This window comes from Aeromonas sp. RU39B (assembly GCF_900156095.1).
Taxonomy (GTDB): Bacteria; Pseudomonadota; Gammaproteobacteria; order Enterobacterales; family Aeromonadaceae; genus Aeromonas.
Window position 1 is genome coordinate 1 of the sequence record NZ_FTMJ01000012.1, and the last position, 112,904, is coordinate 112,904.

Sequence of the window (112,904 nt, forward strand, 5' to 3'; positions counted from 1 at the left end):
TCCAAGGGTGTGGTTGCTCACGTGGTGGACGAAATCGCCTCTACCGACGACTTCTATCGTATCGGTATGGACGTGGCGCTGAAGACCGGTATGGGTGTGAAGGGTGACATCGTTGTGATGGTCTCCGGTGCTCTGGTACCGAGCGGCACCACCAACACCTCCTCCGTGCACGTGCTGAACTAAGCGTCGGCATAGGTGGCGTGACCAGTGAGCCCGGCTTGTGCCGGGCTCACTGGTTTATGATATTGACTCAGCGCCACCAGTGGCGCAGGGGTTGCAGGTCGGGGCCGCAGCGGTGGGCTTGCACCAGCAACAGCTCGGCGCAGGCGACGGCGTCGGTCAGGGCGATGTGGGCCGGATAGGCGGGCAGCCCTTGGGCGTCGCGCACTGCAGCCAGGCGCAGGTCGGGTTGCTCAAAGCCCTGTAATCTGGCGTAACGCTTTTCGATATGCAGGGTGTCGAGCCAGAGTTGGGGCAGGGGGGGGAGGCCAAAGCGGTCGGCCAGATAGTGGTCGATAAAGCGGCGCTCGACCGTGCTGCCATGAGCCAGCGCCACCCGGCCGGTCAGCTGGGAAAATAGCTGCATCATGGCGTCATCAAGGCTCACCCCGTTTTGCAGCATCTCCGGCAGGATGTGGTGGATGACGGCGCTGCGCCGATCCAGCTTGTCGCTTTGCACAAACAGATGGCTGGCCTCGTCGAGTCGAATTTGCCCCTGTGCCAGCACCACGCTGCCGATGCTCAGCAGCTGATCGCGCTCGGGATCCAGACCGCTGGTCTCCACATCCAGCGAGAGCAGTGACAAGCCAAAAAGCGGTGTGCTGTCAGAGGGCAGTGGCGCGCCGAGCAGGGTGCGCAGCGCCTCAGGCAGCGCCGGGCGGCGCAGGTAACGCTCGCGCGCGCGCTCGAATCGAAGCCAGCGGCACAGGGTCGGAATCCAGCGTGGCAGCATGATTACTCCAGGGTAAAGCGCAGGCGGGCAAACTCCTGCAGCTCGGCAATGATACGAAAGGCATCTTTAAGATGCTGCCGCTCGAAGCTGCCAAAGCGGGTAGGATCGATGCGGTTGCTCGGCGTCTGCCCCTGACGCAGCGCCTGACACTGCTCGTTTTGGCGCATCTGCAGCAAAAAGTGATAGGCCCCCAGAATATTGCGATGACTTTCGGTTGAGAGCAGGCCTTGCGCGTTGGCCTGTGCAAAGCGTGCCTCGGTGCCTTGTTGGTCGGCGCCGGCGCTCAGGCCATAGATGCGGGCCAGATCAACAATCAGGGTCAGTGCATTGCGCTTGATATCGAGGGTTTTGCTGTTATCACCGCTTTTTTCCAGCACCAGATTTTTAAAGATGCCAAGCGGCGGCGTCACGGTCACGGCCTCGCGGGTCAGCGAGCGGACAAAGGCCGGGTTGTCACCGATGAGGGTCAGCAAGTGATGCTGCAGCGCAGCGCACAGCTCGCCGTTGCCATAGAGGGGCCGCAGCTCAAGAAACACGCTGGCGTTGAGCAGCCGGTTGTACTCCGGGTTGCCAATCCACTTGCGGTAATACTCCTGCCACACCGGCAGCGGCTGGCACCACTGGGGTGAGGCGGCCATAAAGCGGCCACTGCACAGGGGATAGCCGCAGGCGGCCAGCGCGTTGCAGACATACATGGCCAGATGGCGGAAATAGCCGATATCGGAGTGGGTCGCACTGGGTGAGAGGAGCAGGGCGTTATCCTGATCCGAGAGCATGTGCACTTCGTTGCGCGCCTGCGAGCCGGCGGCCACCCAGACAAAGTCGCACGGCGGCGGGCCAAAGCAGCCGATGGCGATCTCGATAAGGCGCCGGGTCATGGCATCCATGATCATCGCCATGATAAGGCCGATGGTATCGCCGCGCACATGACCCTCGACCAGCGCCTCGAAGATGGCCTGACGCTCCACGGTGAGAGCTGCCAGCTCGTCGACCGAGGCGCAATATTTGATCTTCTCGATATGAAACAGCGCCTGCATCCGGTGATGCTGCACCAGATGGCTGGTGGTCAGCAGGCCGATGGCGCGCCCTTGCTCGACCACCGGCAGGCTGCGCACGCTGTGCTCCATCATCAGCGCCACGGCCCGCAGCACCAGATCGTCAGGCGCAATGGTCACCGGTGCCGGGCTCATCACCTCGCTGACCGGGCGCTCGGGGCTGATGCCACCGGCGACTACCCGCAAGGTCACATCCCGATCAGTCAGAATGCCGACAATCTTGCCGCCCTCGGTGATGACGGCGGTCGAGGTGCGGTTTGCGTGCAGCATGGCGCGGGTGACCTCACGAATCGTGGCCGAGGCCTCGGCGCTGGCAATCGTGCCCGTGGCAATGTCACGCACCTGACGCACGAACAATCCCTTCTCTTGATCGCCCCACACCACATTGAGCGCCGATTGCAGGCGCGCCTGCACCTGGCTGGCAAACAGATTGGCATACTGGGGCGATGCGTCGAGCAAGGTGCGCAGCACGCTGTGTGGCACCTGATAGAGCAGGGTGTTTTCCAGCGCGGTGACGTTGTAGCAATCGGCTGGATTGCCGGGCGTGCTATCGAGAAAACTAAAGCCAAACAGATCTTCCGGGCCCAGACGTGCGCGCAATACGCCGCTTTGCTTGCGCTGCTCGAGGGTGCCGCTGCGAATGATGTAGAGAAAACGCTCGGGATCGGCCAAGTCAAACGGCAGGGTATCGCTCTTGCCAAGAAAGGTAATGCGCACCGCACGGGCGATGGCTTGCTGCATGGCAGAGGGGAGCTTGTCGACCGGATCGACCTTGGCGATGAAATCGAGAATGTTGGGAAGCAGGGTATCGGGCATGAGCGCCTCGCAGAATAACATGCCGGCCAAAGCCGGCATGTTAATGGGCTAAGGTCGCGGTTATGCCGACGGCAGGGTCGCCAGATAGAGCGCCGGTTTGCCGTCCACGTCGGAGGTGAACAGAACCTGGCGGTCATCAGGAGTGAACGACGGGTGCGGGTGGGTGATCTGGCGGTTGCCTTCAAACACCCGCCAAGAGGTGTTGTGGGCGCACAGGCGATAGTGCTCCTGCTTGGCCACATCAAACACATAGAGGAACGGATCGTTTTGGATGGTGTAGCCGCCAGTGTCTTTCACATCGACCGGGGTGCCCGAGCCGTCACCGACCATCAGGCTGCCATCGAAGTTACTCATCAGGTGCGAGCAGGCCGGCATCGACATCACGGCTTCGTCCACCCCGGTGTTCGGGTTGTAACGGCGGATGATGCGATCCTGTTGCCCCTTGAGGTAGGAGACATAGACCATGTAAGAGCCGTCCGGTACCCAGAATTCGTGGGTGCAGCTTTCACCCGGGGCGTGCTCGCGCACTTTGCGCACGTTGCTGCCATCTTCGTTGACCATCCACATGCGGGCGTTGACCAGATCGTGCGGACCTTCGTGGCAGAAGGCGACGGTGTTGTCATCAAACGGACGATAGATGGGGTGGCCGAGCCACTCGCTGGCCTGATGGATCACGCTGGACTGGCCGCTGGCCAAGTCAACGCGCAGCAGACGGCAGCGCGGGTTGGTGTGGTAGAAGTCGTGGAACTTCTGCCAGTCGTCGAGGGGGAACCAGTCGCGGCGATCGATCTCGATCCCCACCAGCTTGGTGCAATCGCTGTTGGCCACCCAGGTGCCGTAACCGACCCACTCTTCGGGCACTTGATACACCAAGCGCTCTTCGAGAGTCTCCAGAGAGACGCAGAGCAGATCGCGCTCGTCTTTAACGTAATAGAGGCAGCTGTCATCGGGGGAGAGGAAACCGCCGAAGGTGTTGTCACCGGCCCCTTCGGTGATCTGGGTGGCCACACCGCTGGCCAGATCCAGCAGGTAGTAGTTCCAGTGGCCGTCGAACTCACCGGCAAACATCAGCTTGCAGCCGTCATTGGTAAAGCACTTCTGATAGAAGTAGTTGCGATGGCAGGTCACCTCGGGCGGGGTCAGCCGGCAGACCATGGCGCCGGTGTCGGGATCCTGGTAGGTGTGGTATTGCAGTTGAACGGTCATCCCTTTGGACATAACTTCCTCACAGGTATTTTTTAGGGCATTTGTTTCATTTTACGGAAACTGCGTTTTATTTTTTATGTGGTATATCACTTTTTTGCTTCGAGGAGGCGCTTGAAGCCCGGAATGTGCTTTAGATCACAATGTAATAAACACTGATGATTTAAGGCGTGACCTGTAACACTGTGCTCAGGGGCAAGTTTCATTTACACTGAAACGGTAAGTTCATTTTTTCGGGGTGAAACAATGTCAGTACAGGATAACGGGCCGGATTCGGTCTCGTCCGTGCTAAAAGTGTTCGGTATCTTGCAAGCGTTGGGAGAACAAAAAGAAATCGGCGTGACCGAACTTTCCCAACGTATCATGATGTCCAAGAGTACCGTTTACCGCTTTTTGCAAACCATGAAGAGCCTGGGTTATGTCACCCAGGAAGGTGAAAGCGACAAGTATGCCTTGAGCCTTCGCCTGTTCGAACTCGGTGCCAAGGCGCTGGAGCATCAGGATCTCATCGCCATTGCCGACCTCTACATGCGTCGTCTGGGCAAAGAGACCAAAGAGACCCTGCACTTGGGGGCGCTCGATGATGACAGCGTCATCTATCTGCACAAGATCGATTCTGAATATAACCTGCGTATGTACTCCCGGGTTGGCCGTCGCCGCCCGATCTACAGTACCGGTCTTGGCAAGGTGTTGACGGCGTGGCTTGACGAAAGCGAAGTGCGCGAGCTCTTCTCGCGCGTTGATTTCGTGCCCTTTACCGAGAAGACCCTGCGCAATATCGACGACTACCTGCAGCATCTGGTGCTGGTACGTGAGCAGGGTTATGCCGAGGATAACGAAGAGATGGAAGCCGGTCTGCGCTGCTTTGCCGTGCCTATCTACAACCGTCTCGGTCATATCATCGCCGGTCTGTCACTCTCGCTGCCGCTGGTGCGGGTGCAAGAGAGTGAAGTGCCCAAGCTGGTGGCCAAGCTGCATCAATCGGCGGCTGCCATCTCGGATCAGCTGGGGTATCACAACTACCCGTTCGGGCAGCGCTAAGCCAGGCAGCACCTCATAGCAAACCGGCCCACTCTGGGCCGGTTTTTTTACATCTGCGTTAAAGCGAACGGGCAGGGCGCTGCAAGCGAAACAGGGTATAGAGGTTGATCAGCACAAAGGTGCCCTCTTGCAGTGCGCCGCCGAGCGACCCGGCCCACAGGTTATGGATAAGCCACATGACGCTGCCGGCCAGCATACAGAGCCGCAGTCGCAGGCCGGAAAAGAGGAACAGGCCAAGCGTGCCGGCGCTGGTGCCAAAGACGGTGAGCCACTCGATGGGGTGGTTGATGGCCGGAACGCTCATCAGCCAGATCAGGGCGATAAAGAACCACATCACCAGCGGTTGTCGGTAGTAGCCCGATATCCAGGTTCGCAGGCTACTGATAAGGCAGCTGATGGCGGCAGCCTGCGCCCCCAGCATAAAAAAGTGCAGGCAGATAAGCAGGCTCGAGGCCGCCAGTTGCCAGCGCAGGCGATCATCGCGGGTTTGCAAAAAGGCGGCAATGCCGGCGCCGTAGGCAAGCAGTCCAATGGCTTGGGCCAGCTCGTGGTCGGGAAGTGATAAGAGCATAGGGTGTCCGGATACGAAAAAAGGGCGTCCGAAGACGCCCAAAGCATACGAGAACGAGTCGCTTAGCGAGACAGCCAACCACCGTCAACGGCGATGGTGTAACCGTTGATGTAGTCAGAAGCAGTGGAAGAGAGGAAGACGACCGGGCCCATCAGATCTTCCGGGGTACCCCAGCGGTTGGCCGGGATACGGCCGAGGATCTCGGCGTTGCGAGCTTCGTCAGCGCGCAGGGCGGCGGTGTTGTTGGTGGCCATGTAGCCCGGAGCAATGGCGTTGACGTTGACGCCGTGCTTGGCCCATTCGTTGGCCATCAGACGGGTGATACCCATGACGCCGCTCTTGGATGCGGTGTAGGAGGGCACACGGATACCGCCTTGGAAAGAGAGCATGGAGGCGATGTTAACGATCTTGCCGCCGTGACCTTGGGCGATGAACTGGCGAGCAACGGCCTGGGACATGAAGAAGACGCTCTTGATGTTGATGTTCATCACGTCGTCCCAATCCTTCTCGCTGAAGTTGATTGCATCTTCGCGGCGGATGATACCGGCGTTGTTGACCAGGATATCGATCTTGCCGAAGTGGGAGACCGCCTTATCAACCAGACCGGGCAGCTCGTCGGTCTTGCTGACGTCAGCCTTGAGGCTCAGGAAACGGCGGCCGAGGGCTTCGACCTTGGCGATGGTGTCAACCGGCTCGACGATGTTGATGCCGACGATGTCGCAGCCTGCTTGGGCCAGACCCACGGCCATACCTTGGCCAAGACCGGTATCACAACCGGTGACGATAGCAACTTTACCGGCCAGATCGAAGGTGTTCAGAATCATGTTATACCTCTTTTCAACTCATGCTGTGGGTAGCAGGGCAGGATGCCGTTGTTAGCGTCCGTTGGCGTTGTGCCTGCGCCTGATCAGTCTGTCGGCCTGGCTCCATTGCGCGTGGCGATGGGGGCTGTGATGGCCGGTTTGTGCTGGCCGGGACAATCCCGACCCATGGCACCCGGTGTGGACACGGGCGCCATGAAATCTTGCCGGTGCATTGCACCGCATCTTCGGGGTCAGCCGAAGGGGCGTTCGCCCTGTTTCATTCGCCGGATCATGGGCTCCTGGTTGCCTGTCGCGTCAGGAGTGTGACTTCCTGCGCGACAAGGTCACAGTAGCAAACTGGATTGTTCCAATCAAATAAAAAGAAACGTTGTTTTATTTTTATGTGAGCTACTGCTCTTTTTTGTTTGGTCTGGTGTTTTTGAAGCCTTCACGGCCCTGATGCCAGAAGGTGATCCCAAGCATGGATACCGCGCAGGCCATGGCGCCGTGAATAAGCCAGCCTTGCTGCTGCAGGCCGGCAAGACTCAGCACAAAGATGCCGCCAGCGAGCAAGAGCAGCAGCTTGCCGATAAGGCGGGTCTGCGCCAGCGCCGGTGCCGGGATCTCGTGCGCTGCCAGCGGCCGCAGCAGGTTGCGATAGAGCCTTGCCAACTGACGGCGGCGCGCCAGACGGGGACGATGACGGTAGGCCAGCCGGGTTAGCAGGAAGTAGCCGTTGGTCAGCGTCAGGTGGCTGACGACGGTGATAAGCAGCTTGCTGTCGGCAAATTCGCGCGGCGTCAGTGCATCGACACCCAGCCAGTGGGCCAGATTCGCTGGCGTGACCAGCAGGGCGATGGAAAGAGAGACCAGCCCCCCGACCAGCACCGTGCTCCAGCCCGACCAGTCCGGGGTGCGGCGCAGCACGATGGCCCACACGGCGGGAATCGACATGGGCAGCATCAGCATTGAGCTGATGGTCATCACCACATCAAAGAAGGCGAGGTGCGCCTGGCTCACCATCCAGCAGGCAATCAGGGTGGAGACCGAGCCGTTGATAAGGGTGGTAGCGCGGCCAACTTGCAGCAGGTGACTCTCAGCGTGATGGGGACGCTGGTAGAGATTGCGCAGGAATATCCCGGCGTTGCGATTAAGCGCCGCGCTCATGGGGGCGATGGTGGCTGCCAGCATGGCAGCGAGGATCAGCCCCAGGGTGCCGGCCGGCATCCAGTGCTCGACAAAATAGAGATAGGCCGCGTTACTGGCCTGACCGCCCAGATGGGCATAGGTGGTGAGTAAATCCACATGACTGCCGGCCGCCACCCAGGGCGGGACGAACCAAAGTGCTGGGCCGATGATAAACAGGATGCCTGCAAGCCAAGCCGCCTTTTGCGCTTCACGCGGGGTGCGCACGGTCAAAAAGCGGTAGCAGTTAATCGCATTGTTGGTCGAGAGCACTTGTTGTATCAGCACGATGCCAATCCAGCCAATCACCAGCGAGCTCCAGCGCGTCTCCTGCCCGAGCCAGAAATTACCGGGGAAGTGCTCAATGATCGGCAACACGCCGCCAGCCTGATGCAGGGCGACCATCCCGGTGACCAGGGTGATCACCACGATCAGCACCAGTTGCAGCACGTTGCTGGCGTTAATAGCCCAGGCGCCGCCACTGGCCGAGAGCAGGGTGATCAGGGTGCCGCAACCGACCAGCACCGGCAGCAGCGGCAGGCGGGTCATGGCCGAGATGATCATAGCCAGACCGCTGAGCCACACGGCGGCGGTCAGGGTGGAGGTGAAAAATTGCAGCCAGGTGTAGCACTGCTCGGTGCGTTTGCCGTAGCGCAGCGCCATCACTTCCATGGCCGTTTCGACCCGTAACCGGCGATAGCGCGCCGCCACAAAGCGGCCGGCCAGTAGAAAGCCCAGGGCGTTGCCCCAGAAGATCATCAATACCGGAAAGCCGTCATGAAACGCCTTGCTGGCCGCGCCGGTGAAGGTCCAGGCGGAGAATTGGGTCATAAAGGCAGTGGCGCCCGCCATCCACCAGGGCATGGCGCCGCCACCGTTGATAAATTGGCTGCTGTTGCTGGCGAAACGGCGAAAGCACCATCCGGCCGTGATGACAAACAGCAGGTAGAAAAACAGCACAGTCAGATCAAGGGTGTGCATAGAGATGACCTTTGTTGTTATGAGTGGTCGCGTGCAGCAAAGCAAAAAGCGCCCCCCGAGGGAGGCGCGATATTTAGTGGTCTGTTAGTGGCTTCGTGCGGTGGCCATGGCCGGGCGCAGCGTCTCTTGTTGTTGTGGGGCATTGGCACTGCGTTTGAGCAGGTACCCCACCAGGAGCACGGCGGCAGCACAGCCGGCGAACAACAGTCGTCCCCACAGCGGGTTGGGCAACAGCACCATCAAGAGCAGGCCACCGCCCATCAGCAGGGTGATGTGACCAAGCTTGCTGCGCTGCATGCGGTCGAACTGATCTTGCTCGTCGTCGGCATACACCGGGGTTTCTACGTCGTGGAAGAACTTGGCAGTGGTGGCCAGCTCCTCTTCGGTGAACTTCTCTTCCTTATAGAAGAGGGAGGTCAGCACGAAGAAGCCTGCGGTGAACACCAGGTGAGCCGCCACGGTAATGGTGGTGGTCAGTTCAGAGAGTTCACGCTTGGTCAGCACTACATCAAACAGGCTGGCAGCCCACTGAGCGGTGAACACGTTCATCACCATCCAGGAGACAAACATACCGAAGGCAACGGTGGCCCAGGCAGCCCACTTCGGGGTCTTGCGGATAAACATACCGAAGAACAGCGGTACCAGGATCGGCGATTGCAGCAGGGTGGCCACGCGCATCATCAGCTCGAACAGGCTCAGACCCTTGAGCTGGGCGAACAGCTGGGCGATCAGAATGACCAGGATGCCGTTGATCAGGGTGACAATCTGGCTCACACGCAGGGTCTTGCTTTCGCTCATCGGCTTGTTGCGGCACACAATCGGCGCCCAGAAGCTGCGCACGAAGATCCCGGCGTTACGGCACAGAGCAGAGTCCATCGAGGACATGGTCGCAGCAAACAGACCGGCAACAAGCAGACCGATAGTACCAACCGGCATGGCGCGCTCGGCGAACACCAGGTAGACCGCATCGCTGGCCTTGCCACCGAGTTCGGCGTGGGAGGCCGGTGCATCCGGATAGAGGATGGCGGAAGCCCAGGGCGGGATGAACCAGATAATGGTGCCGAACACCATCAGGGTCATGGCCAGCAGGGCGGCTTTACGGGCGTTGTTGGAGTCCTTGGCGTTGAGGAAACGGTAGGAGTCCTGCATGTTGTTGATGCTCTGCATCTGCTTGACGATGAAGAACAAGAAGGAGCCCACCAGCAGTACGCCGTAGTTCATGTCCGGACCCATCACGAAATCGCTCGGGAAGCGAGCAATGATCTCGCCAGGACCGCCAACGGCGACCAGTGCCACGATGGCGCAAGCGACCGAGATAACGGCGACGACCAGGGTTTGCACGAAGTCACTGGCGACCACGCCCCAGGCACCGCTCAGCATGGAGATCAGCAGCACCGAGATACCGGTGACCCAGATAGTGGTGGTCATGTCGTAACCGAACACGGCGCCCACAAAGATGGCCAGACCGTTGAGCCAGACACCGCCGTTGAGCACACTCAGCGGGATGATTGCCCAGGTAAAGAACTGCTCGTTACCTTTACCAAAGCGACGGTTCACCGCTTCGGTCGGGGTATCGACGCGCATCTGGCGGAAGCGATGGCTGAACCAGAAGTAGGAGGCGATGTAAGCACAGATGTTGCCAAGGAACACGAAGGTCACGGCCAGACCGTTGTTGTAGGCCATGCCGGCGGCGCCGGTAAAGGTCCAGGCTGAGAACTGGGTCATGAAGGCGGTCGCGCCGACCATCCACCACAACATGCGACCACCGCCACGGAAGTAGTCACTGGCTGATTTACTTGCCATCTTCTTGAAGGCAAGACTGATGAAAACCATCAGTACGAAGTAGCCCGCGAGGACCAAAATATCAATGTTCATAGGCACTTACCCAACTTTGTTAACATGTCCATGTCCAACTTGCTGCTACAGCTCCCGGACAATTTTTTAGAAACAGCGTTCCGAATCTGTGCCAATTTCACCCTACCGATGATTAAAAAGAAATGATGAATTCATCAGAATGGGATGTTCGTCGAAATTTTAATGAAACATCGGTTTATCTTGTTAGAAAACGTGTTGGCCTAACCTAGCGCGAACTGACAGCGTGCGAACGGGGGTTGGCACATAAAAGAGGAGGGCATTGGTCAGCGCTTGGCGTAACGGGTCAGGAGGGAAAGAGAGATGAGAAGGCTGTGGCAGACGGTCAGGCTGGTGGTCGCCGGCCGTTTGAGATTGGATTCACAATTTAAAAAAACGACGTTTCATTTTCTTTGATTTGCTGATTACGAGGAATAGAATGAGGTCATAGCGAGATTCAAGGAGATGCTATGACGACCCAAATCGCGGTCATCGGCGAATGCATGATCGAGCTGGCCGAGGCAGGCCAGGGGATCTTGCGTCAGTTTGGCGGTGACACTCTTAATACTGCGGTCTACCTGACCCGAGCCAACCCGTCTTTGGCCGTTCACTATGTCACGGCGCTGGGCACCGACCCGTTTAGCGACGAGATGCTGGCACGTTGGCAAGAAGAAGGGGTGCAGACCGATCTGGTGCAGCGTCTGGGCCACAAGATGCCCGGCCTTTACTGGATCAAGACCGATTCCCGTGGTGAGCGCACCTTCCACTATTGGCGCAGCGATGCCGCCGCCCGCTACTGGCTGCAAAGCGAGCAGACCGATGCGGTGTGTGAGCGCCTGGCCGCGATGGATTATCTCTATTTAAGCGGCATCACCCTGGCGATTTTGCCGGCCGCTGATCGCGCGCGTTTGCTGACGCTGCTCGATACCTGCCGCGCCCGTGGTGGCAAGGTGGTGTTTGATAACAACTACCGCCCGCGCCTGTGGGAAGACCTCGAGACGGCCCGGCACTGGTATCGTGAAGTGATGAACCGCACCGATATCGCCTTCCTGACCTTTGATGACGAGCTGGCCCTGTGGGGCGAGCATGGCGAGCTTGCCTGCATCGAGCGCAGCCGCGAATGGGGCGTGAGCGAAATTGTCATCAAGCGTGGTGGCGAGCCCTGCATGGTGATCACTGCCGCCGAGCCGCTGCTGGTGGCCGCCGAGCCGCTCAAGGCTGAGCAGATCGTCGATACCACGGCGGCTGGCGACTCGTTCAGTGCCGGCTATCTGGCGATTCGCCTGGCTGGCGGCTCACCCGAGCAGTCTGCCCGTTATGCCCACCAGCTGGCGGGTACCGTAATTCAGCATCGTGGCGCCATCATTGCCAACGCCCTGATGCCCACTTCACCTGTTTCTGTTGCATGAGGAATGACATGTCCACTCTGGTTGAAAGACTCTCCGAGCTGAAAATCATCCCGGTGATTGCCATCAAGCGTGCCGAGGATGCCGTGGCACTGGGCCGCGCCCTGATTGAAGGCGGCATGCCGAGCGCCGAGATCACCTTCCGTACACCGGCGGCCGCCCAGGCTATTCGCAATCTGCGCGCCGAGTTCCCCGACATGGTGATTGGTGCCGGTACCGTGCTGACTACCGCGCAAGTCGACGAAGCCATCGAGGCCGGTGTCGATTTCGTGGTCAGCCCTGGCTTTAACCCGACCACAGTGCGTTACTGCCAGCAGCGTGGCATGCCGATTGTGCCGGGTGTCAACAACCCGAGCCTGGTCGAACAAGCCATGGAGATGGGGTTGAACACCCTGAAGTTCTTCCCGGCTGAGCCCTCCGGTGGTGTCGCCATGCTCAAGGCACTGAGTGCCGTCTATCCGGTCAAATTTATGCCAACCGGTGGCGTGAGCCCGCAAAACGTCAAGCAATACCTGGGCCTTGGCTCCGTGTTTGCGTGCGGCGGTACCTGGATGGTGCCGGGCGATCTGATTGATGCCGGCGAGTGGGACACCATTCGCGAACTGGCTCGCGAAGCCATGGCCGCCCTGTAACAGGAGAGCAAGATGTTTGTATTTAATGACAAGATCGAGATGGAAGATCTCGGTAACGGTGTAAAGCGCAAGATCCTGGCCCACGGTGGCACCATGATGGGGGTTGAGGTGCATTTTGAGACCGATGCTGTCGGTCCTTTGCACCAGCATCCCCATGAGCAGCTGACCTATGTGCTCTCTGGCGAGTTTGACTTCACCATCGATGGCGTGACCCATCTGGTCAAGGCTGGTGACACCCTCTATAAAAAGCCGAACGTGGTGCACGGCTGTGTTTGCCGCGCCGCCGGCGTGCTGCTCGATACCTTTACGCCGCAGCGCGAAGATTTCCTCGCCGCCAAATAACAGTTCGTTGCGAGTTTAATTGGCAGGGCGCATCCAGGATGCGCCCTGCTTGTTTATAGGCAATCCCCACCTGGTTCGTCGTCGATGCTGCCGTGCGGGTTATTACGCTAATCTGGCTTGCCGTCATGCTTGCGCTCGCGTTGATATCAAGCGACTGGCAACGCTGGCCATTAGACATATGCGCCAGTTCGCGGACGTCATCGTGCAAGGCCCTGTCACTTTTTATGATGGTCAGCCATCCATTCCCCCCGCATTTATCACTGCAGCGCACAACAAAACTGTGCAAAAAATATGCAGTAAAGTGAGTTGGTTTGTGATTAATCATTATTTAGATATGTCTTTAATTTTATGAAAACTGCGTGCTTGGTGATTTAGATCACCATTCTCGTTTTAATGGGATGATGTTTCATTTTTATGTGTGCGAGATCTTATTTTTTGATTCACTGAGTGTTTAATATGCCCTTCATAGATACAACAAACACGAAGGGTGACTTAAATGAAAGTAAGCCGTATCGCTGCGCTGACCTTGTTGGGATTGCTGGGTTCCGCTGCCACTGCACATGCTGCCACTATTAACTATCGTCATGAATATGTGCCGGAGAGTGGTCAGCACAAAGATCGTATGGCTGTGAGCCATCGTTTGGCTAATGGCGTTGGTTTTGGTGTTGAAGCTAAGTGGAAAAATGCTGCAAGCAATGAAAGCTATTGGGATTTTTTCAATAACGTCACACCTGACGGTTCGGTTTTTACACTGAACTATCAGTATAAATTGAATGACCAGTGGTCGTTCCAACCTGGTGTCCAGTTGGATGGCCGTGATTATCAGATTTATACCCGTGCAAGTTATAATATTACCAAGGACCTGAATGCTAGCCTGCGCTATCGCTGGCGTGTAACCAACGAAACCGCTGATAAGAGTAGTTCTACCAGCGATAAAAAGCATCGTGACAACTGGACATTCAACCTGGGCTATAAGCTGACTCCTGAAATTACTTTGGGGTATGAATTGGATTACAACAGTCTGGATGACTCTTACTACAAGACTGGTGTGAAGAACAAAAATGATAGCTATACCGGCTTTGCTGGAAAAGACCGGACTTGGGAACATAACCTGTCTTTGGGCTATCGAATCAACAAAGAATGGGAACCGTTTGTTGAGCTTGGTTGGGTTCAAGTCACTGATGTAGAAAATGCACCTAACCATAATGGTACAAATAAATTCGCTCCCCGCTACCGCGTTGGTGTGAAGTACAACTTCTAATTCCAACCAGCATCAATAAGGCAGCCCTTGCCACGCAGTGGCTGCCTTTATTCGTTTAAGCGGTTTATTGATAAAAAATAGATCGTAAGGGATGCTCCGTTATTTCAACGTGTCGGGCCGTGATATCAAATATGGCCCGCCATCAGCTTTGCACTGATCGTGTCGCCTCCGACACATCGAACAAGGAATGCACGATGAAAATCAAAACCCTGGCCCTATTGACCTCTGTTCTGGGTTGCTCTGCCGTGATGGCTGCCGAGGGCAGTTGGCAAGCTCTCACCTTCGGCCAGTCGACCGATCTTAATTTCTCTTCCAACGTTCTGCCGACCAAGGTCGGTGTGAATCAGGTTCAGCTTAAAGAAGATGGCCCTGCCATCAAGCCGGGTGTCAGTGGCCCGCTCTACCCGTCGTTTCTGATTGAAAGTCGCGGCGGCAAGCTTGCCAACTCGCACGATGGTATGACTGTGTATTACAGCCAGATCCCGGCTGATCGGGCGTTTGTGCTGGAAGCGGACATGACCATCCTGCAACTGGGCCCGGAAAATGGTAAAACCCCGAACGCACAAGAAGGCGCCGGCCTGTTTGTGCGTGACAGCCTGGGTCATGGCCGTTTGATGCCGCAGCCCACCGGTTTTGAGGAGTTCCCGCACGCCTCCAACATGCTGCTTAACGCCGCACTGACCACCAACAAGGCCAACGATAATTTGGTGAACTTGGTCTCGGTGCAGCGTGGTGGCGTGGCGCAGCCTTGGGGTAACAAGGGGGTGGCCATTGAGCGCAAGCCTTATCAAAAAGGCGTGGATTTCAGCAAAACCACCTTCCACCTGAAACTGGAGCGCAATGCCGATGGCTTCCTGCTCTCCTGGTATGATCAAGCCGGGAAACTGCACGCCCAGCAGCAGACCCCGGATCGCCCGGATTTTCTGACCACTCAGGATGAGAACGCCTTTGTCGGTTTCTTTGCCTCCCGCAACGCCAAGGCCCGTTTTGACAATGCCAAACTGACCTTGGGCGACACCATCAAGGATGGCAAGCAGGCCGCAGCCCTGAAGGCCAAGCAGGATGCCGCTGCCCTTGAGCTTGCCTCTGCCGCCACCAACGTGGGTGGATCTTATCTGCTGCAGCTGCGCCCCAACTATGACGGCGTCGTTTCGTTGGATGGCAAGGGTCATCCGGCCCAGGGCGGCGAGTTCCTGCAACTGCCGGTGGCGCTGAAAAACGGTGAGAACGCACTGAAGGTGACCTTCACCGCCAATGAAGGGCCGAGTGCCGGTAAGGCGGTCGAGCAAACCTATACCATCACCCAGCAAGCTGCCACGGTCGCCGATACCCGTGCCATCCATGTGGCTCCGGCCGGGGTGGCTGGCAATAATGGCACCGAAGCGTCTCCGGTGGATTTGGCCACCGCACTGGCGCAACTGCAACCGGGTGGCACCATCTGGCTGGCTGACGGCGAGTATCAGGGCTTTGAACTCACGGCTGCGCAAAGCGGCCTGCCGGCCGAGCCCAAGCGCCTGCAGGCGGTCAATCGCCACAAGGCTGTCTTTACCAAGACCACCTCGGTGCTTAACGCCAGCTACTGGACGCTCGATGGTCTGGTGTTCGACGGAAACCCCGATGGCTCGCTTAAGAGTAACAACCCGGCCTTCCTGCGTGTTGCCGGCAGCCACAACCGCCTTGAGCGTCTGGTGGCCCGCAATAACGCCGACACCGGTATCTGGATCACCGCCAACGGCGTTTACACCAGCCCGAGCCTGTGGCCGTCCCACAACCTGGTGCTCAACAGCGATTCGTACAACAACCGCGATGATTCCGGCATTAACGCCGACGGCTTTGCAGCCAAGCTGGGGGTCGGTGCCGGTAACCTGTTTGACGGCTGCCTGGCCTATAACAACGCCGACGATGGCTGGGATCTGTTTAACAAGATTGAAGATGGCCCCAACCAGCCGGTGACCATCGTGAACAGCGTGGCCTATCGCAACGGTCTGCCGTTTGGCCATAAAGCGCCGGCCGGCACCATTGGTAACGGCTTTAAGCTCGGTGGTGAAGGTCAGCCGGTGGCCCATGTGGTCAAAAATTCGCAGGCGATCGCCAACAACATGGATGGCTTTACCGACAACTTCAACACCGGTGCGCTGGACTTGCAGGGTAACGTGGCGGTGGATAACGCTCGCTACAACTACATCGTCCGTAGTAACCCCTATCCGAAGAGCAAGGTGAGCGTGCACTTTGACAGCAACCATTCGCTGCGAAGCGACGCCCACAAGCTCGCCGACTATCTGGGTAATCAGGTAGAGGTGAAAAAAGAGAAGGCGTTTGCCGCACAGGAGAAGGCGCTGCGTCAAGAGTGGCTCAAGCGCTCCACCGAGCTCAGCTTTAGCCGTGACGACGCCGGTGTGTTGACCATCAAGCCGGCCAACGCCTCCTGATAAACACTTAGCTCCTGTTCCTTGTGAGACCTTTGGGTCCGGTGACTGTCACCGGACCCTTTTTTCATGGGGCCGAGTCGCTCATCGTCTGGCTCATGCCTGCGACTTGGGCGCAAAAATCGCGCAGCAAGGCCGTAGTGGGAGCGTGCGGCGCAATCAGGCCTACTTGCCAATCGGCGTCTTCACACTGCAGCGCCTTTATCTGCAGATGGGCATGGCTGATGACGGTGCCCGAGGGCACCAGCGTCCAGGCAATGCCGGCGGCGGCCTGAGCTAATCCGGCCGCAAAGTTGTTAACTGGCAGCACAGTGCGGACATGCAGGGAGTGACTGGCTAAAAAGCGCATCAGATGATCGTAAAAAGAGGGCGCTTTGTCGCGTCGAAGCAGAGCCAGCGGCTGCTCGCAGAGCCACTCCAGCGTGGCATCGGCTGGATAGTGAGCTGGCAGGGCCAATACAAAGTGGGCTGCCAGCACCGGCTGGGCATACCAGTTGCGCGGCGCCGGCAGGCGGCAAAACCCCAGATCCAGCTTGCCTTCACCGAGCAAGGTGATCTGGTGGTGGGTGGAGAGATCATAGAGCTCTACCTTCACATCCGGATGACGCTGGTGAAAGGCCGTCACTGCCGCCGGCACCAGCTGCTCGCTGGCAACGCCAAAGCCAATGCGCAGGGTACCGCGCGTGCCATCAAGTACCTCGCGTGCGGTACGTGTGAGCCTCTCACTGCGCGAGACGATCTCACACGCCTCGCCATAGAGCGCCTCACCAAGGGGGGTCAAGCGGGTTGCACCGGCGCTGCGTTCAAACAGTGGTGCACCCAACGCCTGCTCTAAGCGGCGGATCTGCTTGCTCAGGGCCGATTGGGTGACGTGTTGGCGCTGCGCCGCCTGACCAAAGTGCAGCAGCTCACCTAAAAGAACAAAGGCCTTAAGATCGCGCAGCTCCATGATTCCTCCTGGGAATGTAGCGTGGCAATGTTTGTCATTGGACGGAATTGTAAGCCTGCGCCATGCTGCTGCCAACTCGGTGCCAAGGGCATCGCACTGTTTTATGGTCAAGGAGTCATGCTATGCAGCATCCATCACTCAAGCCGTTTCCCGGTGATTTTCTGTGGGGCGCCGCCTCGGCGGCCTATCAAGTAGAAGGGGCCTGGAATGAAGACGGCAAGGGGCCGTCGGTGTGGGATATCTTTACCCATCAGCCCGGCACCACCTTCAAGGGCAGTAATGGCGATGTGGCGGTCGATCACTACCACCGCATGGACGAAGATGTGGCTCTTATGGCCGAGATGGGGTTAAAAGCCTACCGCTTTTCGGTCAGCTGGCCGCGGATATTTCCAACCGGGCGCGGTGAGGTGAATGAGGCCGGGCTGGCATTTTATGAGCGCCTGATTGATGCCTTGCTGGCCCGTGGCATTGAGCCGGTGCTGACCCTTTATCACTGGGATTTGCCACAGGCGCTGCAAGAGGAGTACGGCGGCTGGGAAGATCGGCGCATTATTGCCGATTTTGAGCACTATTGTGTCACGCTGTTCCAGCGGTTTGCCGGCAAGGTGCGTTACTGGGTATCGCTAAACGAGCAAAACTACAACCTGACCAACGCCTATCAACTCGGCACCCATCCGCCGGCCGTGCAGGATCGCCGCCGCTTCTTTGCCGCCAACCATATCGCGTTTCTGGCCAATGCCACCGTCATCAAGGCGTTTCGCCACTATGTTCCGAATGGCTTGATTGGCCCAAGCTTTGCCTATTCCCCGGCCTATCCGGCATCGGGTAAGTCTTTGGATATGCTGGCCTTTGAAAACGCTGAGGAGTTTACCAACTGGTGGTGGCTCGATGCGTATTGTCTGGGGCGTTATCCGCGTGCGGCGCTCGCCTGGCTTGAACAAACCGGCGAAGCGCCTGCGATTTTGCCCGGCGATCTGGCACTGCTGGCCGAGGGCAAACCGGACTTTATCGGGGTGAACTACTACCAGAGTCTCACCTTTACCAGCAATCCGCTCGATGGCCAGACCATGGCACGCATCAATACCACGGGGCAAAAGGGGACCACCCCGTCGAGTGGCGTACCCGGGCTCTATCGCACCGAGAAAAATCCCCATATCGAGACCTCGAACTGGGATTGGTATATCGATCCGACCGGTCTTCGCATTGCCTTGCGCCGTCTTGCGTCGCGCTACGATCTGCCGCTTCTGATCACCGAAAACGGGTTAGGGGAGTTTGATACCCTGGGATCTGACGATCGCATCAACGACAGCTATCGCATCGATTATCTGCGCACTCACATCGGCGCCTGTCAGGAGGCGCTGCAAGATGGGGTGCAACTGCTCGGTTACTGCGCCTGGTCGTTTACCGATATTCTGAGCTGGCTCAATGGCTATCAAAAGCGCTATGGCTTTGTCTATGTAGACCGTGATGAAACCGATGCTGGCAGCCTGCGCCGTATTCCCAAGGCGAGCTTTTATTGGTATCAGCAACTGATTGCCAGTAATGGCGAGAAGAGCGTGTAACCTGCAAAACAAAGGGCCGGAATCAACCGGCCCTTGTGCTTTTTAAGATAACTATCCTAGCGGGTCGCGCGCGAAATGGCCGAGCCGGCTTGCTGGATATCCTCACCTATTCCGCGCACCGTGTTGCACGCACTGAGCAGGCCGCAGAGCAGCAAGGCATAAACAAGGGATCGCATAAGGTCTCTCCACACTAAATATAAACCCAGCTTACCCGAGGCCCGCATCCCCTGCCAATGGCAGGGCGCAGCGCTTGGTCACGCCTTGACCACTCATGGCATCACGGCATGTTCCCGCCGCCAATTAAGCCCGCGCAGCGTGCCAGCGGCGGCCCACTTCGGCCCAGTCAATCACGTTAAAGAAGGCCGCGATATAGTCCGGGCGCTTGTTCTGATAGCGCAGGTAATAGGCGTGCTCCCACACATCCAGCCCGAGGATCGGTGTGTGACCGTGCATCAGCGGACTATCCTGATTGGCCGAGCTTTCGACCACCAGACGCTTTTCCCGAGTCACCGACAGCCAGGCCCAGCCTGAGCCAAAGCGGCTTAACGCAGCCTGGGTAAAGGCTTGGCGAAATGCTTCCATACCGCCCAGATCGCTCTCGATCGCCGCAGCGAGATCCGCATCCGGCGCAGTTTGCGGGGTTGGACTCATTACCAGCCAGAACAAGGAGTGGTTGGCATGGCCACCGCCCTGATTGCGCACCGCCACCTGCAGCGCGCTCGGCAGGCTGTCGATACGTGCAAGCAGCGCCTCAACCGGCTCATCAGCCAGTTCGGGATGGGCCTGCAGCGCGGTGTTTAAGTTATTGATATAGGTCTGATGATGGCGGCTATGGTGAATTTCCATGGTCTGCGCATCGATATGCGGCTCCAGCGCATCATAGGCATAGGCAAGCGCGGGCAGGGTATGGGGCATGATGAACTCCTTGTAACACAATAGGTTAATGCAGGGTGGGGTGGAACGGGCAGCCCTGGCAGAGCGCCTGCTCGACGGCAGGGTTCGGCCCTTGTTCCTTTAAAAAACGCAGCAACTCAACGCGGCAGCAGGAGAGATGACTGAGCGCAGCCTCTTTTAAGCGTGACGGCTGCTGTGGGTCGCCAAGCAGGGTCAGCAAGCGCTGCTGGGCGCTGCACAAATGCTCGGCCGCGCGCTCAGGAAGGGACAAACAGAGCAGCAGATCGGCCAGGTTGTGATAGGTCACCACCAGCGCCGCCACTGCTTCATCGGGCTCGGGCCAGATCATAACCTGCTGCTCGGCAGACCAGAGCGCCTGCTGATAACAGGTGAGGGCACCGGCATGATCCCCCAGAGCAAACCGGCGATTGCCAAGTCGGGTCTGCCGCTTCCAGAAACGCGAGGCCATGTAAATCTCTCATTACTGTAATGTAATGAGAATCTATATCATTTCGCTTTGAATATGAACCCTGCAAAGTGTGGGGGTTGGTCATGCGTTGGGTTTTCTGCGTGGATGCGCGGCTAAGCGGTATTTACGAGAGGGGCGGGGGATTGGAAATAAAAAAGGGGCGGAAATTCCGCCCCTGCTAGGGTCGTGCTGTTTAACCCTTTACTGCGCAGTCAGAGCCTGGAACGCACACAATACTGTGATGTGCCAAGTGGGGGCCAACATGATAAGCCGCATCAGTGTAGTGCGTTTGAGCACTGTGACCATGGTTGTTAGTGTGCTCGTGATGTTGATTGATGCGACCGTAGCTGATTGTCACCGTCGGTCCCACTTGACTCGTTGTTTTGGGGGGTTCCTGACCGGTGATACCAGCGGGCACCGGGTTAGGGGTTTGGTTTAACTTATCAAGTGCAGCAACGATATCAAGACGACCAACATCAGTGTAATAAGCGCGAGCTTGTGCCAGTTGCATCGGACTAAAGTCTTTGGCTTGAAGCAGTGCGTCAGCAACAGACAGATGCTTGGCCTCATCAATCAGTTCTTGAGTGGGACCAGTTTGCGAGGGCAGCTCTGGTAAGGCGTTGACGGCCAAGGCTGCCGCGATGTCGGGGCGACCCAAGTCAGTGTAATAAGAGCGAGCTTGTGCCAGTTGCATCGGACTAAAGTCTTTGGCTTGAAGCAGTGCGTCAGCAACAGACAGATGCTTGGCCTCATCAATCAGTTCTTGAGTGGGACCAGTTTGCGAGGGCAGCTCTGGTAAGGCGTTGACGGCCAAGGCTGCCGCGATGTCGGGGCGACCCAAGTCAGTGTAATAAGAGCGAGCTTGTGCCAGCTGCATCGGACTAAAGTCTTTGGCTTGAAGCAGTGCGTCAGCAACAGACAGATGCTTGGCCTCATCAATCAGTTCTTGAGTGGGACCAGTTTGCGAGGGCAGCTCTGGTAAGGCGTTGACGGCCAAGGCTGCCGCGATGTCGGGGCGACCCAAGTCAGTGTAATAAGAGCGAGCTTGTGCCAGCTGCATCGGACTAAAGTCTTTGGCTTGAAGCAGTGCGTCAGCAACAGACAGATGCTTGGCCTCATCAATCAGTTCTTGAGTGGGACCAGTTTGCGAGGGCAGCTCTGGCAAGGCGTTGACGGCCAAGGCTGCGGCGATGTCGGGGCGACCCAGGTCAGTGTAATAAGAGCGAGCTTGTGCCAGCTGCATCGGACTATAGCCTTTTGCTGCAGTTAACGCATCGTCTACGGATAATTTACCTACTGCGTCACGAACCTCTTGTGTTGGTGCAGTTTGTGATGGTAATTCAGGTATGGATCGAAGCGGGTCGATGATAGCCTGAGCGTTCTCAGCTACGATTTCCGCGCTTGCGTCAGAGGCGGTGACTGTTGATTTACCCGCCAGAATTGCTGCTATTTCTTCGCTATGTGCCACACGTTTAGCTTTTGCTAGAGCATTCTCTTGGTCAATTGCTGCTTGTTTACGTGCAGCTTTCGCCTGAGCAATGCTCTTGGCATCATGCAAGCCTCCATTATGATCAATATTACTAAGTGTCTGGTTGATCAGTTCAGGATCGTGTTGAGCCATTGCATTAGCAAGAGAGTCCAACTCGGAACTATGGTCTTCAAAGCTTCTGCCATTGCCTTCTCCAAACCGGTGCGCTAACTCATTTCGAGCAAGGCTGTTCGCTCGTTTTTCGCCAAGAGACTCGACAGCATGTGAATAGTTGGCATAGCCACCAAATGCTTTTTTACCGTCACGGGCTTCTTTGGAATGCACATCATGAGCAAAGGCGGATGAGGCTGTTCCTGAAAGAACAACAAGAATAGATGCAGCAACAACAGAATATTTCATATATCGATGTCGACCTGTAAGTGATTCGGAATCAGACCAGCTCCTCGAATTGATCACGGGTAAGGATCAAGGGTCTGCTAACCACACCGCCCTGTGGCGATGTGATGGCTGTCACACTATCACCGGGGCTTTAGTCATCGGTGTTATAAATAGTTATTAAAAATTATTAAAAGTCAGTAATGGCGCGGCTTTGCCGGGAGTTGTCGCAGCGGTCCGTGTGGATAGGTGGCATGGCCGCCACCAGGGTCAAAGCGGTTGAAAGGTGTCATTTGGCTGTGGTAGGCCCATCAACGCTGCCTTTGGGAAGGGGTATGGGGGGTGTTTAGCCGGCATCTGGGAGCCTTGGCGCCAGGAAATGTGGCTAATTAAAACCATCATTACGGGAGATTGAGCCGCATTTGCGGTGCAGGAAATGTTGAGAGCGGGCGAGCCCCTAAGGATTCGGGAGATTATGGATGGCCGTTTTCGCCGTTTTAGCGCCGACATTGAGCGATAAACAGGACGGAAAGTTGCGGTATTTACGCTCGCGTGCGGGATATTTCCGCGGTATTGGTGCTGGCTGAGCGCCGTGATGGAATAAACAGCGAGCGTAGCTGCCAACAGGGCAAAAAAAAGCAGCCAATCGGCTGCCTTTAATAAGGGAATAACGCGCTTAGGCTTTTTTCATATAGGCGGCAACCAGCACGATCTGGATACCGTTAACCTTGCCTTCAATATGCAGCGGGTTGTTGGTCAGGCGGATGTTCTTGACCAGGGTGCCGCGCTTGGCGGTGAAACCGGCGCCTTTGACCTCGAGATCTTTAATCAGGGTCACCGAGTCACCCTCTTGCAGGCGGGTGCCGTTGGAATCGACGGTCGGCGCGCTGTCATCGTCGCTCTCGGCGACGCCCGCTTCGGCCCAGGCGCGGGTCTCGTCATCGAGATAGAGCATGTCGAGGTTGTCCTGCGCCCAGCTTTCCCCTTGGGCGGCCAGGGCGGTCAGTTGGCGCCAGGCCAACACTTGAACGGCCGGAACCGTGCTCCACATGCTGTCACCCAGGCAACGCCAGTGGTTGATGTTGGTCGGCTGACCCATTTCGCCATGGCAGGTGGCGCACAGCAGGGCACTGTGGTCGATATCGCTGGCGCTGGAGTGGGCAACGGCGTGTTCGGTCAGCCCCTCTTCGCTTGAGCAGAGTTCGCAGTGGCCATTAGCGCGTGCCAGCAGGGTCTTGTCGATCGTCATCAGGTCGGCTCCCGGTAGGTGATAAACGCGCCGCCGGTCAGAGACAGGCGGCGTCAGGGTATTGAGTGGGCGCGGAGTGTAGCAGATTATCCGCGCCAATGGCAGGGATATGACGAAAGGCAAGTCGGCTAGGCCGTTACAGTGTCTGCGCCCGGAAGTGGGCGCTGCTCAAGCACTTGTCCCTGTGGGGTGCACACCAGCACCGAGCCTTGCTCGAACCAGTCGCCGAGCACAATGCGCCGGGCTGGCTGACCGTCTATCTCAACGCGGTGGATAGCGGGCCGGTGGGTGTGACCGTGGATCAGCAAGGCGCAGTCATGCTCGCGCATCACTGCGCGCACCGCCTCGTCGGTCACGTCCATGATTGACTGGGCTTTATAGCTGTTTTCTTGCTGGCTGTTGGCGCGCATCTTGGCCGCAATGGCCTGGCGGCGGGTCAGTGGCAGGTGCAAAAACAGCCAGCGCAGCCAGCGCCAAGAGGTGATGCGGCGAAAGCGCTGATAGCCGGTATCGAGGGTGCAGAGCAGATCCCCGTGCATCAGCAGCGCCCGCTCGCCATAGAGGGTGATCACCACCGGATCGCCCAGCAGTTGCATACCGGCGCGCTGTGCATACGCTTTGCCCAGCAGAAAATCGCGGTTGCCGTGCACAAAATAGATGGGCACGCCGCTTTGAGACAAATCGTAAAAGGCGGCGGCGATCAGGGCGTGCAGGGCGCTGGGATCATCGTCGCCAATCCAGAATTCAAACAGATCGCCCAGGATATAGAGCGCATCGGCCCCACGCGCTTCAATGCGCAAAAAATCGAGCAGGCAGGCGGTCATATCGGGCCGCGTGGCGCTCAGGTGCAGATCACTGATAAATAGCGTCGTCATGGTGTCCAGAGGGCGAGCAGATCCGCATCGGTGCGGTGCTCAAGGGTGAGCAGGGCGGCATAAGGGTCGCCGTCAAGCGCCAGGGTGTGGGCCATCGCCGCTTCCCCTTTCAGCCCTTGGCGTCGCAATGCGGTGATTTGCTCGCTAAAACGGCAGCCAAACAGGGTGAGCAGACGCGCCATGATGGCAAGGTGGCGCCAACTGTGGCATTGCTCAAGAGGCGTTTGGGTAATAAACAGCTCAATCGGCCAGTGGGCGAGGGCGCCGCGCAGCACGGTTGCGCCGCTTGGGTGGCGGTGAGACTGGTATATAAAGAAGGGATCTAGCGCGGCTGCAAAGCTAGCCGGGTCACCGTGGCAGAGAATATCGAGATCGCTGCTGGCCACATCGAGCCCAATGGTAACGGTGCTCACCAGAGCGCAATCGCCGCAGGCTTGCAGGCGGGACCACAGCCCGGAGTCGCTCAATGCCGCAAAGGCCGAGCGCTGGCGCGCATTACCGCCGGCCAGATAGTCGATGCGCCGCCAATTGGCATCTTTGGGATACACCGCGGCAAACGCCGCGGTGGTCAAGGCATGCACCGTGCTCAGGCAACGGTGACCTTGGTGATCAGCACGTCTTCGAGCGGCACGTCCTGATGGATACGGCCGTAGTTACCGGTCTTGACGCCCTTGATCTTGTTGACCACGTCCATGCCTTCGGTCACTTCACCAAACACGCAGTAGCCGTAGCCCTGGCTGGTGGCAGATTTGAAGTCGAGGAAATCGTTGTGGTTAACGTTGATAAAGAACTGGGCGGTGGCCGAGTGCGGATCCATGGTGCGGGCCATGGCGATGGTGCCTACCTTGTTCGACAGACCGTTACCGGCTTCGTTCTTGACCGGATCGCGGGTCTCTTTTTCTTCAAAGCCGGGTTTGTAGCCGCCGCCCTGGATCATGAAACCGTCGATCACCCGGTGGAACACGGTGCCGTCATAGTGGCCGTCACGGCAGTATTGCAGGAAGTTGGCGACAGTGTCCGGCGCCTTGTCGGCGAACAGGGTCAGGGTGATGTCCCCGAAATTGGTGTGCAAAGTGACCATTGCGGCGTCCTTTTTTCATTTAAGTGGTGATGACATTACGTGGCGCAATTCTAGCCCAAGAGGGAGCGCGCACAAAGCAAAGGGCAACACCGGGCCGGCTGTTTGCTCACAGGCTATGCGATTGGGGGCGCACAGCCCCGGGCCAGTGCTCGTCTTATCCCCCCGATGGGGTTAGAATGGCGGACCATTTCACTGGAAGGACAGCGATCGCGATGCTGAAGATTTACAACACACTGACTCGTCAAAAAGAAGAATTCAAACCCATCCACCCCGGCAAGGTGGGCATGTATGTGTGTGGCGTCACCATCTATGATCACTGTCACATCGGCCACGGCCGCACCTTCGTCGCCTTTGACGTGGTGGCCCGTTACTTGCGTTACAGCGGCTATGCGCTCACCTATGTGCGCAACATCACCGACGTGGATGACAAGATCATCAAGCGCGCCGCAGAGACTAACGTGACCTGCGATGAGCTGACCGAGCGTCTGATTGGCGACATGCACGCCGACTTTGACGCCCTGGCCATGCTGCGCCCGGATATCGAGCCGCGCGCCACCGGCCATATTGGCGAGATCATCGCCATGGTCCAACTGCTGCTCGACCGTGGCCACGCCTACGTAGCCGATAACGGCGACGTCATGTTTATCGTTGACTCGTTTGCCGAATATGGCCGCCTCTCCGGTCAGGATCTCGAGCAGCTGCAAGCCGGCGCCCGCGTCGATGTGGTCGATGCCAAGCGCAACCCGCTCGATTTTGTGCTGTGGAAGATGTCTAAACCCGGCGAGCCGACCTGGGAAAGCCCTTGGGGTCCGGGTCGCCCCGGCTGGCACATTGAGTGCTCGGCCATGAACTCCAAGCATCTGGGCAACCATTTTGATATTCACGGCGGCGGCTCTGATCTGCAATTCCCGCACCACGAAAACGAAATTGCCCAGTCCTGCTGCGCCCACGAAGGGGATTACGTCAACACCTGGATGCACAGCGGCATGGTGATGGTCGATCGCGAGAAGATGTCCAAGTCCCTTGGCAACTTCTTCACCATCCGTGACGTGTTGGCGCACTACGACGCCGAGACCGTGCGCTACTTCCTGATGTCGGGCCACTATCGCAGCCAGCTCAACTACTCGGAAGAGAACTTGAAGCAATCGCGCGCTGCTCTCGAGCGGATGTATACCGCCCTGCGTGGTCTGCCGGTTGCGCCCGCTGCCGGTGGCGATGACGCCGTGGCCCGCTTTAAGGCGGCCATGGACGATGACTTCAACACCCCGGAAGCCTACTCGGTGCTCTTTGATCTGGTGCGCGACGTAAACCGCCTCAAGGGGCAGGACGACGCTGCCGCCGCCGCACTCGGTGCGCGCCTGCGCGAACTCGGTGGCGTGCTCGGCATCCTGCAGCAAGACCCGGATGCCTTCCTTAAAGGTGACGAAGCCAGCGACGAAGTGGCCGAGATTGAGCGCCTGATTGCCGAGCGTAACCAGGCCCGAGCCGATAAAAACTGGGCCGCCGCCGACGCCGCCCGCAATCGCCTGACCGAGATGGGCATTGTGCTGGAAGATAGCGCCGGGAAGACCAGTTGGCGCCGGGCGTAATACCTGCGGGTAAATAACCTTAGATTGAGCGCAGCCCTTGGGCTGCGCTCTTTTTTTCAGGGCCCGGTGCGTTGTTCAAGGCGCGGCCCATGCAAGCGAACATAAGGAAGATGGCACCATAAAGATATCCAGCTGGCCCGTGCTGGCACTGGCCCTCTCTGCGGCGGCCCTGATCGCCCCGGCCCATGCGGGCACCACCACCAGCGGCAAACTCGATCCGGCCGCCAGTGCCCGCGCCAAGGCCAAGGTGGCGCAGTTTCTCGACTGGGAGCGCCAAGTCAAACCGGGCGGCCTCTATCAGAGCGATCTTGGCGGCGCGCTGCCCACTATCGTCTCCCCCGAGCTGCTCTGCCTGCTCAATGCCGCCTCAAAGGCGCGCGAAATAGCCACTCGCGAGGCCCCCGACGAGAAGCCCCCCTTTGTCGAGGGCAACCCCTTCCTGCCCAACGCCTGGGATAATCTGCTGGGCTCGGAGATCCTCTCCTCGCGCGCCATCGCCGGCAGCCGGGATCGCAGCGAGGTCAAGGTGCGCTTCACCTTTGGCGAGCCGGGCACCCCGCTCGACGCCCCCAGCGGCACCTACCGTTTTGTCAGCACCTATCTGGTACAAGACGGGCCGCAAGGCGCCCGCATCACCGATATCGACGCTGGCGGCAGCTCCGATTTCTGCCAATCCGGTAGCCTGCGCGCCGCCCTCTATGAGACGCTCACCGCCTATCCCGCCGCAGGGGGAGAGCAGTGTAAGGGGTTGGGGAAATAGGTTTTTTGGCTTGAGTGAAAAATTGTCTGGGGAATAGAAATAAAAACCGCAGCTCAAGGCTGCGGTTTTTTCTGGAAGCAAAGATTGTATAAATTAAATTCGGTGCCTATATCTGTCCAAGGCTATTTTTATCTACATAAAATTATTCTTGAACAGGATGAATCAAGCCGCGAGTTCTCCATCTGTTGCCATTTACTAATGATTCAAATGATACTCCATTAGATAATGTTAAATTATCAGCATGGTCTGTCACAATTATTTGTGGACTAAAACCATTGCTCGAAAGCAGTTCTTCACAGAAGGATGAAAGTTGGGTAAATAAGTTTTCTACAGCCTTTATATCTTCATCTACTGGTCTGTCATTTGCAGTTCTCTGTTCTTTTTCTTTATTTTTTTGCTCATCAAATGAATTTGAGATATCGCGGTTGAAATTCGGGAAGTATACCTGTGTTGGTTGATCAAGAAATAATATTGAAGGAATGGAACATTTTTCCATTAATGTTGCAAAGTATTTGTGCATTGCTAAAAATAGAGTTACATGACAATATAGCCAGTTTGCGCCACTACCCATAGATCTTAAATATATCCTCTCTCCATTGGGTGTCAAATGGTATAGGTCGAAACTTTCGAATGAAAAGTGAAGGTTGATCGGCTTGTAGCTAGCCTCAAATTCAAAATGCTGACCAATTTCTGCCATATATTTATTAACAGTGGCAGATGCATTATCCAACCCTTTTTGTATATCATATTTTATAAGGGATCTGTTGATTTCTCTTAGTTGTTTGTTGATTCCTGTTATTTGCTTTTCAAGTTCTGCATCATCAGCCATGTTCAGAGTGTCGAGAAGCATAAATAACTTAGCCTTCTGTATTAGTATGCTTTCATATAGACTTTTTTGTTCTGCAAGCTGTTTTTCTGTCCTTTCTACTTCAGTTATTTGTTGGTTTGCCTTTCTCAGCTCAAAACTAACAAGCTCAATGTCACGCTTTACTTCAATCAAAGATGATTCGAATTTTGCTTTCATTGGGTGAGCTTGAGCGAGATTACCTGATACCTTAGTAATTGCTTGCTGGAGCTTTTCTGCACTTTGTCGTAGAGTGTCTTTTTCTGTATGGCAAAAAGGGCATATAGAAGAAGAAATATGAATATGCTCAGGTGAACTGAATTGTTTTATTTTATCAACAAAACGTTCTTCTTCTTGAATGTGCTTGTTGATTGACGCAGCTTGTCGATATAACCTTCTTAGTTCTGCCGTTTTGTGATTGCGCATCAATTTTAGGTTATTATAATGCTTGGTTGTCGCATTGGAGGTATGGTTTATCTTCTCTGGGATAATAATTAGATCAAGTTTTTCTTTGGCATCTTGTGGATGCTGAAGTATTTTCTCTAATGTTATGGGGTCATTCTCAAACCCCATATATGAATACAGCTGTCTTAACACAGGTTCAATATTTTTCTTATACTGTTCGGAGGTGCGTTTATTTGTGTCCTTCTGGCGTTCTAAGCGTTTTACATCTGCGGTTAATCGCTCTTTTTCTTGTGATAGATGAAAAAACTGTTGATCAACCAGCCCTAAGAAAATTTTAATATGCTCAATAGCTTGGTCACGTTTTGATTTTTCATCAAAACGATAAAAAAGCGCGTGTTTATTGGCAATCAAATTTTGATGTTGAAGCATGAATGACGAAAAGCTGCGTATAGATGGGGTTGCGGCTTTGGCGTTATGACGTCTAAGAGCTCTGACGGCCAATGATTCATCTACATCATCTATATCTAAAAAAAAGTCTCTTAGATGCTTCTTAAACTCGCTTAATGGGCGGAAATAGTTTTTATTAAAATAATCTCGACAAATATCGTCTGGGTTGTATTTTTCGACTCGACGGAAAAAGGCTTTCGATGTCATGTCCGGATCACGAGCAATAATAATATCTTGATCGTTAACTGCAAGCGCTACATAATAAATAGCCGCATTCATCGTGATAATGCCTTTTGGAATCGTGTTTTCCTTACTCCCAAAGCAATAATCAAAGATTTCAATTAAGGCGCTTTTGCCTGTTGATGATTTGCCTGTAACGATATTAAGGCCAGGTTTAAAATTAACTGGATGCTTGTTACCTTGTTTGTCAATTACGCCAATTTCATAAATGAGCGTTTTCATCTTGGTTTCACTCCTAGAAAAGCATAAATTTCAACAACTGTATGGTCGCTTAATAATTTCCCTAACTTCTCTGCAATTCTTTGATTTGTATAAGATGCATCAGAATCATCTCCCTTCCGAAGAGACAAAGTTGGTTCATTTACCGACAACCAGTCGTTGACTAAACAATACTGTAGGCATTCTTCAGTTAAGTCTTGAAAGCCATCAATTCGTTCCTGCAGGTCATAGAGTTTGGTTCGATTATCAAAAACCGACCAAATAGTACTATTCTTTTTTGAGTTATATATTTTTTTGCCGAAAATAGGATGGCTGCATAGTGGGATAACTAACGGAGCAAGTAAAATATTGCTCTCAGACTCATCTAAGGCAGAATAAAATGATGCTAGATAAGGACCATATACAAACGGGTTGTACTTTAGTTCATATAGGGCATCGACAATGCTACTCATGGTTCAACCTTCCATTTCAAATCGCGTTCTTCATCATCCATTGCATCGTGGATTAGACCATTCTTGTATTCTATTGGAGGTATGTCATTTTCCATGCTTAGTGGCTGCTCACTTATGATCCTGTTGTATAGTAGCTTTGAGCTTTTAATTGTATCGGTTGCTTCAAGTTGTGCGCTTGAATGTGCAAGTTTATACAGTTTTACGAGTTGATTTTGATACTTAACCGTTTTATCCCTATACAAGGGATATTCATCTAGCTGTTCAAGCAGAGAGTTTTGCAACTCAAGCCAGTTGCCTACCGCATCAGGAATCATCTGATGGTGTTCAATTTCAGATATTTTTTGAACAAAAGGTCTGTCTTGATGAAGTTCAACTTCAAGATCAGATGCTTCATAACCTAAAAAAGTTGGAAAGGTGAACTTTTTTTTGCATAGAAGAGATGTTAACTCTTCACATTTAGCTGAAAATTCACTGTGCTTAATACGCCATGATTGCTGTGTTGCTTGCGCATATACAAAACCAACTAAACCATGAAGGTAACTACTTAGATTATTCCTCGGAATGCCAACGGGTTTTGATAAGATACGCTTTTCTAGATTTTCTGCGTTATCCGCTTGTGTAAATAAGGTGACTTTTCCAAGGACACTCTTAAGCAACAATTCGTCAGAAGCCATCACGATTTTTTGTAGTTTAATTGCTTCGGATGGCTTGTCAGCATTAAGTTGTTCTTCTGTTCGCTCTGCAAATATAGCTTTTAGAATAGCCAAACGTTGCTCTGTGTTTTTCGTATTCCAGTCATTTAGCCGAGTTGTTGGGCCAAACTTTTGGGTGGTGTGCAATATTAAAATACCGTATTGTGTATGGTTAAACTCTGGAGCTAACCAGTTCTTAAGCGTTTTCCACAGATTTTCATGGTGGTCAGTGAGTGCTGAACTATAGTCTTTTACTTCGGTTTGAGTAGATGCTAAAGCATCCGATGAAATTAGACTAACATCCCCATCTTTTTCGAACCAAATAGACTGACCGTCTTCAAGTGAAAAACATTTATCTAAACCAATCAGTACTTGGTAATGAAAGGCTAAAGCTGTTGTTAAGGCAGCGTTCTTGGTTTGTCCTCCACTCATGCCTTTCTATTCCTTATATGTATTTAAAAGAGAGTTTGGATGATGAAATTTACTATCACTTATAATCAATGACTATTTAAAGTAATGAGTTAGTTACCTAAGTCTAACCCACAAATAAATCTGATTTCTTTAAGGCCGGACCGATAGCTTGTTGTTATTGCTCGTAAAAACACTAGATGAGTTTAAAGCTTTTATTATTTTTTCTTTCCTAAGCTAGGTAGACCACCACTAATTTCCCGACGGTCTTTAAAGAATGATATTGTGTAATTACTTTTCCTGGAATCTTTTTTTGTAAAAGCTCTAAATCTATTAGCCTCTCCTAGGGTTGGCATTCGCGCATGGATGTTTTTGAAGTGCTTTATCAAAAACATCAGGTCACCAGATAATATGTCATTACATAGTGGGCATGGAGCTTTAATACTCCGACATATAATTGATTTGTTTTTTTTGGTTTTATTTTTATGATTTCCTGTTTTTTTCATTTGAGAATAACCGTTATAGATCAATCAAGTTATAAAGTGCGCTTTATTAGTAATATGTAATCTGGATTCAATGGAAATTATAACTACGGGGAATTAATTATCGGGCTTTCGATATACAACCATTTCCCGATAGGCATATCTGCCGCTTGATGCTGTACCCGCCATGATTTTTTCACCTATGTAACCATCTTGATGAAGTCTGTTGCATAGATGCGACAATCTGATCTTGCAATGGGATGGGCTAAGGGTTGGCTCTGAGATAACAACCCTTCCGCTCTGTGCTGCGAAAAGGCTGGGGGTTAGCGCGGTGCAATGCGCTGCGCTTATTGCACCCTACGTAAAATGTGCGGTGTGTTTGGGTCGGTGGCATTTACCACGCTACCGCCCTTGGCTGTCGCTACCACCTGCGCCGGCTTTGTCATCATCGGGAATGCACCGCCATGGGCAGGTTTCAATTGGCATAGTAAATGAAACTTCATTTCAAGGGCCAGATGGCAACACCTTGAAAAGGCAGATAAAAGCCGATTGCTTGCGATATATCACATTTTGTTGGGCGTTTAAGAAAACAAAAGCGGTGGGCGTGAGAGATAACAAGCGCGGCCCCTGCATAAAGCCAGAGGCATTGCTCAAATAGCACCAAGATGAGCAAACGCCGCGTGGGCGCGGCGCTTGGTCACAACCCAGGTCGCAGCGGGCTGCTGACTTAAGGCAGATAGCGCTTTCTCAGCGTCTCATATTCCTGGCTGGCCAGGGTGCGGGTCAGGGCATCTTGAAATGCCTTTACATCCCTATCGGGCACTGCCGGGCTAAAGGCGTAGCAGAGCTGCTCGGCGCTTAGCACATACACCTGCTGGTAATCAGCGGGGTTGAGTTTGAGCTCGCGCATAGCATCGCGGGCGGCCAGCGAGCCCGAGGCAATCAGATCTACCCGCTTGGATCGCAACATCTTGAAAGCTTGCGCCAGCCGGTTGGCCGGCTGAATGCGGGTATCGTCCATGCCTTTATTAAGCAGCAGCTGCTCTGAGGCATCGGCGCGCACCGCGGCCACCGTGTAGCGATTGAGATCACTCTCTGCCTTGATGGTGGGGGCGTTAGCGCGCAGCGCCCACAGGCCGTATTCCGAATAACCGATTGGACAGGCCCATTTGAACTGGGCCTCGCGGGCCCGGGTGCGGGCGGTGGAGAAGAGCACCACGTTGGGTTTTTGGGTTAGCAGGTAGTAACCGCGCGCCCACGGCATCAGCCGAATGTGCTGGGCTGGCGTGTTGGTGCGCTGCCACACCGCTTTAAGCAGATCAACGGCGAGGCCACGCACTTGGCCCTGCTCGGTGTAGTTGTAAGGGGGATACTCCTCGCTGACGTATTCAAGGTCGGCCAGCGCCGCATGAGCGAGGGTGCTTGATAGCAGCAGTAGCAGGGGAAGGATGGGCTTCATGGACAACTCCTTTTGTCATGGGGCCACTTCCCGAGTCTTGGCAAAAGCGCGGCAGAACACAACAGGTAAACGGGGGTAGCGTATTCAATCGCTGTTTTTTTGCGCGCACAAACCCCTGCTAGCGTGGCAGGGGCGGTTCGCTGCGCTCACTACTGATGCGGGTGAGGGCGGCCTGAAACTCGGCCACCAGCGCGTCATCAATGCCGGGGCTAAAGGCAAAGCAGAGTGGCTCGGCGCTTAAGGTCCAGACGCTGGTAAAGTGCTCAAGGGGGAGCTTGTTGTCACTGATCAAGGCAAACACGGTGGCCCGATTGGTTGAGATCAGATCGACCTTGCCTGTTTGCAATAACTCCAACGCTTCGGGCAGCAGCGACACCAGATGCAGTTGCTGCTCGTCAAAGCCTTGGCTTAGCAACAGTTGTTCACCAACGTCCGATTGCACCGCGGCAATGCGGTAGCGGCGCGCATCATCAAGGGTATCGAGCTTGATGGCGGCCGAGGAGAGCCCGAGCAGCACCATCTCGACCTGACCGATGGGGCAGGCCCATTTAAACAGCGGCTCGCGCGCCTTGGTGCGAGCGGTGGAAAAGAGCACCACGTCGCGCTGCTGGGTCAGCTGAAAATAGGCGCTGGCCCAGGGGAGCAGGCTGACGGGTTGCGGCGCAGTGCCGGTCTGTTGCCACACCTCGCGCAGTAAATTAACGGCAATCCCGGCCGGTTTGCCGTCACTGCCGGTGTAGTTAAACGGGGGATACTCCTCACTGAGATAGCGCAGCTGCTCAAGCCCGGCCTGAGCGGCGGCACACCAGGCGAGTAGCAGCAGGGGGAACCATCGTTTCATATCGACCTCCGCTGGGACGCGTCTTGCACACTGCCATCTAGTGTGGCAAGAGATGGCCGAAACTCAACTCACCAGCGGGGGCGCCGGGTGCCAAGCGGCTGCCCTTTCTCATCCGTCAGGCCCAGCAGGGTCAGCTCGCCCGCTGCATTTAAGCGAAACTCGCCAAAGCGCGCCTGCTCAAGCGCTTCGCCCTGACCCTCTTCAAAAAAATAGGCATCCGGGGCAATCGGCGGGTGAGGGGGCGCCTGCAAGGTGAGCAGATATTGGCCCGCGTTGAGACTGCGCGGGTTGCCCTGCCGTTGCCAGGAGGCCACACCTTTTTTATCCAGCGTGATCACCAGCTCGCTAGGGCGAGCCGGCAGTGCCGCCAGCTCGCGGGAGAGGGCGTAATCAAGGCGCATATAATCGCCGCCAAGCAGGGCGCGCGGATCGACCGGCGCCAATGGCAGCAAGATGCGCACACCATTTCTAAGTGTGCGCTCTTTATGCCACACCACGGCACTGAGCAGCAGTAACAGCAGTGCGCCATAGATTGCAATGGCGTGAGGTCGGGTGACTCTCATGCGCCCCTCCTTTTTTGCAGCCATAACCCGGCGCCCAGCAGCAGTGCGCCGCAGCCGAGCAAGAGCAGGGATTTGTGCAGCAAACTGAGCTCCAGCTGGTAGTAATACGCCGCGCCGTACCCAAGCAGGCAGAGCAGGCCCAAACTCCATAATGACCGGCGGCCGCTGTAGGCGCCCATCACCAGCAGCAGTGAGCCGGCGCCCACGCCGGGGATAAGCGCGCTGGCTACCATCAGTGGCAAGGCGGGCCGCCAGGGAATAACAAGCTGGCGCAGCGCCAACACCCACAGCGGCAGCGTGAGCAAGGGGCCAAGCAGCGCTGGCAGACGTGAGGCGCCAAACCAGCCGAGCAGATCAAAGAGCGCATCGTGGCGCAATTCAAACAGGCCGAGTGCCAGCGTTGCCAGCCCGAGACCAAGCAGCAGGCTCTCTATCAACGCGCTGCGCTGGATAAAGCGTGCTTCGCTCACGATCAGTGCAAGCAAGGCCAGCAGCACCAGCGGCAGGGCGAGCAGTTGCAGCCCAAGGCAGGCAAGGGCAAACGCAAACAGCATGGCAGCGCCGGCGCTGTGAAACAGGCGCAGCAGCCAGTGGGGAAAGATAAACGCAATCAACAGGGCAATCACACCGAGCCCGGCCCACAGCCAGACACTGTGGATGGCGGCGTGATCGAGCATGCCATAGAGTAGCCAGCCATCGCCGGCCAGCACCAATGCCAAGGCACACTGCTCGAGCAAGACCCGATAGTGGCGCGCCAGCAGTAACAGGCGGGCAGCGGCAATCAGCAGCGCCCCTAGCACTATCGCCGAAGCGGGGTTATTAACCTGGCTGCCAAGCCCCATAAACAGGAAAAACAGGATAAACAGGGCGGCCAGCCAACCACTGACGCCTAGCAGCAGGCGGCTGCTCCAGTGGGGCTCGTCAGGCGCTGGCTCATCGCCCTCGACCAGACCAGCTGCCAGCAGGCGTTGCCACAGCTCACTCATGGCTATCACCTCGTTGTTGGGCCAGCCAGCGCACGGCGATGACCGAGAGCACGATGGCCTGAATACCAAGCAGCAGCATGCCGCCGGCATCGGCTTCGATATATTTCCCGACCCCCACCAAACTGACGCAGATCACTGAGAGCGCCGCCAGTGCCAGACCGGTGACAAAGCGTTGATGCCAAGCGCGATACGCCACCACCAGCCAGATCCCCCACGCCAGCCAGCCCCAGGCGGAGGTGGTCTCAAACAAATTGAGCAGCACTAATAAGGTGGCGCCAAGGCCACAGGCGAGCGCGGGCAAAAAGGCCGGCAGCAGGCGCTGCGCGGACGGTAAGCGCGACAATGCGCCCCACAGCAGGGCGTTGCCCGCCACCAGCAGCCAGGCCATCCCTTCGGCGGAAAATGAGAACAGCGCTTCGAGTAATCCCAGATGCCAGTAACGCGCCAGCGCCAGTTGAGCCAGCAGCCAGGCCAGTGCGGTGAGCGGTGTGCTTTGCGAAAGCCAAGCCCAAGGCAGCAGTAATAGCGCCCACAGGGCAAACAGTTGCCAGGGGTCGGCGCCGCTTTGGTAGGTTTGGCCAATCAGGGCCAGCAGTGCGCCGAGATTAAGACCGGCAAACAGGGTGAGTCCCTGCACGGCAGCGGGTGTCAAGGCGCGGCGCCACAGCAGCAGACAGACCAGCACCAGCGGCAGGGCTACCAGCAGCAGCCGTGGCAGGCGTCCGAGCAGTTGCCAGTTAAAGGCGATGAAAAAAAACAGGCCCGAGGCGATGCACACCAGCCCCAGGGTCAGTAGCAGGCGTTCGAGCAGGCGCTGCCACTGTGTATCCGTGGGGGGCAGGCCAATCAAGCGTAAGGCCGCAGGCCAGGAATGCTGGCTCAGATGGCCCGATTGCAGCCAGCCAAGCAGGGAAGAGCGGGAGGGTGGAAGCATGGGATCTCCGGTTCTGGATTCACCGATTATCCCATGAATCGCCTCCCGGGCGCGACGGGATCAGGCAAGCAGCAGGGTGCTGACCCCAAGCGTGATAAACAGCAGGGCGCAGCCGATGCGGATCCATTTTAGCGGCAGCTTGTCGGCGCCGAGTTTGCCGAGCAGTACCACCGGCACGTTGGCCAGCATCATGCCGAGCGTGGTGCCGATGATCACCTGGAAGAAGGCATCAAAACGGGCGGCCAGCAGCACGGTGGCGATCTGGGTCTTGTCGCCCATCTCGGCAATAAAGAACAGGACAAAGGTGGCGACAAAGGGGCCAAAGCGCTCGAGTGGACTCTCTTCGTCATCCATCTTGTCGGGCACCAGGATCCAGATTGCCATGGCAATAAAGGCGGCGGCGACTAAGTAGGTGAGGATCTTGGGGTCCAGCCAGCGGCTTATCATCTCGCCAATCCAGGCGGCCCCGGCATGGTTGAGCACGGTGGAGGCAAAGATACCGAGCACGATGGGCCAGGGTTTACGAAACCGGCAGATCAATAGCAGAGCGAGCAGTTGGGTTTTATCGCCGATTTCGGCAATGGCCACGCTGAGCGTGGAGGTGAGCAGAGCTTCCATAAGTAGCAACGACAGGGGACGGAGTTGTTATAGTCCAATGACTGGCAACAGCTCTCCGTCCCCGGTTTAAGCCGTTGCCCGTCAAAGGTCTTGTCAACGCCGGGGCAATGGTTGCCCGCCGCATTCTGGCCATGGTGATTTGGCACCAAGTGTGTTGACCAGAATCATCCCCTGCATGGCAACAGGCGATGCGACTACTCCCCCTTGATGGGAGCGGGCATTCTAGGAAAAAAGCGGGGGGCTGGCAAGCCGCGATTATCCGCCCACCAGCTTGACGCTAAAGCCGGCTTTCTCCAGCTCGGCCTTGATAAGGTCCCGTTTGTCACCTTGAATTTCGATGACCCCCTCCTTGAGGCTGCCGCCGGTGCCGCACTTTTTCTTAAGCAAGGTGGCGATGGCTTTCTGCTGCGAAGGGGGCACGCCAAACACCGTGATGACCCCGGCGCCCTTGCGCCCCTTGGTTTCACGGCGCAGCCGCACAATGCCGTCGTCGGGGAAGGGGGAGGCGTTGGTGGGCGCCGCGTCTTGAGCGACGTGGCCGCCATCGGTGGAGTAGACCAGGCGGCTGTTACTGTCTTGGGACATATTATGACGGGACTCGATGAATGACTGACTGGAAATTGATTTTACTCAACGATACGCCGAGAGTTCTACCTATAATTGGAAGGCTTAAAGCGAACCATTATCGTTTCGTCATGGGAGGCAGTCGTGGAATTGTGTGATCTTGCGCCGGGGCAACGGGCCCGAATTCTCAATATGAACCGCCTGAGCCATCAGGTGCGGCGCAAACTGATGGTGATGGGTTTGCTCCCAAATAGCGAAGTGCTGTTTTTGCGCACGGCACCCCTTGGCGATCCGATGCAGATCCAGTGTCAAGGGATCTGCCTTTCCATGCAAAAAGGCCTGGCCCAGTTGATTGAGGTAGAGCCGGTATGAAGATGAACATTGTCACCGTAGGGAATCCCAACAGCGGTAAGACCTCCCTGTTTAATGCCCTGACCGGTGCCCGCCAGCACGTCGGGAACTGGTCCGGTGTGACGGTTGAGAAAAAATCAGGCTATTTCGAGCACCAAGGGACGGAAGTGACCCTGGTGGACCTGCCCGGTATCTACGGTCTTGGTAATCAGGATGATTCCATCGACGAGCAGATCGCCAGCCGTTATGTTCAGGCCCAGCGACCCGATCTGTTTCTCAATGTCATCGATGCCTCGAGTCTCGAGCGCTCCCTCTATCTGACGCTGCAACTGCGCGAGCTTGGCCTGCCGGTGCTGGTGGTGCTCAACAAGATCGACATTCTGGAAAAACGCCGCATCGAGATTGATATTGATGCGCTCTCGTCGGCCCTTGGCTGCCCGGTGATTGCGCTCTCGAGCCGTAACCGCCGCCAGGTGCTGGCACTGAAAAACAAGATGATTGGCATTGCCGGTGCTCAGTTGCCGCTCTCGCTTGATTACGGTCCCGAGCTCGAATCGGTGATCGGTGAGATGTCAGATCTGCTTGGCGAGCATCACGCCACCCGCCGCGGCCGCGCCTTGCGTCTGCTCGAAGGGGATCGCAGCCTGCTTGATGGGGTTGAAGGGGAGACGCTGGGCAAGATCAGCGCCCTGATTGAGCGGATGCAGCACGGCCATGATATCGACCTGCAGCTGGCCGATGTGCGCTACGGCTTTATCCATCAGCTGACCCACGATCACCGCCACCAGCGTGGCAAGCTCTCCGCCGCCGGCAGCGAGCGCATCGATCGGGTGCTGCTCAATCGCTGGTTTGGCGTGCCGTTCTTCCTGCTGGTGATGTACCTGATGTTTATGTTCTCCATCAAGGTGGGGAGCGCCTTTATCGACTTCTTCGACGTAATGGGCGGCGCCCTGTTTGTCGATGGAATCAAGCATCTGCTCGGGCTGGTCGCGGCACCAGACTGGGTCGGCGCAATCCTGGCCGATGGCTTTGGCGCCGGTCTGCAGACCGTTGCGACCTTTATCCCGGTGATCGCCTGCCTTTACCTGTTCCTCGCGGTGCTGGAAAGCTCCGGATATCTGGCGCGGGCTGCCTTCGTGGTCGATGCCCTGATGCGCAAACTCGGTCTGCCGGGCAAGGCGTTTGTGCCGATGCTGATGGGCTTTGGTTGCTCGGTGCCAGCGGTGATGGCTGCGCGCACTCTGGGCTCGGAGCGTGAACGCCTGATGACCTCATCGATGGCTCCGTTCATGTCGTGCGGTGCCCGTCTGCCGGTGTATGCCCTGTTTGCGGTGGCCTTCTTCCCCGATAGCGGTCAGAACCTGGTGTTCGCGCTGTATTTGCTTGGGATCGTGGTCGCCGTGCTGACCGGTCTGTGGCTGCGCAGCACCATTTTGCCCGGCAAGAGCGAAAGCCTGCTGATGGAGATGCCCGATTACGAGCTGCCGCAGATTAACAACGTGCTGCTGAAGACCTGGCAAAAGCTCAAGACCTTTATGTTTGGTGCCGGCCGCACCATCGTGCTGGTGGTCGCGGTGCTGAGCGTGTTTAACAACCTTGGCACCGACGGTCGCTTTGACCACGCCGGTGGTGAACAATCCCTGCTGGCCACCGCCAGTAAAGCGGTGACGCCTGTGCTGCATCCGCTCGGCGTGCGCGATGACAACTGGCAAGCAACGGTCGGCATCGTGACAGGCATCTTCGCCAAGGAAGCGGTAGTGGGGACGCTTAACAGCCTTTATGCTGGCGCGGCAGACGAAGAGGAGAAAGAGTACAGCCTGTGGGAGAGCTTTAAAGAGGCGCTGGCCACCATCCCGGCCAACCTCGCTGATATCAAGGCAAGCGACCCGCTCGGCATTGAAGTCGGTGATACCGAAGATCAGGCTGCCGCAGCCGAGTCGCAAGAGGTGGATGTAGCAACCTACAGCAACATGCAGGCTCACTTTGATGGTGCAGCCGGTGCGCTGGCTTATCTGGTGTTTGTGCTGCTTTACATGCCGTGCGCGGCCGCCATGGGGACCTTGGTGCGTGAAACTGGCCGTAACTGGGCTATCTACACCGCCATGTGGTGCAACTACACCGCCTTTATGTGCGCGACGCTGGTCTATCAAGGTTTAACCTTTAGCCAGCACCCGCAGCAGAGCTTGCTGTGGATCCTCTTCTACCTGTTTATCAGCGTGTTGCTGTGGGTCGTGATGCGCCGCCATGGTGACATCGTGGCGCGCAAGGCGGTGGTACTGTGATCCTGCGCGAGCTTGGTGAATACCTCGAGCGCGAGGGGAAGGTTAGCCGCCGCGATCTCGCCCGTCACTTCGACACCTCGGAAGATGCCGTTGAGGCGATGCTCGGGGTGTGGATGCGCAAGGGGCGGGTGCGCAAGTGTCAGAGCGAAGGGTGCTCGGGGCGCTGCTGCGGCAAGCACGAAGAGGTGATCTTCGAGTGGCTCTCTCCCGGTCAGATTGGTCTGGTGCAGACCCACTGAGCAGATACCTTAGCCTGACAAATCGGCCCGCATGTGCGGGCCGGTTTTTTTATCAGGGGAAAAGGGCAGGTTCAGTCGTCACGGCCGGGCTCGAGCGCCCAGGCGCTGCTGTCACCGCCCTTGCCAATCTGTCCTTTCTCCCGCCACAGCTTGAGTTTGAGGCGCAGGTTGTTGGTTGAATCGGCATGCTTGATGGCCTCCTCTTCATCGACCACCCCTTCGACCACCAGATCAAACAGCGCCTCATCGAAGGTGATCATGCCCAAGGGACGTGATTTTTCCATCACCTCTTTGAGGCCACCAAACTCGCCACGGCGCACCAAATCGCGCACCGTATGGCTGCCGAGCATCACCTCAACGGCGGCGCGGCGGCCACCATCAAGGGTTTTAACCAGTCGCTGCGACACAATCGCCTGCAGGTTGTTGCCAATGTCTTGCAGTAATTGAGGGCGGCGCTCTTCGGGAAAGAAGTTGATGATGCGATCGAGCGCTTGATTGGCGTTGGTGGCATGCAGGGTCGAGAGGCACAAGTGGCCGGTTTCCGAGAAGGTGAGGGCGTGCTCCATGGTTTCGCGGTCGCGAATTTCGCCGATCAGGATCACATCCGGCGCCTGGCGCAGGGTGTTTTTCAGCGCAGCGTGAAAGCTGCGGGTATCGACCCCGACCTCGCGCTGATTAACGATGCAGCGCTTGTGCTGGTGCACATACTCGATGGGATCTTCGATGGTGATGATATGGCCGCCGCCGCTTTGGTTGCGGTGATCGATCAGCGCCGCCAGCGAGGTGGACTTGCCCGAGCCGGTGCCGCCGACAAACAGGACCAGACCGCGCTTTTGCAAGATGGTCTCAAGTAGCACAGGGGGCAGGTGCAAGTCGGCAAAGCGTGGAATGTCGGTCTTGATGTTGCGAATGACGATCGACACCTCGTTACGCTGCTTGAAGATGTTGATGCGAAAGCGTCCAACGCAGGGCAGGGAGAGCGCCAGATTCATCTCTAACTCACGGGAAAAGGTCAGGCGCTGCTCACTGTCCATCAACGACTCGGCCAGCTCTTCAATCTCGCCCGGCAGCAAGGGGTTGTTATCAAGTGGCGTGAGAATGCCGTGAAACTTGGCGCTCGGCGGGGCGCCGGTTGAGAGATAAAGATCAGAGCCGTCCTGCTCGGACAGGATCTGCAGCAAGGGTTGCAATTCCATCAAGAGACCTCACGTAAACCGGCAATGGGTAAAGTATAGGGTTTGCCTGCTGGCTCAGGCCAAAGTGGGTACCCCATTTGGTAGGGTCACGCGCCGGTGAATTTTTCCCGAAACACGAAGAACACTGCGCCCATCATGCACAGGGCCGCCCACAGGTAGTCGAGCTTGATGGACTCTTTAAGGTAGAACACCGAGAAGGGGACAAACACGGTCAGGGTGATCACTTCTTGCAAAATTTTCAGCTGGGCCACGGTCAGCACCTGATGGCCAATGCGGTTGGCCGGTACCTGTAGCAGGTATTCAAACAGGGCAATGCCCCAGCTGACCAGCGCCGCGACAATCCAGGGTTGATGGCTGAAATTCTTAAGGTGGGCGTACCAGGCAAAGGTCATAAACACGTTGCTGCACAGCAGCAGGCCGATACTGATAAACACGGGATTCATGGTGTACTCCTTGGCGTGATGCGGCGTTATAGCGCATTGTTTTGAATTTATAAAGACGCAGGCTGCGTGACGCTCAAGGGCAAACCTTGGTGCGCCGTGACTTTGATGGCACTATCAGGGCCCCCACTGTGGTTTGACCCATAACTTGTTGATGCCGATGACTCATCCCGCTTTACATGGATTGCTTGCGCGCCAGCAGCGCCGCCACCGCCTGCTGCTAATGACGCTGTTGTTGGCGCTGGTCGCCATCTGGCTGCTCTCGCTGTCGCTTGGCGCGTTTCCGGTCTGGTCACTGTCGCGTGATGATGCGATGGCCTGGCAAGTGTTCTGGTCGCTGCGCCTGCCGCGCACTGTGCTGGCCATGGCGGTGGGAGCGGCGTTGGCCATGAGCGGGGCCACCTTGCAGGTGCTGCTACATAATCCGGTGGCCGAGCCAGGGCTACTGGGCATCTCGAGCGGTGCCGGCATGGCCGCCATGCTATTGCTGCAGCTCGCTGCCACCACCGGCCTGCCGCTCTCGCCGGTATTACTGACTGTGGCCAGCTTTGCCGGTGCCATGCTGGTGACCGGCTTGCTGGTGCGCCTGGCTCACCGGCAGCGCCTTGATATGGCGCGTTTACTGCTGCTTGGCATTGCCATCAGCATCATTGCTAACGCGGTGATGACCTGGCTGATGTACTTTGCCAGCGACGTGTCACTGCGTCAGTTTATGTTCTGGATGATGGGGAGCCTCGCCAATGGCGGCGAGCAGCTGCCCTGGAGCCTGCCGACTTTGCTACTCGCGGGTGGCCTGCTTATCTGGCGCGCCCCGCGACTGCAACTTTTGATGCTCGGTGAAACCCAGGCCCGCTTGATGGGGCTTGAGGTGGCTCGTGAGCGCGGCTGGCTGATATCACTGGTGTGCTTGCTCACCGCGCTGTCGGTGTCGCTGTGCGGCGTGATCGGCTTTGTCGGGCTGGTGGTGCCACATCTGCTAAGACTGTGCGGCATCAGCTCGCCGCGGGTGTTACTGCCAGCCTCGGCGCTCGGTGGCGCGCTGCTGCTCCTGCTGGCCGATCTTATCTCCCGCGTCGGTCTTTCCTCCGGTGAGCTGCCGGTTGGGGTGGTGACCGCCACTCTGGGCGCCCCCATCTTTATCACCTTGCTGTTAAAACACCATGCTGAGCGCTGATCATCTCTGTGTCTCCGGGCGACTGGCCCCGCTGGATCTTCACTGGCAACCGGGTGAGCGCGTTGCCCTGATAGGCCCTAACGGCAGTGGTAAATCCACCCTGCTTGGGCTGCTGGCCGGTTTGCATGCCCCCGATAGTGGACAGGTGCGCTATGACGGTGAGGCGATGACCGCGCTCGATGCACCATCCCTGGCGCGCCGGCGTGCCTTGCTCACGCAACGGGTGTCACCGGCGCTCGGCATGCCGGTGTTTGAGCTGCTTCGGCTGGGCGTGGCCGAAGATGCCCTGCATGCCGGTCTTGAGCGGGTGCTGGACGTCCTTGAGCTGCATCCTTTGCTGGCACGCGACGTGGCGCGACTATCGGGCGGTGAGCAGCAGCGGGTGTTGATTGCGCGCACCTTGCTGCAGGGCTGGCCTATCGGGAGGGGGCGGGTGATATTGCTCGACGAGCCGCTGGCCGGGCTGGATCTGCACCATCAACTGGCGCTGCTGCGCTTACTGCGGGAATTAAGTGAGCGAGGCGCACTGCTGGTGGTTTCGCTGCACGATCTTAATCTGGCGCTGCAGTGGTCGAGCCGCGTGGTCTGTCTGGAGCAAGGGCGCTGCGTGTTTAACGGAGCCAGCGCCGCGTTGGAGCAAGGATTACTCGAGCAGGTGTTCAAGATCCGGGCCGACCGCGTGGAGGCGGCCGGCCGGTCGTGGCTGGTGACGCCACTGGAGTGAGCTGCGCTTAGCGCGAAAGCAGGGTCATGCGCGCTTGGCTGGCATCAGCCAGCATGCTCACCAGGCGCTCGGTGTCGTGCCAGGAGAGGCAGGCATCGGTGATGCTCTGGCCAAAGGTCGCGGCGCAGCCACCCACCACGTCCTGCCGACCTTCTACCAGGAAGCTTTCGGCCATGATGCCAGCGATGCCGGTGCGACCACGGCGCAGCTGATCGCAGATATCCTCGGCCACCAGCAGCTGGCGACGGTGATCCTTCATGCTGTTGCCGTGGCTGAAATCGACCACCAACCGCTCGGGCAGACCCACCTCGGCCAGCGCCTCGCACGCCTCATCGACGCTGGCGGTATCGTAGTTGGGACGATGGCCGCCACGCAAAATCACGTGGCCGTGCGGGTTACCGGCGGTGCGGTAGATGGTCATCTTTCCGTCTTTATCCGGCGAATAGAAGATGTGGCTGTGGCGGGCGGCGCGCACGGCGTCGATGGCGATGCGGGTGTTGCCGTCGGTGCCGTTTTTAAAGCCGACCGGGCAGGAGAGGGCAGAGGCCATCTCGCGGTGCACCTGGGATTCGGTGGTGCGTGCACCAATGGCGCCCCAGGTGATGAGATCGGCAATATATTGACCGGTCACCATATCGAGAAACTCGGTGGCGGTGGGCATACCGAGGCTGTTGATGGCCACCAGCAGCTTGCGCGCCATGCGAAGGCCGGTATTGACATCAAAGCTGCCGTCCAGATGCGGATCATTGATAAGTCCCTTCCAGCCGACGATGGTGCGGGGCTTTTCAAAGTAGGTGCGCATCACGATGCACAGGCTGCCGGCATAACGCTCGCGCAGCCCTTGCAGGCGGTTGGCATATTCCAGCGCCGCCACCGGGTCGTGCACCGAGCAAGGGCCGATGATCACCAGCAAGCGGGCGTCCTGACCTTGCAAGATGGCTTCCACTTCGGCGCGGGCGGTGAGCAGATGGGCGGCGGCCGCATCACTCAAGGCATGTTCGTTGGCCAGTTCACGGGCTGTCACCAGTTCACCAAGGCGCCGGGTTCGCAATTCGTCGGTATGGATGGACATAACAAAATGGCTCTAAGCGGAGAAATCGCAGCCGTCGGGGCCGCGCAAGAAAACAGACTCTGCACATTAAAGCAAAAGTCTTACGATTGAAACCGCCCCGCTCTCTGGTTAGGATGGGCGCGTTTTTTTGTGTGCCTACATCCTTGTACGCACGTTGCTCAGGTCCTGTTTCGAGATTGAGGTGTCATGTGGGAAAACCAGGTGCAACTGGCCTGACCCGGATTATTCACGCCGCCGGTTACAGCATGAAAGGGCTCTGCTCGGCCTGGCGTCATGAGGCGGCCTTTCGTCAAGAGCTGCTGCTGATCCTAGTGCTGATGCCGCTCACTGTGTGGGTGGGCAACACCCTTGAGCAGATTTTGCTGCTGGTGTGCATCAGCTGGCTGGTGGTGATTGTCGAGATCCTCAACTCCGCCGTGGAAGCCGTGGTGGATCGGATTGGCAGCGAGCGCCATGAGCTCTCCGGCCGCGCCAAAGACATGGGCTCTGCCGCCGTGTTTATCTGCCTGGCGCTCAATATCGTCGTGTGGGGTGCCCTGGCCGGTCGCAATTTGCTCGGTTGGTGGTAAAAACCGCCTTAAATGGCGGTAACCCCTTGAATGAGTTGTGGTCAATCCCCATCTGATGGGTCGGTATCGCATCAAAATCGCGTACTGATGCACAAATCCGGCGGGTTGCGCGGCTCGACTCACTTGTGCCGCGCCGCTATAATGCCGCGTCTGATTTTCATTTATGCAAAGACGTTGTGTCTTTGATGACCAGGAAGACCCCGGGGACTCCCTTGGGGAAAAAAAGGGTCAGCACCGAGTGCTGAGTTGAACGAGGTAAAAGAATGCAAGTTTCTGTAGAGACTACCCAGGGTCTGGAACGTCGCCTGACTATCACTGTTCCGGCTGCTACCGTTGATGCTGCCGTGAAGAAAGAGCTGACCGGTCTGGCCAAGTCCCGTCGTATTGACGGTTTCCGCCCGGGCAAGGCTCCCCTGTCCATCATCAAGAAGATGTTTGGTGCCCTGGCCCAAGCCCGTGTTGCCGATGAAATGATGCAGAACAACTTCATCAAAGCCATCATCGACAACAAGCTGAGCCCGGCTGGCGCCCCGACCATGGATCCGCAAGAGATGAAGGAAGGGCAGGACTTCGTGTTCAGCGCGACCTTTGAAGTCTATCCGGAATTCGACGTGGCTGGTCTTGAGTCCATCAAGGTTGAGAAGCCGGTTGCCAGCGTGACTGATGCCGATCTGGACAAGATGATCGACACCCTGCGCAAGCAACACGCGACCTGGTCCGACGTTGACGCGGCTGCCGCTGATGGCATGCGTGTTACTCTGGACTTCGTTGGCTCCATCGACGGTGAAGAGTTCGAAGGTGGCAAGGCTGAAGGTTTTGCACTGGTGCTGGGCGCCGGCCGCATGATCCCGGGCTTTGAAGATGCCATCATCGGCAAGAAGGCTGGCGACGAGTTCACCATCGACGTGACCTTCCCGGCTGACTACCACGCTGAAAACCTCAAGGGCAAGGCTGCCAAGTTCGTCTCCAAGCTCAGCAAGGTTGAAGAGCAAATCCTGCCGGAGCTGACCGAAGAGTTCGTTAAGCGTTTCGGTATCGAGAGCGGTGTGCTGGACGAGCTGAAGGCTGAAGTGCGCAAGAACATGGAGCGCGAACTGGCTCAAGCCCTGAAGAACGCTGTGAAGGAACAGGTTCTGAACGGTCTGGTTGAAGCTAATGCCATCGACCTGCCGAAGGCTGCCATCGAGCAAGAGATCGACACCCTGCGTAAGCAAGCCCTGCAACGCTTCGGTGGCTTCCAGGGCGGCAACGCTCCGGAACTGCCGGCTGAGCTGTTCCAGGACCAAGCCGAGCGTCGCGTTCGCGTCGGTCTGCTGCTGGGTGAAGTGATCCGTACCAACGAGATCAAGGCTGACGACGCTCGCGTTGACGCCATCATCGAGTCCATGGCCACCGCCTACGAAGATCCGAAGGAAGTGGTTGAGTACTACAAAAAGAACGAGCAGGCCCTGAACGGCGTGCGCAACCTGGCCATCGAAGATCAAGCCATTGATCTGATTCTGGCTAAGGCTCAAGTCACCGAGAAGACCGTCAGCTTTGACGACGTCATCAACAAGTCCGGTGCCGGTGCCTAAGAACAATTGACTTAAGGTCAACACTGTTACGTATAATGGCCCGTGTGTTCTCCACTCGGGCCATTTTATTTTAGGGACAATGCCTTATGTTCAAAAATTATAACGATACGACCGAATCCCCCCGTAATGCCCTGGTGCCCATCGTGGTCGAGCAGACCGCCAAGGGTGAACGTTCCTATGATATTTACTCTCGCCTGCTCAAAGAGCGGGTGATCTTCCTGACCGGTCAGGTCGAGGATCAGATGGCCAACCTGGTGGTGGCGCAGTTGCTGTTCCTCGAGTCGGAAAATCCCGACAAGGACATTTATATCTATATCAACTCGCCGGGTGGTTCGGTAACGGCAGGCATGTCCATCTATGACACCATGCAGTTTATCAAGCCGGACGTCAGCACCGTTTGCATGGGGCAAGCCTGCTCCATGGGGGCGTTCCTGCTGGCCGGTGGTGCCAAGGGCAAGCGTTTCTGCCTGCCCAATGCCCGCGTGATGATCCACCAGCCGCTGGGCGGCTTCCAGGGTCAGGCATCGGATATTCAGATCCATGCTCAAGAGATCCTCAAGATCAAAAACACCCTGAATGAGCGACTGGCTTTCCACACCGGACAGGACATTGCTACCATCGAACGCGACACCGACCGTGACAATTTCATGTCGGCCGAGCAGGCGGTGGCCTATGGCCTGGTGGATGGCGTACTGACCCAACGCGGTTAAGCACTCGTTCGCAACCTGCTGTACACTGTGCAGGTTGCGGATGAATCACCATTAGAGGTTTCTGAATGACAGACAAACGCAAGGGTGACGGAGAAAAGCTGCTTTACTGCTCTTTCTGCGGCAAAAGCCAGCATGAAGTGCGCAAGCTGATCGCGGGCCCTTCCGTCTATATTTGCGACGAGTGTGTCGAGCTGTGTAACGACATCATTCGTGAGGAGATCCGCGATATCTCCCCCAAGCGCGAAGGTACTGAACTGCCAACTCCGCACAAGATCCGTGCTCACCTCGATGATTATGTCATCGGCCAGGAGCATGCCAAGAAAGTGCTGGCAGTGGCGGTTTATAACCACTACAAGCGCCTGCGCTCAAGCACCGCTGAAACCAACGGTGTGGAACTGGGCAAATCCAACATTCTGCTGATTGGCCCGACCGGTAGTGGTAAAACCCTGCTGGCCGAGACCCTGGCTCGCCTGCTGGACGTTCCCTTCACCATGGCCGACGCCACCACCTTGACCGAAGCCGGTTATGTGGGCGAAGACGTGGAGAACATCATCCAGAAGCTGCTGCAAAAGTGCGACTACGACGTGGAAAAGGCCCAGCGCGGCATTGTCTACATCGACGAAATCGACAAGATTTCGCGCAAGTCCGACAACCCCTCCATCACCCGTGACGTGTCCGGGGAAGGGGTGCAGCAGGCCCTGCTCAAGCTGATTGAAGGGACCATTGCCTCGGTGCCGCCGCAAGGTGGCCGCAAGCACCCCCAGCAGGAGTTTTTGCAAGTCGACACCTCCAAGATCCTGTTTATCTGCGGTGGTGCGTTTGCCGGTCTGGACAAGGTGATTGAGCAGCGCTCGGTCAAGGGCACCGGTATCGGCTTTGGCGCCGAGGTGAAATCCAAGGATGCCAAGGCCTCCTTGAGCGAAACCTTCGCCAAGGTTGAGCCTGAAGATCTCATCAAGTACGGTCTCATCCCCGAGTTTATCGGTCGTCTGCCGGTGGTAGCGACCTTGAGTGAACTCGACGAGGCGGCACTGATCCAGATCCTCAAGGAGCCGAAGAACGCGCTGACCAAGCAGTATGCTGCGCTGTTCGATCTGGAAGGGGTTGAGCTCGAGTTTCGCGAAGACGCACTGGTGGCCATTGCCCAAAAGGCGATGGAGCGCAAAACCGGTGCTCGCGGCCTGCGTTCGATCGTCGAGGCGGTGCTGCTCGATACCATGTATGACCTCCCGTCACAGGAAGATGTCAGCAAGGTGGTGATCGACGAAGGGGTGATCAAGGGCGATACTCCGCCACTGATGATCTACGAGCGTCCTGACACCCAGGCTGCTGTTTCCGAATAAATTGCTGGTTTTCTGACCAGATGAAAGGGGCTTAGGCCCCTTTCTTGTTTTTTAGCCCTTGATTGCATTGAATCGGTCCGAGCCGCCCCCATATACTCAGCCAAGCGCTAGCCAACGGTATAACAAGCCGAGAGGACATTTATGAACCTAGAGCGTTCTGAACGCATCGAGATTCCCGTCCTGCCTCTTCGTGACGTGGTGGTTTATCCCCACATGGTCATTCCACTGTTTGTGGGGCGGGAAAAATCCATCCGGTGTCTGGAAGCGGCGATGGAGCACGACAAGAAAGTGCTGCTGATCGCCCAGAAGGATGCCTCCACGGATGATCCGACAGTTGAAGAGATGTTCTGTGTCGGGACTGTGGCCAATATTCTGCAGATGCTCAAGCTGCCGGATGGGACGGTCAAAGTGCTGGTCGAAGGTGGTCAGCGCGCCCGCCTAGAGCGCATGATTGACGACGACGCCTACTACGTGGGCGAAGCGAGCTATCTCATCTCCGATGCGCTGGTGGAGCGTGAAGCCGAAGTCTTGGTTCGCTCTGCCATCGGTCAGTTTGAAGGTTACATCAAGCTCAACAAGAAGATTCCGCCCGAGGTGCTCACCTCGATTGCTGCGATCGACGATCCGGCACGCCTGGCCGACACCATGGCCGCGCACATGCCGCTCAAGCTTGAAGACAAGCAGAAGGTGCTGGAATTTGCCTCGGTGGCTGAACGCATCGAGTTTCTGATGGCGATGATGGAGTCGGAAATCGACCTGCTGCAGGTTGAAAAACGCATCCGCTCTCGCGTTAAGAAACAGATGGAGAAGAGCCAGCGCGAGTACTACCTCAACGAGCAGATGAAGGCGATTCAAAAAGAGCTCGGCGATCTGGAAGACAGTCCCGACGAGTTCGAGACCCTGAGCCGCAAGATCGATGAGGTGGGCATGCCGGAAGAGGCCCGTGAAAAGGCGCTCTCCGAGCTCTCCAAGCTCAAGATGATGTCGCCCATGTCGGCCGAAGCCACCGTGGTGCGCAGCTACATCGACTGGATGGTGCAGGTGCCGTGGAAGGCTCGCTCCAAGGTCAAGAAGGACATTGCCAAGGCGCAAGATATCCTTGATGCCGACCACTATGGCCTGGAGAAGGTCAAAGATCGCATCCTGGAATATCTGGCGGTGCAGGCGCGCGTCAACAAGCTCAAGGGACCGATCCTCTGTCTGGTTGGGCCTCCTGGTGTGGGTAAGACCTCGCTGGGTCAGTCGATTGCCAAGGCGACCGGTCGCAAGTATGTACGCATGGCGCTCGGTGGGGTGCGTGATGAAGCGGAAATCCGTGGTCACCGCCGTACCTACATCGGCTCGATGCCGGGCAAGCTCATCCAGAAGATGGCCAAGGTCGGGGTGAAAAACCCGCTGTTCCTGCTCGATGAAATCGACAAGATGAGCTCGGACATGCGTGGCGATCCGGCTTCTGCCTTGCTGGAAGTGCTCGATCCGGAGCAAAACAACAGCTTCAACGACCACTATCTGGAGATCGATTACGATCTGTCGGACGTGATGTTTGTGGCCACCTCCAACTCCATGAACATCCCGGGCCCGCTGCTCGACCGGATGGAGGTGATTCGTCTGTCCGGTTATACCGAAGACGAGAAGCTCAATATTGCCAAGCGTCACCTGGTGGCCAAGCAGATCCAGCGTAATGGCCTGAAAGAGTCCGAGATCACCATCGAAGATTCGGCTATTGTGGGCATTATCCGTTATTACACCCGTGAAGCCGGTGTGCGTGGTCTTGAGCGTGAAATCTCCAAAATCTGTCGCAAGGCGGTGAAAAAGATTCTGCTCGACAAGCACATCAAGCACGTCAGTGTGACCCAGCAAAACCTCAAGGAGTTCCTTGGCGTTCAGCGTTATGACTTCGGCAAGGCTGAAGATCACAACCAGGTGGGTCAGGTGTGCGGTCTGGCCTGGACCGAAGTGGGCGGCGATCTGCTGACCATCGAGGCGACCTCTGTGCCCGGCAAGGGCAAGCTGACCTTCACCGGCTCGCTCGGTGACGTGATGCAAGAGTCCATCCAGGCGGCCATGACCGTGGTGCGGGCGCGCGCTGAGAAGCTGCGCATCAACCCCGATTTCTACGAAAAGCGTGATATCCACGTTCACGTGCCGGAAGGGGCGACCCCGAAGGACGGCCCGAGCGCCGGTATCGCCATGTGTACCGCGCTGGTCTCGAGCCTCACCGGTAACCCGGTGCGTGCCGATGTGGCCATGACCGGCGAAATCACCCTGCGTGGTGAGGTGCTGCCGATCGGTGGGCTGAAAGAGAAGTTGCTGGCTGCCCACCGCGGTGGCATCAAGCGGGTGCTGATCCCCCTTGAAAACGAGCGCGATCTGGAAGAGATTCCGGACAACGTGAAGGCAGACCTTGAAATTCATCCGGTTCGCTGGATTGATCAGGTGCTGGAGCTGGCGCTGGCGGAGAATCCACAAGGTTTTGAGGTAGTCTCCGACGTCAAAGCATGATGCACCGCAAATTTGGTGCATCCGGACGGGCGACAAGGCTTGCAAGCCTGTGTGCAGGGCAGTAGCCTTGTCCCCGACCGGGAACTCATGGTGAGGCGCAAGGCGTGATGTGGCGCGGGTTTGAGCCAGATTGTCACTTGCATCTGATCAGGAGGCTTGTTATAAAACCTCCACTTGTTGCGGCCAGGGATAGTGGCGCCGTAGCGATGTTCGATAAAAAGGGGAAAATAAGAGTGAATAAATCTCAACTGATTGACAAGATTGCCGATGGCGCTGATATCTCCAAGGCTGCAGCCGGTCGTGCACTGGATGCCTTCATCGACGCAGTCACCGAATCCCTGAAGGATGGTGATCAAGTCGCTCTGGTTGGTTTCGGGACTTTCGCCGTTCGTGAGCGTGCTGCTCGCTCCGGCCGTAACCCGCAAACCGGCGCTACCATCGAGATCGCTGCTGGTAAAGTACCTGCCTTCAAGGCCGGCAAAGCTCTCAAAGACGCCGTCAACTAAGCCGCCTAGGCTTGACCAGACACAGCTCTGACTGATTGACCAAGGCGCATCGACAGCGGTGCGCCTTTTTCTTGTTTCTCCGGGAGCAACAGAAACAACATGATGATGGATAAACTCCGCGAAGGGGCACAGGGCAAGGTGGCCAAGATCATCTTGGGCCTGATCATCCTCTCCTTCGCACTGGCCGGTGTGGGTAGCTATCTGAACCGTCCCGCCCGTACCGCTGTCGCTGCCGTCAATGGCAACGAAATTTCACCGCAAACGCTGGAAACCGCCTATCGCAACGAGCGCAGCCGCTTGGAAGCGCAAATGGGCGAATCGTTCAACCAGCTGGCCGATAATCCCGAATACATCAAGCAACTGCGCCACAGTGTGCTGGATCGTTTGATTGATCAATCCCTGGTCGATGCCAAGGCCCATGAGCTGGGACTGCGTATCGGTGACGAGCAGATCAAGCAGGCTATCGTCAGCATGCCCGAATTTCAGAATAACGGTAAATTTGATAACGACCGCTATCTGCAACTGGTACGCCGCGCCAACATGACCCCGGAACAGTTCCGCGACAGCATCCGCCAGGATCTGGTGCGTCAGCAGTTGATGGGCGCACTGCTCGGTAGCGAGTTTGTGCTGCCGGGAGAAGTGACAGGTATCGACAAGCTCTACCAACAGAGCCGTGATGTGCGTCTGGTCCGTCTTGCTGCTGCCAAGTATCAAGAGCAGGTGCAGGTCAGCGACGAAGAGATCAAGCAGTACTATGAGTCGCACAAGAACAACTTCATGAACGACGAGCGCGTGAAGGTCGACTATCTGCTGCTCGATGCCGCCAATCTGGGTAACGACATCCAGGTCAGCGACCAGGATGTGCGTGATTACTACGATCAGCACCAAGAGCTGTTCCAGACCAGTGAACGTCGTCACGTTGCTCATATCCTGATCCCGTTTGGCAAGGATGACGCGGCTGCGCTTAAAAAAGCCCAGGACGATCTGGCTGCCCTCAAGGGCGGTGCTGATTTTGCCGAGCTGGCCAAGCGCGACTCTGCCGATACCTTCTCTGCCAAGAAGGGTGGTGAGCTTGACTGGTTCGAAAAGGGTGTGATGGATCCGGCCTTTGAGCAGGCTGCCTTTGCCCTGGCCAAGGAGGGGGATCTCTCTGAGGTGGTGAAGAGCCAGTTTGGCTATCACGTCATCAAGCTGCTCGGTGTTGAAGCGGCCACCACGCGTCCGTTTGAACAGGTGCAGGAAGAGACCAAGGTTCGTCTGCAAAAGGACAAGGCGCGTGAGCACTACTTTGCCCTGCAGCAGAAGATGGCTGACTCCAGCTTCGAAAACCCGGACTCGCTGGATGGCACTGCCAAGGCCCTGGGTCTTAAGGTCCAGAGCAGCGACTACTTCACCCGTACCAGCGCTCCGGCGCCGCTGAACGACAGCAAGGTGCTAGCAGCCGCCTTCTCCGACATGCTGCGTGAAGAGAACACCAACTCCGACGTGATTGAAGTGGGTGATGGCAAGGCTCTGGTGCTGCATATCGCTGACTACAAGCCCAAGGCGCCCAAGGCGCAGGACGAAGTGCGCGATCAGGTGGTTGCCGCCATCAAGCAGAGCAAGGCGAGCGAAGTGGCCCGTAGCAAGGCCCAAGAGCTGCTTGGCAAGCTCAAATCTGGCAATGGCAGTGAGGCGCTGACCGCACTCGGTCTGACCGAAGAGAGCCACAAGGCGGTGACCCGCTTTGCCCAGGACTTCGATGCCGAGCTGCTGACCCAGCTGTTCCGCATGCCGCATCCGGATGGCAAGCAGCCTTCCACCGCGCTGGTGACTCAGGGTAATGGCGATCAGGTGATCGTGGTGCTCGATAAGGTCAACGAAGCGGACAAGGCATCCGGCATGGCCCAGCTTATCAAGGGTCAGCTTGGCCAGAGCAAGGCCCAGGCTGATTACAAGGCGCTGATCCAGAGCCTGCGTAAGGCTGCCAAGGTCGAATATTTCGCCGCGCAAGAGGCGGCTGTCGAATAAGACGCACGCCTGAGATGAAAAAAGCCAGTCAGTTGACTGGCTTTTTTATTATCGGTCTCTTGCAACAAGGGACCGTTCAATCGCCCTTAGGTAAGGCAAGCGGCCTTGCCTGAGGGTGTCTTCATGCCTGCTGCGACTTGCTCATCCGGCGGCGGTGTTCACTGACGCGTTTGCGCCACTTACTGTTCGCTTGCTCTTCTGTGCGTTGTTGCTGCAGCTGGCGCATCAGCGCCACTTCTTCACGGATGGACTCTCTCATCGATGCCTCCTGTGTGGGATGAAGAAGTGGCCACCGTAACACGCAAAGGTGAATGTAAAATGAACGTTCATTCCAATAAGAGCGCAGAGGCAGCTCATGCATGAGCGGGAGAAGAGGGGCCCTCTCCCGCATAGGTATTACTTGGTGGCGACCAGATAGAGGGTGCGGCTGTAGACGATATCCATCGGATTACCGTGCGGATAACCCCTCACCGAGGGCTTGAGCAGGCGCGATTTGACCAGGAAGTAGACCGGTGCAATGGGTGCATCCTGATCGATCAGGGCCTCGGCTTGTTGATAGAGGCGGGTGCGCTCGGCTGCGTCGAGTGAGTCATGGGCCTTGGCCAGCAGGGCATCATATTGCGGATTGTTCCACTTACCACTGTTGGCGCTACTGGTACTGCTCAGAATATCGAGGAAGGTGGAGGCATCATTGTAATCGCCATTCCAGCCATAGCGGCTGATGGCAAAGTTGCCGTTATTGAGCACTGCCACCAGTGATTTCCACTCCATGTTGTTGAGCTTGGTCTCTACCCCGAGCGCCCGTTTCCACATCGAGGCGACCGCCAGGGCAATCTTCTTGTGTGACTCGTTGGTGTTATAGAGGATTTCCACCGTCAGCGGTTTGTTGGGCCCATAACCGGCTTCAGTCAGCAGCGCCTTGGCCTTGGCAATGCGCTCGGCCTTGCTCATCAGCTGGCTGGCCGGTTTTTTCAGATTGAAACCGTCGGTGATGGGGGGCGTGAAACTGTAGGCGGCAATTTGGCCCTGACCGAGTATTTTATCTGTGATGAGTTCTCGGTCGATGGCCAGCGACAAAGCGCGTCGTACCCGTGCGTCATTGAAGGGGGGGCGCTGGGTGTTGAAGACGTAATAGTAGCTGGCGAGGATCGGCACGCTGATAAGCTCGTTAGGCGTGCTGTTTTTTATAGCCGCGTATTGATCGAGCGGGTAGGGGGTGTAGTGCACCTCGTTGGCCCGATAGCGGTTGTAAGCGGCTGTATCTGAAACAATTTCAAGATAGATAACCTTGCTAAGCCGGGTATGGGCCTGGTCCCAGTAGTGGGTATTGCGCACCGCAATCAGCCGCTCGTTCGGCGTCCAGTCGGTTAGCACAAATGCGCCATTGGAGACAATGTGTCCGGGCTTGACCCACTCCTGACCATAGCGCTCGATGGTCGCTTTTGGGGCCGGGAATGTGGTGTAGTGAGCCAGCGTTTTGAGAAAAAATGAGACCGGCTTTGACAGTGTCACCTGCAAGGTGTGCTCATCGATGGCCTTGACCCCCAGTTCACTGGGCGGCAGCTTGCCACGGGTCACTTCGCCGGCATTTTTAAGCCCCATCAGCTCGATAAACCAGGCGTAGTTAGAGGCGGTTTTTGGGTCAGCGGCCCGCTGCCAGCCATACACATAGTCGGCGGCGGTGACCGGCTCACCATTAGACCACTTGGCATCGGGCCGTAAGGCAAAGGTATAGACGGTGCCACTGGCATCGACCTGATAGCTCACGGCGCCGGCTGGCTGTGGCTTACCTTGCTCATCGAGGCGATAGAGCCCTTCGAACAGATCGTTGATCACGTCGCTGCCAGCAGACTCTTCGGCCAGCTGGGGATCGATGGAGGCGGGTTCACTGCCGATGTTGCGAATAAAGACCTGCTGGTCGGGGGGTAACAGCACCTCGTCGGCGGCACTGAGAAACGATGAAAATAGCAATGCCGCTCCTGCGGCGAGGGAGAGAAATTTCATAACATGTCCTTGTTGGTTTGCTTCCGAGTCTGAGTGTGCCTCCAACGCGAGCGGATTCTCAAGCACAAAGCTCACGGCGCAAATTAAGTCCCGCTAAATGGGGAGTGTTACAGGGAAAATGATTGGTTAGCTTGTCAAGGAGTGGTGGTAAAATAGACAGTTTCAGATGAGTTATTTCACTGCCAAAAGCTGAAAAGATGCGTTACATTTGGTTACATTGCACTGCCACACGGGTGGCTCTTCTTTTGGCTGTGTCTACTTGTTTATGCCAATGATGCACGTTTAAGGGATATATGATGAAAAACATGGTGACGCTCGGTGAATTTATCGTCAAAAAACAGGCCGAGTACCCCACTGCGACCGGTGAACTCAGCTCACTGCTGAGCTCCATCCGATTGGCCGCCAAGGTGGTAAACCGCGAAATCAACAAGGCAGGGTTAGCCGATATCATTGGCTCGGTTGGGGCAGAGAACGTCCAGGGCGAAGTTCAGCAAAAACTGGACGTGTATGCCAACGAGCGCTTCAAAGCCGCCCTGATGGCCCGTGGCGAGGTGTGCGGCATGGCCTCTGAAGAAGAGGAGGACTTTGTTGCCTTTGACACCGACCTGGCCCGCCACTCCAAGTATGTGGTGCTGATTGACCCGCTTGATGGCTCGTCCAACATCGACGTCAATGTGTCGGTCGGGACCATTTTCTCTATCTATCGCCGCGTCAGCCCGCCCGGCTCGCCGGTGGTGCTGGAAGATTTTCTGCAGCCGGGTCGCCGTCAGGTTGCCGCCGGTTACGTGGTCTATGGCTCGTCAACCATGCTGGTCTACACCACCGGTAATGGCGTTAACGGCTTTACCTACGATCCGTCCATCGGCTGCTTCTGCCTCTCCCACGAGAATCTGCGTATTCCCGAAGAGGGCAAGGTTTACTCCATCAATGAAGGTAACTACATCAAGTTCCCCGATGGCGTGAAGAAGTACCTGAAGTACTGCCAGGAGCTCGACGAGGCGACTCATCGCCCCTATACCGCCCGCTATATCGGCTCGCTGGTGTCGGATTTTCACCGCAACCTGCTCAAGGGCGGCATCTATATCTATCCGTCCGGCACCAACTCGCCCAAGGGTAAGCTGCGCCTGCTCTATGAGTGCAACCCGCTGGCTTTGCTCATTGAGCAGGCCGGTGGCAAGGCAACTGATGGTTTTCGCCGCATCCTTGATATCGAGCCGACGGCGCTGCACCAGCGTACCCCTTACTTTGTGGGCTCGACCAAGATGGTGGAGCGTGCCGAAGCCTTTATGCGCGAGTTTTCGATGCACGAAGCGCCTAAGGCGTAAAAGCTGTCATGACAAAGGGCCGCATCTGCGGCCCTTTTGCTTGTTAAGCTACTCGCCTTACAGGGCGGGTAACCAGCCTGCCGAGACGCCCAGTTGCACGCCGATAATCACCATGCCGAAGATGGCGGCGACAAGCAGACCAAGATGGCCACCAGGCGCGCGGTAGTTGCCTTGCTCCGGTGCCTTGCGCGCCTGCCAAGCCAGCGCCACCGGCAGCAGTACCGCCAATACCGCCAATGCAATGGCGGCGTAGCCGAGCGCCATGATAAAACCTTGCGGGAAATAGAGCGCAAACAGCAGGGGCGGCACAAAGGTGATCAGACCGGTCTGCACCCGACCGCTGGCATCATCACGGCGCTTGAGCACCTTGGCGATAAAATCAAACAACCCCAGCGTGACGCCGAGAAACGAGGTCGCCAGCGCCAGGTCGGCAAACAGGTGCATGGCCTGGGTAAAGGCGCCCCAGTCGATGATGGCACCCACCTTCATCAGTAATCCTTCCAGCGTACCGCCGTTGGTCAGCAGGCTCTGCTGGCCGAGCAGCCCTAAAATGGCGGCTTGCCACAGCACATACACAATCAGCGGCAGGGCCGAGCCCCACATAAAGACGCGGCGCAGCTGCTTGGCATCGCGGCCCAGATAGAGCAGCACACTCGGAATCGAGCCATGAAAGCCAAACGAGGTGAAGATCACCGGCAACCCGGCCAGCACCACCCCTTGCTCGAGCGGCAGCGCCAGCAGATGGGGTCCCTCCATGCGCGGCAAGAGCAGCAGCAACACGCCGGCCATGATCACCAGCTTGGTCATAAACATCAGGCGGTTGAGGTAATCGACCTGACGAGTTCCGATGCAGACCATGCCGCCAAACAGCAGGGTAAACAGCCAGGCGGCCGGACCTTGCGCCAGTGGCAGACCGGCCTGGGTGAGTGCTTGGGCCAGCAGGCCGCTGCCGCCGCTGATGTAGGCCGCCGAGAGCGAGTAAAACAGCATCACCATGCAGGCGGCGGCAAGCAGCCGTCCCCCTTTGCCAAGCAGGTGCTCTGCCAGTTGATGCAGATGGGTGTGACCGGTGGTGAGGCTCGCCTCCACCTGCAGCAGCGCCGTATAGGCCATCAATAGCCAGAGCAGTACCATCAGGGCCAGGGTGATCGGGCCGCCAAGCGGGGCCGCCGCCAGCGGCAGGGCGAGCATACCGGCACCGATAGTGGTACCGGCGATAAGCAGGGTCGAGCCAAAAGTTTTCGAGTGCATGTGTGGTCCGTACAGCGTGAATCGTGTGATTGACCAAGGCAGTTCAGGTAAACCCACTGACAAGGCTATCTTTGTTGGAATAGTTGACTGTAAAAATGGGTTGCCAATGTAAATTAAGCTGTCCAGCTTGGCAACCCTCAGCGGTTAACGGTGAGATAGCTCTGTCTTCACGGCTGGCAAGAAAACATAACGCCCGCACAAGGCGGGCGTCACAGCTCGGGAAATTGCGGTGCAGGCCTTAGTGGCGGCGGCGCAGGCTCCGCTCGATGGCGTGGATCCCGACCGGATAGTGGCCGCTGATCGAGCCCAGTGCCAGGGTGAGCGCCTGGGCAGCAATTTCGTCGTGACGTTGGGGGAGGGAGTTGATGCCGATCGGCAGAAAATCGAGCAGGCGATCATCACCAAAGGTGGCCATGGCCAGCGCGGCCACCTCTTTGGGCTGCTCCAGCAGATAGTCGAGTACCCCTTCCATCAAAATGTAAGAGGTGGTGACCAGCGCGGCCGGCAGCGCGCCTTGTTGCTCGTGCAGGCTCTTTATCAGGCGATAGCCTTCGCGCCGATCAAAGTGGGCGCCGGCGCACTCCCAAATACTGACCGGATGACCCTCGAGTGCCTGCACAAAACCCTGACGGCGCTCTTCACTGATGGTGAGATCAGGCATGGCGGTGATCAGGGCAATGCTTTGCAAGCCCGGGGTCAGCAGGGAGCGGGTCAGCTCTTCGCAGGCTTTGCGATTTTCACTGGCGACCGACACAAAGTGGGCTGGATCCATCGCCCGGTCGATGGCGATGATGCATGCCCCTTCGGCCTGACGCTGGCGATACCAAGGATCATCGGCCGGCAGGCAACTGGCAACCAGCAGGGCATCGACGTGGCGGGCCAGCAGCATTTGCGCCAGTTCTCGCTCGGTATCGGGCTCATCTTCCGAGCAGACGATCAGCAATTGATAGCCTTCGGCGCGCGCCCCTTGCTCAAGACGCTTGGCCAGTTTGGCATAACTGGCGTTTTCCAGATCAGGCAGAATGAAACCGAGAGTCCGGGTCTGACCACCGCGCAGGGAGGCGGCGCGACTGTCAGGCTGATAGTGGTGGGCAGCGACCACGGCCATTACCTTGTCCCGGGTGGCCTGGCTTATCCGGTACTGTTCGGCTTTGCCGTTAATCACATAGCTGGCGGTGGTTCGCGACACCCCAGCCAGCGCCGCAATCTCTTCCAGTTTCATTCTGACCTCACCTGGCTTGTTGGACTGCTGAAAATTGTGCGCCCGATCATACCATTGGAATGTCATCCGCTGTTGGGCTTGATCAAATCGCTGAAACGATTCAGTCTTGAGTGTAAGTGAAACGATTCAGCTTGTCAGCGTTTCAGCCGGTAAAAAAAGTCCGAAAGTGTGACGGGGAAAGCAGAGGGAATCGAGACGATTCCCTTTTGCTGAACCGGAAGCTGAAACGTTCCAGCCACTTTTTTGTTGGACGTCTATACTCCGGTATGAACCGACATTCAGTTAGATAACGATGGAGAGAACCTATGTTGACCTTGGCACCTGAACAGATCCTGCTGGGCCAGCGCGCCGCCAACAAAGGCGAGGCGATTGCCATGCTGGCCGGTCGTCTTGAGGCAGCCGGACTGGTGGAAGCGGGCTATCTGGCGGGCATGCAGGCTCGTGAAGCCCAGCACGCGACCTACCTGGGCAATGGCATCGCCATTCCTCATGGCACCACCGATACCCGTCATCTGGTTCGCCAGACCGGTGTTCAGGTTGCCCAGTTCCCGGAAGGGGTCGAATGGGACGACGGTCAGAAAGCCTATCTGGTGATCGCCATTGCGGCAAAATCTGACGAGCACCTCGGTATTTTGCGCCAGCTGACCCATGTGTTGGGTGACGAGCAGGCCGCCGACCGTCTGCGTAGTACCCAAGATGTTAACGACATCGTACGCGTGCTGAGCGGTGAAGCCGTTGCGGCCGAGCAGGCCTTCCTGGCACTGCCCCGCTTCCCGGCCCAAAGTCGTGACGAGCTGGTATTGGCGGCTGCCGCCCGTGCCAAGAGCGCCGGTCTTATCGACGCCGCCAGCGTGGCCGATGTGCTTGAGCAAGCTCCGTTCCATCTGGGCGCCGGTGTATGGCTCTCCCGTACCCACGCTAACCAGCCGGGTTGGGTGCTGGCCAGCGCCGAGCAGACTCAGGATAACGCCAGCGCCGTGCTGCTGCTGTGCGCCAAGGGGCAGGGCCATGAAGCCCAGCTCGAGCGTCTGCTGGACCTGATGGCTGCCGGCCGCATTGCCGAGCTGGCTGCTGACAACGGTCTCTCCCTGCTGCAAGCCAAGGCAACTGCCGCGGCTGAGTCTGCTGCCCCGGCTGCAGCCGATGGCGTCAGCGCCACCTTTACCATCATCAACCCCCACGGCCTGCACGCCCGTCCGGGCGCTGTGCTGGTCAAGGCTGCCAAAAACTATGAAGCCGACATTCGCGTCGCCAACCTCGATGGCAACGGCGAAGAGGTCAGTGCCAAGAGCCTGATGAAGGTGATTGGCATGGGCGTTAAGTGCGGTCATCGCCTGGCATTTCGCGCCAGCGGTGCCGATGCCGAGGCCGCCCTGCAAGGGATTGGTGAAGCCATCGCCGCAGGTCTGGGCGAAGGGGCTGCAGAATGAAAATTGCCACCATCACCCTCAACCCGGCTCTCGATCTGACCGCCCGCCTGTCAGCGCTGGAGCCCGGTGAGGTCAATCTGGTCGAGCAGGCATCGCTGCGTGCCGCCGGCAAGGGGATCAACGTCGCCATGGTGCTCAAAGATCTGGGCTGCGACGTGACCGTGACCGGTTGGCTCGGTGAAGGCAACCAGAGTGCCTTTGTCGAACTGTTCGAGCGCAAGGGGCTGCAGGATGCGTTTGTCCGCGTTCATGGCGAAACCCGTATCAACGTCAAAATTGCTGAAACCAGCGGCCGGGTCACTGATCTGAACCTGCCGGGACTGACCGTCGATCAGAAGGCCCGCGAGAGCCTGCTGGCGACCCTCGACAAGCTCTGTCTGGATCACGACTGGTTCGTGCTGGCCGGCAGCCTGCCCAAGGGCGTCGAGCCGGAATTCACCCGCGAGTTGATCGTGCGCCTCAAGGCCAGCGGCAAGAAGGTGATTTTCGATTGCAGCGGCGCGGCGCTTCGTGCCGGTCTGGAAGCCGGCCCGACCCTGGTCAAGCCCAACCGCGAAGAGCTGGGGCAGTGGGCCGGTCGCGCTATCGAAACCGATGCCGATCAGGCCGATTGTGCCGCGCGTCTGCGTGGCCAAGGGGTTGAGCTGGTGGTCATCTCCGATGGCAGCCGTGGTCTGCTCTGGTTTAGCAAAGAAGGAACACTGCGCGCGGTACCGCCGCGTATGCAAGTGGTGAGCACCGTCGGAGCCGGTGACTCGCTGGTGGCTGGCCTGGTTTACGGGCTGGCGCAGGGACTGACCAAGGAGGAGACGGTTCGCCTGGCGACTGCAGCCTCCGCGCTGGCCGTGAGCCAGGTGGCAGTCGGTTTTGCCGGGCGTGAACAACTGTCGCCCATGATGGAACGTGTTGTCGTAACACAACTTATGACCCAAGGAGATGCCCCATGAAAGCAATCATTATGACGGCCTGCCCAGCGGGCATCGCGACCGGTTTTCTCGCCGCGCGTCGTCTGGAGCAGGCCGCCAAGGCGCAAGGCTGGGAAGTCAAGGCTGTGGCCCAGGGCCAAGCCGCTGACCTGACCGATGCTGATATCGCTGCGGCTGAATTGATCGTGGTCGCCGCCAGCACTGAGCTGGATCTGGCCCGCGTCAACGGCAAGCGTCTGTATCGCGCCGACATCGACCAAGCAGTGCAGGATCCGGCTGCGGTACTGGCTAGCGCCAGCGCCCAAGCTGCCACCTACACCCACGTGGTCAAGGCGGCTGCGCCGGTCAGCAGCAAGAAGATTGTGGCTGTCACTGCCTGCCCGACTGGCGTGGCTCACACCTTCATGTCTGCCGAAGCGCTGGAAAACACCGCGCCGCAACTGGGTTACAGCATCCGTGTTGAAACTCAAGGTTCGGTAGGTGCACAAAACGCCCTGACTGCCGCTGAAATTGCAGCCGCTGATCTGGTGATCCTGGCGACCGACATCGAAGTGGACATGACCCGTTTCGATGGCAAGCGCGTCTATCGCACCAGCACTGGCGCCGCCCTGAAAAAGACCCGTGCCGAAATCGAGAAGGCCTGGCAAGAAGCCAGCGTCTATCGCCACAGTGCTGGTGCCAGCACCGCCGTGAAGAAAGAAGAGAAGGCCGGTCCTTACAAGCACCTGCTGACGGGCGTGTCCTTCATGCTGCCGATGGTGGTGGCCGGTGGTCTTATCATCGCTCTGTCGTTCGTGTTTGGTATTGAAGCGTTCAAGCAAGAGGGCACCCTGGCCGCAGCCCTGATGAAGATCGGTGGTGGCTCTGCCTTTGCTCTGATGATCCCGGTTCTGGCCGGTTACATCGCCTACTCGATTGCTGACCGTCCGGGTCTGGCGCCGGGTATGATCGGCGGTATGCTGGCCAGCTCGCTGGGCGCCGGTTTCCTCGGTGGCATCGTGGCCGGTTTCCTGGCCGGTTACAGCGCCAAGTTCCTCAGTGACAAGATCCGTCTGCCGGCGACCTTAGAAGCGCTCAAGCCGATCCTGATCATCCCGCTGCTGGCTAGCCTGTTCACCGGTCTTGTCATGATCTACGTCGTCGGTGGCCCGGTTGCCAACGTGATGACCGCCATGACCGAGTTCCTGAAGAACATGGGCTCTGCCAATGCAGTGCTGCTCGGTATCATCATCGGCGCCATGATGTGCTTCGACTTGGGTGGTCCGGTTAACAAGGCCGCTTACGCCTTCGGTGTGGGCCTGCTGGCCTCCCAAAGCTACGCCCCGATGGCAGCTGTGATGGCTTCCGGTATGGTGCCGGCACTGGGTATGGGTATCGCTACCTTCCTGGCACGTGCCAAGTTCATCAAGACCGAACAAGAAGCTGGCAAGGCCTCCTTCGTACTGGGTCTGTGCTTTATCTCTGAAGGTGCCATTCCGTTTGCAGCCAAGGACCCGATGCGTGTTATCCCGTCCTGCATGATCGGTGGTGCCCTGACTGGCGCACTCTCCATGCTGTTTGGTTGCCAACTGATGGCTCCGCACGGTGGTATCTTCGTGCTGTTCATCCCGAACGCCATCACCAACCTGGCCATGTATGTTGTTGCTATCGCCGCAGGCTCTCTGCTGACCGGCGTGAGCTACGCCATGCTCAAGCGTGCCGAGCAACCTGCTGGCAAGCTGGCCTCCGCCTAATAACAATCACACGCAGTAAAACGCAAGGAGGGCAGCCCAGGCTGCCCTCCTTTTTTAGCTCGACATATGCGAGCGTTACAGATCGAAGCTGGCCTGCGGGCCATTGCTTTGTTCATCGAGCCCCTCGTGCTTGCGGGCGGCCGCCTGCAGACGGGCACGCCGGGCCCGGCATAAGCGCAGCACATCGCGCTGCTCGGCCGGTGTCATACTCTGCCAGCGAAAGCGCTCGTCACGGCTGCGCAGGCACCCTTTGCAGTAACCGCGATTGTTCAGCTCGCACACCCCGATGCAGGGGCTGGACAGGGGGAAGAACTCTAGCTGCTCCATCACCGACCTCCACGCTTTGCACAAGGTATAACCCAATGGCGAGCGCTTGTAACGGACCCGGCTCCGGTTGTTGTCGCACAAGGATGAATTTCCTGTCAGGTCGTTTGCTTTGTAGGGGTATTTTTGGCATCTTGCCGGCCAGAGTTGTCAGTGGTGTTGTATGAGGACGTATGAATAAGCAGTGGGGATGGGGCGTGGTATTGGCACTGTTGAGTGCCGGGTGTGCTGATCGGGGGCCGTCGCACCCCAAGCCGGTAAAATCAAAGCAGACCAGCTGCTTTCTAAACTGCGAGCAGGAGAACCTTGGTCGGCAATACCTCGATGGTGTGCTGCCTGCCGAGCTAAACGCCGTCTCTCGCCCCAACACCAACCGTCCCGGCAACTATCGCCTGTTTGCGGCGCAAACCCGGTTGGTAGAGCAGCGCTCGAGCCGCATGGCGGCGCGCTATGGTGAGCTCTACCGCACCCTCCAGCGTTGGGCTGCCAGTGGCGGCCATCCGGCCGACCTGCCGCGCTTTGGCGTGAGCATGGCGCAGATGGGCGGCGCTGATCAGCGTGGTAACGTGCTCTTTACCGGCTACTATTCGCCGATCCTCGAAGTGCGTCACCGCCCGGATCCGGTCTATAAATACCCCATCTACGCCATGCCCAACTGTGGTGGTGTGTGCCCGACCCGCGCGGAAATTCACCAAGGTGCACTGGCCCACCGTGGACTGGAGCTCGGTTACAGCAAATCCCTTATCGACAACTTCCTGATGGACGTTCAGGGCTCCGGCTTTATTCACTATGGCGACACCAACCAGATGCAATATCTGGGGTATGCCGGTAAGAACGGCCACTCCTATGTGAGCATTGGTCGGGTGCTGATTGACCGTGGTGAAGTGAGCAAGGAGCAGATGTCCCTCAAGGCCATCAAGGAGTGGGCCAACAGCCGCTCGGAAGGCGAGGTTAAAGAGCTGGTCGAGCAAAACCCCTCTTATGTCTTCTTTCAGCCCAAGGTGCGTAACGAAGTAGTGGGGGCGGCCGGTATTCCGCTGCTGGGCATGGCATCGGTGGCCGCTGACAAGCGTCTGTTCCCGATGGGCACGCCGCTGCTGGCCGAAGTGCCGCTGCTTGATGCGCAAGGCAACTTTACCGGTCGCTATGAGCTGCGCTTGTTGCTCGCGCTCGATACCGGTGGCGCCGTCAAGGGGGGTCACCTCGACCTGTATCACGGCATGGGTGAAAAACAGGGCGTCGCAGCGGGTCACTACAAGCACTTTGGCCGGGTATGGAAGCTCGGTCTTAACAACGGACCGACCGCAGCGCCTTGGGCGTACTAAGCGCTTTTCCTAACAAAAACCGCCTTCGGGCGGTTTTTTGTTAGGGCTATTGGCTCGGTCGATCGCGGGCGTAATCGCGCAGCTCCCGGCTTTTAGCCAGATAAAGCAATGCCCAAAGTGAGCCAATCAGTACGCCGGCACTGGGCCAGCTAAATGCCCACTGCAGTTGATTGAGACTCAACAGTTGCAGCGCCAGCCCCATCATGGCGGAGAGCAGCATCAACGTGCGGGTTTGGCGGCGCAGCCAGGCACGCCACGGGGCAAGCCCGCTGCCACATGCCAGCAGCGCCAGTGCGGCGGGCAGATCGCTGGCCATGGCCAGATAAAGGGCGGTGCGATCCGGGTAGAGCAGTGCCAGCATATCCGCGCCGCTGCCACGGCTCGCCGCCGCCATCACAAACAGCCACAGTGAGCGGGTGAGTAATATCGCGATGGGCCAGAACCAGAAGGGCGGGATCAGCTGTCCATGGCGATCATAGCGATAGTCGGGATAAACAGTCATGGGTCGAACCGGCAGAGTGATAACCATCATATGGGGACGCGCTACCGGTAACCCAAGCCAGAAGGCTGTCAGCTCTCTATTGCGCAACGCCCGACCTGCGGTGCCTGCCGGGCGAGAGGTCAGTGCTGTGCGTATTTCAAGTGCTCATGTTTGCGCTAACTTGGGCGAATTGCCTCACTCAGCCATTTCACCCGCGCCGGATCCCGGTGATCAAAGAAGGCGCTGGTAGCGGTATCCAGCGTGGCGATGGTGGCCATCTCGACGGCATCAAGCTCAAAGTCGAACACCTGGAAGTTCTCGGCAATGCGCCCGGCATTGGTCGATTTGGGAATGGCAACCACCCCGCGTTGCAGCAACCAGCGCAGTACAATCTGGGCGACGCTGCGGCCGTGTTTTTGGGCCAGTCCGCTTAAAAGAGGATTGCCAAACAGGTTGTTACGCCCTTCGGCAAATGGCCCCCACGACTCGATTTGCACGCCGTTATCGCGTAAAAATTCGGCCACTGCGCTCTGCTGGTGAAAGGGGTGGGTCTCTATCTGATTGACGGCTGGTACGGTATGGCTGTGCATGATGAGATCCATCACCCGATCTGGATGAAAATTGCTCACGCCGATAGCACGAATGCGTCCCTTGGCCTGCAGCGCCTCCATGTCGCGCCAAGCGCCAAACACGTCATTGTAAGGCTGATGGATAAGATAGAGATCGAGATAGTCGAGCCCAAGGCGCGCCATAGAGCGCTCAAAGGCGCGGCGGGTCTTCTCTTGGCCGGCATCGGTCAGCCACAGTTTGGTAGTAACAAAGATCTCCTCGCGCGCTATGCCACTTTTGGCGATAGCCCGGCCAACGGCTTCTTCGTTGCCGTATGACGCCGCTGTGTCAATCAGGCGATAACCAACGCGCAGTGCTTCGCTGACGGCCGCCTCACACTCGGCGGCATCACTCATCTGGTAGACGCCAAAGCCCAGCATGGGCATGACCACACCGTTATTTAACGTGGTAGTAAGCATGGGTTCTCCACTGTGTTTGTGACAAAGGGTATAGGCGATTGACACCGAGATTTGGCCAACCGCCATGACAGGTTAGGGGGAGTGTTCGTGAACCGCTCGCTGCCAAGAAAGGGCAACGGGCGAGGGGCTTACAGGGCGTTGCCGAGGATGGTGGTGATCACCTCACGGTCATAGATGCCGGCAATACCAAACCACTTGGCATTGTTGAGCACATTGTCGATGGTGGCGGGCAGATCGGCAGCCGTGATCCCGAGTTGGGAGAGGCGGGTCGGGGTGCCAATCTTGTCAAACCATTTCTCTAGGGCAGCAATCCCTTCGGCGCCGCTATCAAGGCTAAATATGTGTTTGGCAAAACGATCGAACTGGGCCGGATTGTGCGACTGATACCACTTCATCCAGGCTGGCATGATCACCGACAGCCCCGCGCCATGCGGCACGTTGAACAGGGCTGAGAGGGAGTGCTCAATCATGTGGTTGGGGTAGCTAAAGCCTGCGGTCCCGGCATAGATCAAACCGTTGAGGGCCTGGGTTGAGGCCCAGGCAAACTCGGCGCGCGCGGCATAATCCCCCGGCTCGGCCAGCAAGGTTTCAGTGGTTTCGATCACGGTGTTGATGATGGCCTCGACCATGCGCGAGTGAAAACGTGGCTGCACGGAGGCGGTGAAATAGCCCTCGATAGAGTGGGCGATAATATCGGCCGCCGAATAGACCAGGTAGTCGCGCGAGACGCTTTGCATCAGCGCCGGATTGACGATGGAGACCTTGGGGAAGGTGTGTACTGAGCCGATGGCAAACTTTTCGCGGGTCTCTTCGTTGGTGACTACGGCGCCGCTGTTCATTTCACTGCCGGTGGCGGCCAGGGTCAGAATGTCGAACACCGGCAGGGCCGACTCGATGGTCGCTTTGCCGACAAACAGATCCCACACATCGCCCTGATAGCGGGTACCGGCAGCAATGGCCTTGGCGCTGTCGAGCACCGAGCCACCGCCCACGGCCAGCACGGCGTCTACCCGGTGAATTCGGGCCAGTGCAATGGCTTCGCGTACTTTGGAGATCACCGGGTTACTGACGATGCCGCCACACTCGACATGGCTAATGCCTTGTGCTTCCAGGCTCTGTACCACCCTGGCAAACAGTCCGTCCCGCTTGATGCGCTCGCTGCCATAGACCAGCAGCACCTTGGTGATACCATGCTCGGCCAGATGCTGGCCAATCTGCAGCTCTTTATCGGTACCAAAATCGATCTTGGTGGGATTGAAGAAAACGAAGTTATCCATGGATGTCACCTGGGTTGTGTCGCCAGACGGTGTGTCTGTCTCTGGAGCGGTACTTTAGCGATAGGATAATCATTGAACTATTGCCAAATCCGTTGAATCATTTACAACCAAACAATGTAAATTCAACGGTGGATGGTATGCCCATCAATGAACTGCGCTCGCTCACCACCTTTGTGCGCACCGTGGAGCTTGGCAGCCTGAGCAGGGCCGCCAGCGCCCAGCAGATCTCTCCCCAAGCGGCCAGCAAGGCGCTCGGTCAGCTTGAACAGCATCTGGGGATCCGGCTATTTCATCGCACGACTCGCAGCATGGCGTTGACCGAAGAGGGGCAGCGATTACTGGAAGCCGTGCAGCCTTCGCTGGCTGGATTGCTGCACGCCTTGCAGGGGGCGCGGCAGACCCGTGAGGAGTTTGCCGGTCCTTTGCGTATTGCCGGTCCGCGCACTGTACTGCAACCCATCATCGGGCCGATCCTGGATGAGTATTGCCGCCTCTATCCCGAGGTCTGCCCGGACGTGCAGCTTGATGACCGTATCGGTAATTGGGTGGAAGACCGGTTGGATGTCGGTTTTCGCCTAGGTCATTCGCCGCAGGAGGGGTTGATTGCCCGTCGTCTGTTTCCTATGCAGTTGATTATCTGCGCCTCGCCCTCGTATCTGCGCAAATACGGCGAACCCGCCTCGCTGAGCGAGCTCGAGCGTCACCGCTGCAGCGCCTTTCGCCGCCCTGCCGATGGGCGGATTATTCCGTGGCAGGTCAAAGTGGGGGATTCGGTGCAGGATCTGCTGCTGCGTCCGGCGTTTTGCACCAATGACGAGGCGTTTGAGCTGCGAACCGTGCTCTCTGGGGAGCTGATCGGCCAGCTGGCCGCGCCAACCGCAGCGAGCCATATCCGTGCCGGGCGGCTGGTGCCGCTGCTGCTTAATCACATCACCGATATCTACAGTCTCTATCTCTATTACGGCAGTCGCGCCGCGCAGCCAGCGCGAGTGCGCCAGTTTATCGACCTGACGGTGGAGCGGCTGGTGGACAATCGGGCTTACGTATTAGCCCGTGAGGAGCTCGAGCAGGCATGGCACCACGGCAGAGCTTGACGATACTGTGGCACAAAAAAAGGCCGGCAATGCGCCGGCCCTCATAGAGACGTCAGATGATCGGTTAGCCGAAACGCCCGGTGATGTAATCTTCGGTCGCCTTGAGCTTGGGGTGCAGGAAGATCTGATCGGTAATGCCAAATTCGATCAGCTCGCCTAAATACATGTAGGCGGTGAAATCGGAGATCCGCGCCGCTTGCTGCATGTTGTGGGTCACGATCACGATGGTGAAATCGTGCTTGAGCTCATCGACCAGCTCCTCGATACGGGCCGTCGAGATGGGGTCGAGCGCAGAGGTCGGCTCGTCAAGCAGCAGTACTTGCGGGCGAATGGCGATACCACGGGCGATACACAGACGCTGCTGCTGACCACCCGATAGGCTGAGCCCACTTTGGTTAAGCTTGTCACGCACCTCTTCCCACAGGGCGGCTTTTTTCAGCGCCCACTCCACTCGCTCATCCATATCGCGGCGATTGAGCTTTTCATGCAGCGACACCCCAAACGCGATGTTCTCGTAGATGGTCATCGGGAAGGGGGTCGGCTTTTGGAACACCATACCGATCTGGGCGCGCAGCGCGGCGACGTCCATGCGCGGATCGAGCAGGTTCTGGCCGTTAAACAGCAATTCACCCTCTGCGCGCTGCTCGGGATAGAGATCAAACATGCGGTTGATGGTGCGAAGCAAGGTCGATTTGCCACAGCCCGACGGGCCGATAAAGGCAGTGACCTTGTTCTTGGCAATCCCTAGGTTGACGTCCTTTAGCGCATGGAAGTCTTTGTAATAGAAATTGAAGTTACGAAATTCAATCTGATTGCCGGCAGCGGTATCGATCATGGGTTGGGCAATGGTATGAGTTTGAGACATGGAATTAGTTCACCTTTTGCGAGCGGAACAGAACGCGGGCAAGGATATTGAGACCGAGCACACCTAAGGTAATCAGCAACACGCCGGCCCAGGCCAGACGCTGCCACTCCTCGAACGGGCTCATGGCAAAACGGAAAATGGTGACCGGCAAGTTGGCCATGGGGCTGCCCAGATCGGTGCTCCAGAACTGGTTGGAGAGCGCCGTAAACAGCAACGGGGCGGTTTCACCGGCGATGCGGGCCACCGCCAGCAAGATACCGGTGATGATGCCGGAGCGCGCCGCGCGCAAGGTCACCTTGGTCACCACGATGTGCATCGGGGCGCCGAGGGCAAACGCGGCTTCACGCAGACTGCCAGGAACCAGCAGCAACATGTTTTCGGTGGTGCGAATAACCACCGGCAGAACCAGCAGTGCCAGCGAGATCCCACCGGCCCAAGCCGAGAAGGTGCCGGTGCGCGCCACGATCAGGCTGTAGACAAACAGACCAATCACGATGGACGGCGCCGAGAGCAGCAGATCGTTGATAAAACGGATGGTGTGACCGAGCCACTTGTGGCGGCCATATTCGGCCAGATAAACCCCGGCCAGAATGCCGATCGGCGTGCCAAGGCCAGTGCCGATACCCACCATGATCAGGCTGCCGACGATGGCGTTGAGCAGGCCGCCGTCGCTTGAGCCAGGCGGCGGGGTCATCTGGGTGAACAGGTTGAGCGACAGTCCGGAGACCCCTTGAACGAAGACCGTAAACAAAATCCAGGCCAGCCAGACCAGGCCAAAGGCCATGGCGCTCATGGAGAGGGTCAGGGCAATGCGGTTAACCAGATAACGACGTTGATGCAGATTCATCAGTTCACTCCTTGCCTCAGCGGCCGTTCTCGCGGGACGTCATGCGCATCAGCATCAGACGGGAGATGATAAGCACCACCAGGGTGATCAAAAACAGGATCAGGCCAAGCTCCATCAGTGAGGAGGTGTGCAGGCCGGGCGAGGCTTCGGCAAATTCGTTAGCCAGCGCCGAGGTGATGCTGTTACCGGGCATAAAGAGGGAAGGGGAGGAGAGGAAACTGGTGTTCCCAATCACAAAGGTGACCGCCATGGTTTCGCCCAGTGCCCGGCCAAGGCCAAGCATCACGCCGCCAATCACACCGGTTTTGGTCCAGGGCAGAACGATACGCCAGATCACTTCCCACGTGGTGCAGCCCAGACCATAGGCCGACTCTTTGAGCATGACCGGCGTGATTTCAAACACATCGCGCATGACCGCTGCGATATAAGGGATGATCATGATCGCCAGGATAAACCCGGCCAGCAGCAGGCCAATGCCCATGCCGGGGCCTTCAAACAGCACGCCGATGATGGGGAGTTTGCCCAGCGTCTCTTCCAAAAACGGTTCGACATAGGTGGCAAACAGGGGCGAGAAAACGAGCAGGCCCCACATACCGAACACGATACTGGGGATAGCGGCGAGCAGTTCGATCGCGATACCGAGCGGGCGGCGCAGCCACACCGGAGAGAGCTCGGTTAAGAAGATGGCGATGCCAAAGCTCACCGGCACGGCGATGATCAGCGCAATGGCCGAGGTCACCAGGGTGCCATAAATCGGGATCAGGGCGCCAAACTTGTCAGCCGGCGGGTTCCAGTCACTGGAGAACAGGAAACCGATGCCGAACTCCTTGATGCTGGGCCAGGAGTCGATAGTCAGGGCCACCAGAATGCTGGCCAGGATAATCAGTGCCAGCAGGGCGAGGCCTGCGGCAGTGCCGCCAAACAACATGCTCATCAGCTGCTTGCCACGGTAGCGGCGGCTGGCTGACATCACATCGGTCGGGGAAGTAGAGCGCTTTTCTGTCATTGGATCTTCGTGGTCAGGAGCATAAAAAAGCGGCCGGGAACGCCCCGGCCCGCCGTTACAACTCAGGTGCTCAGTTCATGACCGGCTTGCCGGCGCCATCCTTAATCTGAGTCCAGGAGTCGTGAATGAGCTTGACGGTGGCATCCGGCAGCGGCACGTAATCGAGTGCCACGGCTTGGTCATCACCACCCTTGTAAGCCCAGTCAAAGAACTTCAGTACTTCTTTACCGTTAGCCGGCTTGTCCTGCACGCCGTGCAGCAGGATAAAGGTGGCGCCGCTGATGGGCCATGCCGCCTTGCCCGGCTGGTTGGTCAGGATTTCATAGAAGTGGTTGCTCCAATCGGCGTTGGCCGCAGCGGCAGCGAAGGCATCCGCCACCGGTTGCACAAACTCGCCGTCATGGTTCTGCATTTGGGTAAATGCCAGCTTGTTTTGCTTGGCATAAGCGTATTCGACGAAGCCAATGGCACCCGGCAGACGCTGTACGAAAGCAGAGACCCCTTCGTTACCCTTGCCACCCACGCCAACCGGCCACTGGGGAGCGGTGCCTTCGCCCACCTTGCTCTTCCAGGTCTCGCTGACCTTGGAGAGGTAGTTGGTGAAGATAAAGCTGGTGCCGGATCCATCGGCGCGACGGACCACGCTGATAGTTTGATCAGGCAGCTTCAGATCCTTGTTGATGGCGGTGATCGCCGGGTCGTTCCACTTCTTGATCTCGCCGAGGAAGATCTTGGCCAGCACATCACCAGTCAGCTTGACCTCACCGGCTTTCACGCCCGGCAGGTTGATAACCGGCACGACACCGCCGATAACAGTCGGGAATTGCACCAGGCCATCTTTGGCCAGCACTTCCGGTTTCAGCGGCATGTCGGAGGCACCGAAATCAACGGTCTTGGCGTTGATTTGCTTGATGCCGGCACCGGAGCCGATGGATTGGTAGTTCAGCTTGTTACCGGTCTCCTTCTGATAGGTATCCGCCCACTTTGCATAGATCGGAGCCGGGAAGGAAGCACCTGCGCCGGTGATGTCCGCAGCCAATGCAGTGGTGGACAACAGAGCCATCGAAACAGCAACAGAAACCGAATAACGTGCAACTTTAAACATTGAATCCTCCTGAAGAAGCGGATAATCCCCGTGTGTTCCATGTCACCCTTGGGGAACGTGCACAGTCTTTGCTTAAAGTATTAAAGGAATATGACAGTAATATTTCATATTGATGTCAGGGGCAGGAAAAACCGCTGAGAGCGGGGAGAGGAGGCTCGGTGAGTGGTGGTGTCGAGGGTTACAGGGGCCTTTTTTGACCGATCGTTGATCGGGGAAGCATGGTGTGACGTGAACGGGTCATTGCCATGGCGATCTCCCTCGGCTTGTTGGCAAAGAACTGCCGGAACATATGCAAAGTGCTGCTGTGAAACCGAGACTGTTCAAAATCATGGCGACGAAAGCGTCACCGTGTGAGACCTTGAAAGGCGGCGTTTTGGGGAGCAAGGCATCAATCATGCGGGCGATCCCCAGTTCTCGTCTTGGCAAAGCGCGGCCATGATGATCTACTGCAAAAGGGAGTAATAGATCAAAATGGACTAACGCCGGCAAGCACTGAAGAGCAAACATTAGGTGCGTAATGACGGGCTGACGATTAGCTGAGTTTGGTGATGATCACGGAACAATCCAGCTTGGCGAAATAGGATTTTATTGCTTCGTTATTAGGGGAGCACAGTAGGTAGTCAATACCATCAGATGGCAAGAAGGGATAAGGTCCCAACGCTTCCGTTTTATCATCGGTACATAATATGGCAATAGCGCCCGCGCGGGACGCGGCGAGACGTTTAAACTCACCATCTTGATAATGAATGGCAGTGAAACCTACGTCTGATGACCAACCACAGATCCCGATAAAACAGAGATCAAAACGAAACTTGTTTAACGCTTCGGCAGCAGTGATATCAATTGCGCCACCCACGGCATAGTTCAGCTCGCCACCAATCAAAATGGTCCTGATATGTTGTCGCTCTAGTAGTCGTGATGCTATTGCTGGACTGTTCGTTACTACGGTTAAATTAATGTTGTTAGGTAATAAACTAGCCAATAGCATATGGGTGCTACTGGCATCTAAAAATATTACCTGCTCCTTTTTTATAATCGATAAAGCGGCTATTGCTAACGCCTGTTTTTCATTGTTACTGTATTCCAAACGCTGCTCTTGCGTACCGGTAGGGGGAACTAAAGAGAGCGCACCTCCATGGATCCGTTTGCACAGCCCTTCATTGGCCAGAAAACGGAGATCTCGGCGAATTGTCGCCTCGGTAGTACCAAGACGCGTGGCAAGATCTGCGGCCATCAGTTTACTGTGAGACTTCAGCAAGTTGAGGATTAGCTGATAGCGCTCTTCAGGGGAGTAATTATCCATTGCCATCTCTTGATTATGTCTGTTTTTTGCCGATTATAACTCGAGTAGACGGTACTTGGGCACCGATTGTTAAATTTAATTGCAATATTATTCAAGTGGTTACGCCTTTCGTCACGCGCACTTGAATAAACTCGTTAACGCTTCTCTTGCAGTGTCAAAAACTGCAAAATGGTGTGCATAACAGCATCTTCATCATTTGAACGAGTGACATAATTTGCGACGACCTTCGTTTCTTCAAATGCGTTACGCATGGCAAAGCTGAAGTCTGCACGCTCCATTAACTCAATATCATTATATCCGTCACCAAAGGCCATGGTCTCAGACTTGCTCACACCGAGAATAGACTGGAGCATTTCTACCGTTGTACCTTTGTGAACACCGGCATTGGCAATATCAATCCAGGCAGCCTCAGAGACGACAATATAAGCGAAATTGTCAAATTGAGATAACTGCTCACGAATTACAGCGCATTGCTTGTTTTCATCAAATACCGTGATTTTCACAAAATCAGAGGTGATATCTTCGTAAGCATCAACAAGGTTAACCTGCGCATAAGAGCGGCGAACCAAGGCCTGTAAAGGCTCAGGAGTATCACGTCGGATAGCAGCAAACTCCGGCGTACAAGCAATCACAATATGATTCCCTGCAATACTCTCTAATTGACGGATGATTGCCAGACCCAACGAATTATCCAGAAACGACTGGTACACATACTCGCCCCGATGTTTAATGCGAGTGGCACTGTCACCTAGGATCCAGAAATCCCGGCTCTGCTCACCCAACAGCTCTTCTACCCGTTCAACCTGCTTGCCCGTGCAGGGCGCAAACTTCACCCCTTGGTCACGCATGACAGCGACAACATCTTGGAAAAGCTCACGATTGTAGTCGCCCTGATTGTTTAGAAACGTGCCATCCATATCCGTTATGATCAACTTAATCACTGTATCCTCGTCTAGATATCAGTAAATCCACAGGCACATATGAACACACATATCCACAAATGTCAATAAATGAACACAATAATGATGCATATGAACACCATTTCATCCATACGCTACTCATGTAGCCACAGTCCAAGGCCACTCTCTTCAACGTGGATGTCAACGGGATGAGACTCAGCAACCATCATATGCTGGATTAAGGAAGCGCTTGGGCGGCGACATCTACTGCACCGGTACTAGCTCGGTAGGTTTACTCTGGCTTAGGTGTTGATCGCGATGATGCTGAGGACAGTGGGTACCGTAAAACGGCATGCTTAAGTGACCGAATTCTTGCAGGGTCCAGTCTGAAAATCCGGTATCAGTCAGCGAATTTGCAGCTGGGGTGATGCGAGAGCGAACGAGTGGTGCGTGAAAAATGTTGATACGTGTCCATTTCGAATCTTTACGATGTGTTTCTGCGGTGTACTCAGCGTGTCAAAGGATGTTTTAGGGCTTCTCGCGACGGTGAGAGCGGCATAATGTGACTCCAGACGATTTGCAGTGATGCATGGGGACGCAACGACGTGATCCCCGGTCAGGATTGACTCGGCAATCTAGGCGCTCGCCCTGTGGGCAGCTTGCAGCTGTCCCAAACGGCAATCCTTCCGTTTGGTCGAACAGGGTTCGAGCCCAATCCGCCCATCACCGGATAAAACAAAAAGGCCCCGTCTTGCGACAGGGCCTTTTTGTTTTATCCGGTGAGTGACACTGTCAAGTAAAATTGTCCATCTGAAGTCATTCTAGCACCATTCATCTGTACACATGACTTTACTGGTGATGACTTTTAATCATAACAAGCACACATTTCTACATATAAATCATTAACTATTTACATTGATATTCTTCAGGCATCTCAACTTCAAAATCTTGCTTTATTTTATGTACTAGGCTCATCCTAGATATCGCCTGCTCCAATAGAAACTCATACAATTTCTCATCAGAGCAACCACTATTGAAGGAGGATGCAACCACTGACAAAACATTTTGTTTATTTTGCATGTCTATTGCTATCAGATTAAAGAAATGCCCTGTTGTATAGCCAACCTTATCAGAGTAACCTACGATTTGATAAGATGTGGTTGGAGTAGTAGTGCAATATGCTGTAGCCCCCGTTCCAATACGGTTGGCATAAGCGTTACAATTAGTATAAGAGCCAGTTTGAACCGTGCCGTAGTCAGCGCTACGATAAGCATAAGATGTTGTTTTATTACTCACATCTATAAAAAAGACTAATTTAATAGGTTCACTTATATTACCTATATCGCCCTCAAGAAAGACCTTATCGAAACCATTTTTCTTCAGCTCGTTTACAGCTTTGTGTATGAAATATTTGGATTCCAGAGCGTTTTTTGAGCTACTAACAACGGTTACTACTACTGGTGAATGTCTATCGAAAGTGTATGTTGGATCAGGGGTGGAATCAATAGAGCCCTTCATGAGGGTTGTGCAACCGAATGATGTAATTGCTAATAATAAAACAACAAAAAATTTCATGTGGTCCCTCAGCAGTGCTTAGTCCATTATAAATGGAACTAATTTAGGTGTGAATTTCTTATTAATCAGACGATAACTCACCTATGTTGTCCGTCGAGATAACTGAGTAAGTGAGTTTGGGCGGTAGTCTAGGCGGGTTCAGGGTGGCAACCCAGGCAAGGCCTTCGATCTGCGTCAGCAGAACACCAAACAATGCGCAGCAGTTGTACGGTGTAGGAGTGGCCTTGCTGTTTCCATTTTGGCGATAACAGCCTTTAGCTCATCTCAAGCTCGGTTACTATACCCCATAGCAAATTCAGCTTCACATGAACCATACCAGAGTCCTGCCTTTGGCAGAACCAACCCATATAGAAAATGAGATAGCTATCAAGACAATGACTTCATCGCCGCCAGCTCAACGCTAAAATCAAGCAGCTCAATCACCGACTTCAACTGGGATACCGGTGCCTGCTTGCCATAGTGACCGTAGGTAATTCCTATCACGTTTTTTTCAGAAAATACGTCGTCATAGTGTGACACCAGAAGATTTGTAGTGATGAATGGGGACGCAAAGACGTGATCCCCGGTCGGGATTGACTCGCACCATCCTTGGCGCTTGCCCTACGGGTAGCTTGTAGATGTCCCAAACGGCCTCCTGCCGTTGGGTCGAACAGGCTTCGAATCTAGCCTGCCCATCACCGGATAAAACAAAAAGGCCCCGTCTTGCGACAGGGCCTTTTTGTTTTATTTGGCGGTGAGGGAGGGATTCGAACCCTCGATACGTTGCCGTATACACACTTTCCAGGCGTGCTCCTTCAGCCACTCGGACACCTCACCAAATTTTGTTAGTTCAGCACGGTGGCTGCGCGGAGCACGCTATACGTGCTTTCATGTCGACGTTGTCGACGGGCAGCCACTCGGACACCTCACCAAATTTTGTTAGTTCAGTATGGTGGCTGTGCGGAGCACGCTATGCGTGCTTTTATGTCGACGTTGTCGACGGGCAGCCACTCGGACACCTCACCAAATTTTGCTAGTTCAGCACGGTGGCTGTGCGGAGCACGCTATGCGTGCTTTTATCTCGACATTGTCGACGGGCAGCCACTCGGACACTTCACTAAATTGTCATTCCACGCACTACTGCGCTGGAACGGGGCGTAATTTAGGGGATGACGTATGTGGGGTCAACCATTTTTTCCTTTATTTTTCATATTGTTCGCAGTCTGCCTAGCAAATAGACAGACTGCGCTTCATTTCTCGCCTCAGGGCTGCTCGAGGACAATCAGATCGTCGGAGAGATCGTTACGCTCGTGAGTCGGCGGGAACACATCGGAGAGCACTTCACCGGTGCGCTCGACGCACTCGACAAATCCCGCTTCGAGCTTGCCGCTGCGCACCTTGGCCACGAACTCCTCGATAATCTCCTCCCATACCTTGTCTTCGATATGCTGGGCAACGCCATCATCGACCAGGATCTCCACATGGTGCTCGGCCACGGAGACAAAGATCAGCACGCCAAGACGATCGCGGGTGCGGTGCAGGCCCTGCTCGATAAACTGCAGGCGGGCCATCATGGAGGCGCGGTGCTGCTTAACCGATTGCGGTACCAGCCGCATCTTGATGGGGGTCCACTGAAACAGGGCGGTCAGTACCAGCCAGACACCCCACTGGATCATCAAAATCTCTTTCCAGCCGAGCCAGAAATCGAGCTCATGGATAATCAGAGGGGTTAGCATGGCCAGCAGAGCGGCCCACAACGTCGGGATAAAGCGGTAACCATCACTGGCAGGGGCCAGCACGGTTACCAACTCGGCATCGGTCGCCTGCTCGGCTTTTTTCACCCTGGCATTGAGGGTGTGGAAAAATTGCTTGGAAATCATGTCAGGTTTCTAAACTCCGTGTGTCACCCAATTACCAGCCGCCAGAGGCGCCGCCGCCACCAAAACTGCCACCGCCGCCGCGAAAGCCACTCGAGCCCGAGTTGCCAAAGCCGCCGGAGAGGCCACTGCCGCCGCCAATATAAAAACCGTTGCGGCGCCTGCGTCGGCCACGAAAGGTTTGCAGCACAATCATCAGGATCACCATGGCAAGGAAGAACCAGAGTCCGTGGTCGGGCTCGTCCCGAGCACTGCCTTGCTTATATTGACCTGCCACGGCCTGCTCGATGGCGTTCACGCCAGCGTCGATGCCGCCTGGCATATCGCCTTGGCGAAAACGGGGAAGGATACGGGTAGCGATAATGTTGGCCGCCAAGGCATCGGGGAAGGTGCCTTCGAGGCCATAACCGACCTCGATGCGAACTTTGCGATCCTGCGGGGCGACGATCAGCAGCAGGCCGTTATTCTTGCCTTGCTGACCAATGCCCCAATGGCGCCCGAGCTGATAGCCGTAATCCTCGATAGTGTTGCCTTGCAGCGAGGAGAGAGTGGTCACGACCAGCTGGATCTGGCTCTGCTTTTCAAGCTGGGCCAAGCGCTGCTCAAGGTCGTGCTGCTGGCGCCCGCTTAATACGTGCGCCTCATCGACGACACGGCCTGTCAGGGTGGGAAACTGCGGGGCCGCCTGCAGGCTGAAGGCCAACAGCCAGAGCAGGACGACCCAAGGTCGGGGAACGCTGGTCATTGGAAGGCCACCTTGGGCGCGTCGTCGCTGCCCGGTTTGGCACTAAAACTCGGTTTGGCCTGCATATCGGAGTAGAGCAGTTTGGCCCAGATCACGCCGGGGAAGGTGCGCAGCTCGGTATTAAAGCGGCGCACGGCTTCAATGTAGTCACGACGAGCCACACTGATGCGGTTTTCACTGCCTTCGAGTTGCGCCTGCAAGGTAAGGAACTGCTGATCGGCTTTGAGCTCGGGATACTGTTCACTGACCACCATCAGGCGGGAGAGGGCAGAGGAGAGCTGATCTTGCGCCTGTACAAACGCCTGCAGTTGGGCCGGGTTGTCGATCTTGATACTGCCGACTTTGGCACGGGCCTCGGTGACGGCTTGCAGCGTGCTTTGCTCATGTTTGGCATAACCCTGAACGGTCGCGACCAGATTGGGGATGAGGTCAGCACGGCGCTGATATTGGTTTTCTACCTGGCCCCAGGTGGCTTTCACCTGTTCGTCCAGTTCGGGAAGGGTATTGACGCCACAGCCGCTGAGCGATCCCAGCAAGGCCAGTATGGCGAACGCACGCAGCAGCCAGGCTGCTCGGGGGCGCTCAGTCATCATGTTCTCCTCTCAATTCGAGTTGCCCAACGATACCAGTTCATCTGGCTCTTGAGAATGCACTTAACGACATGCTGCCGGTAACGCCGGCATAGGCAGGGCTTTTGACGGCGTTTTGGGCAGCCGCGGCTTGTCTTTCAACCAGCTGGCCAGCTCTTCGCCGCAGCCGTTGCCCGCTGGGATGGGAGCCTGAGGCACGCACAGTGCACTGCCTGCAGGGCAGTGCAAGCGCACATGGAAATGGCTGAAGTGGCCCACCCAAGGGCGCAGCTTTTGCACCCAAGCTGCCTCTGGCGCCTGCTTGCACACCGCTTGTTTGATCACCGGATGCACAAAGATGCGATCGACCTCGGGAGCGCTGGCTGCCAGGCGCAGCAGTGTCAGCTGATCGTGGCCAAAACGCCCTGGCAGCATCTTGTAAGTCGATTCATCTACCAGCGGCCATTCGGCTGGCTCACGCTTCTCCGACGCCTTAATCGGGCGATTACCCATGCGAAACCAGATATCGGCATCCAGACCGCTCTGATGGCTGCGATGGCCCGAGCTAAACGGCCCGCCGCGCTGCATCGCCATATCACCGATATACAGTGCCGGCAGACCGGCGCGGTGCGCGGCGCGAGACAGATGAGTGAGATAATCAATCAGCGATGGGTGACCAAAATAGCGGGCCCGCTCGGTGCGGATCACTTCGTAACCTATGCCAGTCAACGGCAGCGCTTGTGCGCCGCTAAGGCATCCGGCCGAGTAGCCGCCAATAGCCTGACTTTGCAGTGCTGCGGCCAGCAGCAGGGGGGTGATCATCCGTGGTAGGTTCCGATAGCAGACATGGGAGAGAGTATACCAAGGGCATGGGTGCGGCGTCCTTGTCCTTGGCACACTCTTTCAACGACAATATCAGGCTTGGTCTGGAGGTCAGTTCATGAGTAATACGCGGTCAATTGCCGAGCTTGCCAAGCGCGATGATGTTTATCTGTTGACGCCACCACGGTGGCGCTATCGGCTCACCTTGGGCCTGCTGTTAGGCGGCGCCTTGTGGGCGATAGTGTGGGGCTTGCAGGGGCAGGCTATCACGTTTGCACACGGTGTAGCCCTGTTCTTCGGTGGTGTGGTAGTGGCTTTGCTGGCGCGGCCTCGTCACTGGCAGCCTTGGTATCTGGCAGAGCTGGGGTGGGACCGGCAGCATGTGTACTTGCTTAAGGGCGATCGGGATCAGGCCTTGCCGCTGCCTCGCTCAGCGCTAACGGCCTTGCATCAGACACCCCAAATAGGGGAGCAAGGGGAGTGGCTCGGGTTTGCGCTGGATCTGGCGCTCAGTGACACAGAGTTGGCTCAGGCCCTTGCGCTGCTTGGGCGCGAGCCGGAGCACACTTACGAAGTGGCGCCCGGGGTGTATCGTTTTGCTTTTCGCCGTGCATGGCACGGGAGAGGGCGCTTGCGTCAACTCCTGACTGTGCTTTGTTCTGAAGGTGACTAATTTCTCGACAATTCTGCCTAAAGCTTGGATACTGCCGAGAGGTTCGACTTGCCTGTCCGCTGCGGTTCGTTGTGACAGGAAGTGCCGGTTGGCGCCGGCAATCAGTCTGTGGGGTTGTGTCCTTACCTGCAGGCCTGTAAATGCACAGTGAAGGCACCTGAATCGAGAGTGGATGGCATGAAGATTTACGTAGGGAATCTGTCGTACCGGATGACAAGCGATGACCTGGAAAAGGTATTCGCCCAGTATGGCCAAGTCGACAAGGCGGATATCATCATCGACCGTGATACCGGCAAGTCCAAGGGATTTGGTTTCATCGAAATGCCCGATAACAGTGAGGCGGAAGCCGCCATTAAAGGGCTGCATGGCACTGAAATTGGTGGCCGTACTTTGACGGTCAACCAAGCCAAGCCAAAGACGGATGCTCCGCGTAGCCGTCCACCGCGTCCGCGTCACTGATGCAACGCGCATAATGAAAAGGCACCTTCGGGTGCCTTTTCTGTTTTCACTGTTCGTCTGTTTAAAAAAGACTTTTTACTGATGCAAGCCGTGCTTAGGGCACGTCGGCGCCGAGGGCGGCCTTGCGGATACGGAACCACTGTTGACGCGTCAGGGTCACGTGGGCGGCCTTGGCTGCCGCCGCAATGCGCTCGCGCTTGCCCGAGCCGATGATCGGCAGCGGTTTGGAAGGCAGCATCAATACCCAGGCATACACCACCTGCTCGATGCTCGCGGCACCGAGCTCGCCGCGAATCGCTTCCAGCTCTTGGCGCAGCGGGGCATACTCCGGCGCGCTGAACAGGCGGCCACCACCCAGGCAAGACCAAGCCATTGGGCGCAGCCCGAGTTGCTGGCACTGATCGAGGGTGCCGTCGAGGGTTACATCCTGATTCAGTGGCGAGATCTCGATCTGGTTGGTCACCAGTGGGAACGGGAGGCGCGATTGCAGCAAAGAGAACTGGCTTGCGGTGAAGTTGGAAACCCCGGCGTGTTTGATCTTGCCGGCTTCTTTAAGACGCACAAAGGCATCAGCCACCTCGTCGGCATCCATCAGCGGATCAGGGCGGTGGATCAGCAGCAGATCCAGGCAATCTACTGCCAGGTTGCGCAAGGACTGCTCGGCGCTTTGGATGATGTGCGCCTGGCTGGTGATGTAGTGATTAAGGGCATGCTGCGGCTTGGCGGTGAGGGCGATGCCGCACTTGCTCACCACTTCCATCCGATCGCGTAGCGAGGGCTCAAGACGCAATGCCGCGCCAAAGGCGGCTTCGCACTGATAGCCGCCATAGATATCGGCGTGATCGATGGTGGTGATGCCAAGGTCTAGATGAAATTTGATCAAAGAGAGCAGATCGTTGGGCGATAGGTTCCACTCCATCAGGCGCCAGTAGCCCATGATGAAGCGGGAGAATTCAGGTCCTTGCGGATGAAGGTGAATGCGTTGCATGGTGAGGACTCCTTAATGAGACTGCGCTCATCTTGGAGAAGGCGAGGCGCCGTGGCAAGATGCGAGCCTGATACTGACTCGAACCGGAGTTCGAATATGGATGGTTTTGCCGAGCGACTGACGACGCTTATCGGGGAAGGCTCGGTCAGTGCATTTGCCCGCAAGGTGGGCCTGTCGGAAGCCTTGATCCGCAAATACCTCAAAGGTGCCGAGCCCAGTCTTGGCAAAGCCAACCAGATTGCGCAGGGCGCTAACTGCTCGTTGGAGTGGCTGGCGACCGGCTGCGGTTATCTTTATCGTCAGGCGGAAGTGGTGGACAGAGAGGCGCTGGCTGCAGCCAGTCAGTTACTGGCCGAGCATGACGTGTCGCCGGCAACAGATCCACAGGAGGCATTGGTACGCCTGCTGGCTTATTACCAGTTCTTGCGCACTCACAAGCGGCCGGATGGCTATCTGGATCTGGCGCACGCCAGGGAGTTTGGTCGCCATTTGGGCGAGGCGTGACTCACAGTGCCAGCAAGCGTTCAAACCCTGCCAGAAGCTGCGTTTCGTCATAGTCGCTGCCCGCTTCCAGCCTATCGGTTTGCAGCATCCCCAGCAGGTTACCCTGCTTATCAAGGACCATCAGGTGTGGCACGCTGGCCACGGCCGGGTAGTTGCGTAAAAAAGCCTGATTGGGGTTTTGCGCACTGACATTTACCCGCACGATCACAAACCGCTCTCGCAGTGCGCGCGTGAGTGCCGGCCTTGCATCAATAAAGTTATCAAGCTGCAGGCTCCAGCGTGACCAGTCGCCGCCGATCATCAGCAGTATATGGCGCTGACTGCTGGCTGCCGTGAGACGGGCCGCGGCCAGATCATCAAGAGGCTGACGCTTTTCATCATAGTGCTGGGAGTAGGCGGGAAGGTCGCGACTCCAGTTGGCCGCGAGTGCTAGCGGGGCGACACAGATCATCAGCAGGCAGAGCCACAGGCGCATGGCAATCCTCATCACGTGTTGGCATGGGGCAGAAAAAACCACCCCCGCCGTGGCGGGGGTGGGTGTCTTAGTACGCTTGCTGGTGCACGTCCAGCACGGCGCGACCTGACGGGTCGGCCATCTCTTTAAACTTGGCATCCCATTCGAGCGCGGTCGGGGTCGAGCAGGCGACCGACTTGCCGTAAGGCACGGTGCGCGCAGCCGATTCACTCGGGAAGTGCTCTTCAAAGATGGAGCGATAGTAGTAGGCTTCCTTGGTCAGCGGCGTGTTGACCGGGAAGCGGTAAGCTGCCGCTTCAAACATCTGGTCGGTGACTTCCTGATCGACCATGGCCTTGAGGCTGTCAATCCAGGAGTAACCCACGCCATCGGAGAACTGCTCCTTCTGACGCCAGGCCACTTCGTGGGGCAGCATCTCGCCAAACACTTCGCGCAGGATGTGTTTTTCAATCTTGCCGTGACCACACATCTTATCGACTGGGTTCAGGCGCATGGCCACGTCCATGAACTCCTTGTCGAGGAAAGGCACACGACCTTCCACGCCCCAGGCAGCCATCGACTTGTTGGCACGCAGGCAGTCATACAGATGCAGCGCGTCGAGCTTGCGCACGGTCTCATCGTGGAACTCCCGGGCGTTGGGCGCCTTGTGGAAGTAGAGATAACCGCCAAACAGCTCGTCAGAGCCTTCACCAGAGAGCACCATCTTGATGCCCATCGCCTTGATGAAACGGGCCATCAGGTACATGGGGGTCGATGCGCGAATGGTGGTCACATCGTACGTTTCGAGGTGATAAATGACGTCTTTAAGCGCATCCAGACCCTCTTGCACGGTGAAGTGGATTTGGTGGTGCACGGTACCGAGGTAATCTGCCACCTTCTGAGCGGCTGCCAGATCCGGCGAGCCCTTCAGACCGACGGCAAAAGAGTGCAGTTGCGGCCACCAGGCTTCGCTGTTGCCGTCATCTTCGATGCGACGCGCAGCATAAAGCTTGGTGATGGCCGAGATGATGGACGAATCCAGACCGCCAGAGAGCAGCACGCCGTAAGGTACGTCGCACATCAGCTGGCGTTTGACCGCAGCTTCGAGGGCTTCTTTGAGCTCGGCCTTGTCGCTGACGTTGTGCTCTACATTGCTGTATTGCATCCAGTCACGTTGATACCAGCGCTTGAGCTCACCGTCCTTGCTCCACAGATAGTGTCCGGGCGGGAAGGTTTCGACGCTCTTGCACACCGGAACCAGTGCCTTCATTTCGGAGGCTACGTAGAAGTTACCGTGCTCGTCACGGCCGGTGTAGAGGGGGATGATCCCCATATGATCGCGGCCAATGAGATAGGCATCTTGCTCTGCGTCATACAGGATGAAGGCGAAAATGCCGTTCAGATCGTCCAGAAAGGCCGGGCCCTTCTCTTTGTAAAGTGCCAGCAGCACTTCACAGTCTGACTTGGTCTGGAATTGGAAATCGACCTTCAGGCCCTTCTCCAGCTCCTTGTGGTTGTAAATTTCACCATTGACGGCCAGAACGTGGGTGCGCTCGGGGTTATAGAGCGGTTGGGCGCCGTTGCCCGGATCGACGATCGCCAGGCGCTCATGCACTAAAATTGCCTTGTCGGTGCTGTAGACACCAGACCAGTCGGGGCCACGGTGACGCAGTCGCTTGGACATCTCGAGAGCGGTCTTGCGCAGCGCAACTGCATCAGACTTGATGTCCAGAATACCGAAGATGGAGCACATTGATGTAAATCCTCATTATTTTTTTAGGGCCCCCCACGTTTTGGGCCCGCAAGTCCTTTTACATTCCTCGCCGTTCACAATGCCAGAGCAGCCGCCATTTGCAAACAAAAAATCCGGGTTTCCCCCTGCCCTGGATCAGATTCCGTCGCGTCCGTCGGTTTGTTCGAAAATAACGTAAATTTTGCGGCAGCGCTCCAGCGTCTCCCACACCCCGCGAAATCCGGCCGGGATAACAAAATGTTCACCTGCCGCAAAGTTCAGGCTGTTGCCCTCGCTGTCGGTGAGTCGGATGCGCCCCTCTAGCAGATGGCAATATTCGTGCTCGGTATAACGCACCACCCAACTGCCGAGCTCCCCTTGCCAGAGCCCGGCATGAAACTGCTGGCTGGGATCGCTGTAGTGAGGCCATAGGGTCTGCACCGGATGACCGCTATGGATCCGCTCAGCGGCGGGCATCAGGGTTTGGGGTGCGACAGATTCGGAAAACAGGACGAGATCGGTGATCAGCAGTGCAGACATGACAGTGCCTCCCTGGCAAAGGCTGCGCTGGTGCGCAGCCGTCATTGCTCAGACCTTAACCGCTGTCGTCTCGCTTTCCAAGGGGCGGTGAGTCTCAAAGGGGCGCAGCTCACGCATCACATGGCGGGCAAATCCGCTGCCGGCTTCGTCGTAGACATTGAACACCGCATCCACGCCCTGTTCGCGCAGGGAGGCGATGTCGTCTTCAAAGCGCACGATCGCTGCGATTTTGCCGGTAAAGCCGTGGCTGTGCAGCTTGTCGATGGCGTAGAGGTTCCCCGAGTGGTGCGGCATGGCCAGTAGCACCAGTTGCACCTGGTTGGAGAGCAGCACCTTGTCCCAAAAATCGGTATCGGTGGCGTCCCCTTCAATCACGTTCATACCGCGCTCGCGCAGCATCGGCAGTTTGCCGCTGTCGTTCTCCACGCCGAGCACTACCGGGCCGTGGCGCCGCTCCAGCTCGCGATAAGCGCCCTGACCGATGCGTCCCATCCCAAGGATGATGGCCTGGGCATCACCGAGCTCAATGGGCCTATCTTCCGGATGCAGTTGGCGGGCTTGCCAGAAGCGAAGTTTGTCCCCAAAGCGGTGGTAAATGCGTTCACCGATGGTGTTTAGCGGTGCCGAGACCATAAAGCTTATCGCCAGTGCCAGCGACAGCGTTACCAGCCACTGCGCTGGTAACCATCCGGCCTTGGTGGCGATGGCGCCCACAATCAGACCGAACTCCGAGAAGTTAGACAGCGCCAGGGTCGAGAGCAGGGCGGTCCGAACCCGCAGGTGGATACCGCTATACACCACGTAGTAGAGCAGGCTTTTAAGCGGCAGGGCCAACACCAAGAGCAGGGCCATCAGCAAGGTGTCCGTGGTGGGGAGACCGTGCAGTCCGATAGAGAGGAAAAAGCAGACCAGCAGCAGATCTTTTAAATTAAATAGCGATTTGGCAAGGCCGCTGGCGGCCGGGTGGGCGGCGAGCAGCATACCGATCACCAGCGCACCGAGATCGGGCTTAAGCCCCACCAGTTCAAAGCCGCCGGCGCCGACTACGAGTGCGAGCATGATGCCGGTCAGCAGTTGCAGCTCACCGTGGCCGGCACGTTCAATCAGTACAAACAACAGCGGGCGGATCAGCGGCAGTGCCAGCAGACTGAAGGCCCACAGGCTGGGGAGCTTGCCAGTGGAGATGCTAAGAAAACTGACGGCAAAGAGATCTTGTAACACCAATACCCCGATGGCGAGACGGGCGTAAAGGGCCTGCATGTCGCTGCGCTCTTCCAGCACCTTGACGGCAAACACCGTACTGGAAAACGACAGGGCAAAGCCAAGCACCAGCGCCATCTGCCAGCCAAGCTCTTTGGCCAGCGCAATTTCGGCCCCCTTACAGGCGAGCAGCACCAGCGTGAACAGCAGGGTTGAGAGCAGCAGGTGCAGGGTGGTGGTGCCCCACACATCCCGGCGCAGCAGGGTTTGAACGTTGAGCTTAAGGCCGATGGTAAAGAGCAGCAGGGTGACGCCAAGATCGGCGATGTGCTCAAGCAGTTCGCCCCCCTGCACGCCAAGGGCGCGCAAGGCAAATCCGGCAGCAAGATACCCCAGCAGTGGTGGCAGGCGCAGCAAGTTGGCTAACATGCCGCACGCAAATGCCATCACCACAATCATGATGTCCATTGACGAGGCCCTATATGATGTCGATGTCGACCACCGAGTTGAAAATGTGGTTGGGACGATAGGGAACCTTGGCAATATCGTCAGTCTGGCTGACACCCGAGAGCACCAGCACGGTCTCAAGACCGGCCTGAAAACCGGCCAGAATATCGGTGCGCAGGTTGTCACCAATGATCAGAGTGTGATCCGAGTGGGCTTCCATCCGGTTGAGGGCAGCTCGAATGATCCAGGCGCTGGGCTTACCGATATAAAACGGCTTTTTGCCGGTCATCCGCTCGATGGGCGCGCACAGCGCGCCACACGCCGGGTGCATGTTGGGGCCGTGGGTGTCGGGGTTGGTGGCAATAAAGCGGGCGCCGGCTGCGACAAAGCGTGCGCCTTGGTGGATCATTGACCAGTTGTAATTGCGTGTTTCACCGACCACCACAAAGTCCGGGTCAATATCGGTAATGGTAAAGCCGGCATTATAAAGCTCGTGGGTGAGGGCGCCTTCGCCAATCACAAAGACTTTGCGGCCCTCCTGGCGGCGCAGAAAATCGGCCGTGCCCATGGCCGAGGTGTAAAAGCAGTGCTCGGGTACTGTGATGCCTGCCGCCTGGAAGCGATTTTGCAGATCTCTGGGGGTCTGCACTGGATAGTTGGTCAGAAACAGCAGGCGAGTTTGCTGATCCAGCAGGCGCTGCACAAACTGATCAGCACCGGGAATCAGGGTATTGTTGTGCAGGATAACGCCGTCAATATCACAGATGACGCTTTTTTTCATGATGGCTCCAGAGACAAGACCGAGGACGAGTGGCTCGCAATTCAAGGCGTTAGTGTCATTCGAGTGCCATTATATGCGCCATTGATGACAGCAAGACAGGATTTGTCCCCCTTGGGTACCGGTTTCGTGACCTAGCGCGCCCGAGACTTTGCGAGGCTGGACAGAATCGCTAAAATGCGTCGTTCACTTCGCAACTCAGATTGACCATGAACCAGAACGATCCGGTATTTGATCACTCTTTTCATCGCGGCTTGCTTCACCCCAAACACTGGGGGGCCTGGCTTGGCGTCGCTTTTCTTCATCTGCTGGGCTACCTGCCTGCCACCGTGCGTGATCACCTCGGTGATTGGCTGGCGCCGCTGGTGGTGCGGTTTTCCAAAAAGCAGTGCTATATCGCCCGGACCAATTTGGGGATCTGTTTTCCCGAGCTCAGTGATGAGCAGCGTGAGGCATTGCTGCTCAAGTGTGTGCGGGTCGGAATTAAGACCTTCGCCGCATTTGGTGAGCTCAGCGTGCGCTCTGCCCAGAGTCTGGAAGCGCGCACGCAGGTGACGGGGTGGCAGCATGTTGAACAGGCCAAAGCGGCTGGGAAATCGGTGATCTTTGTGGTGCCCCATACCTGGGCCATCGATTTTTGCGGACGGATTATCGATAACCGCAAGACGCTGTTTATGAGCACCATGATGAAGAGCGCCAAAAGCGCGGTGTTCGATCGCTACATTAACCGCGAGCGAGCGCGTAATGGTGCGAAAATTTATGAGCGTAGCGCCGGTCTCAAGCCCATCATCAAGCATTTAAAGCAAGCGGGCAGTGGCTTTTATTATCTGCCAGATCAAGACCATGGCCGCGAGGCGAGCCTGTTTGTGCCGTTTTTTGGCATGCTCAAAGCCACCTTGCCAGCATTACCGCGCTTGTGCCGTCTGACCGGTGCTGCGCCGCTGATGATGCTGGCCGCCTACAACGAAGATTTGCATCGCTATGAGCTGGTTATCGAGCCGCTGCCAGAGGGTTATCCGAGCGAGGATCTTGAGCACGATACGCTGGTGATGAATCAGGCGGTGGAGTCACTGCTCTCGCGCTACCCCGAGCAGTACATGTGGTTTCTTAAGATCTTTCATACCCGGCCGGATACGCGGGAAGGTTATTACGAAGCCGGAATTCATCGTGTTAGAGGCTATATCAAACAATCGAAGTGAATGTGACGTGGTGTTTGTCTATTGCTCTACCACTTTACCGTGCGCGACCCGCAAGGTTGCGCCGGGTGGGGTGGAGAGCCTGACCAGATGCTCCTGCCCGTTTAGACGGTAGAGCACGTTGTAGCCGAGTAATTCCGAATGTTTGTGAGGTCGGCGTGGGCTGGCTTTGTTTGCTGGATCATCGCGATCATCAAACGGGATCTGGCGCATCACCGGTCTGACTGAAATAACGCGAGCCTGTGTCGAATCCTGGTCATACAGGACATAGAGCGTCGCAGCAAACAGGAGCATGATAGCTCCGGTTGCCACGAGCAGCAGCTTGTTCATCCTGTGTGGTCTCCGAGGTTATCCGGGGCGTATTATCCTGTTTGTACCCCGGTTACCCCAGTCCAAAACATCCCGTGTCGGTCAATCCCTGACAGGTTATCGTGGCAACTCTCAGCAGAGCTGTCTTAAAATAGCGACTCTTTTTATCTACCCCCTTGGTTATACATGTCTGCGCCCTCCGTTTCGTTTCTGTTTCCTGTCTCCTGTATTGCCATTTGGGCAGGTAACGGGGTTGTCAGTAAAGTGGCCGTAGGCGTCATGTCGCCGGCGGCGCTGGCATGGTCACGCTGGCTGGTGGCGGCCATTGTGCTCGCGCCCTGGTTAGCGCCTCGAGCCTGGCGCCTGCGCCATCATCTGCTGCGTCACTCATTCAAGCTGGCAACATTGGCGCTGATGGGGATGGTGCTCAACCAGACCTTTGGCTATTACGCGGCAGAGACGCTTGGTGCCACCGAGATGGGCCTGATGATGGGGCTCACGCCGCTGATGACGGTAGGCCTTAGCGTATGGCTATTACGTGAACGCCCCACATGGGGTGCTTTGCTAGGCGGGATAGTCTCCCTGATTGGCCTGGTCGAACTGTTGGGTCATGGCAATCCGGGGGCGTTGTTTACGCAAGGCATCGGAATTGGCTATGTCTATATGCTGCTCTCGGCACTGACCTATGCCCTCTATTGCGTACTGCTTAAACGCTGGGTATTGGGGCTGGATAACTGGATGATGCTCTTTGGCCAGGTGCTGTGGAGCCTGGTGTTTCTCACCCCCTTTTTCTGGTTGGTCGATGGCCATCTGCCACCGGCCAGCTCGTTGTGGCTGGTTCTTTATGCTGGCATCCCGACTTCGGCGCTCTCTCCCTGGCTATGGATGCAGGGCATTACCTTGCTCGGTGCGAATCGCACGGCCATTTACATGAACCTGTTGCCGGTGATGACGGCTGGCTTGGCGGTAATGACGCTGGGAGAGACGCTGACACGCAGTCACTGGGTGGGCGGGGGATTGACGCTGGCTGGGGTGGTATTGGCGCAAGTGATACGCACGCCGCTCAGGCTTACATATAACACCGCCTCCCGAAGGAGGCGATGCGCATAAACTTGTGACCGTGCTTGTTACATGTTTTGTGCTTCTGAGGGCACAATTGCGGATGCATGATTGCCCTTCGGGCCCTTCTGCAGCTCATATTGGACAGCCTGACCAGCTTTGAGGGTTTTATACCCCTCCATCTGGATAGTGGAGTAGTGGGCAAAAATGTCTTCACCACCCCCTTCCGGACAGATAAAACCAAAGCCCTTGGCGTTGTTGAACCACTTCACTGTTCCGGTTGCCATACATCTACGTCCTTTTATTGATTACCCCAAAGTCGTTGCACAACCCGCTACTGCTCAAGGTAAACTTGAGGCATCCAGCCTCTTATGAGGTAGACAGGTTAGCAAGTAACCAATCTAGTCCAAGAATTTATCGAGTCAAGAAGTTGTTAACAAACCAGTGTGACCTGGTTAACAAAATCTATTGACAACCCCGTTTGTACTGGTAGTAAGCTTAAAGGTGCCAGCAATACTATGGCTAAACAAAAAGAACTCTTTGAAAATGAAGAGGTTGCGGTTAATTCCGATGTGCAGGTACAGCCGCCGCCCATGTATAAGGTTGTATTGAATAACGATGACTACACCCCGATGGATTTCGTTGTCGAGGTGTTACAACGGTTCTTTGCAATGGACTTGGAAAAGGCCACCCAGGTGATGCTGAGTGTGCATTATAGTGGAAAGGGGATCTGTGGCGTGTTTACCGCCGAGATTGCCGAAACCAAGGTCCTCCAGGTCAACACCTATGCTCGCAAACATGAACATCCGCTGCTGTGTACCATGGAAAGGGCCTGAAGAATGATCTGAGATTCATGACACCACATTGTCGTCTTACTAGGGGAGGTGCCTATGTTGAACAAGGATCTGGAAAAGACGCTAAATGAAGCATTCAAGTATGCAAGGGACGAGCGTCATGAGTTTATGACTGTTGAGCACCTGCTGTTAGCCCTGTTGGACAACCCCTCGGCCAATGAAGCGTTGTTGTCCTGTGGTGCCGATATCGACAAGATGCGCCATGAAATTGCCGCATTCATCAGTCAGACAACCCCCCTGATCCCGCGCGATGATACTGATCGCGAAACCCAACCAACGCTCGGCTTCCAGCGTGTGCTGCAGCGAGCGGTCTTTCATGTGCAATCATCGGGAAACACCGAGGTCAACGGCGCCAATGTGCTGGTGGCAATTTTCAGCGAGCAGGAATCGCAAGCGGTCTATTTCCTGAAAAAGTCCGATATCAGCCGTCTCGATGTGGTCAATTTCCTCTCCCATGGTGTGCGCAAAGAGAGCAAGCCCGACGCCGGTAGCAACAATGCTGGTGCGGAAGGGGAAGAGGAGATGTCCTCGGCCCAGATTGAGAGCTTTGCGACCAACTTGAACCAGCTGGTGCTGGAAGGGCGCATCGATCCGCTGATCGGGCGCGATCAGGAGCTTAACCGCACCATCCAGGTACTCTGCCGTCGTCGCAAAAACAACCCGCTGCTGGTGGGTGAGGCTGGTGTCGGCAAGACCGCGATTGCCGAAGGGTTGGCCTATCGCATCGTCAAGGGCGACGTCCCTGAGGTGATTGCCGGCAGCATCATCTATTCGCTCGATTTGGGCTCTTTGCTGGCAGGCACCAAGTATCGCGGCGACTTTGAAAAGCGCCTCAAGGTACTGCTCAAGCAACTGGAGCGCCAGGAAGGGGCGATCCTGTTTATCGACGAGATCCACACTATCATTGGCGCGGGCGCGGCGTCCGGTGGCCAGCTCGATGCGGCCAACCTTATCAAGCCGCTGCTCTCCAATGGCCTTTTGCGTTGCATCGGCTCGACCACTTATCAGGAGTACTCGCAGATCTTTGAAAAAGAGCATGCCTTGGCACGCCGCTTTCAGAAGATCGATATTGTCGAGCCGAGCATCGATGACACGACGCGCATCCTGATGGGGCTGAAAAGCCGCTACGAGCAGCATCACAATGTGCGCTACACCGCCAAGGCGATGCGAGCAGCGGCTGAGTTGGCAGCCAAATACATCAACGATCGTCACCTGCCGGACAAGGCCATCGATGTGATTGATGAAGCGGGCGCCAGCCAGCGCATGCTGCCGGTCAGCAAGCGCAAGAAAGTGATCAATGTGCCGGAGATTGAGTCCATCGTTGCCAAGATAGCGCGTATCCCAGAAAAATCGGTTTCGGCCTCTGATAAGGAGACCTTAAAGAATCTGGAGCGCAATCTGAAGATGGTGGTGTTTGGTCAGGACAGAGCCATCGAGGTGCTGACCGATGCCATTCGGCTTGCTCGCTCTGGCCTTGGTAACGAGCGCCGTCCGGTCGGTTGCTTCCTGTTTGCCGGCCCGACCGGGGTGGGCAAGACCGAGGTCACCCAGCAGCTTGGCAAAGCGCTCGGGGTAGAGTTGCTGCGCTTTGACATGTCCGAATACATGGAGCGCCATACGGTGTCCCGCCTGATTGGCGCGCCTCCCGGATATGTCGGGTTTGAACAGGGCGGTCTGCTGACCGATGCCGTCATCAAGCATCCCCACTCGGTGGTGCTGCTCGATGAAATCGAGAAGGCGCATCCGGATGTCTTCAACTTGCTGCTGCAGGTGATGGACAACGGTACCCTGACCGATAACAACGGGCGTAAGGCTGATTTTCGTAATGTGATTCTGGTGATGACCACCAACGCCGGCGTGCAGGAGACCCAACGCAAGTCGATTGGCTTCCAGCAGCAGGATATGAGCCACGATGCGATGTCGGTCATCAACAAGACCTTCACCCCGGAGTTTCGTAACCGGCTTGATCACATCATCTGGTTCAACCACCTCGATATGGAGGTGATCTACCAGGTGGTCGACAAGTTCATCGTCGAACTGCAGGCCCAGCTCGATGCCAAGGGCGTATCGCTCGAGGTAACCGATGCGGCGCGCCACTGGCTCGCCGAGAAGGGGTATGACCGTGCCATGGGCGCACGCCCGATGGGCCGCGTGATCCAGGAGCAGCTTAAAAAGCCGCTGGCCAACGAGATCCTGTTTGGCTCTCTGGTCGAGGGGGGAATTGTGCGGGTGGACCTTGGCAAGGACGGGCTGACGTTCGACTTCCAGACCCAATCCCTGGCCGTGCAACACTAGCCATGTAGGAACAAAAACCCCAACCGGCAGGTTGGGGTTTTTGTTTGAATTCCTGGCTTAGCGAGAGCGGAAAACGATACGTCCCTTGGAGAGATCGTAGGGGGTCAGTGCGACGGTCACCTTGTCACCAGTCAGGATGCGGATGTAGTTCTTGCGCATCTTGCCGGAGATATGGGCGATCACCACGTGACCATTCTCCAGTTCCACCCGGAACATGGTATTGGGCAGAGTTTCCAGGATGGTACCCTGCATCTCAATACTGTCTTCTTTAGCCATTGAATCCTCTTGATAAGCCTCAACAAAAAACGGCTGGGATCATGCCGGATTTGCGGCTATGTGTAAAGTTTACTCGCGGAATTAAGGGATATTTTTCCACTCTTTGCCAACCAGCAGTTGGTGGGGATGGTATTCGGACTTGTAACGCATCTTGCGGCAATGCTCGACCAGATAGCCAAGGTAGACCCAATTTCGGCCGGTGCGCTCTGCCAGCACGATCTGGCTGAGAATGGCAAACACGCCGAGCGAGCGGTTCGCTTCATCCGGGTCGAAGAAGGTGTACATGGCACTCAGGGAGTGCTGCATCAGGTCGGTCACCGCAACGGCAATCAGGCGCCCGTTGTGGCGACACTCCAGATAGACCGGCGGCATCCAGTTACAGTGCAGAAAACTGCTGTATTGGCCGAAGGTGGGCGGGTACATGCTGCCATCGGCATGACGCTCGCTGATATAGCGCTCGTAGAGCTCGTAGTATTGCGGTTTGTCGTGATAGCTAAGCTCGACCTGCAGGTCTTGGTTGCGTTGCCATATGCGCGTTTGGCGGCGGTTAGCGCGAAAGCGGCTGACATCGATGCGAAGGGATTGGCAGGCGCTGCAGTCGGGGCAATGGGGGCGATAGATATCGTTGCCACTGCGGCGAAAGCCGGCGGTGAGCAGGCGCTCATACCCTTGCGGGGAGAGCAGATCATGATCCATCAGCACCAGCAACTGCTCCTGGCGATCCCCAAGATAGCTGCAAGTGTGCTGTGGGGTCAGGCCGACTTTTAGCAAAACCTCTTCAGTCATAGTGTACCTGTCGTGTCAGCCAGCAGCCCGCATCGAGCGGTTGTGTCCGCAGTTGTCTGAGCTCGGCCAGAAAGTGCCAGCGCGGCCACTCCACCACGCCCAGTGTGGCCAGAAAGTTGTTCTGCATCTGGGTATCAATCAGTTCACCGCCATGGGCCGAGAAGTGGCGACACAGCGCCACCATGGCCAGCTTGGCGCCACCATCTATGATGCTGAACATCGACTCGCCACAAAACACCTTGCCCACCGACAGACCATACAACCCGGCCACCAGCTCATCCTGCTGCCAAATCTCGACACTGTGAGCGTGTCCCATACGATGCAACCTCTGATAGGCATCCATCATCTCGGCACTGATCCAGGTGGAATACGCTGTGCGACGAGGCGCGGCGCAGCCGGCAATCACCCCGTTAAAATCGCGATTGATCCAGATCTCGAATGTAGGTCTGCGCAACAGCTTGCGCAAGGTGCGCCCCACATGCAGGCGCTCCGGTGCCAGTACGCCGCGCGGATTGGGCGACCACCAGAGGATCGGCCGATGCGGCTCATACCAGGGAAAGATGCCGTTGTGGTATGCTGCGAGCAAACGCGCAGGCGAGAGATCGCCCCCGATGGCCAGGAGGCCATTGGGCTCATCAAGCGCCAGCTCAGGATTGGGAAAATGCAGTGAGTTGGCTTCGAGCTGGGTGAGAAACTTCGACATCCAAGGGGTACCACGTGAAGACTCTGCTAGTGATACTATCGACCCTGCTGTGCTTTGTCACGGCAGGGACTCATGCGGCTGTTTACGAGCGCAACACGGCGCGACCGGTCAATGAGGTGGTATTTGGCGCCATTGAGAGCGTGCGCAACATCACCCAGCAGCAGGTGGTTGAGTCGCAGCAATCGGGCTGGAAAACCTTGGGCGGGGCGCTGATCGGTGGCTTGCTGGGCAATCAGTTCGGCGGCGGTCATGGCCGCGAGATTGCCACCGCTGTGGGGGCGCTGGCGGGCGCTGGCGCGGCCCAGATGTATCAATCTGGCAGCCGAACCATTGAATACAAGCTGGTGGAATTATTGATCCGCACCGAGGATAACCGGCTTATCAACGTGATTCAGGATTACGATCCTGCGATGGTGTTTTCCCGCGATGACAAGGTACGGATCCTCTATTTTGATGATGGCGTCCGGGTCGATCGCACTTACTGACAAGCAATAAACCTATTGGCGCTTGATGCGCGCCTTAGCGCGCAATCTCTAACTGCGCCTCATCCTGCGAGACCACCTTGTCGCGACCGGTGGTCTTGGCCTGATAGAGCAGGCGGTCAGCCTCTATCAGTGCTTCATCCATGCCCAGTTGCCCCATGGTGATCACGCCAAAGCTGGCGCGCACATAGAGCGGAATGTCGAGCGCCAGCGGCCGCTGGCGCAACTGCTGGCGTAATCCTTCCAGGCGCTTGCACAGTACCTGACTGCTGCAATGAGGCACCATCAGTGCAAACTCCTCGCCGCCAAAGCGGGCTATCAAGGCGTCAGGGAAAAACTGGCTGAGCTGATCGCTTAAGTGGCACAGCAGTTGATCTCCGATGGCATGACCCCAGTGATCGTTGACCTGTTTGAAATGATCCACATCCAAAACGCATAGGGAGAGGGGATAGCGGCCTGCCTGCGCTGTCTGTAGCCACTGTTGACCGGTCTTGAACCAGTAGCGGCGGTTGTAAAGCCCGGTCAGGTAGTCACGGTTGGCTGACTCCTGAATGCTGTTAAATTGCTCAAGCGCCTCCAGGTTATGGCTGACGCGGCACTGCAGCTCCTCGGGCTCGAACGGCTGATGCAGAAAGTCGTTGGCGCCTTGTTTGAGGTAACGTGCCGAGAGTCCACGCTTGTCCGAGACCGACAACCCGATGATCGCCAGCTGCTGCTTGCTGTAGCGCTCGCGCAGCATGCGCACCAGCGTAATGCCATCAATATCCGGCATGTAGTAGTCAATCAGGATCAGGCGAATGGCGGGATAGCGCTCGAGCATGGCCAGCGCCTCTTTGGCGTGACCGGCTTCATGCACCTGCAGCAGCTGTTTGCGCAGCTGGGCTGCAGTGTGGTGGCGCGCCGTCATCGAATCATCCACCACTAAGACGTCAATGCTCTGATTAAGATAGAGACGGTGCACCAGCCCTACGGCGTATTGCAGGGAGTGGCGCGAGTCTTTCATCACATAATCGAGCACGCCGGCTTCAAGCCAGCTCTGGCGTTTATCCTCACTCACATCAGCTGTCAGTACCACGACCGGCACACCGCGGGTTAGCAGTACTGCCACGGCTTCGCCATGGGGTGCATCGGGCAAGGTCAAGTCGACCAGCGCGACCACGTAGTCATCGACCGCGATATCGCTGGTTGCATCCAGCGTATCAAAGGCATCCACGTCGAGGTTGGTCTGTTGCACGATGGCCTGGGTCAACATGCGGCGGACGGTGTGGCTGTCCTCAACGATCATGATCTTGCGCTTCATGGGCAATCCGCTGGCGTGAGGAGGCATGCCCGAAGGCATGCCAATGAGAGGTTAGAGGCTGTCGAGATAACGCTCGGCATCGAGTGCGGCCATGCAGCCGGTGCCCGCCGAGGTAATGGCTTGACGGTAGTTGTGGTCTGCCACGTCACCGGCGGCAAACACACCCGGGATGCTGGTTTGGGTCGCAAAACCATCCAGTCCACCGCGCACATTCAGGTAGCCGTTTTGCATCTCGAGCTGGCCGTCGAAGATCTGGGTATTGGGTTGGTGACCGATGGCAATGAAAACGCCCATCAGCGGCAGGTCGCGTGTGGCGTCGCTACGGGTATCGCGCAGACGCACGCCAGTGACGCCCATCTCATCGCCCAGCACCTCTTCCAGAGTCTGGTGGGTGTGCAGCTCGATATTTCCGCTGGCCACCTTGTCATGCAGACGCTTGATCAGGATCTTCTCGGCGCGAAACTCGTCACGGCGGTGGATGAGGTGCACTTTCTTGGCGATGTTGGCCAGATACAGCGCCTCTTCAACCGCAGTATTACCGCCACCGACCACGGCCACTTCCTGATTGCGATAGAAAAAACCGTCACAGGTGGCGCAGGCAGAGACGCCGCGACCCTTGAACGACTCTTCGGAGGGCAGGCCCAGATACTTGGCCGACGCGCCTGTCGCAATGATCAAGGCATCGCAGCTGTATTCGGCATTGTCGCCGACAAGGCGGAAAGGTCGCTCACCCAGACGCACAGTGTGAATGTGATCAAACACGATGCGGGTATCAAATTTCTCCGCGTGTGCTTTCATGCGCTCCATCAGACCCGGACCGGTCAACCCTTCCGGATCGCCCGGCCAGTTTTCCACTTCGGTGGTGGTGGTCAGCTGGCCACCTTGCTGCATGCCGGTTATCAGCAGCGGTTGCAGGTTGGCGCGTGCAGAGTAGACGGCAGCGGTGTAACCCGCCGGGCCAGAACCCAGAATAATCAGTTTATTGTGAATGACTTGGCTCATGTTCATGTTATCCGGTACACAGTTGTGGGCGGATTGTAGGAAATTGTCAACCTGGGGTCAAAGCCGCTGAAACGATAGCGACCATCGAATTTATGGGGCCTGGTCGGCGGGTCATTCCGCCGCCTCTTGCAGCAGATGCTTCTTAACCCAACATGCAGCCAGCCAGGCCGGGATGCCAGCCAGCAAAGCACTGCCGAGCAGATCAATTCCCCAATGCATCCCAAGCAGCAGCCTGGAGAGCGCAACCGCCAGCAACCAAAGGATGAGCAGAATGCGCCCCGGGGTATTGCTGGGCCAAATCAGCCCGAAAAACAGGCTCAGTGTGATGGCGACCAGCAGGTGGCCCGAGGGGAAGGCGTAATTAACCCCATATGCCCAGTGCTGCAGCAGGGGATCGGGAATGGCCAAATTGATCTGCGCCGCCATCAACAGGGTCAGCCGCGCGGTGTCAGGCCGCTGATAAAACCGGTCCATGCCGGCCACATTGGCATGTTGCTGCAGCCACAACACGTAAGGGCGGGGCTCGCTCACCATGGCTTTAAGCAGTGTTTTGATGCCCAGATCGAGCAGCAGCAGTGCCACCAGTATGCCAAACAGTAAAGCGATTTGCCTTGGAGGGAGTGCAAAGGCGCGTGCTACCAGCACCAGCGGGACCAACATCATAACGAGCAGGCCGGGCCAGCTGGCGCTGTTTGAAAACAGCAGAGCAAAAGAGGTCAATGAGCCGGGGAGGCTAATCCCAAACGGCATGGGGGGCACCAAGAGCGCGATAAAGCAAAGCGGTAGCAGCAACGAGAGCGGATAACGCACGGAGGTCATGGACACAAAGGTATAACTCATCCTTGATTGGCAAGAGGGCTATTGTGCCTCGCTTCACGAGAGGGTCAAGGACAAGTGTGGCGTGTCATCCCGGCCGGCTTTGGCTAGAATGCGCCACTTGGGCAGCAGGCTGTGGCTGAGGAGGGTCGATGCTGAACATAGTGGCTGATGAGAATATGCCCCATGTACGGGAGCTGTTTGGAGACCTGGGTAATGTGCAACTGTTGCCGGGACGGGCGATGACCCCTGAACAGATCAGTGATGCCGATGTGCTGCTGGTGCGATCAGTCACCCGTGTCAATGCGGCTTTGCTGGCCAAGGCGACGCGTCTCAAGTTTGTCGGCACCGCCACTATCGGGACCGATCATATCGATAAGGCCCTGCTGGCCGAGCGTCAGATCGCCTTTACCAGTGCGCCGGGCTGCAATCGCATCTCGGTGGGCGATTATGTCACCAGTGCGCTGCTGGTGCTGGCCGAGCGCCATGCGCTGACGCTCTCTGCGCTGTCGTTGGCGGTGATCGGCGCGGGCAATACCGGCAGTGATGTCGCTGCCAAAGCCGCGGCACTTGGCATGCGCGTGTTACGCTGCGATCCGCCGCGTCAGCGGCGTGAAGACGGCGAGTTTGTCTCTCTGGAAGAGGCCCTTGATGCGGACGTGGTGAGCTTTCATGTGCCGCTGACCCGCCAAGGTGACGATGCGACCTTCCATCTGCTCGATGCCAAACGCATTGCGGCGCTGCGCGCCGGGCAGTGTCTTATCAACGCATCACGCGGTGAGGTGTGGGACAATCAGGCACTGCTGCAACGGCAGCAGGGGCCTTCGCCGCTCTCACTGGTGATGGATGTCTGGGAAAACGAACCAGAGGTATTGGCCGAGTTGGTGCCACATACCGAGATTGCCACACCGCATATTGCCGGTTACAGCCTTGAGGGCAAGGCTCGCGGCACCTGGATGCTCTATGAAGCGCTGTGTCAATGGCTCGGTCAGCCCGCAAGCCGCAGACTGCATACCCTGTTGCCGGCGCCAGATGTGATGAGCCTGACGCTTGGTCAGCAGCCCGATCAGGCCCTGATTGGTCGCTTGGTGCATCTGGTGTATGACGTACGCCGTGACGATGCCCGTTTTCGCCGTGAGCTGGGCATCGCGGGCAGTTTCGATCAGCAGCGCAAGTGCTACCCGGAGCGGCGCGAGTTTTCGTCCCTGCAGATTGCCGGAAACGGCCCGCTGGCGACGCTGGCTGCGCTTGGCTTTAGCCTCTCTGAGCCCTGCTCCTGAAACAAATGTTATCCCGGCCCGCCTGGTGTGGGCCTTTCCTGCAAGGAGTTAAAAATGAGTCAGCAACTCAGCGTTGCAGTTCTGGGGGCGGCCAGCGCCGTCGGTCAGACCATGCTGGAACTGATAGAAGAGCGCGCACTGCCTATCGAGCGGATCATCGCGCTCGGCAATGCCGACGACAGCGGTGAGACCGTGCGGGCCATGGGTCGCAACCTGGATATCCAGGATGTTGAGACCTTCGATTGGAGCGAGGCCACGCTGGCGCTGTTTGCCTGCGGCGCAGAAGAGGCCAGCCGTTATGCGCCGATTGCCGCCGAGCAGGGATGTCTGGTTATCGACAGCAGTGGCGCCTTTGCCTTTGATGAGTCGATCCCCTTGGTGTGCTTTGATGCCAACCCCGATGCGTTGGCCGATTATCGTCAAAGCAATATTGTCTCTTTGACCAGCGGCGTTGCCAGCCAGTTGTTGGCAGTGCTCAAACCGTTGCATCAATCGGTCGGTGTGGCCCGTGCCAACGTGGCGGGCTATTTGTCGGTGGCGACCAACGGCAAGGCGGGTGTTGACGAGTTGGCCGGGCAAACCGCCCATCTGCTTAACGGCCGACCGGTTGAGCCTGCTGTGTTTCCTGCCCAGATAGCGTTTAACGTGTTGGGTCAAAGTGGTGCTCTGCTTGATAACGGCTACAGCCAGTGCGAATGGCAATTGATGCTCGAAGCCCAGCGGGTGCTGGGTAGTGATGTGGTGATCAACCCGACGCTGGCACAGGTGCCGGTGTTTTTCGGGGATGCCATGGCGCTGCACGTTGAGTTGCAGATGCCCATCGAGCTGGAGCAGGTGCGCGAGTTGCTGCGTGATGCCTCTGGCGTGCGTCTATGGGACGAAGAAGAGGGCGTGCCGAGTCCGGTGGTCGATGCCAATGGCCAGGATGAGGTCATCGTGGCGCGCATCCGACAGGATCTTTCCCATGCTCAGGGTATAGATCTCTGGCTGGTGGCCGATAACGTTCGCAGAGGCCAGGCGTTAGCCGCCGTGCAAAGTGCCGAGTGGCTACTGCGCGAGATGCTGTAATTGCGGGGGCCACTGCGGTGGCCCCGATTGTTGCGCTGACTCACGCCAGCTAAAAAACGGTGGAGAAAAATGGGGCAAACGAGGGCGAAGCGCTGGTTTGCAGACGAGGCCTGAATTATAGTGACACCACATATAAGGGCTAAGTATCCAAATTTTTCAATGTGATAGAGCTGTCACGCGAAGGAACGAGTATGGGATATTCCCGCATAGCTTTGGCGATGCTGCTGGCATTAGGGGCGCTTTCCCCGGCTCATGGCGCAACGCAACCCTTCATGGTCGAGATCAAGGGACCCGATGAGCCGGCCGCGGCGACCACCACGACCCCTCCTGTTGCTCCGACCGTGACCGAAACACCGGCTGCCCGCGCCGCCGATCCTGCGCGCGGCACCGTTCGTACCGAGCGTTATGGCCCCATCCGTCGAACCGATACCCTGTGGAGTCTGGCCAGCGCCTATCGCCCGAGCAGTCGTGTCTCGGTCTACCAGACCATGGTGGCCATCTATAACAAGAATCCGCAGAGTTTTGCCGACGGCAATATCAATCATATTCTGGTGGGCTCGACCATATCGTTGCCGAGCGAACAAGAAGCATCGCGCATTCCGGAAGCCGAGGCTCGCGCACGTTTTCGTAGTGACAACGTCAGCTGGAAGGGGATCAGCCCCAGATATCATGTCGCCCAGCCAAGCGGCGAAGTGCGTAACCTGACGGTCAAACCGAAAAAAGAGCCGGCCAAACCGGTTGCCGACGTCAAACCTGCCCCCGAAAAACCAGCTGAGAAGAGTGCCGCGCCCCTGCCGCAAGCACCGGTGACGGCCGAAAGTGCCAAGCCGGATGTCGCAGCACCGGCGCCGGTCAGTGCTGCAACGGCAACCGACACCAAGCCAGAGCCGGTTGCGGCCGCAGCGCCTGAACCCATCAAGCCCGAGGCCAGTAAGCCTGACGCCACGAAGGTGGAAGAGAGTGCTGCGCCCAAGCCCTTGCCGGCGCAGACGCAGACTGAACAGACGGGCTCAGCCACTGAGATGAAGTTGGCGCTGGAAGATGCGACGACCCAGCTGGCACAGGTCAGTGAGACCAACCATCGGCTCAAGTTACGGGTTGAGTCGATGAATCAGGAGCTTGAGACACTTAAAGCGCAGCTGGTCGATCAGACCACTTTGCAAAAAGAGATTGAAGAGCTCAAGGCCAAGCAAGGCGCGGCGCCTGTTGCTGCTGCACCCGAAGCGCCCAGTGGCAAGAGCTGGATCATGGACTTGCTCTCGTCCCCGCTGAACCTTGCCATGATCATCTTGTTGCCGGTCTTGCTGGTGCTGGCGATTGTGACGCTGTGGCTGCGCGCCCGCGCTCGTCGCGAGCTGGAAGAGCAGGAGAAGAGCCTGTCGGAATCGACCGCCGCCTTCATGGATGATGACAGCAACGAGCTTGACCATCTGCTGGCTGGCGACATGCCGGTGATGATGACTGAGCCGCAAGGGGAGGCGTTACCCCAGAGCGATACCCTTTCGCCGGGTACCGCCCTTGATGAGCCCGATGCTCACGATCTGGTCTTTAGTGACGAAGGGGAGCATCCGCTCACGGAAGAGGAGCCGATCAGTTCGCCGGCTGCATCGCGTGATCCGGAGCTGGTGCCCGAGCCTGACGCCATCCCGACCCTGAACGAGTCGCTGTTTGCCACCGCGGTGGAGGATGAAGCGCTGCCGTTCAACGGTCAGGATGAACTCAAGTTTGACGAAGAGCAGTACGAAGAGTTCGATTTGAGCGAGCTTGATGCCGAGCTCGACAAGATCCTCGATGAAGAGGATGCCGTTGAGCCAGTCTTGTCGGCCCGCGCTGACACTGCAGAAGATCCCGTCATCAACTTCGACCCGGCGCTGCTGGCCGGTGATGTGGAGCTCGATGCCGCTGATCCGTTGGCTGATGAGCAGGCTCTCTCGGCCGAGACGGTCCCTCATCGCGATGCTGCTGAGAATAACCAGTTCGTCGAAATTGATACCCTGCTTGCCGAAGCTGATGTGGGTGACGCGCAGGAGCCCTCTTATCAGAGTGCCAATCTCGATGTGGGGCTCGATGAGTTTCCCGATGTCATGCCCGAGAGCACCGGCTTTGATGTGGACTCGGACGATGGCGGGGTGGGGGCCAAGCTTGATCTGGCGCGCGCGTATCTTGAGATCGACGATATGGACAGCGCCCGCGAGTTGCTGGAAGAGGCGGCAGCCCAAGGCAGTGAGAGCCAGCGGGCAGAAGCCCAGAAACTGCTCAAACGGCTGGCATGACAGCATTAAGAGAAAGGGCGGCCTGCGGGCCGCCCTTCATTTTGCAGGCACTTTGCGTATAATTCGCCGCGTTTCAACAGCCTCAGGTGTTCCATGCGTATAGCCCTTGGTATCGAATATGACGGCAGCCGCTATTTCGGCTGGCAGCGTCAGCGGGAAGTGGTCAGTGTCCAGGAAGCGCTGGAGCGGGCCCTTGGCAAGATTGCCAATCATCCGGTGGAGATCCAGTGTGCCGGACGCACCGATGCCGGCGTGCATGCCACCGGTCAGGTGATCCATTTCGATACCGATGCCGAGCGCAAAGAGGCTGCCTGGACGCTGGGGCTCAACTCCAATCTGCCTGCCGATATTGCGGTGCGCTGGGTCAAGGCGGTGCCGGACGATTTCCACGCCCGTTTCAGCGCCACAGCGCGGCGCTATCGCTATGTCATCTACAACCACAACTACCGCCCCGCCATTCTTGGCAGTGGTGTGAGCCATTATCACGATCGTTTGGATGCCGAACTGATGCACCAAGCCGGTCAGTGTCTCATCGGCGAGCAGGATTTTAGCTCGTTTCGGGCGGTGCAGTGCCAGTCCAATACCCCTTGGCGCAATGTGACCCACCTGTGTGTGAGTCGCTCTGGCCCCTACATTGTGCTCGACATCAAGGCCAATGCCTTTTTGCATCACATGGTGCGTAATATCACCGGCTCCTTGCTGGAAGTGGGCAAAGGCGACAAGCCGGTGGAGTGGGTCGCCGAGGTGTTGGCCGCGCGCGATCGCAACGTAGCGGGCCCCACCGCCAAGGCCGGCGGACTCTATCTGGTGGATGTGGATTACCCGGCCGAGTTTGCCTTGCCAGAGGTGCCGCTCGGCCCCTTGTGGCTGCCCGACTCGGCCCCGGGTACGACCAGTTTTTAGTAACTGCGCCTGTAAAAGTGTGATTTAATGGCAGGCCAATGTCCCCGCAGCACCGCCAAGTCATTGAACAGACACGGTGCTGCTGTGTTTTCAAGCATTAGAAGCATTAAGGAATTCCATGAGCTGGCTTGAGAAGATTCTTCCCAAGAGCAAGATCACTGCTCCGCGTCGTCACAACATTCCGGAAGGAGTGTGGACCAAGTGCAGTGCTTGCGAACAGGTACTTTACCGGGCGGAGCTGGAACGCAACCTGGAAGTATGCCCCAAGTGTGATCACCACATGCGCATTAGCGCCCGTGCTCGTCTCGAGCGCTTTCTCGACGAGCAGGGACGCGTCGAGGTAGCCGGCGAGCTGGAGCCGCAGGATATCCTCAAGTTCAAGGACTCCAAGCGTTACAAAGAGCGCCTGACGGCTGCCCAAAAGAGCACCGGTGAAAAGGATGCGCTGGTGGTTATGAAGGGAACCCTCAAGGGCGTGCCGGTTGTCGCGTGCTCCTTTGAATTTTCCTTTATCGGCGGCTCCATGTCGTCGGTGGTTGGTGCCCGTTTTGTGCGCGCCGTTGACGAGTGCCTGAAAGAAGGTCGTGGTCTGGTCTGCTTCTCCGCCTCCGGTGGTGCCCGAATGCAGGAAGCGCTGTTCTCCCTGATGCAGATGGCCAAGACCAGTGCTGCGCTGGATCGCCTCGCCAAGGCGGGTTTGCCGTTTATCTCTGTGCTGACTGACCCGACCATGGGCGGTGTATCGGCCAGTCTTGCCATGCTGGGTGACATCAACGTGGGTGAGCCCAAGGCCTTGATCGGCTTCGCCGGTCCGCGCGTGATCGAACAGACTGTGCGTGAGAAACTGCCGGAAGGTTTCCAGCGCTCCGAGTTCTTGCTCGAGAAAGGGGCGATTGACCTCATCATCGATCGCCGCGAAATGCGTGATCGTCTGGCCGGTCTGATGGCCAAGCTGATGAACACCACCGTCGACGAGTAAGCATGACAACGTTCACTGCATCCCAAAGCCGGTCGCTCGTCGACTGGCTTTCTTATTTGGAGGCCATTCATCCTGCCACCATCGAGCTTGGGCTTGAGCGGGTAGGGGACGTGGCCAGACGCCTTGGCCTCACTACGTTGCCTTGTAAAGTGGTGACGGTGGGGGGCACCAACGGCAAGGGATCTTCCTGCGCCATGGCGGCCAGCATCTTGATGGCACAGGGCTATCGGGTCGGGGTCTACTCATCGCCGCATCTGCTGCGCTTTACCGAGCGCGTCAGGGTACAGGGCAATGAGCTGACCGAGGCACGTCACTGCGAGGCCTTTACGGCTGTGGAAGCGGTGCGTGGTGAGATTGCCCTGACCTTCTTCGAGTTTGCAACGCTGGCGGCCTTGTGGCTGTTTGCCCGAGCCAACCTCGACGTGCTGCTGCTGGAAGTGGGGCTCGGTGGAAGGCTCGATGCCACCAACGTGGTGGAATCCGATGTGGCGGTCATCACCTCGATTGCGCTCGATCACTGCGACTGGCTGGGCGATACCCGCGAGTTGGTGGCCATCGAAAAGGCCGGAATCTATCGCACCGGCAAGCCGGCTATCAGCGGTGAGCCCGAGCCGCCGCTGACCATTGAGAGCGAGGCGCTGCGCCTTGGTGCCCAGCTGCGCCAGGTTGGGCGTGATTTTCGCGCAGAGGTGGCAGGGGATCATTGGGATTATCACGGTCTCAATCATTACGCGGGGTTGCCGGTTCCGGCCTTGCCGCTGATGAATGCTGTCACCGTGCTGGCGGCGCTCGAGTCGCTCGGATTACCGCTCTCGGAAGCCGCCATCCAGCAGGGGTTGGCCAGCGCACAGTTGGCAGGGCGCATGCAAAAATTGCAGGATTCGCCGCTGGTGTATGTCGATGTGGCCCACAATCCACATTCAGCGGCCTATCTTGCCACCCGCCTTCGCGACATTCCTTGCCGCGGTGTGCGCCGCGCCGTGGTGGGGATGCTTAAGGATAAAGATATGGCGGGTTCACTGGTACAGCTCAGTGGGCTCATCAGCGAGTGGCATCTGGCGCCGCTGGGCGGCCCACGCGGCGCCACCGCTGAGCAGTTGATGGTGGCACTGGGTGAAGAGGCGACCTGCCATGGCTCGGTGGCCGAGGCTTATCGTTCAGTGCTTGCCCAATCGGGACCGCTTGATATGGTTATCGTTTTTGGCTCGTTTTATACTGTCGCTGATGTATTGGCCGGGCATAGTCAAGAGGAGTCATAGTGGCCTCGCAGTTTCAAAACCGTTTAGTAGGCACCGTTATTCTGGTGGCCCTGCTGGTGATCTTTCTTCCTGACCTGCTTGATGGCAACAAGATCAGGCAGACTGAAGATACGTCGTTTACCAAGGTCCCGCTGCGCCCCGAGCTGGAAGCGGCCAAGCCAGCGCTGCCAGTCTCCTCTGCCAGTAACTTGCAGGCGCAGCATCAGGCAGCCGTGAGTCAGGCTGAGCAGACGCACGTCGCCAACGTGGCGCAGCCAAACCAGACACCTGCTGATGCCAATCAGCAGTGGCAGGTAGAGCCGATTGCCGAGCCGGTTACAGTGCAAAGTGGCGCGCCTGCTGCGCAGGAAACGCCAATTGAGCCAGTGGCAGCCAAGCAGCCAGAGCACAAAAAAGCCGAAAAACCTGTGCTGACCGCCGACACCAAGCCGGTTGAGCCACCCAAGCCTAAAACGGTGGCAGTGAAACCCAAGGTTGAGGAGCCCAAAACCCCTGCGCCCAAGGCGCCGGAGCCGACACGTACCACCTCGGCTGATCCGCTTGGCGATCTGGTCTCGACGCTGGATAAACCCAAGCCGGCTGCGGCGGCGCAAGGTAGCGCATGGATCATTCAGCTGGGGGCATTCAAGAACGTCGACAGCGTGAACAGTATTGTGTCGCGTCTGCGAGCTGCCGGTTATCCGGCGCATACCATTCCGCGTACACCGCGCCAAGGACAACTGAATCGCGTGGTGGTGGGCCCTGATGTGTCACGAGAGAAGTTGCAAGCCATGCTGCCGCATCTTAATGAAGTGAGCGCCCTGAGCGGCTCAGTGGTGGCCTATAACCCCTGATCCGGGCACCAGAGTGACACAGAAAAGCAAAACACCGCGCCTTGGCGCGGTGTTTTTTCAGATACATTTGACCGGTTTGGGCAACCCGCCAATTTTGGTGGCCTGCTTGGCGGGCCCTTTGGGAAACAGCTTATAGAGATAGCGGCTATTGCCCTTCTCGGGGCCGTAGTGCTTCTCCATGGCCTTGACCAGTGCGCGAATGGCCGGTGAGGTGTTGAACTCGAGATAGAAACTGCGTACAAAGCGCACCACTTCCCAGTGGGGCTCCTCCATCACGATCCCTTCCTGCTCGGCCAGTACCAGGGCCAGCTCTTCGCTCCAGTCATGAATATCGCGCAGGTAACCCTGTGCGTCCGTGGCGATGCTGCGCCCCTGGAAACTCAGTTGCTGTGTGTCAGACATGACGACTCCTTTGCTAAGGCGGGCATGGTAGCGCCTCACTCGGTGGTGAGCAATCGGGTATCGTACGCCAGCGCCAGCAGCTCTTCGGCTTGGCCACGGATCAGCACCAGCAGTTGGGTCAGCATACGTTGCTCGTCACTGTCGCTGGCGCCCACCTCATCAAGCAGCTCGGGTTGCACGGCCGGTGCATCGCCAAGGGGCTGCTCAGCACTGATTTGGCGGGCTGCTTGCTGCAGGGTATCGAGCAGGTATTGGCGTACCGGCGGCAACTGCTCGATGCCTTCGAGCTGATCGCGATGAGCGCCAAGCGCCGAGATATAAGAGAGCAAGGCGTGGTTGTGCCAAGTCAGAGAGAAACAGAGATCGAGAAAGCGGCGCCGGCTCTGCGGTTCAACCAACATGCTCTGCCAAGCTAAAGCCAGCTCGCTGTCGGCCAGATGGGCCTGTTTGCGGGCAACCCGGTAATCGAGCGACTCACTGCGCCCTTGGTGCAGCAGGGCCAAGACGTGATCGAGATAAGTGGCGTTGGCACACAGCGAGGTGGCGATTAGGGCGGGCAGGCGCTTGTATTGCCAATCAGGCCAGAGCCAGGCCACCAAAACGTAAGAGAGCAGGCAACCGACTGTGGTATCAAACAGGCGCGGCGCTACGATAGCTAATCCCTGATTATCGAGCAGGTTAAACGCCATCAGCACATAGAGGGTGATAAAGCAGACGGCGGCGCTGTAGTTAAGGCGGACCTGGGTAAAGAATAAAAAGGCCGCCAATCCCATCACCATCAGCTGGGCGTCGGGGTTGGGCAAGAGCAGCAGTACTGGTACGCCGAGTAATATCCCGATGAAGGTGCCGAGCATCCGCTGCATCAGGCGCCGGCGGGTTGCGCTGTAGCTGGGTTGGCAGACAAACAGCAGGGTCAGCAGGATCCAGTAGCCACGCTCCAGTGACAACACTTGTAGCAGGCCATAGCCCAGCACTAGCCCGAGTGACATACGCAGCGCGTGGCGCAGTAGCAGAGAGTCCAGGCTGGCATGGCGTTTAAGCTGCTGCCAGCCGATACGCTGCGGTTTTGCGAGCTCAGCCACTTGCGCCGAATGACTTGCCTGCAAATTGGCGGCGCTGGCCAGCAGCGCGTTGATATTGGCCAGGTTTTTTCGCAAGAACTTCATTGGCGTCAACAGCGAGCTGGGGTAGTGCTGCTTGAGATGGGTGAACTCCAGCTGGTCATCAAGTGCCTGTAGCGCCCAGTGAGTTCGGCGGCTGTGTTGATAGGGGGTGTGCAGCATGATGCTGTGGCCGAGCTGCTGGCACGCTTCGCCCAATTGCAGCAGCACTTCCTGAAAACCGGCCAGCACCATCTCTTGTTTGAGATCTTGCTCCAACTGGCTATAGGGATAGTGGCTTGAAGTGGCACGCTCGTGGATCTCCTGCCCCAGCAAATAAAGCTGCAGCAGACGGCCTAACTCCGGGTCATTACTGTAGCCAAGGCGGCTGTTGAGGCTGCTTTTGGCCAACGTCATGGCCTGCACGACGTCGATATTGAGCTGGGCCAGTCGATGACGCAGCGCCTGAGTGCCGGGCTCATCGGCAGGAAACAGCTTGGATTTTTCGCACAGATAACGGCCGAGGGCATAAAAGCCTTGGGCCAGTTGCTCATGCAGTGTTTTGTGGGGGAGCACCAGCAGCCAAATCAGGGAGATGACGCCATACCAGAGTGCGCCTGCACTGAGTAGCAGTGGCTGGTGATAGAGGTTGGGGGCAGTGGCCGCACCGAGCATGGTATAGACGGCAATGAGCAGCGAGCCAAAGCTGATGGTGGCGTAGCGCTGCCCGAGCGCGCCCACCATGACAAACAGAAAGCTGGAGCAGGCGAGCCCAATAGCAAACAGCCAGGGCCAAGGGAACAGGTATTGCACGCTAAAGCTGGCAAACAGGAAACAGGCCAGCGTCATGGCCAAATTCTTAATTCGCCCGAGAAAGTGATCATCGGTCTCAGCGATAGCCCCAGCCACTACGCCAAGAGAGAGCAATACCGCGATTTTCAGATCGCCGGTGGTGACTGAAAAAGCCACGATACCAGAGATGGCGATCAGCACTTTGCAAGCGAAATAAACGTGGCTGTCAGTTAAGAGACGACGAAAGAAGTTGAAAAGATTCATGGGCATAGGGTGTCGGCGACAAAAGACTCCCCAACATGTTACCCGATTTTTACCCAAGTAGACTGATCCTGATCAGCCGCCAATAAAAACCCCGCACGAAGCGGGGTTTATCATCCAACTCAACATGGCTTAGTTGCGGTTGCCACCCAGCAGGGTCAGCAGGCTGACGAAGATGTTGTAGATGGAGATGTAGAGGCTGATAGTGGCCGAAATGTAGTTGGTCTCTCCACCGCGGATAATCTGCTGAGTGGTCAGCAAGATGGCGCCGGAGGAGAAGAGCATGAACATGGCCGACAGCGCCAAGTGAAGCGCCGGCATCTGCAGGAAAATGTTGGCAATCATGGCAACCAGCAATACCCAGAAGCCGACAAACAGCATGCCACCGATAAAGGAGAGGTCACGCTTGGTGGTCAGGGCATAAGCCGACAAGGCAAAGAAGGTCAGTGCAGTGCCGCCGATGGCGGTCAACACGATATCACCACCACCGTTACGCAGGAACAGGTTGATGATGGGGCCGAGGGTATAGCCCAGGAAACCGGTAAACAGGAAGGTAAAGACCAGTCCCATGCTGTTATTACGGTTCTTTTCGGTCAGGAACATCAGACCGTAGACACCGACCAGCAAGACGATCCAGTGGGGGGCGGGCAGTGCCAGCATGGCTGACACCCCTGCGACAATGGCAGAGAAGCCCAGCGTCAATGAAAGCAGGAGGTAGGTATTGCGCAAAACCTTGTTGGTATCACGGACGCCAGTCTGTACACCACTGTAGATAGAACGGGTTTCCATCTTCTCATTCCTCATAAAAATCGTGCCAGGGCAACAGAGCCCGCAGCCAATCCGATAGTGGGGTTGCGCCGGGCTCAACGCAACCCTTGGCGCATATTATTGCCTAAAAACCTGTATAGCTCATGAATAAAGGGTTGCAAATGAGAGTGGCTCTCGTTTAACATTGAGCGTGTTATAGTATAACATTTCTCGAGGTGTTCAGGTGAAGGCTAATATCCATCCGCACTATCGCCAAGTGCTGTTTCATGATCTCTCTGCTGATACGTTCTTCCTGGTAGGCTCGACAATCGCAACCGATCGTACCTACCGTTGGGAAGATGGTCAGGAGTATCCCTATGTCACGTTGGATGTCTCCAGCGCATCGCATACGTTTTATACCGGCAAGCAGAAGCAAGCCTCTCAGGAAGGTCAGGTGGCCCGCTTTACCAAGCGTTTTG

General features: G+C 57.0%; 108 protein-coding genes, 1 tRNA gene and 2 pseudogenes (1 of these 111 running past the window's edge). 44 read left to right on the forward strand and 67 right to left on the reverse strand.

Annotated features, from left to right (window positions below):
* On the forward strand, positions 1-183 hold a 183-nt coding region (locus tag BW958_RS15195), incomplete at its 5' end, for a pyruvate kinase alpha/beta domain-containing protein (RefSeq protein ID WP_076576612.1).
* A gap of 67 nt (positions 184-250) precedes the next feature.
* Here BW958_RS15195 and BW958_RS15200 read toward each other — a convergent pair.
* Genes BW958_RS15200 through BW958_RS15210 form a run of 3 tightly spaced genes read right to left on the reverse strand, consistent with a single transcriptional unit; the run spans position 251 to position 4,041 of the window.
* Positions 251-952 carry an exonuclease domain-containing protein gene (locus BW958_RS15200; RefSeq protein ID WP_076576613.1) on the reverse strand — a complete coding sequence of 234 codons (702 nt, stop codon included), beginning with the start codon at positions 950-952 and terminating at the stop codon, positions 251-253.
* 2 nt (positions 953-954) lie between these two features.
* Entirely contained in the window at positions 955-2,823 is a 1,869-nt protein-coding gene (locus BW958_RS15205) for a putative nucleotidyltransferase substrate binding domain-containing protein (protein ID WP_076576786.1), read from the reverse strand.
* Between the two features lie 60 nt (positions 2,824-2,883).
* Positions 2,884-4,041 carry an oligogalacturonate lyase family protein gene (locus BW958_RS15210; protein WP_076576614.1) on the reverse strand — a complete coding sequence of 386 codons (1,158 nt, stop codon included), beginning with the start codon at positions 4,039-4,041 and terminating at the stop codon, positions 2,884-2,886.
* Between the two features lie 231 nt (positions 4,042-4,272).
* On the opposite strand from BW958_RS15210, the gene kdgR reads away from it, so the two are divergent.
* On the forward strand, positions 4,273-5,067 hold the full coding sequence (kdgR, locus tag BW958_RS15215; protein ID WP_076576615.1) for a DNA-binding transcriptional regulator KdgR: 795 nt from the start codon (positions 4,273-4,275) through the stop codon (positions 5,065-5,067).
* A 58-nt stretch (positions 5,068-5,125) separates the two neighbouring features.
* Here the strand turns inward: kdgR and BW958_RS15220 are convergent, their stop codons facing one another.
* The 4 genes from BW958_RS15220 to BW958_RS15235 form a co-directional block, all read right to left on the reverse strand.
* Positions 5,126-5,638: a YgjV family protein gene (locus tag BW958_RS15220; protein ID WP_076576616.1), complete on the reverse strand. Its 513-nt coding sequence runs from the start codon at positions 5,636-5,638 to the stop codon at positions 5,126-5,128.
* A 62-nt stretch (positions 5,639-5,700) separates the two neighbouring features.
* Positions 5,701-6,462, reverse strand: a complete 762-nt coding sequence (gene kduD / locus BW958_RS15225) for a 2-dehydro-3-deoxy-D-gluconate 5-dehydrogenase KduD (protein WP_076576617.1) — start codon at positions 6,460-6,462, stop codon at positions 5,701-5,703.
* Between the two features lie 387 nt (positions 6,463-6,849).
* Positions 6,850-8,607 (reverse strand): sodium:solute symporter family transporter, encoded by a 1,758-nt coding sequence (locus BW958_RS15230; RefSeq protein WP_076576618.1) that lies wholly within the window; start codon positions 8,605-8,607, stop codon positions 6,850-6,852.
* Between the two features lie 84 nt (positions 8,608-8,691).
* Complete coding sequence (locus BW958_RS15235; RefSeq protein ID WP_076576619.1) at positions 8,692-10,482, reverse strand: sodium:solute symporter family protein; 1,791 nt, start codon at positions 10,480-10,482, stop codon at positions 8,692-8,694.
* 446 nt (positions 10,483-10,928) lie between these two features.
* On the opposite strand from BW958_RS15235, the gene BW958_RS15240 reads away from it, so the two are divergent.
* The 5 genes from BW958_RS15240 to BW958_RS15260 all read left to right on the forward strand — a co-directional run bounded on the left by BW958_RS15240 (position 10,929) and on the right by BW958_RS15260 (position 16,528).
* Positions 10,929-11,867, forward strand: a complete 939-nt coding sequence (locus BW958_RS15240; RefSeq protein ID WP_076576620.1) for a 2-dehydro-3-deoxygluconokinase — start codon at positions 10,929-10,931, stop codon at positions 11,865-11,867.
* Positions 11,868-11,875: 8 nt separating this feature from the next.
* A complete protein-coding gene (locus BW958_RS15245) occupies positions 11,876-12,496 on the forward strand; it encodes a bifunctional 4-hydroxy-2-oxoglutarate aldolase/2-dehydro-3-deoxy-phosphogluconate aldolase (RefSeq protein ID WP_076576621.1) in 621 nt (206 codons plus the stop codon).
* 12 nt (positions 12,497-12,508) lie between these two features.
* Complete coding sequence (locus tag BW958_RS15250) at positions 12,509-12,838, forward strand: cupin domain-containing protein (RefSeq protein ID WP_076576622.1); 330 nt, start codon at positions 12,509-12,511, stop codon at positions 12,836-12,838.
* A gap of 496 nt (positions 12,839-13,334) precedes the next feature.
* The gene (locus BW958_RS15255) at positions 13,335-14,099 is read left to right on the forward strand and encodes an oligogalacturonate-specific porin KdgM family protein (protein ID WP_076576623.1); all 765 of its coding nucleotides are present in this window, start codon (positions 13,335-13,337) and stop codon (positions 14,097-14,099) included.
* Positions 14,100-14,293: 194 nt separating this feature from the next.
* Positions 14,294-16,528 (forward strand): right-handed parallel beta-helix repeat-containing protein, encoded by a 2,235-nt coding sequence (locus BW958_RS15260; protein ID WP_076576624.1) that lies wholly within the window; start codon positions 14,294-14,296, stop codon positions 16,526-16,528.
* Between the two features lie 64 nt (positions 16,529-16,592).
* Here BW958_RS15260 and BW958_RS15265 read toward each other — a convergent pair whose 3' ends face one another.
* Positions 16,593-17,474, reverse strand: coding sequence for a LysR family transcriptional regulator (locus tag BW958_RS15265; RefSeq protein ID WP_076576625.1), 882 nt, complete (start codon positions 17,472-17,474; stop codon positions 16,593-16,595).
* Positions 17,475-17,596: 122 nt separating this feature from the next.
* Here BW958_RS15265 and BW958_RS15270 point away from each other — a divergent pair, with 122 nt between their 5' ends.
* Positions 17,597-19,036, forward strand: coding sequence for a glycoside hydrolase family 1 protein (locus BW958_RS15270; RefSeq protein ID WP_076576626.1), 1,440 nt, complete (start codon positions 17,597-17,599; stop codon positions 19,034-19,036).
* Between the two features lie 56 nt (positions 19,037-19,092).
* Here BW958_RS15270 and BW958_RS20215 read toward each other — a convergent pair whose 3' ends face one another.
* The 8 genes from BW958_RS20215 to BW958_RS15320 all read right to left on the reverse strand — a co-directional run bounded on the left by BW958_RS20215 (position 19,093) and on the right by BW958_RS15320 (position 25,468).
* Positions 19,093-19,212: an entericidin A/B family lipoprotein gene (locus tag BW958_RS20215; RefSeq protein WP_143233106.1), complete on the reverse strand. Its 120-nt coding sequence runs from the start codon at positions 19,210-19,212 to the stop codon at positions 19,093-19,095.
* 124 nt (positions 19,213-19,336) lie between these two features.
* Positions 19,337-19,951: a superoxide dismutase gene (locus tag BW958_RS15280; RefSeq protein WP_076576627.1), complete on the reverse strand. Its 615-nt coding sequence runs from the start codon at positions 19,949-19,951 to the stop codon at positions 19,337-19,339.
* A gap of 25 nt (positions 19,952-19,976) precedes the next feature.
* Complete coding sequence (locus BW958_RS15285; RefSeq protein ID WP_076576628.1) at positions 19,977-20,399, reverse strand: DUF2753 family protein; 423 nt, start codon at positions 20,397-20,399, stop codon at positions 19,977-19,979.
* 193 nt (positions 20,400-20,592) lie between these two features.
* Positions 20,593-22,287, reverse strand: coding sequence for a hypothetical protein (locus tag BW958_RS20380; RefSeq protein ID WP_143233107.1), 1,695 nt, complete (start codon positions 22,285-22,287; stop codon positions 20,593-20,595).
* A gap of 652 nt (positions 22,288-22,939) precedes the next feature.
* Entirely contained in the window at positions 22,940-23,512 is a 573-nt protein-coding gene (locus BW958_RS15305; protein ID WP_076576633.1) for a PhnA domain-containing protein, read from the reverse strand.
* A gap of 128 nt (positions 23,513-23,640) precedes the next feature.
* Complete coding sequence (gene lpxH, locus BW958_RS15310) at positions 23,641-24,387, reverse strand: UDP-2,3-diacylglucosamine diphosphatase (RefSeq protein ID WP_076576634.1); 747 nt, start codon at positions 24,385-24,387, stop codon at positions 23,641-23,643.
* Positions 24,384-24,959 carry a DUF4269 domain-containing protein gene (locus BW958_RS15315; RefSeq protein ID WP_256702041.1) on the reverse strand — a complete coding sequence of 192 codons (576 nt, stop codon included), beginning with the start codon at positions 24,957-24,959 and terminating at the stop codon, positions 24,384-24,386. The genes lpxH and BW958_RS15315 overlap by 4 nt, the downstream gene beginning before the upstream one ends.
* A gap of 14 nt (positions 24,960-24,973) precedes the next feature.
* Positions 24,974-25,468 (reverse strand): peptidylprolyl isomerase, encoded by a 495-nt coding sequence (locus BW958_RS15320; RefSeq protein WP_076576638.1) that lies wholly within the window; start codon positions 25,466-25,468, stop codon positions 24,974-24,976.
* A 212-nt stretch (positions 25,469-25,680) separates the two neighbouring features.
* Between BW958_RS15320 and cysS the strand changes: the two genes are divergently transcribed.
* Together cysS and BW958_RS15330 are read left to right on the forward strand one after the other, a co-directional pair.
* Complete coding sequence (gene cysS, locus BW958_RS15325; RefSeq protein ID WP_076576639.1) at positions 25,681-27,057, forward strand: cysteine--tRNA ligase; 1,377 nt, start codon at positions 25,681-25,683, stop codon at positions 27,055-27,057.
* Between the two features lie 139 nt (positions 27,058-27,196).
* On the forward strand, positions 27,197-27,817 hold the full coding sequence (locus tag BW958_RS15330; protein ID WP_256702042.1) for a hypothetical protein: 621 nt from the start codon (positions 27,197-27,199) through the stop codon (positions 27,815-27,817).
* A 142-nt stretch (positions 27,818-27,959) separates the two neighbouring features.
* Here the strand turns inward: BW958_RS15330 and BW958_RS15335 are convergent, their stop codons facing one another.
* The 10 genes from BW958_RS15335 to BW958_RS15380 all read right to left on the reverse strand — a co-directional run bounded on the left by BW958_RS15335 (position 27,960) and on the right by BW958_RS15380 (position 37,992).
* On the reverse strand, positions 27,960-29,975 hold the full coding sequence (locus BW958_RS15335) for a DUF3732 domain-containing protein (protein ID WP_076576641.1): 2,016 nt from the start codon (positions 29,973-29,975) through the stop codon (positions 27,960-27,962).
* Positions 29,972-30,424, reverse strand: coding sequence for a three component ABC system middle component (locus BW958_RS15340; RefSeq protein WP_076576642.1), 453 nt, complete (start codon positions 30,422-30,424; stop codon positions 29,972-29,974). Before BW958_RS15340 ends, BW958_RS15335 begins: the two co-directional genes overlap by 4 nt.
* Positions 30,421-31,548 carry a hypothetical protein gene (locus BW958_RS15345; RefSeq protein ID WP_076576644.1) on the reverse strand — a complete coding sequence of 376 codons (1,128 nt, stop codon included), beginning with the start codon at positions 31,546-31,548 and terminating at the stop codon, positions 30,421-30,423. The genes BW958_RS15340 and BW958_RS15345 overlap by 4 nt, the downstream gene beginning before the upstream one ends.
* A 1,185-nt stretch (positions 31,549-32,733) precedes the next feature.
* Positions 32,734-33,465 carry a substrate-binding periplasmic protein gene (locus tag BW958_RS15350; RefSeq protein ID WP_076576645.1) on the reverse strand — a complete coding sequence of 244 codons (732 nt, stop codon included), beginning with the start codon at positions 33,463-33,465 and terminating at the stop codon, positions 32,734-32,736.
* A gap of 118 nt (positions 33,466-33,583) precedes the next feature.
* Positions 33,584-34,306, reverse strand: a complete 723-nt coding sequence (locus tag BW958_RS15355) for a substrate-binding periplasmic protein (RefSeq protein WP_076576647.1) — start codon at positions 34,304-34,306, stop codon at positions 33,584-33,586.
* Between the two features lie 68 nt (positions 34,307-34,374).
* Positions 34,375-34,869: a GDYXXLXY domain-containing protein gene (locus BW958_RS15360; RefSeq protein ID WP_076576648.1), complete on the reverse strand. Its 495-nt coding sequence runs from the start codon at positions 34,867-34,869 to the stop codon at positions 34,375-34,377.
* Entirely contained in the window at positions 34,866-35,855 is a 990-nt protein-coding gene (locus BW958_RS15365; protein WP_076576650.1) for a DUF4401 domain-containing protein, read from the reverse strand. Before BW958_RS15365 ends, BW958_RS15360 begins: the two co-directional genes overlap by 4 nt.
* Positions 35,848-36,789, reverse strand: a complete 942-nt coding sequence (locus BW958_RS15370; protein WP_076576651.1) for a DUF2157 domain-containing protein — start codon at positions 36,787-36,789, stop codon at positions 35,848-35,850. Before BW958_RS15370 ends, BW958_RS15365 begins: the two co-directional genes overlap by 8 nt.
* 60 nt (positions 36,790-36,849) lie before the next feature.
* Complete coding sequence (locus BW958_RS15375) at positions 36,850-37,407, reverse strand: TMEM165/GDT1 family protein (protein ID WP_076576653.1); 558 nt, start codon at positions 37,405-37,407, stop codon at positions 36,850-36,852.
* 255 nt (positions 37,408-37,662) lie between these two features.
* Positions 37,663-37,992, reverse strand: coding sequence for a translation initiation factor (locus BW958_RS15380; RefSeq protein ID WP_076576654.1), 330 nt, complete (start codon positions 37,990-37,992; stop codon positions 37,663-37,665).
* Positions 37,993-38,115: 123 nt separating this feature from the next.
* Here BW958_RS15380 and BW958_RS15385 point away from each other — a divergent pair, with 123 nt between their 5' ends.
* From BW958_RS15385 to BW958_RS15395, 3 genes are read left to right on the forward strand one after another with little or no spacing between them, the layout of a single operon-like run.
* Positions 38,116-38,343 (forward strand): FeoA family protein, encoded by a 228-nt coding sequence (locus tag BW958_RS15385; RefSeq protein WP_076576656.1) that lies wholly within the window; start codon positions 38,116-38,118, stop codon positions 38,341-38,343.
* Positions 38,340-40,604 carry a Fe(2+) transporter permease subunit FeoB gene (gene feoB, locus BW958_RS15390; RefSeq protein WP_076576657.1) on the forward strand — a complete coding sequence of 755 codons (2,265 nt, stop codon included), beginning with the start codon at positions 38,340-38,342 and terminating at the stop codon, positions 40,602-40,604. Before BW958_RS15385 ends, feoB begins: the two co-directional genes overlap by 4 nt.
* Entirely contained in the window at positions 40,601-40,843 is a 243-nt protein-coding gene (locus tag BW958_RS15395; protein WP_076576659.1) for a FeoC-like transcriptional regulator, read from the forward strand. The genes feoB and BW958_RS15395 overlap by 4 nt, the downstream gene beginning before the upstream one ends.
* Before the next feature lie 71 nt (positions 40,844-40,914).
* Here BW958_RS15395 and BW958_RS15400 read toward each other — a convergent pair whose 3' ends face one another.
* On the reverse strand, positions 40,915-42,039 hold the full coding sequence (locus tag BW958_RS15400; RefSeq protein WP_076576660.1) for a PilT/PilU family type 4a pilus ATPase: 1,125 nt from the start codon (positions 42,037-42,039) through the stop codon (positions 40,915-40,917).
* Between the two features lie 86 nt (positions 42,040-42,125).
* A complete protein-coding gene (locus BW958_RS15405) occupies positions 42,126-42,482 on the reverse strand; it encodes a DMT family protein (RefSeq protein ID WP_076576661.1) in 357 nt (118 codons plus the stop codon).
* A gap of 157 nt (positions 42,483-42,639) precedes the next feature.
* Between BW958_RS15405 and btuC the strand changes: the two genes are divergently transcribed.
* Together btuC and BW958_RS15415 are read left to right on the forward strand one after the other, a co-directional pair.
* Positions 42,640-43,653 (forward strand): vitamin B12 ABC transporter permease BtuC, encoded by a 1,014-nt coding sequence (btuC, locus tag BW958_RS15410; protein WP_076576662.1) that lies wholly within the window; start codon positions 42,640-42,642, stop codon positions 43,651-43,653.
* On the forward strand, positions 43,640-44,377 hold the full coding sequence (locus tag BW958_RS15415) for an ATP-binding cassette domain-containing protein (protein WP_076576664.1): 738 nt from the start codon (positions 43,640-43,642) through the stop codon (positions 44,375-44,377). The genes btuC and BW958_RS15415 overlap by 14 nt, the downstream gene beginning before the upstream one ends.
* A gap of 7 nt (positions 44,378-44,384) precedes the next feature.
* On the opposite strand, the gene BW958_RS15420 is transcribed toward BW958_RS15415, so the two are convergent.
* Positions 44,385-45,449, reverse strand: coding sequence for a 3-deoxy-7-phosphoheptulonate synthase (locus BW958_RS15420; protein WP_076576665.1), 1,065 nt, complete (start codon positions 45,447-45,449; stop codon positions 44,385-44,387).
* A 188-nt stretch (positions 45,450-45,637) separates the two neighbouring features.
* Between BW958_RS15420 and BW958_RS15425 the strand changes: the two genes are divergently transcribed.
* The 7 genes from BW958_RS15425 to ppiD all read left to right on the forward strand — a co-directional run bounded on the left by BW958_RS15425 (position 45,638) and on the right by ppiD (position 54,663).
* A complete protein-coding gene (locus BW958_RS15425; RefSeq protein WP_076576667.1) occupies positions 45,638-46,018 on the forward strand; it encodes a diacylglycerol kinase in 381 nt (126 codons plus the stop codon).
* 263 nt (positions 46,019-46,281) lie between these two features.
* Positions 46,282-47,592: a trigger factor gene (tig, locus tag BW958_RS15430; protein WP_076576669.1), complete on the forward strand. Its 1,311-nt coding sequence runs from the start codon at positions 46,282-46,284 to the stop codon at positions 47,590-47,592.
* 86 nt (positions 47,593-47,678) lie between these two features.
* Positions 47,679-48,302, forward strand: a complete 624-nt coding sequence (gene clpP, locus BW958_RS15435; protein ID WP_076576670.1) for an ATP-dependent Clp endopeptidase proteolytic subunit ClpP — start codon at positions 47,679-47,681, stop codon at positions 48,300-48,302.
* A gap of 65 nt (positions 48,303-48,367) precedes the next feature.
* Complete coding sequence (gene clpX / locus BW958_RS15440; RefSeq protein WP_076576671.1) at positions 48,368-49,645, forward strand: ATP-dependent protease ATP-binding subunit ClpX; 1,278 nt, start codon at positions 48,368-48,370, stop codon at positions 49,643-49,645.
* 141 nt (positions 49,646-49,786) lie between these two features.
* Complete coding sequence (gene lon, locus BW958_RS15445) at positions 49,787-52,147, forward strand: endopeptidase La (protein WP_076576673.1); 2,361 nt, start codon at positions 49,787-49,789, stop codon at positions 52,145-52,147.
* A gap of 233 nt (positions 52,148-52,380) precedes the next feature.
* A complete protein-coding gene (gene hupB, locus BW958_RS15450; RefSeq protein WP_076576674.1) occupies positions 52,381-52,653 on the forward strand; it encodes a nucleoid-associated protein HU-beta in 273 nt (90 codons plus the stop codon).
* 99 nt (positions 52,654-52,752) lie between these two features.
* Complete coding sequence (ppiD, locus tag BW958_RS15455; protein WP_076576676.1) at positions 52,753-54,663, forward strand: peptidylprolyl isomerase; 1,911 nt, start codon at positions 52,753-52,755, stop codon at positions 54,661-54,663.
* 121 nt (positions 54,664-54,784) lie between these two features.
* On the opposite strand, the gene BW958_RS20535 is transcribed toward ppiD, so the two are convergent.
* Together BW958_RS20535 and BW958_RS15460 are read right to left on the reverse strand one after the other, a co-directional pair.
* Positions 54,785-54,922 carry a hypothetical protein gene (locus BW958_RS20535; protein WP_179078864.1) on the reverse strand — a complete coding sequence of 46 codons (138 nt, stop codon included), beginning with the start codon at positions 54,920-54,922 and terminating at the stop codon, positions 54,785-54,787.
* 137 nt (positions 54,923-55,059) lie between these two features.
* Positions 55,060-56,667 carry a peptide ABC transporter substrate-binding protein gene (locus BW958_RS15460; RefSeq protein ID WP_076576677.1) on the reverse strand — a complete coding sequence of 536 codons (1,608 nt, stop codon included), beginning with the start codon at positions 56,665-56,667 and terminating at the stop codon, positions 55,060-55,062.
* 296 nt (positions 56,668-56,963) lie between these two features.
* Here BW958_RS15460 and fbp point away from each other — a divergent pair, with 296 nt between their 5' ends.
* The gene (gene fbp, locus BW958_RS15465; protein ID WP_076576679.1) at positions 56,964-57,992 is read left to right on the forward strand and encodes a class 1 fructose-bisphosphatase; all 1,029 of its coding nucleotides are present in this window, start codon (positions 56,964-56,966) and stop codon (positions 57,990-57,992) included.
* Positions 57,993-58,049: 57 nt separating this feature from the next.
* On the opposite strand, the gene BW958_RS15470 is transcribed toward fbp, so the two are convergent.
* Together BW958_RS15470 and cra are read right to left on the reverse strand one after the other, a co-directional pair.
* Positions 58,050-59,243, reverse strand: coding sequence for an aromatic amino acid transporter (locus tag BW958_RS15470; RefSeq protein WP_076576680.1), 1,194 nt, complete (start codon positions 59,241-59,243; stop codon positions 58,050-58,052).
* 238 nt (positions 59,244-59,481) lie between these two features.
* A complete protein-coding gene (gene cra / locus BW958_RS15475; protein WP_076576681.1) occupies positions 59,482-60,465 on the reverse strand; it encodes a catabolite repressor/activator in 984 nt (327 codons plus the stop codon).
* A gap of 305 nt (positions 60,466-60,770) precedes the next feature.
* Between cra and fruB the strand changes: the two genes are divergently transcribed.
* Genes fruB through fruA form a run of 3 tightly spaced genes read left to right on the forward strand, consistent with a single transcriptional unit; the run spans position 60,771 to position 64,554 of the window.
* The gene (gene fruB, locus BW958_RS15480) at positions 60,771-61,895 is read left to right on the forward strand and encodes a fused PTS fructose transporter subunit IIA/HPr protein (protein ID WP_076576683.1); all 1,125 of its coding nucleotides are present in this window, start codon (positions 60,771-60,773) and stop codon (positions 61,893-61,895) included.
* Positions 61,892-62,842 carry a 1-phosphofructokinase gene (gene pfkB, locus BW958_RS15485; RefSeq protein WP_076576684.1) on the forward strand — a complete coding sequence of 317 codons (951 nt, stop codon included), beginning with the start codon at positions 61,892-61,894 and terminating at the stop codon, positions 62,840-62,842. The genes fruB and pfkB overlap by 4 nt, the downstream gene beginning before the upstream one ends.
* A complete protein-coding gene (fruA, locus tag BW958_RS15490; protein WP_076576686.1) occupies positions 62,839-64,554 on the forward strand; it encodes a PTS fructose transporter subunit IIBC in 1,716 nt (571 codons plus the stop codon). Before pfkB ends, fruA begins: the two co-directional genes overlap by 4 nt.
* A 75-nt stretch (positions 64,555-64,629) precedes the next feature.
* Here fruA and BW958_RS15495 read toward each other — a convergent pair whose 3' ends face one another.
* The gene (locus tag BW958_RS15495; protein WP_076576687.1) at positions 64,630-64,881 is read right to left on the reverse strand and encodes a DUF1289 domain-containing protein; all 252 of its coding nucleotides are present in this window, start codon (positions 64,879-64,881) and stop codon (positions 64,630-64,632) included.
* Positions 64,882-65,051: 170 nt separating this feature from the next.
* Here BW958_RS15495 and mltA point away from each other — a divergent pair, with 170 nt between their 5' ends.
* Positions 65,052-66,203 carry a murein transglycosylase A gene (gene mltA / locus BW958_RS15500; protein ID WP_076576689.1) on the forward strand — a complete coding sequence of 384 codons (1,152 nt, stop codon included), beginning with the start codon at positions 65,052-65,054 and terminating at the stop codon, positions 66,201-66,203.
* A 46-nt stretch (positions 66,204-66,249) separates the two neighbouring features.
* Here the strand turns inward: mltA and BW958_RS15505 are convergent, their stop codons facing one another.
* From BW958_RS15505 to BW958_RS15515, 3 genes are all read right to left on the reverse strand, one after another.
* A complete protein-coding gene (locus tag BW958_RS15505) occupies positions 66,250-66,705 on the reverse strand; it encodes a DUF2919 family protein (protein ID WP_076576691.1) in 456 nt (151 codons plus the stop codon).
* Positions 66,706-66,860: 155 nt separating this feature from the next.
* Complete coding sequence (locus tag BW958_RS15510; RefSeq protein ID WP_076576692.1) at positions 66,861-67,712, reverse strand: aldo/keto reductase; 852 nt, start codon at positions 67,710-67,712, stop codon at positions 66,861-66,863.
* Positions 67,713-67,840: 128 nt separating this feature from the next.
* Positions 67,841-68,989, reverse strand: a complete 1,149-nt coding sequence (locus BW958_RS15515) for an iron-containing alcohol dehydrogenase (RefSeq protein WP_076576693.1) — start codon at positions 68,987-68,989, stop codon at positions 67,841-67,843.
* A gap of 137 nt (positions 68,990-69,126) precedes the next feature.
* Between BW958_RS15515 and BW958_RS15520 the strand changes: the two genes are divergently transcribed.
* Entirely contained in the window at positions 69,127-70,083 is a 957-nt protein-coding gene (locus BW958_RS15520; RefSeq protein WP_076576694.1) for a LysR family transcriptional regulator, read from the forward strand.
* Between the two features lie 64 nt (positions 70,084-70,147).
* Here BW958_RS15520 and pstB read toward each other — a convergent pair whose 3' ends face one another.
* From pstB to mepA, 13 genes and pseudogenes are all read right to left on the reverse strand, one after another.
* Positions 70,148-70,948 (reverse strand): phosphate ABC transporter ATP-binding protein PstB, encoded by an 801-nt coding sequence (pstB, locus tag BW958_RS15525; RefSeq protein WP_256702044.1) that lies wholly within the window; start codon positions 70,946-70,948, stop codon positions 70,148-70,150.
* A 4-nt stretch (positions 70,949-70,952) separates the two neighbouring features.
* A pseudogene (gene pstA / locus BW958_RS15530) lies at positions 70,953-71,801 on the reverse strand (phosphate ABC transporter permease PstA); the annotation flags it as partial.
* Positions 71,802-71,811: 10 nt separating this feature from the next.
* Entirely contained in the window at positions 71,812-72,801 is a 990-nt protein-coding gene (pstC, locus tag BW958_RS15535) for a phosphate ABC transporter permease PstC (RefSeq protein WP_083687369.1), read from the reverse strand.
* A 70-nt stretch (positions 72,802-72,871) separates the two neighbouring features.
* A complete protein-coding gene (gene pstS / locus BW958_RS15540; RefSeq protein ID WP_076576696.1) occupies positions 72,872-73,906 on the reverse strand; it encodes a phosphate ABC transporter substrate-binding protein PstS in 1,035 nt (344 codons plus the stop codon).
* A 253-nt stretch (positions 73,907-74,159) separates the two neighbouring features.
* Positions 74,160-74,332: pseudogene (locus BW958_RS15545) on the reverse strand (DUF4277 domain-containing protein); the annotation flags it as partial.
* Positions 74,333-74,438: 106 nt separating this feature from the next.
* Entirely contained in the window at positions 74,439-75,209 is a 771-nt protein-coding gene (locus BW958_RS15550) for a DeoR/GlpR family DNA-binding transcription regulator (RefSeq protein WP_076576697.1), read from the reverse strand.
* 134 nt (positions 75,210-75,343) lie between these two features.
* A complete protein-coding gene (locus BW958_RS15555; protein WP_076576699.1) occupies positions 75,344-76,150 on the reverse strand; it encodes an HAD family hydrolase in 807 nt (268 codons plus the stop codon).
* 864 nt (positions 76,151-77,014) lie between these two features.
* Positions 77,015-77,683: a hypothetical protein gene (locus BW958_RS20385; protein WP_143233108.1), complete on the reverse strand. Its 669-nt coding sequence runs from the start codon at positions 77,681-77,683 to the stop codon at positions 77,015-77,017.
* Positions 77,684-78,411: 728 nt separating this feature from the next.
* A tRNA-Ser gene (locus BW958_RS15560) sits at positions 78,412-78,499 on the reverse strand.
* A 425-nt stretch (positions 78,500-78,924) separates the two neighbouring features.
* Positions 78,925-79,542, reverse strand: a complete 618-nt coding sequence (locus tag BW958_RS15565; RefSeq protein WP_076576700.1) for a TPM domain-containing protein — start codon at positions 79,540-79,542, stop codon at positions 78,925-78,927.
* 31 nt (positions 79,543-79,573) lie between these two features.
* Positions 79,574-80,284, reverse strand: a complete 711-nt coding sequence (locus BW958_RS15570; protein WP_076576702.1) for a TPM domain-containing protein — start codon at positions 80,282-80,284, stop codon at positions 79,574-79,576.
* Positions 80,281-80,874 carry a LemA family protein gene (locus BW958_RS15575; RefSeq protein ID WP_076576703.1) on the reverse strand — a complete coding sequence of 198 codons (594 nt, stop codon included), beginning with the start codon at positions 80,872-80,874 and terminating at the stop codon, positions 80,281-80,283. Before BW958_RS15575 ends, BW958_RS15570 begins: the two co-directional genes overlap by 4 nt.
* Positions 80,875-80,937: 63 nt before the next feature.
* Positions 80,938-81,675, reverse strand: coding sequence for a penicillin-insensitive murein endopeptidase (mepA, locus tag BW958_RS15580; protein WP_076576705.1), 738 nt, complete (start codon positions 81,673-81,675; stop codon positions 80,938-80,940).
* A 118-nt stretch (positions 81,676-81,793) separates the two neighbouring features.
* On the opposite strand from mepA, the gene BW958_RS15585 reads away from it, so the two are divergent.
* Together BW958_RS15585 and BW958_RS15590 are read left to right on the forward strand one after the other, a co-directional pair.
* Positions 81,794-82,348, forward strand: a complete 555-nt coding sequence (locus BW958_RS15585; protein WP_076576706.1) for a hypothetical protein — start codon at positions 81,794-81,796, stop codon at positions 82,346-82,348.
* Between the two features lie 177 nt (positions 82,349-82,525).
* Entirely contained in the window at positions 82,526-82,807 is a 282-nt protein-coding gene (locus BW958_RS15590) for an RNA recognition motif domain-containing protein (protein WP_076576708.1), read from the forward strand.
* A 94-nt stretch (positions 82,808-82,901) separates the two neighbouring features.
* Here BW958_RS15590 and BW958_RS15595 read toward each other — a convergent pair whose 3' ends face one another.
* Positions 82,902-83,795, reverse strand: a complete 894-nt coding sequence (locus BW958_RS15595) for an aldo/keto reductase (RefSeq protein ID WP_076576710.1) — start codon at positions 83,793-83,795, stop codon at positions 82,902-82,904.
* A 96-nt stretch (positions 83,796-83,891) separates the two neighbouring features.
* Between BW958_RS15595 and BW958_RS15600 the strand changes: the two genes are divergently transcribed.
* Positions 83,892-84,299: a helix-turn-helix domain-containing protein gene (locus BW958_RS15600; protein ID WP_076576712.1), complete on the forward strand. Its 408-nt coding sequence runs from the start codon at positions 83,892-83,894 to the stop codon at positions 84,297-84,299.
* Between the two features lies 1 nt (position 84,300).
* Here the strand turns inward: BW958_RS15600 and BW958_RS15605 are convergent, their stop codons facing one another.
* From BW958_RS15605 to BW958_RS15625, 5 genes are all read right to left on the reverse strand, one after another.
* Positions 84,301-84,774 carry a thioredoxin family protein gene (locus tag BW958_RS15605; protein WP_179078865.1) on the reverse strand — a complete coding sequence of 158 codons (474 nt, stop codon included), beginning with the start codon at positions 84,772-84,774 and terminating at the stop codon, positions 84,301-84,303.
* A gap of 67 nt (positions 84,775-84,841) precedes the next feature.
* Positions 84,842-86,506, reverse strand: coding sequence for an asparagine synthase B (gene asnB / locus BW958_RS15610; RefSeq protein WP_076576715.1), 1,665 nt, complete (start codon positions 86,504-86,506; stop codon positions 84,842-84,844).
* 135 nt (positions 86,507-86,641) lie between these two features.
* Entirely contained in the window at positions 86,642-87,025 is a 384-nt protein-coding gene (locus BW958_RS15615) for a cupin domain-containing protein (RefSeq protein ID WP_076576716.1), read from the reverse strand.
* Between the two features lie 48 nt (positions 87,026-87,073).
* The gene (locus BW958_RS15620; protein ID WP_076576717.1) at positions 87,074-88,693 is read right to left on the reverse strand and encodes a cation:proton antiporter family protein; all 1,620 of its coding nucleotides are present in this window, start codon (positions 88,691-88,693) and stop codon (positions 87,074-87,076) included.
* A 10-nt stretch (positions 88,694-88,703) separates the two neighbouring features.
* The gene (locus BW958_RS15625) at positions 88,704-89,453 is read right to left on the reverse strand and encodes an HAD-IIA family hydrolase (protein ID WP_076576718.1); all 750 of its coding nucleotides are present in this window, start codon (positions 89,451-89,453) and stop codon (positions 88,704-88,706) included.
* Between the two features lie 206 nt (positions 89,454-89,659).
* Here BW958_RS15625 and BW958_RS15630 point away from each other — a divergent pair, with 206 nt between their 5' ends.
* The gene (locus tag BW958_RS15630) at positions 89,660-90,649 is read left to right on the forward strand and encodes an LpxL/LpxP family acyltransferase (RefSeq protein WP_076576719.1); all 990 of its coding nucleotides are present in this window, start codon (positions 89,660-89,662) and stop codon (positions 90,647-90,649) included.
* Between the two features lie 18 nt (positions 90,650-90,667).
* Here the strand turns inward: BW958_RS15630 and BW958_RS15635 are convergent, their stop codons facing one another.
* Positions 90,668-90,976, reverse strand: coding sequence for a glycine zipper 2TM domain-containing protein (locus BW958_RS15635; RefSeq protein WP_076576721.1), 309 nt, complete (start codon positions 90,974-90,976; stop codon positions 90,668-90,670).
* A 165-nt stretch (positions 90,977-91,141) separates the two neighbouring features.
* Between BW958_RS15635 and BW958_RS15640 the strand changes: the two genes are divergently transcribed.
* Complete coding sequence (locus tag BW958_RS15640) at positions 91,142-92,065, forward strand: DMT family transporter (RefSeq protein ID WP_076576722.1); 924 nt, start codon at positions 91,142-91,144, stop codon at positions 92,063-92,065.
* Positions 92,066-92,082: 17 nt separating this feature from the next.
* On the opposite strand, the gene cspD is transcribed toward BW958_RS15640, so the two are convergent.
* On the reverse strand, positions 92,083-92,301 hold the full coding sequence (gene cspD, locus BW958_RS15645; RefSeq protein ID WP_076576724.1) for a cold shock-like protein CspD: 219 nt from the start codon (positions 92,299-92,301) through the stop codon (positions 92,083-92,085).
* A 231-nt stretch (positions 92,302-92,532) separates the two neighbouring features.
* Between cspD and clpS the strand changes: the two genes are divergently transcribed.
* Together clpS and clpA are read left to right on the forward strand one after the other, a co-directional pair.
* On the forward strand, positions 92,533-92,850 hold the full coding sequence (clpS, locus tag BW958_RS15650) for an ATP-dependent Clp protease adapter ClpS (RefSeq protein WP_076576725.1): 318 nt from the start codon (positions 92,533-92,535) through the stop codon (positions 92,848-92,850).
* Between the two features lie 54 nt (positions 92,851-92,904).
* A complete protein-coding gene (gene clpA / locus BW958_RS15655) occupies positions 92,905-95,163 on the forward strand; it encodes an ATP-dependent Clp protease ATP-binding subunit ClpA (RefSeq protein WP_076576727.1) in 2,259 nt (752 codons plus the stop codon).
* 57 nt (positions 95,164-95,220) lie between these two features.
* On the opposite strand, the gene infA is transcribed toward clpA, so the two are convergent.
* The 3 genes from infA to aat all read right to left on the reverse strand — a co-directional run bounded on the left by infA (position 95,221) and on the right by aat (position 96,928).
* On the reverse strand, positions 95,221-95,439 hold the full coding sequence (infA, locus tag BW958_RS15660) for a translation initiation factor IF-1 (protein ID WP_005300033.1): 219 nt from the start codon (positions 95,437-95,439) through the stop codon (positions 95,221-95,223).
* A gap of 81 nt (positions 95,440-95,520) precedes the next feature.
* Positions 95,521-96,225 carry an arginyltransferase gene (locus BW958_RS15665; RefSeq protein WP_076576728.1) on the reverse strand — a complete coding sequence of 235 codons (705 nt, stop codon included), beginning with the start codon at positions 96,223-96,225 and terminating at the stop codon, positions 95,521-95,523.
* Positions 96,218-96,928 carry a leucyl/phenylalanyl-tRNA--protein transferase gene (aat, locus tag BW958_RS15670; RefSeq protein ID WP_076576730.1) on the reverse strand — a complete coding sequence of 237 codons (711 nt, stop codon included), beginning with the start codon at positions 96,926-96,928 and terminating at the stop codon, positions 96,218-96,220. Before aat ends, BW958_RS15665 begins: the two co-directional genes overlap by 8 nt.
* A gap of 14 nt (positions 96,929-96,942) precedes the next feature.
* Between aat and BW958_RS15675 the strand changes: the two genes are divergently transcribed.
* A complete protein-coding gene (locus BW958_RS15675; protein ID WP_076576731.1) occupies positions 96,943-97,413 on the forward strand; it encodes an outer membrane lipoprotein in 471 nt (156 codons plus the stop codon).
* Positions 97,414-97,447: 34 nt separating this feature from the next.
* On the opposite strand, the gene BW958_RS15680 is transcribed toward BW958_RS15675, so the two are convergent.
* The 3 genes from BW958_RS15680 to BW958_RS15690 form a co-directional block, all read right to left on the reverse strand.
* Entirely contained in the window at positions 97,448-98,710 is a 1,263-nt protein-coding gene (locus BW958_RS15680; RefSeq protein ID WP_076576732.1) for a diguanylate cyclase, read from the reverse strand.
* A 51-nt stretch (positions 98,711-98,761) separates the two neighbouring features.
* Positions 98,762-99,712, reverse strand: coding sequence for a thioredoxin-disulfide reductase (gene trxB, locus BW958_RS15685; RefSeq protein WP_076576734.1), 951 nt, complete (start codon positions 99,710-99,712; stop codon positions 98,762-98,764).
* 111 nt (positions 99,713-99,823) lie between these two features.
* Complete coding sequence (locus tag BW958_RS15690) at positions 99,824-100,531, reverse strand: phosphatase PAP2 family protein (RefSeq protein ID WP_076576735.1); 708 nt, start codon at positions 100,529-100,531, stop codon at positions 99,824-99,826.
* Between the two features lie 152 nt (positions 100,532-100,683).
* On the opposite strand from BW958_RS15690, the gene BW958_RS15695 reads away from it, so the two are divergent.
* The 7 genes from BW958_RS15695 to dedD all read left to right on the forward strand — a co-directional run bounded on the left by BW958_RS15695 (position 100,684) and on the right by dedD (position 109,123).
* Entirely contained in the window at positions 100,684-101,808 is a 1,125-nt protein-coding gene (locus BW958_RS15695; RefSeq protein ID WP_076576794.1) for a 4-phosphoerythronate dehydrogenase, read from the forward strand.
* Between the two features lie 54 nt (positions 101,809-101,862).
* Complete coding sequence (locus BW958_RS15700) at positions 101,863-102,876, forward strand: aspartate-semialdehyde dehydrogenase (protein ID WP_076576737.1); 1,014 nt, start codon at positions 101,863-101,865, stop codon at positions 102,874-102,876.
* A gap of 191 nt (positions 102,877-103,067) precedes the next feature.
* Positions 103,068-105,149: a FimV/HubP family polar landmark protein gene (locus BW958_RS15705; protein ID WP_076576738.1), complete on the forward strand. Its 2,082-nt coding sequence runs from the start codon at positions 103,068-103,070 to the stop codon at positions 105,147-105,149.
* A gap of 93 nt (positions 105,150-105,242) precedes the next feature.
* Positions 105,243-106,052 carry a tRNA pseudouridine(38-40) synthase TruA gene (truA, locus tag BW958_RS15710; RefSeq protein ID WP_076576739.1) on the forward strand — a complete coding sequence of 270 codons (810 nt, stop codon included), beginning with the start codon at positions 105,243-105,245 and terminating at the stop codon, positions 106,050-106,052.
* A gap of 118 nt (positions 106,053-106,170) precedes the next feature.
* Positions 106,171-107,031, forward strand: coding sequence for an acetyl-CoA carboxylase, carboxyltransferase subunit beta (gene accD, locus BW958_RS15715; protein ID WP_076576740.1), 861 nt, complete (start codon positions 106,171-106,173; stop codon positions 107,029-107,031).
* A gap of 2 nt (positions 107,032-107,033) precedes the next feature.
* Complete coding sequence (gene folC, locus BW958_RS15720) at positions 107,034-108,290, forward strand: bifunctional tetrahydrofolate synthase/dihydrofolate synthase (protein WP_076576741.1); 1,257 nt, start codon at positions 107,034-107,036, stop codon at positions 108,288-108,290.
* Positions 108,290-109,123: a cell division protein DedD gene (gene dedD, locus BW958_RS15725; protein ID WP_076576742.1), complete on the forward strand. Its 834-nt coding sequence runs from the start codon at positions 108,290-108,292 to the stop codon at positions 109,121-109,123. Before folC ends, dedD begins: the two co-directional genes overlap by 1 nt.
* A 57-nt stretch (positions 109,124-109,180) precedes the next feature.
* Here the strand turns inward: dedD and BW958_RS15730 are convergent, their stop codons facing one another.
* The 3 genes from BW958_RS15730 to BW958_RS15740 form a co-directional block, all read right to left on the reverse strand.
* Positions 109,181-109,525, reverse strand: coding sequence for a TusE/DsrC/DsvC family sulfur relay protein (locus BW958_RS15730; protein WP_076576743.1), 345 nt, complete (start codon positions 109,523-109,525; stop codon positions 109,181-109,183).
* Positions 109,526-109,560: 35 nt separating this feature from the next.
* Complete coding sequence (gene yccS, locus BW958_RS15735) at positions 109,561-111,687, reverse strand: YccS family putative transporter (RefSeq protein WP_076576744.1); 2,127 nt, start codon at positions 111,685-111,687, stop codon at positions 109,561-109,563.
* A gap of 123 nt (positions 111,688-111,810) precedes the next feature.
* Positions 111,811-112,467 carry a Bax inhibitor-1/YccA family protein gene (locus BW958_RS15740; protein WP_076576745.1) on the reverse strand — a complete coding sequence of 219 codons (657 nt, stop codon included), beginning with the start codon at positions 112,465-112,467 and terminating at the stop codon, positions 111,811-111,813.
* 202 nt (positions 112,468-112,669) lie between these two features.
* On the opposite strand from BW958_RS15740, the gene BW958_RS15745 reads away from it, so the two are divergent.
* Positions 112,670-112,904, forward strand: partial view of a type B 50S ribosomal protein L31 gene (locus BW958_RS15745; RefSeq protein ID WP_076576747.1) — the 5' portion only. Its footprint extends 29 nt past the window's final position; 235 of the gene's 264 nt are visible here — the first part of the coding sequence; its start codon is at positions 112,670-112,672; the stop codon falls past the right edge of the window.

What these genes read in the sequence shown, in the direction of transcription:
- BW958_RS15575 (WP_076576703.1), bottom strand. Translation starts at nt 80,874, where the DNA reads ATGACTGAGCGCCCCCGAGCAGCCTGGCTGCTGCGTGCGTTCGCCATA.
- BW958_RS15265 (WP_076576625.1), bottom strand. Translation starts at nt 17,474, where the DNA reads ATGGAGCTGCGCGATCTTAAGGCCTTTGTTCTTTTAGGTGAGCTGCTG.
- ppiD (WP_076576676.1), top strand. Translation starts at nt 52,753, where the DNA reads ATGATGATGGATAAACTCCGCGAAGGGGCACAGGGCAAGGTGGCCAAG.
- BW958_RS15255 (WP_076576623.1), top strand. Translation starts at nt 13,335, where the DNA reads ATGAAAGTAAGCCGTATCGCTGCGCTGACCTTGTTGGGATTGCTGGGT.
- BW958_RS15200 (WP_076576613.1), bottom strand. Translation starts at nt 952, where the DNA reads ATGCTGCCACGCTGGATTCCGACCCTGTGCCGCTGGCTTCGATTCGAG.
- BW958_RS15615 (WP_076576716.1), bottom strand. Translation starts at nt 87,025, where the DNA reads ATGTCTGCACTGCTGATCACCGATCTCGTCCTGTTTTCCGAATCTGTC.
- feoB (WP_076576657.1), top strand. Translation starts at nt 38,340, where the DNA reads ATGAAGATGAACATTGTCACCGTAGGGAATCCCAACAGCGGTAAGACC.
- BW958_RS15230 (WP_076576618.1), bottom strand. Translation starts at nt 8,607, where the DNA reads ATGCACACCCTTGATCTGACTGTGCTGTTTTTCTACCTGCTGTTTGTC.
- BW958_RS15350 (WP_076576645.1), bottom strand. Translation starts at nt 33,465, where the DNA reads ATGAAGCCCATCCTTCCCCTGCTACTGCTGCTATCAAGCACCCTCGCT.
- folC (WP_076576741.1), top strand. Translation starts at nt 107,034, where the DNA reads ATGACAACGTTCACTGCATCCCAAAGCCGGTCGCTCGTCGACTGGCTT.
- BW958_RS15365 (WP_076576650.1), bottom strand. Translation starts at nt 35,855, where the DNA reads ATGAGTGAGCTGTGGCAACGCCTGCTGGCAGCTGGTCTGGTCGAGGGC.
- BW958_RS15250 (WP_076576622.1), top strand. Translation starts at nt 12,509, where the DNA reads ATGTTTGTATTTAATGACAAGATCGAGATGGAAGATCTCGGTAACGGT.
- BW958_RS15235 (WP_076576619.1), bottom strand. Translation starts at nt 10,482, where the DNA reads ATGAACATTGATATTTTGGTCCTCGCGGGCTACTTCGTACTGATGGTT.
- BW958_RS20385 (WP_143233108.1), bottom strand. Translation starts at nt 77,683, where the DNA reads ATGAAATTTTTTGTTGTTTTATTATTAGCAATTACATCATTCGGTTGC.
- BW958_RS15690 (WP_076576735.1), bottom strand. Translation starts at nt 100,531, where the DNA reads ATGACCTCCGTGCGTTATCCGCTCTCGTTGCTGCTACCGCTTTGCTTT.
- BW958_RS15320 (WP_076576638.1), bottom strand. Translation starts at nt 25,468, where the DNA reads ATGGTCACTTTGCACACCAATTTCGGGGACATCACCCTGACCCTGTTC.
- BW958_RS15340 (WP_076576642.1), bottom strand. Translation starts at nt 30,424, where the DNA reads ATGAGTAGCATTGTCGATGCCCTATATGAACTAAAGTACAACCCGTTT.
- accD (WP_076576740.1), top strand. Translation starts at nt 106,171, where the DNA reads ATGAGCTGGCTTGAGAAGATTCTTCCCAAGAGCAAGATCACTGCTCCG.
- asnB (WP_076576715.1), bottom strand. Translation starts at nt 86,506, where the DNA reads ATGTGCTCCATCTTCGGTATTCTGGACATCAAGTCTGATGCAGTTGCG.
- pfkB (WP_076576684.1), top strand. Translation starts at nt 61,892, where the DNA reads ATGAAAATTGCCACCATCACCCTCAACCCGGCTCTCGATCTGACCGCC.
- BW958_RS15280 (WP_076576627.1), bottom strand. Translation starts at nt 19,951, where the DNA reads ATGCCCCATACCCTGCCCGCGCTTGCCTATGCCTATGATGCGCTGGAG.
- trxB (WP_076576734.1), bottom strand. Translation starts at nt 99,712, where the DNA reads ATGAGCCAAGTCATTCACAATAAACTGATTATTCTGGGTTCTGGCCCG.
- aat (WP_076576730.1), bottom strand. Translation starts at nt 96,928, where the DNA reads ATGTCGAAGTTTCTCACCCAGCTCGAAGCCAACTCACTGCATTTTCCC.
- kdgR (WP_076576615.1), top strand. Translation starts at nt 4,273, where the DNA reads ATGTCAGTACAGGATAACGGGCCGGATTCGGTCTCGTCCGTGCTAAAA.
- BW958_RS15380 (WP_076576654.1), bottom strand. Translation starts at nt 37,992, where the DNA reads ATGTCCCAAGACAGTAACAGCCGCCTGGTCTACTCCACCGATGGCGGC.
- BW958_RS15700 (WP_076576737.1), top strand. Translation starts at nt 101,863, where the DNA reads ATGAGTCAGCAACTCAGCGTTGCAGTTCTGGGGGCGGCCAGCGCCGTC.
- BW958_RS15375 (WP_076576653.1), bottom strand. Translation starts at nt 37,407, where the DNA reads ATGGAAGCTCTGCTCACCTCCACGCTCAGCGTGGCCATTGCCGAAATC.
- tig (WP_076576669.1), top strand. Translation starts at nt 46,282, where the DNA reads ATGCAAGTTTCTGTAGAGACTACCCAGGGTCTGGAACGTCGCCTGACT.
- BW958_RS15305 (WP_076576633.1), bottom strand. Translation starts at nt 23,512, where the DNA reads ATGACGATCGACAAGACCCTGCTGGCACGCGCTAATGGCCACTGCGAA.
- mepA (WP_076576705.1), bottom strand. Translation starts at nt 81,675, where the DNA reads ATGATCACCCCCCTGCTGCTGGCCGCAGCACTGCAAAGTCAGGCTATT.
- truA (WP_076576739.1), top strand. Translation starts at nt 105,243, where the DNA reads ATGCGTATAGCCCTTGGTATCGAATATGACGGCAGCCGCTATTTCGGC.
- BW958_RS15420 (WP_076576665.1), bottom strand. Translation starts at nt 45,449, where the DNA reads ATGTCCATCCATACCGACGAATTGCGAACCCGGCGCCTTGGTGAACTG.
- mltA (WP_076576689.1), top strand. Translation starts at nt 65,052, where the DNA reads ATGAATAAGCAGTGGGGATGGGGCGTGGTATTGGCACTGTTGAGTGCC.
- BW958_RS15595 (WP_076576710.1), bottom strand. Translation starts at nt 83,795, where the DNA reads ATGCAACGCATTCACCTTCATCCGCAAGGACCTGAATTCTCCCGCTTC.
- clpP (WP_076576670.1), top strand. Translation starts at nt 47,679, where the DNA reads ATGTTCAAAAATTATAACGATACGACCGAATCCCCCCGTAATGCCCTG.
- fruA (WP_076576686.1), top strand. Translation starts at nt 62,839, where the DNA reads ATGAAAGCAATCATTATGACGGCCTGCCCAGCGGGCATCGCGACCGGT.
- BW958_RS15585 (WP_076576706.1), top strand. Translation starts at nt 81,794, where the DNA reads ATGAGTAATACGCGGTCAATTGCCGAGCTTGCCAAGCGCGATGATGTT.
- BW958_RS15260 (WP_076576624.1), top strand. Translation starts at nt 14,294, where the DNA reads ATGAAAATCAAAACCCTGGCCCTATTGACCTCTGTTCTGGGTTGCTCT.
- BW958_RS15210 (WP_076576614.1), bottom strand. Translation starts at nt 4,041, where the DNA reads ATGTCCAAAGGGATGACCGTTCAACTGCAATACCACACCTACCAGGAT.
- BW958_RS15565 (WP_076576700.1), bottom strand. Translation starts at nt 79,542, where the DNA reads ATGATTTCCAAGCAATTTTTCCACACCCTCAATGCCAGGGTGAAAAAA.
- BW958_RS20380 (WP_143233107.1), bottom strand. Translation starts at nt 22,287, where the DNA reads ATGAAATATTCTGTTGTTGCTGCATCTATTCTTGTTGTTCTTTCAGGA.
- BW958_RS15370 (WP_076576651.1), bottom strand. Translation starts at nt 36,789, where the DNA reads ATGCTTCCACCCTCCCGCTCTTCCCTGCTTGGCTGGCTGCAATCGGGC.
- pstC (WP_083687369.1), bottom strand. Translation starts at nt 72,801, where the DNA reads ATGACAGAAAAGCGCTCTACTTCCCCGACCGATGTGATGTCAGCCAGC.
- BW958_RS15505 (WP_076576691.1), bottom strand. Translation starts at nt 66,705, where the DNA reads ATGACTGTTTATCCCGACTATCGCTATGATCGCCATGGACAGCTGATC.
- lpxH (WP_076576634.1), bottom strand. Translation starts at nt 24,387, where the DNA reads ATGACGACGCTATTTATCAGTGATCTGCACCTGAGCGCCACGCGGCCC.
- BW958_RS15625 (WP_076576718.1), bottom strand. Translation starts at nt 89,453, where the DNA reads ATGAAAAAAAGCGTCATCTGTGATATTGACGGCGTTATCCTGCACAAC.
- BW958_RS15205 (WP_076576786.1), bottom strand. Translation starts at nt 2,823, where the DNA reads ATGCCCGATACCCTGCTTCCCAACATTCTCGATTTCATCGCCAAGGTC.
- BW958_RS15600 (WP_076576712.1), top strand. Translation starts at nt 83,892, where the DNA reads ATGGATGGTTTTGCCGAGCGACTGACGACGCTTATCGGGGAAGGCTCG.
- BW958_RS15270 (WP_076576626.1), top strand. Translation starts at nt 17,597, where the DNA reads ATGCAGCATCCATCACTCAAGCCGTTTCCCGGTGATTTTCTGTGGGGC.
- BW958_RS15570 (WP_076576702.1), bottom strand. Translation starts at nt 80,284, where the DNA reads ATGACCAGCGTTCCCCGACCTTGGGTCGTCCTGCTCTGGCTGTTGGCC.
- BW958_RS15640 (WP_076576722.1), top strand. Translation starts at nt 91,142, where the DNA reads ATGTCTGCGCCCTCCGTTTCGTTTCTGTTTCCTGTCTCCTGTATTGCC.
- lon (WP_076576673.1), top strand. Translation starts at nt 49,787, where the DNA reads ATGAACCTAGAGCGTTCTGAACGCATCGAGATTCCCGTCCTGCCTCTT.
- kduD (WP_076576617.1), bottom strand. Translation starts at nt 6,462, where the DNA reads ATGATTCTGAACACCTTCGATCTGGCCGGTAAAGTTGCTATCGTCACC.
- BW958_RS15400 (WP_076576660.1), bottom strand. Translation starts at nt 42,039, where the DNA reads ATGGAATTGCAACCCTTGCTGCAGATCCTGTCCGAGCAGGACGGCTCT.
- clpA (WP_076576727.1), top strand. Translation starts at nt 92,905, where the DNA reads ATGTTGAACAAGGATCTGGAAAAGACGCTAAATGAAGCATTCAAGTAT.
- BW958_RS15630 (WP_076576719.1), top strand. Translation starts at nt 89,660, where the DNA reads ATGAACCAGAACGATCCGGTATTTGATCACTCTTTTCATCGCGGCTTG.
- BW958_RS15355 (WP_076576647.1), bottom strand. Translation starts at nt 34,306, where the DNA reads ATGAAACGATGGTTCCCCCTGCTGCTACTCGCCTGGTGTGCCGCCGCT.
- BW958_RS15495 (WP_076576687.1), bottom strand. Translation starts at nt 64,881, where the DNA reads ATGGAGCAGCTAGAGTTCTTCCCCCTGTCCAGCCCCTGCATCGGGGTG.
- BW958_RS15510 (WP_076576692.1), bottom strand. Translation starts at nt 67,712, where the DNA reads ATGCTTACTACCACGTTAAATAACGGTGTGGTCATGCCCATGCTGGGC.
- BW958_RS15285 (WP_076576628.1), bottom strand. Translation starts at nt 20,399, where the DNA reads ATGGCCTCGCGTTTCTGGAAGCGGCAGACCCGACTTGGCAATCGCCGG.
- BW958_RS15520 (WP_076576694.1), top strand. Translation starts at nt 69,127, where the DNA reads ATGCCCATCAATGAACTGCGCTCGCTCACCACCTTTGTGCGCACCGTG.
- fbp (WP_076576679.1), top strand. Translation starts at nt 56,964, where the DNA reads ATGAAAAACATGGTGACGCTCGGTGAATTTATCGTCAAAAAACAGGCC.
- BW958_RS15245 (WP_076576621.1), top strand. Translation starts at nt 11,876, where the DNA reads ATGTCCACTCTGGTTGAAAGACTCTCCGAGCTGAAAATCATCCCGGTG.
- BW958_RS15550 (WP_076576697.1), bottom strand. Translation starts at nt 75,209, where the DNA reads ATGGATAATTACTCCCCTGAAGAGCGCTATCAGCTAATCCTCAACTTG.
- BW958_RS15590 (WP_076576708.1), top strand. Translation starts at nt 82,526, where the DNA reads ATGAAGATTTACGTAGGGAATCTGTCGTACCGGATGACAAGCGATGAC.
- BW958_RS15360 (WP_076576648.1), bottom strand. Translation starts at nt 34,869, where the DNA reads ATGAGAGTCACCCGACCTCACGCCATTGCAATCTATGGCGCACTGCTG.
- BW958_RS15740 (WP_076576745.1), bottom strand. Translation starts at nt 112,467, where the DNA reads ATGGAAACCCGTTCTATCTACAGTGGTGTACAGACTGGCGTCCGTGAT.
- BW958_RS15680 (WP_076576732.1), bottom strand. Translation starts at nt 98,710, where the DNA reads ATGAAGCGCAAGATCATGATCGTTGAGGACAGCCACACCGTCCGCCGC.
- pstB (WP_256702044.1), bottom strand. Translation starts at nt 70,948, where the DNA reads ATGTCTCAAACTCATACCATTGCCCAACCCATGATCGATACCGCTGCC.
- BW958_RS20215 (WP_143233106.1), bottom strand. Translation starts at nt 19,212, where the DNA reads ATGCGATCCCTTGTTTATGCCTTGCTGCTCTGCGGCCTGCTCAGTGCG.
- infA (WP_005300033.1), bottom strand. Translation starts at nt 95,439, where the DNA reads ATGGCTAAAGAAGACAGTATTGAGATGCAGGGTACCATCCTGGAAACT.
- BW958_RS15460 (WP_076576677.1), bottom strand. Translation starts at nt 56,667, where the DNA reads ATGAAATTTCTCTCCCTCGCCGCAGGAGCGGCATTGCTATTTTCATCG.
- BW958_RS15620 (WP_076576717.1), bottom strand. Translation starts at nt 88,693, where the DNA reads ATGGACATCATGATTGTGGTGATGGCATTTGCGTGCGGCATGTTAGCC.
- yccS (WP_076576744.1), bottom strand. Translation starts at nt 111,687, where the DNA reads ATGCCCATGAATCTTTTCAACTTCTTTCGTCGTCTCTTAACTGACAGC.
- clpX (WP_076576671.1), top strand. Translation starts at nt 48,368, where the DNA reads ATGACAGACAAACGCAAGGGTGACGGAGAAAAGCTGCTTTACTGCTCT.
- BW958_RS15705 (WP_076576738.1), top strand. Translation starts at nt 103,068, where the DNA reads ATGGGATATTCCCGCATAGCTTTGGCGATGCTGCTGGCATTAGGGGCG.
- BW958_RS20535 (WP_179078864.1), bottom strand. Translation starts at nt 54,922, where the DNA reads ATGAGAGAGTCCATCCGTGAAGAAGTGGCGCTGATGCGCCAGCTGCAG.
- BW958_RS15240 (WP_076576620.1), top strand. Translation starts at nt 10,929, where the DNA reads ATGACGACCCAAATCGCGGTCATCGGCGAATGCATGATCGAGCTGGCC.
- BW958_RS15605 (WP_179078865.1), bottom strand. Translation starts at nt 84,774, where the DNA reads ATGCGCCTGTGGCTCTGCCTGCTGATGATCTGTGTCGCCCCGCTAGCA.
- BW958_RS15345 (WP_076576644.1), bottom strand. Translation starts at nt 31,548, where the DNA reads ATGAGTGGAGGACAAACCAAGAACGCTGCCTTAACAACAGCTTTAGCC.
- BW958_RS15415 (WP_076576664.1), top strand. Translation starts at nt 43,640, where the DNA reads ATGCTGAGCGCTGATCATCTCTGTGTCTCCGGGCGACTGGCCCCGCTG.
- BW958_RS15220 (WP_076576616.1), bottom strand. Translation starts at nt 5,638, where the DNA reads ATGCTCTTATCACTTCCCGACCACGAGCTGGCCCAAGCCATTGGACTG.
- fruB (WP_076576683.1), top strand. Translation starts at nt 60,771, where the DNA reads ATGTTGACCTTGGCACCTGAACAGATCCTGCTGGGCCAGCGCGCCGCC.
- BW958_RS15730 (WP_076576743.1), bottom strand. Translation starts at nt 109,525, where the DNA reads ATGTCTGACACACAGCAACTGAGTTTCCAGGGGCGCAGCATCGCCACG.
- pstS (WP_076576696.1), bottom strand. Translation starts at nt 73,906, where the DNA reads ATGTTTAAAGTTGCACGTTATTCGGTTTCTGTTGCTGTTTCGATGGCT.
- cysS (WP_076576639.1), top strand. Translation starts at nt 25,681, where the DNA reads ATGCTGAAGATTTACAACACACTGACTCGTCAAAAAGAAGAATTCAAA.
- btuC (WP_076576662.1), top strand. Translation starts at nt 42,640, where the DNA reads ATGACTCATCCCGCTTTACATGGATTGCTTGCGCGCCAGCAGCGCCGC.
- BW958_RS15665 (WP_076576728.1), bottom strand. Translation starts at nt 96,225, where the DNA reads ATGACTGAAGAGGTTTTGCTAAAAGTCGGCCTGACCCCACAGCACACT.
- BW958_RS15335 (WP_076576641.1), bottom strand. Translation starts at nt 29,975, where the DNA reads ATGAAAACGCTCATTTATGAAATTGGCGTAATTGACAAACAAGGTAAC.
- BW958_RS15635 (WP_076576721.1), bottom strand. Translation starts at nt 90,976, where the DNA reads ATGAACAAGCTGCTGCTCGTGGCAACCGGAGCTATCATGCTCCTGTTT.
- BW958_RS15470 (WP_076576680.1), bottom strand. Translation starts at nt 59,243, where the DNA reads ATGCACTCGAAAACTTTTGGCTCGACCCTGCTTATCGCCGGTACCACT.
- cra (WP_076576681.1), bottom strand. Translation starts at nt 60,465, where the DNA reads ATGAAACTGGAAGAGATTGCGGCGCTGGCTGGGGTGTCGCGAACCACC.
- clpS (WP_076576725.1), top strand. Translation starts at nt 92,533, where the DNA reads ATGGCTAAACAAAAAGAACTCTTTGAAAATGAAGAGGTTGCGGTTAAT.
- BW958_RS15405 (WP_076576661.1), bottom strand. Translation starts at nt 42,482, where the DNA reads ATGAATCCCGTGTTTATCAGTATCGGCCTGCTGCTGTGCAGCAACGTG.
- cspD (WP_076576724.1), bottom strand. Translation starts at nt 92,301, where the DNA reads ATGGCAACCGGAACAGTGAAGTGGTTCAACAACGCCAAGGGCTTTGGT.
- BW958_RS15515 (WP_076576693.1), bottom strand. Translation starts at nt 68,989, where the DNA reads ATGGATAACTTCGTTTTCTTCAATCCCACCAAGATCGATTTTGGTACC.